General features: G+C 73.0%; 99 protein-coding genes and 8 pseudogenes (1 of these 107 cut by a window edge). 45 read left to right on the forward strand and 62 right to left on the reverse strand.

What is annotated here, in order from left to right; translation table 11 throughout:
* Positions 1-280 precede the first annotated feature (280 nt).
* Positions 281-943, reverse strand: a complete 663-nt coding sequence (locus tag ACGF8A_RS12010) for a response regulator transcription factor (protein ID WP_003993737.1) — start codon at positions 941-943, stop codon at positions 281-283.
* Positions 944-1324: 381 nt separating this feature from the next.
* Complete coding sequence (locus tag ACGF8A_RS12015; protein ID WP_393106897.1) at positions 1325-1993, reverse strand: DUF3000 domain-containing protein; 669 nt, start codon at positions 1991-1993, stop codon at positions 1325-1327.
* Positions 1994-2173: 180 nt separating this feature from the next.
* Between ACGF8A_RS12015 and hemE the strand changes: the two genes are divergently transcribed.
* Positions 2174-3241, forward strand: a complete 1068-nt coding sequence (gene hemE, locus ACGF8A_RS12020) for a uroporphyrinogen decarboxylase (RefSeq protein ID WP_393106899.1) — start codon at positions 2174-2176, stop codon at positions 3239-3241.
* A 4-nt stretch (positions 3242-3245) separates the two neighbouring features.
* Here the strand turns inward: hemE and ACGF8A_RS12025 are convergent, their stop codons facing one another.
* The gene (locus tag ACGF8A_RS12025) at positions 3246-4070 is read right to left on the reverse strand and encodes a rhomboid family intramembrane serine protease (RefSeq protein WP_393106902.1); all 825 of its coding nucleotides are present in this window, start codon (positions 4068-4070) and stop codon (positions 3246-3248) included.
* A 123-nt stretch (positions 4071-4193) separates the two neighbouring features.
* On the opposite strand from ACGF8A_RS12025, the gene ACGF8A_RS12030 reads away from it, so the two are divergent.
* Entirely contained in the window at positions 4194-4517 is a 324-nt protein-coding gene (locus ACGF8A_RS12030) for a hypothetical protein (protein ID WP_393106904.1), read from the forward strand.
* An 18-nt stretch (positions 4518-4535) separates the two neighbouring features.
* On the opposite strand, the gene ACGF8A_RS12035 is transcribed toward ACGF8A_RS12030, so the two are convergent.
* Together ACGF8A_RS12035 and ACGF8A_RS12040 are read right to left on the reverse strand one after the other, a co-directional pair.
* Positions 4536-5933 carry an FAD-dependent oxidoreductase gene (locus tag ACGF8A_RS12035; RefSeq protein WP_393106906.1) on the reverse strand — a complete coding sequence of 466 codons (1398 nt, stop codon included), beginning with the start codon at positions 5931-5933 and terminating at the stop codon, positions 4536-4538.
* Between the two features lie 27 nt (positions 5934-5960).
* Entirely contained in the window at positions 5961-7007 is a 1047-nt protein-coding gene (locus ACGF8A_RS12040; RefSeq protein WP_393106908.1) for a DUF4349 domain-containing protein, read from the reverse strand.
* Between the two features lie 130 nt (positions 7008-7137).
* On the opposite strand from ACGF8A_RS12040, the gene hemG reads away from it, so the two are divergent.
* Positions 7138-8592, forward strand: coding sequence for a protoporphyrinogen oxidase (gene hemG, locus ACGF8A_RS12045; RefSeq protein WP_393106910.1), 1455 nt, complete (start codon positions 7138-7140; stop codon positions 8590-8592).
* Between the two features lie 5 nt (positions 8593-8597).
* Positions 8598-9329 carry a hydrogen peroxide-dependent heme synthase gene (gene hemQ, locus ACGF8A_RS12050; RefSeq protein WP_393106913.1) on the forward strand — a complete coding sequence of 244 codons (732 nt, stop codon included), beginning with the start codon at positions 8598-8600 and terminating at the stop codon, positions 9327-9329.
* Here hemQ and ACGF8A_RS12055 read toward each other — a convergent pair whose 3' ends face one another.
* The 11 genes from ACGF8A_RS12055 to zapE form a co-directional block, all read right to left on the reverse strand.
* A complete protein-coding gene (locus ACGF8A_RS12055; RefSeq protein WP_393106915.1) occupies positions 9330-10964 on the reverse strand; it encodes an alpha/beta hydrolase in 1635 nt (544 codons plus the stop codon).
* 145 nt (positions 10965-11109) lie between these two features.
* A complete protein-coding gene (locus ACGF8A_RS12060) occupies positions 11110-11886 on the reverse strand; it encodes a TIGR04222 domain-containing membrane protein (protein WP_393106917.1) in 777 nt (258 codons plus the stop codon).
* Between the two features lie 96 nt (positions 11887-11982).
* Positions 11983-13374 (reverse strand): DUF692 family multinuclear iron-containing protein, encoded by a 1392-nt coding sequence (locus ACGF8A_RS12065; RefSeq protein ID WP_393106920.1) that lies wholly within the window; start codon positions 13372-13374, stop codon positions 11983-11985.
* 239 nt (positions 13375-13613) lie between these two features.
* On the reverse strand, positions 13614-14360 hold the full coding sequence (locus ACGF8A_RS12070; protein WP_393106922.1) for a peptidyl-tRNA hydrolase: 747 nt from the start codon (positions 14358-14360) through the stop codon (positions 13614-13616).
* A 31-nt stretch (positions 14361-14391) separates the two neighbouring features.
* Entirely contained in the window at positions 14392-14574 is a 183-nt protein-coding gene (locus tag ACGF8A_RS12075) for a hypothetical protein (RefSeq protein WP_393106924.1), read from the reverse strand.
* 18 nt (positions 14575-14592) lie between these two features.
* Entirely contained in the window at positions 14593-15447 is an 855-nt protein-coding gene (locus ACGF8A_RS12080; RefSeq protein WP_393106926.1) for a polysaccharide deacetylase family protein, read from the reverse strand.
* A gap of 218 nt (positions 15448-15665) precedes the next feature.
* A complete protein-coding gene (locus tag ACGF8A_RS12085; protein ID WP_393106928.1) occupies positions 15666-16646 on the reverse strand; it encodes a slipin family protein in 981 nt (326 codons plus the stop codon).
* A gap of 107 nt (positions 16647-16753) precedes the next feature.
* A complete protein-coding gene (locus ACGF8A_RS12090) occupies positions 16754-18208 on the reverse strand; it encodes a SulP family inorganic anion transporter (protein ID WP_393106930.1) in 1455 nt (484 codons plus the stop codon).
* 8 nt (positions 18209-18216) lie between these two features.
* Positions 18217-18798: a carbonic anhydrase gene (locus tag ACGF8A_RS12095; protein ID WP_393106932.1), complete on the reverse strand. Its 582-nt coding sequence runs from the start codon at positions 18796-18798 to the stop codon at positions 18217-18219.
* A gap of 116 nt (positions 18799-18914) precedes the next feature.
* Entirely contained in the window at positions 18915-19175 is a 261-nt protein-coding gene (locus ACGF8A_RS12100; RefSeq protein ID WP_393106934.1) for a hypothetical protein, read from the reverse strand.
* A 186-nt stretch (positions 19176-19361) separates the two neighbouring features.
* Positions 19362-20462, reverse strand: a complete 1101-nt coding sequence (zapE, locus tag ACGF8A_RS12105) for a cell division protein ZapE (RefSeq protein ID WP_393106936.1) — start codon at positions 20460-20462, stop codon at positions 19362-19364.
* 180 nt (positions 20463-20642) lie between these two features.
* On the opposite strand from zapE, the gene ACGF8A_RS12110 reads away from it, so the two are divergent.
* From ACGF8A_RS12110 to msrB, 4 genes are all read left to right on the forward strand, one after another.
* On the forward strand, positions 20643-21419 hold the full coding sequence (locus tag ACGF8A_RS12110; RefSeq protein WP_393106938.1) for a pyrimidine reductase family protein: 777 nt from the start codon (positions 20643-20645) through the stop codon (positions 21417-21419).
* Positions 21420-21568: 149 nt separating this feature from the next.
* Entirely contained in the window at positions 21569-22042 is a 474-nt protein-coding gene (locus tag ACGF8A_RS12115) for an indole-3-glycerol phosphate synthase (protein ID WP_393106940.1), read from the forward strand.
* 179 nt (positions 22043-22221) lie between these two features.
* Complete coding sequence (gene murC / locus ACGF8A_RS12120) at positions 22222-23613, forward strand: UDP-N-acetylmuramate--L-alanine ligase (protein ID WP_393106942.1); 1392 nt, start codon at positions 22222-22224, stop codon at positions 23611-23613.
* A gap of 13 nt (positions 23614-23626) precedes the next feature.
* Entirely contained in the window at positions 23627-24034 is a 408-nt protein-coding gene (msrB, locus tag ACGF8A_RS12125) for a peptide-methionine (R)-S-oxide reductase MsrB (protein ID WP_393106944.1), read from the forward strand.
* A gap of 21 nt (positions 24035-24055) precedes the next feature.
* Here the strand turns inward: msrB and meaB are convergent, their stop codons facing one another.
* The 10 genes from meaB to ACGF8A_RS12175 form a co-directional block, all read right to left on the reverse strand.
* Positions 24056-25060 carry a methylmalonyl Co-A mutase-associated GTPase MeaB gene (gene meaB, locus ACGF8A_RS12130; RefSeq protein WP_393106946.1) on the reverse strand — a complete coding sequence of 335 codons (1005 nt, stop codon included), beginning with the start codon at positions 25058-25060 and terminating at the stop codon, positions 24056-24058.
* The gene (gene scpA, locus ACGF8A_RS12135; protein ID WP_393106948.1) at positions 25057-27231 is read right to left on the reverse strand and encodes a methylmalonyl-CoA mutase; all 2175 of its coding nucleotides are present in this window, start codon (positions 27229-27231) and stop codon (positions 25057-25059) included. The genes meaB and scpA overlap by 4 nt, the downstream gene beginning before the upstream one ends.
* A complete protein-coding gene (locus tag ACGF8A_RS12140) occupies positions 27231-29033 on the reverse strand; it encodes a methylmalonyl-CoA mutase family protein (protein ID WP_393106951.1) in 1803 nt (600 codons plus the stop codon). Before ACGF8A_RS12140 ends, scpA begins: the two co-directional genes overlap by 1 nt.
* A gap of 662 nt (positions 29034-29695) precedes the next feature.
* A complete protein-coding gene (locus tag ACGF8A_RS12145) occupies positions 29696-30421 on the reverse strand; it encodes a GntR family transcriptional regulator (protein ID WP_393106953.1) in 726 nt (241 codons plus the stop codon).
* Between the two features lie 56 nt (positions 30422-30477).
* Complete coding sequence (locus ACGF8A_RS12150) at positions 30478-31479, reverse strand: proline racemase family protein (protein WP_393106955.1); 1002 nt, start codon at positions 31477-31479, stop codon at positions 30478-30480.
* Positions 31480-31492: 13 nt separating this feature from the next.
* On the reverse strand, positions 31493-32389 hold the full coding sequence (locus ACGF8A_RS12155; RefSeq protein WP_393106957.1) for a dihydrodipicolinate synthase family protein: 897 nt from the start codon (positions 32387-32389) through the stop codon (positions 31493-31495).
* Entirely contained in the window at positions 32379-33821 is a 1443-nt protein-coding gene (locus ACGF8A_RS12160; RefSeq protein ID WP_393106959.1) for an FAD-dependent oxidoreductase, read from the reverse strand. The genes ACGF8A_RS12155 and ACGF8A_RS12160 overlap by 11 nt, the downstream gene beginning before the upstream one ends.
* Positions 33814-34113 carry a (2Fe-2S)-binding protein gene (locus tag ACGF8A_RS12165; protein ID WP_393106962.1) on the reverse strand — a complete coding sequence of 100 codons (300 nt, stop codon included), beginning with the start codon at positions 34111-34113 and terminating at the stop codon, positions 33814-33816. Before ACGF8A_RS12165 ends, ACGF8A_RS12160 begins: the two co-directional genes overlap by 8 nt.
* Positions 34114-34157: 44 nt before the next feature.
* The gene (locus ACGF8A_RS12170; RefSeq protein WP_393106964.1) at positions 34158-35309 is read right to left on the reverse strand and encodes an NAD(P)/FAD-dependent oxidoreductase; all 1152 of its coding nucleotides are present in this window, start codon (positions 35307-35309) and stop codon (positions 34158-34160) included.
* Between the two features lie 95 nt (positions 35310-35404).
* Positions 35405-36412 carry an undecaprenyl-diphosphate phosphatase gene (locus tag ACGF8A_RS12175; protein WP_393106966.1) on the reverse strand — a complete coding sequence of 336 codons (1008 nt, stop codon included), beginning with the start codon at positions 36410-36412 and terminating at the stop codon, positions 35405-35407.
* Positions 36413-36561: 149 nt separating this feature from the next.
* Here ACGF8A_RS12175 and ACGF8A_RS12180 point away from each other — a divergent pair, with 149 nt between their 5' ends.
* The 3 genes from ACGF8A_RS12180 to ACGF8A_RS12190 all read left to right on the forward strand — a co-directional run bounded on the left by ACGF8A_RS12180 (position 36562) and on the right by ACGF8A_RS12190 (position 39770).
* Positions 36562-37812, forward strand: coding sequence for a PP2C family protein-serine/threonine phosphatase (locus ACGF8A_RS12180; RefSeq protein WP_393106968.1), 1251 nt, complete (start codon positions 36562-36564; stop codon positions 37810-37812).
* A gap of 131 nt (positions 37813-37943) precedes the next feature.
* Positions 37944-38654 (forward strand): response regulator transcription factor, encoded by a 711-nt coding sequence (locus ACGF8A_RS12185; protein WP_393106970.1) that lies wholly within the window; start codon positions 37944-37946, stop codon positions 38652-38654.
* 3 nt (positions 38655-38657) lie between these two features.
* Entirely contained in the window at positions 38658-39770 is a 1113-nt protein-coding gene (locus ACGF8A_RS12190; protein WP_393106972.1) for a sensor histidine kinase, read from the forward strand.
* An 89-nt stretch (positions 39771-39859) separates the two neighbouring features.
* On the opposite strand, the pseudogene ACGF8A_RS12195 reads toward ACGF8A_RS12190, so the two are convergent.
* Positions 39860-40119: pseudogene (locus ACGF8A_RS12195) on the reverse strand (ATP-binding protein); the annotation flags it as partial.
* Between the two features lie 343 nt (positions 40120-40462).
* Here ACGF8A_RS12195 and ACGF8A_RS12200 point away from each other — a divergent pair.
* Genes ACGF8A_RS12200 through ACGF8A_RS12210 form a run of 3 tightly spaced genes read left to right on the forward strand, consistent with a single transcriptional unit; the run spans position 40463 to position 42971 of the window.
* Positions 40463-41623 (forward strand): ABC transporter ATP-binding protein, encoded by a 1161-nt coding sequence (locus tag ACGF8A_RS12200; protein WP_393106974.1) that lies wholly within the window; start codon positions 40463-40465, stop codon positions 41621-41623.
* On the forward strand, positions 41620-42306 hold the full coding sequence (locus ACGF8A_RS12205; RefSeq protein ID WP_393106976.1) for an ABC transporter permease: 687 nt from the start codon (positions 41620-41622) through the stop codon (positions 42304-42306). Before ACGF8A_RS12200 ends, ACGF8A_RS12205 begins: the two co-directional genes overlap by 4 nt.
* A complete protein-coding gene (locus ACGF8A_RS12210) occupies positions 42303-42971 on the forward strand; it encodes an ABC transporter permease (protein WP_393106978.1) in 669 nt (222 codons plus the stop codon). Before ACGF8A_RS12205 ends, ACGF8A_RS12210 begins: the two co-directional genes overlap by 4 nt.
* 7 nt (positions 42972-42978) lie before the next feature.
* Here the strand turns inward: ACGF8A_RS12210 and ACGF8A_RS12215 are convergent, their stop codons facing one another.
* The 4 genes from ACGF8A_RS12215 to ACGF8A_RS12230 are packed head-to-tail and all read right to left on the reverse strand — an operon-like array spanning position 42979 to position 47067.
* A complete protein-coding gene (locus tag ACGF8A_RS12215) occupies positions 42979-43578 on the reverse strand; it encodes an ATP/GTP-binding protein (protein ID WP_393106980.1) in 600 nt (199 codons plus the stop codon).
* Positions 43565-43990 carry a DUF742 domain-containing protein gene (locus ACGF8A_RS12220; protein WP_393106982.1) on the reverse strand — a complete coding sequence of 142 codons (426 nt, stop codon included), beginning with the start codon at positions 43988-43990 and terminating at the stop codon, positions 43565-43567. The genes ACGF8A_RS12215 and ACGF8A_RS12220 overlap by 14 nt, the downstream gene beginning before the upstream one ends.
* Before the next feature lie 33 nt (positions 43991-44023).
* On the reverse strand, positions 44024-44500 hold the full coding sequence (locus ACGF8A_RS12225) for a roadblock/LC7 domain-containing protein (protein WP_385375878.1): 477 nt from the start codon (positions 44498-44500) through the stop codon (positions 44024-44026).
* Positions 44497-47067 (reverse strand): ATP-binding protein, encoded by a 2571-nt coding sequence (locus ACGF8A_RS12230; RefSeq protein ID WP_393106984.1) that lies wholly within the window; start codon positions 47065-47067, stop codon positions 44497-44499. Before ACGF8A_RS12230 ends, ACGF8A_RS12225 begins: the two co-directional genes overlap by 4 nt.
* A gap of 447 nt (positions 47068-47514) precedes the next feature.
* Here ACGF8A_RS12230 and ACGF8A_RS12235 point away from each other — a divergent pair, with 447 nt between their 5' ends.
* Positions 47515-48474: an ABC transporter substrate-binding protein gene (locus ACGF8A_RS12235; RefSeq protein WP_393106986.1), complete on the forward strand. Its 960-nt coding sequence runs from the start codon at positions 47515-47517 to the stop codon at positions 48472-48474.
* Positions 48475-48874: 400 nt separating this feature from the next.
* Complete coding sequence (locus ACGF8A_RS12240) at positions 48875-50683, forward strand: S8 family serine peptidase (protein WP_393106989.1); 1809 nt, start codon at positions 48875-48877, stop codon at positions 50681-50683.
* 103 nt (positions 50684-50786) lie between these two features.
* Here ACGF8A_RS12240 and ACGF8A_RS12245 read toward each other — a convergent pair whose 3' ends face one another.
* Complete coding sequence (locus ACGF8A_RS12245; RefSeq protein WP_393106991.1) at positions 50787-51437, reverse strand: ScbR family autoregulator-binding transcription factor; 651 nt, start codon at positions 51435-51437, stop codon at positions 50787-50789.
* A 191-nt stretch (positions 51438-51628) separates the two neighbouring features.
* Here ACGF8A_RS12245 and ACGF8A_RS12250 point away from each other — a divergent pair, with 191 nt between their 5' ends.
* The 5 genes from ACGF8A_RS12250 to ACGF8A_RS12270 all read left to right on the forward strand — a co-directional run bounded on the left by ACGF8A_RS12250 (position 51629) and on the right by ACGF8A_RS12270 (position 57747).
* A complete protein-coding gene (locus tag ACGF8A_RS12250) occupies positions 51629-52531 on the forward strand; it encodes a ScbA/BarX family gamma-butyrolactone biosynthesis protein (RefSeq protein ID WP_393106993.1) in 903 nt (300 codons plus the stop codon).
* 67 nt (positions 52532-52598) lie between these two features.
* Complete coding sequence (locus tag ACGF8A_RS12255) at positions 52599-53246, forward strand: ScbR family autoregulator-binding transcription factor (protein WP_393106995.1); 648 nt, start codon at positions 52599-52601, stop codon at positions 53244-53246.
* A 24-nt stretch (positions 53247-53270) separates the two neighbouring features.
* Positions 53271-54476 (forward strand): damage-control phosphatase ARMT1 family protein, encoded by a 1206-nt coding sequence (locus ACGF8A_RS12260; protein WP_393106997.1) that lies wholly within the window; start codon positions 53271-53273, stop codon positions 54474-54476.
* A 291-nt stretch (positions 54477-54767) separates the two neighbouring features.
* A complete protein-coding gene (gene cyc2, locus ACGF8A_RS12265) occupies positions 54768-56933 on the forward strand; it encodes a germacradienol/geosmin synthase Cyc2 (protein WP_393106999.1) in 2166 nt (721 codons plus the stop codon).
* A 226-nt stretch (positions 56934-57159) separates the two neighbouring features.
* Positions 57160-57747 carry a PDZ domain-containing protein gene (locus ACGF8A_RS12270; RefSeq protein ID WP_393107001.1) on the forward strand — a complete coding sequence of 196 codons (588 nt, stop codon included), beginning with the start codon at positions 57160-57162 and terminating at the stop codon, positions 57745-57747.
* Between the two features lie 28 nt (positions 57748-57775).
* On the opposite strand, the pseudogene ACGF8A_RS12275 reads toward ACGF8A_RS12270, so the two are convergent.
* Positions 57776-58085, reverse strand: a pseudogene (locus tag ACGF8A_RS12275) (phosphodiesterase); the annotation flags it as partial.
* 103 nt (positions 58086-58188) lie between these two features.
* The gene (locus tag ACGF8A_RS12280) at positions 58189-58665 is read right to left on the reverse strand and encodes a GNAT family N-acetyltransferase (RefSeq protein WP_393107003.1); all 477 of its coding nucleotides are present in this window, start codon (positions 58663-58665) and stop codon (positions 58189-58191) included.
* A gap of 247 nt (positions 58666-58912) precedes the next feature.
* Between ACGF8A_RS12280 and ACGF8A_RS12285 the strand changes: the two genes are divergently transcribed.
* Positions 58913-60040, forward strand: coding sequence for an aminopeptidase P family protein (locus ACGF8A_RS12285; protein ID WP_393107005.1), 1128 nt, complete (start codon positions 58913-58915; stop codon positions 60038-60040).
* 47 nt (positions 60041-60087) lie between these two features.
* Positions 60088-61023: a phosphotransferase family protein gene (locus ACGF8A_RS12290; RefSeq protein ID WP_393107008.1), complete on the forward strand. Its 936-nt coding sequence runs from the start codon at positions 60088-60090 to the stop codon at positions 61021-61023.
* Positions 61024-61140: 117 nt separating this feature from the next.
* Here the strand turns inward: ACGF8A_RS12290 and treZ are convergent, their stop codons facing one another.
* Positions 61141-62886, reverse strand: a complete 1746-nt coding sequence (gene treZ / locus ACGF8A_RS12295) for a malto-oligosyltrehalose trehalohydrolase (protein WP_393107010.1) — start codon at positions 62884-62886, stop codon at positions 61141-61143.
* A gap of 173 nt (positions 62887-63059) precedes the next feature.
* Here treZ and ACGF8A_RS12300 point away from each other — a divergent pair, with 173 nt between their 5' ends.
* From ACGF8A_RS12300 to ACGF8A_RS12310, 3 genes are all read left to right on the forward strand, one after another.
* Positions 63060-63611, forward strand: coding sequence for an FHA domain-containing protein (locus ACGF8A_RS12300; RefSeq protein ID WP_393107012.1), 552 nt, complete (start codon positions 63060-63062; stop codon positions 63609-63611).
* Between the two features lie 131 nt (positions 63612-63742).
* Positions 63743-65146 carry a M14 family zinc carboxypeptidase gene (locus tag ACGF8A_RS12305; RefSeq protein WP_393107014.1) on the forward strand — a complete coding sequence of 468 codons (1404 nt, stop codon included), beginning with the start codon at positions 63743-63745 and terminating at the stop codon, positions 65144-65146.
* Positions 65143-65640, forward strand: a complete 498-nt coding sequence (locus ACGF8A_RS12310) for an SSI family serine proteinase inhibitor (RefSeq protein ID WP_393107016.1) — start codon at positions 65143-65145, stop codon at positions 65638-65640. Before ACGF8A_RS12305 ends, ACGF8A_RS12310 begins: the two co-directional genes overlap by 4 nt.
* A 90-nt stretch (positions 65641-65730) precedes the next feature.
* Here the strand turns inward: ACGF8A_RS12310 and ACGF8A_RS12315 are convergent, their stop codons facing one another.
* From ACGF8A_RS12315 to glgX, 3 genes are all read right to left on the reverse strand, one after another.
* Positions 65731-66984 carry a M14 family zinc carboxypeptidase gene (locus ACGF8A_RS12315; RefSeq protein ID WP_393107018.1) on the reverse strand — a complete coding sequence of 418 codons (1254 nt, stop codon included), beginning with the start codon at positions 66982-66984 and terminating at the stop codon, positions 65731-65733.
* Positions 66985-67290: 306 nt separating this feature from the next.
* Positions 67291-69642, reverse strand: a complete 2352-nt coding sequence (gene treY, locus ACGF8A_RS12320; protein ID WP_393107020.1) for a malto-oligosyltrehalose synthase — start codon at positions 69640-69642, stop codon at positions 67291-67293.
* A 274-nt stretch (positions 69643-69916) separates the two neighbouring features.
* Positions 69917-72025, reverse strand: coding sequence for a glycogen debranching protein GlgX (gene glgX / locus ACGF8A_RS12325; protein WP_393107022.1), 2109 nt, complete (start codon positions 72023-72025; stop codon positions 69917-69919).
* A gap of 193 nt (positions 72026-72218) precedes the next feature.
* On the opposite strand from glgX, the pseudogene ACGF8A_RS12330 reads away from it, so the two are divergent.
* The 4 genes and pseudogenes from ACGF8A_RS12330 to ACGF8A_RS12345 all read left to right on the forward strand — a co-directional run bounded on the left by ACGF8A_RS12330 (position 72219) and on the right by ACGF8A_RS12345 (position 76649).
* Positions 72219-73030: pseudogene (locus ACGF8A_RS12330) on the forward strand (Tat pathway signal sequence domain protein).
* Between the two features lie 107 nt (positions 73031-73137).
* Complete coding sequence (locus tag ACGF8A_RS12335; RefSeq protein WP_393107024.1) at positions 73138-74451, forward strand: copper amine oxidase; 1314 nt, start codon at positions 73138-73140, stop codon at positions 74449-74451.
* Positions 74452-74563: 112 nt separating this feature from the next.
* The gene (locus ACGF8A_RS12340) at positions 74564-75802 is read left to right on the forward strand and encodes an SAV2148 family HEPN domain-containing protein (protein ID WP_393107026.1); all 1239 of its coding nucleotides are present in this window, start codon (positions 74564-74566) and stop codon (positions 75800-75802) included.
* Positions 75803-75926: 124 nt separating this feature from the next.
* Complete coding sequence (locus ACGF8A_RS12345) at positions 75927-76649, forward strand: 3'-5' exonuclease (RefSeq protein WP_393107028.1); 723 nt, start codon at positions 75927-75929, stop codon at positions 76647-76649.
* 67 nt (positions 76650-76716) lie between these two features.
* Here the strand turns inward: ACGF8A_RS12345 and ACGF8A_RS12350 are convergent, their stop codons facing one another.
* Positions 76717-77580 (reverse strand): phosphotransferase enzyme family protein, encoded by an 864-nt coding sequence (locus ACGF8A_RS12350; RefSeq protein ID WP_393107030.1) that lies wholly within the window; start codon positions 77578-77580, stop codon positions 76717-76719.
* Positions 77581-77762: 182 nt separating this feature from the next.
* On the opposite strand from ACGF8A_RS12350, the pseudogene mgt reads away from it, so the two are divergent.
* A pseudogene (gene mgt, locus ACGF8A_RS12355) lies at positions 77763-78993 on the forward strand (macrolide-inactivating glycosyltransferase).
* Between the two features lie 119 nt (positions 78994-79112).
* Here mgt and ACGF8A_RS12360 read toward each other — a convergent pair.
* Positions 79113-79571 (reverse strand): annotated as a pseudogene (locus ACGF8A_RS12360) (MMPL family transporter); the annotation flags it as partial.
* Positions 79572-79651: 80 nt separating this feature from the next.
* On the opposite strand from ACGF8A_RS12360, the gene ACGF8A_RS12365 reads away from it, so the two are divergent.
* On the forward strand, positions 79652-80206 hold the full coding sequence (locus tag ACGF8A_RS12365) for a DUF1697 domain-containing protein (protein ID WP_393107032.1): 555 nt from the start codon (positions 79652-79654) through the stop codon (positions 80204-80206).
* A 203-nt stretch (positions 80207-80409) separates the two neighbouring features.
* Positions 80410-80580: pseudogene (locus ACGF8A_RS12370) on the forward strand (disulfide bond formation protein DsbA); the annotation flags it as partial.
* A 26-nt stretch (positions 80581-80606) separates the two neighbouring features.
* Here ACGF8A_RS12370 and ACGF8A_RS12375 read toward each other — a convergent pair.
* The 15 genes from ACGF8A_RS12375 to ACGF8A_RS12445 all read right to left on the reverse strand — a co-directional run bounded on the left by ACGF8A_RS12375 (position 80607) and on the right by ACGF8A_RS12445 (position 95496).
* Positions 80607-81347: a sirohydrochlorin chelatase gene (locus ACGF8A_RS12375; protein WP_393107034.1), complete on the reverse strand. Its 741-nt coding sequence runs from the start codon at positions 81345-81347 to the stop codon at positions 80607-80609.
* 5 nt (positions 81348-81352) lie between these two features.
* Positions 81353-82246 (reverse strand): ABC transporter permease, encoded by an 894-nt coding sequence (locus tag ACGF8A_RS12380; RefSeq protein ID WP_393107036.1) that lies wholly within the window; start codon positions 82244-82246, stop codon positions 81353-81355.
* Entirely contained in the window at positions 82233-83021 is a 789-nt protein-coding gene (locus tag ACGF8A_RS12385) for an ABC transporter ATP-binding protein (protein ID WP_393107038.1), read from the reverse strand. The genes ACGF8A_RS12380 and ACGF8A_RS12385 overlap by 14 nt, the downstream gene beginning before the upstream one ends.
* Positions 83022-83052: 31 nt before the next feature.
* Positions 83053-84159, reverse strand: a complete 1107-nt coding sequence (locus tag ACGF8A_RS12390; protein ID WP_393107040.1) for an aliphatic sulfonate ABC transporter substrate-binding protein — start codon at positions 84157-84159, stop codon at positions 83053-83055.
* Positions 84160-84376: 217 nt separating this feature from the next.
* Positions 84377-85732: a sulfate adenylyltransferase subunit 1 gene (locus ACGF8A_RS12395; RefSeq protein ID WP_393107042.1), complete on the reverse strand. Its 1356-nt coding sequence runs from the start codon at positions 85730-85732 to the stop codon at positions 84377-84379.
* Between the two features lie 2 nt (positions 85733-85734).
* Positions 85735-86670, reverse strand: coding sequence for a sulfate adenylyltransferase subunit CysD (gene cysD / locus ACGF8A_RS12400; protein ID WP_393107044.1), 936 nt, complete (start codon positions 86668-86670; stop codon positions 85735-85737).
* The gene (cysC, locus tag ACGF8A_RS12405; protein WP_393107046.1) at positions 86667-87203 is read right to left on the reverse strand and encodes an adenylyl-sulfate kinase; all 537 of its coding nucleotides are present in this window, start codon (positions 87201-87203) and stop codon (positions 86667-86669) included. The genes cysD and cysC overlap by 4 nt, the downstream gene beginning before the upstream one ends.
* A gap of 32 nt (positions 87204-87235) precedes the next feature.
* Positions 87236-87946: a phosphoadenylyl-sulfate reductase gene (locus ACGF8A_RS12410; protein ID WP_393107048.1), complete on the reverse strand. Its 711-nt coding sequence runs from the start codon at positions 87944-87946 to the stop codon at positions 87236-87238.
* Positions 87943-88122 carry a hypothetical protein gene (locus tag ACGF8A_RS12415; protein WP_393107051.1) on the reverse strand — a complete coding sequence of 60 codons (180 nt, stop codon included), beginning with the start codon at positions 88120-88122 and terminating at the stop codon, positions 87943-87945. Before ACGF8A_RS12415 ends, ACGF8A_RS12410 begins: the two co-directional genes overlap by 4 nt.
* 28 nt (positions 88123-88150) lie before the next feature.
* Entirely contained in the window at positions 88151-89848 is a 1698-nt protein-coding gene (locus ACGF8A_RS12420; protein WP_393107053.1) for a nitrite/sulfite reductase, read from the reverse strand.
* A gap of 125 nt (positions 89849-89973) precedes the next feature.
* Entirely contained in the window at positions 89974-90057 is an 84-nt protein-coding gene (locus tag ACGF8A_RS12425; protein WP_310739661.1) for a putative leader peptide, read from the reverse strand.
* A gap of 127 nt (positions 90058-90184) precedes the next feature.
* The gene (locus ACGF8A_RS12430; RefSeq protein WP_393107055.1) at positions 90185-90757 is read right to left on the reverse strand and encodes a GNAT family N-acetyltransferase; all 573 of its coding nucleotides are present in this window, start codon (positions 90755-90757) and stop codon (positions 90185-90187) included.
* A gap of 17 nt (positions 90758-90774) precedes the next feature.
* A complete protein-coding gene (locus tag ACGF8A_RS12435; protein ID WP_393107057.1) occupies positions 90775-91974 on the reverse strand; it encodes a hypothetical protein in 1200 nt (399 codons plus the stop codon).
* Positions 91975-92188: 214 nt separating this feature from the next.
* Complete coding sequence (locus ACGF8A_RS12440; RefSeq protein ID WP_393107059.1) at positions 92189-93463, reverse strand: GAF domain-containing protein; 1275 nt, start codon at positions 93461-93463, stop codon at positions 92189-92191.
* A 398-nt stretch (positions 93464-93861) separates the two neighbouring features.
* Positions 93862-95496, reverse strand: a complete 1635-nt coding sequence (locus tag ACGF8A_RS12445) for an acyl-CoA dehydrogenase family protein (protein WP_393107061.1) — start codon at positions 95494-95496, stop codon at positions 93862-93864.
* A gap of 110 nt (positions 95497-95606) precedes the next feature.
* Between ACGF8A_RS12445 and ACGF8A_RS12450 the strand changes: the two are divergent.
* Positions 95607-96719, forward strand: a pseudogene (locus tag ACGF8A_RS12450) (YihY/virulence factor BrkB family protein); the annotation flags it as partial.
* Positions 96720-97016: 297 nt separating this feature from the next.
* On the opposite strand, the gene ACGF8A_RS12455 reads toward ACGF8A_RS12450, so the two are convergent.
* Positions 97017-97850 (reverse strand): NmrA family transcriptional regulator, encoded by an 834-nt coding sequence (locus ACGF8A_RS12455; RefSeq protein WP_393107063.1) that lies wholly within the window; start codon positions 97848-97850, stop codon positions 97017-97019.
* Positions 97851-97931: 81 nt separating this feature from the next.
* Between ACGF8A_RS12455 and ACGF8A_RS12460 the strand changes: the two genes are divergently transcribed.
* On the forward strand, positions 97932-98978 hold the full coding sequence (locus ACGF8A_RS12460; protein WP_393107065.1) for a cupin domain-containing protein: 1047 nt from the start codon (positions 97932-97934) through the stop codon (positions 98976-98978).
* A gap of 10 nt (positions 98979-98988) precedes the next feature.
* Complete coding sequence (locus tag ACGF8A_RS12465) at positions 98989-99675, forward strand: helix-turn-helix domain-containing protein (protein ID WP_393107067.1); 687 nt, start codon at positions 98989-98991, stop codon at positions 99673-99675.
* On the opposite strand, the gene ACGF8A_RS12470 is transcribed toward ACGF8A_RS12465, so the two are convergent.
* The gene (locus ACGF8A_RS12470) at positions 99658-100065 is read right to left on the reverse strand and encodes a VOC family protein (RefSeq protein ID WP_393107069.1); all 408 of its coding nucleotides are present in this window, start codon (positions 100063-100065) and stop codon (positions 99658-99660) included. The genes ACGF8A_RS12465 and ACGF8A_RS12470 overlap by 18 nt on opposite strands.
* A gap of 74 nt (positions 100066-100139) precedes the next feature.
* Positions 100140-100772: a VOC family protein gene (locus ACGF8A_RS12475; protein ID WP_393107071.1), complete on the reverse strand. Its 633-nt coding sequence runs from the start codon at positions 100770-100772 to the stop codon at positions 100140-100142.
* A 61-nt stretch (positions 100773-100833) separates the two neighbouring features.
* Here ACGF8A_RS12475 and ACGF8A_RS12480 point away from each other — a divergent pair, with 61 nt between their 5' ends.
* From ACGF8A_RS12480 to ACGF8A_RS12495, 4 genes are all read left to right on the forward strand, one after another.
* Complete coding sequence (locus ACGF8A_RS12480) at positions 100834-101445, forward strand: hypothetical protein (RefSeq protein WP_393107073.1); 612 nt, start codon at positions 100834-100836, stop codon at positions 101443-101445.
* A gap of 213 nt (positions 101446-101658) precedes the next feature.
* Positions 101659-103383 (forward strand): cytochrome c oxidase subunit I, encoded by a 1725-nt coding sequence (gene ctaD / locus ACGF8A_RS12485; RefSeq protein WP_393107075.1) that lies wholly within the window; start codon positions 101659-101661, stop codon positions 103381-103383.
* Entirely contained in the window at positions 103380-103742 is a 363-nt protein-coding gene (locus ACGF8A_RS12490; RefSeq protein WP_393107077.1) for a hypothetical protein, read from the forward strand. Before ctaD ends, ACGF8A_RS12490 begins: the two co-directional genes overlap by 4 nt.
* 76 nt (positions 103743-103818) lie before the next feature.
* Positions 103819-104127 carry a hypothetical protein gene (locus ACGF8A_RS12495; protein WP_393107079.1) on the forward strand — a complete coding sequence of 103 codons (309 nt, stop codon included), beginning with the start codon at positions 103819-103821 and terminating at the stop codon, positions 104125-104127.
* Here ACGF8A_RS12495 and ACGF8A_RS12500 read toward each other — a convergent pair.
* Positions 104113-105126 (reverse strand): hydroxyacid dehydrogenase, encoded by a 1014-nt coding sequence (locus ACGF8A_RS12500; RefSeq protein ID WP_393107081.1) that lies wholly within the window; start codon positions 105124-105126, stop codon positions 104113-104115. The genes ACGF8A_RS12495 and ACGF8A_RS12500 overlap by 15 nt on opposite strands.
* A gap of 244 nt (positions 105127-105370) precedes the next feature.
* Here ACGF8A_RS12500 and ACGF8A_RS12505 point away from each other — a divergent pair, with 244 nt between their 5' ends.
* A complete protein-coding gene (locus ACGF8A_RS12505) occupies positions 105371-107005 on the forward strand; it encodes a carboxylesterase/lipase family protein (protein WP_393107083.1) in 1635 nt (544 codons plus the stop codon).
* Between the two features lie 19 nt (positions 107006-107024).
* Here the strand turns inward: ACGF8A_RS12505 and mmuM are convergent, their stop codons facing one another.
* On the reverse strand, positions 107025-107957 hold the full coding sequence (gene mmuM / locus ACGF8A_RS12510; RefSeq protein ID WP_393107085.1) for a homocysteine S-methyltransferase: 933 nt from the start codon (positions 107955-107957) through the stop codon (positions 107025-107027).
* 172 nt (positions 107958-108129) lie between these two features.
* Between mmuM and ACGF8A_RS12515 the strand changes: the two are divergent.
* The 4 genes and pseudogenes from ACGF8A_RS12515 to ACGF8A_RS12530 form a co-directional block, all read left to right on the forward strand.
* Positions 108130-108393 (forward strand): annotated as a pseudogene (locus ACGF8A_RS12515) (DUF2264 domain-containing protein); the annotation flags it as partial.
* Positions 108394-108430: 37 nt separating this feature from the next.
* Positions 108431-108604, forward strand: coding sequence for a hypothetical protein (locus ACGF8A_RS12520; protein ID WP_393107087.1), 174 nt, complete (start codon positions 108431-108433; stop codon positions 108602-108604).
* Between the two features lie 411 nt (positions 108605-109015).
* Complete coding sequence (locus tag ACGF8A_RS12525) at positions 109016-110725, forward strand: PHP domain-containing protein (protein ID WP_393107089.1); 1710 nt, start codon at positions 109016-109018, stop codon at positions 110723-110725.
* A complete protein-coding gene (locus ACGF8A_RS12530) occupies positions 110722-111234 on the forward strand; it encodes a hypothetical protein (RefSeq protein WP_393107091.1) in 513 nt (170 codons plus the stop codon). Before ACGF8A_RS12525 ends, ACGF8A_RS12530 begins: the two co-directional genes overlap by 4 nt.
* A gap of 10 nt (positions 111235-111244) precedes the next feature.
* On the opposite strand, the gene ACGF8A_RS12535 is transcribed toward ACGF8A_RS12530, so the two are convergent.
* Positions 111245-111736 carry a diadenosine tetraphosphate hydrolase gene (locus ACGF8A_RS12535; protein ID WP_393107093.1) on the reverse strand — a complete coding sequence of 164 codons (492 nt, stop codon included), beginning with the start codon at positions 111734-111736 and terminating at the stop codon, positions 111245-111247.
* A 49-nt stretch (positions 111737-111785) separates the two neighbouring features.
* On the reverse strand, positions 111786-113366 hold the 3' portion of the coding sequence (locus tag ACGF8A_RS12540; RefSeq protein ID WP_393107095.1) for a glycoside hydrolase family 2 TIM barrel-domain containing protein. Its footprint extends 1281 nt past the window's final position; the window shows 1581 of its 2862 coding nt (coding positions 1282-2862); the start codon falls outside the window, past its right edge; it ends in the stop codon at positions 111786-111788.

Here is a 113366-nt window from a genome sequence, read left to right on the forward strand (position 1 = left end):
GAGGGGGTCCGGGGGGGGGGGCCGCCCCCCCCCGCGGCCCGGGCGCGGGGCCGCCCCCCGGAGGGTCGCAAACCAGTCAGGCCCATGGGGTTCCCGGTCACGACCGAGGGGACGCGGGCGGGCATCGGCGGCTCGATCCCGTGCACGTCAGGTAATGCCGGGGTGATCCGGCGAAAGGGTGGCCCGGGTAGGGACGGCGGGAAGCGGGGGAGCGGGGGGAGTGGGGGGGGAGTGGGGGAGTGGGGAAGCGGGTGAGGGGCGGCTCCGGGTGGGGCGGTGGTCAGTGGATGATGCCGGTGCGCAGGGCCACGGCCACCATTCCGGCGCGGTCACCCGTGCCGAGCTTGCGGGCGATCCGGGCGAGGTGGCTCTTGACGGTCAGCGCGGACAGGCCCATCGAGACGCCGATCGCCTTGTTCGACTGGCCTTCGGCGACCAAACGCAGCACCTCGACCTCGCGGCCGGAGAGCTCGCGGTAGCCGCCCGGGTGACTCGGGGCACCCGGGGGGCGGCGGTGCAGACGGGCGGCGGCCGCGCCGATGGGGGCGGCACCCGGCCGGGTGGGGAGCCCGACGTTGGTACGGGTGCCGGTGACGACGTAGCCCTTCACGCCGCCCGCGAGGGCGTTGCGCACGGCGCCGATGTCGTCGGCGGCCGACAGGGCGAGCCCGTTGGGCCAGCCCGCGGCGCGGGTTTCGGACAGCAGCGTCAGACCGGAGCCGTCCGGCAGGTGGACGTCGGCGACGCAGATGTCGCGGGGGTTGCCGATGCGGGGACGAGCCTCGGCGATGGAGGAGGCCTCGATGACATCGCGCACACCGAGCGCCCACAGGTGGCGGGTGACGGTCGAGCGGACGCGGGGATCGGCCACGACCACCATCGCGGTCGGCTTGTTCGGGCGGTAGGCGACCAGGCTTGCGGGCTGCTCAAGGAGAACGGACACCAGGCCTCCTGGGTGCGGGGACGGGGCGGCTCGTGGGGGGGTGAAGCCGGGACGAACCGTGCTTTCAAGGTCACAGACGTCTTCGGCAGCAAACCGGTCCGCCTTTAGAGAATGATCACGATCTGGTGAGTAACAATCCGAGCAATTCGGACACGCGAGCGATCATCCGAAGATCGAACGGTTTCGGTTCGATTCGTTGTCCGGTCGAAAGTGGCCGTATCGACAAAGAGATCCACCCGAATGGCCGCATGCGTGTTTGCCCGGCCCGTCTTCGGCGAGCAGGGTGTGCGGGCGAGAGGGAAAGGCGCGGCGGCAACGCGTCCGGAGGCATGCTCGCAAGCACGCCCGGACGCCGGGGCGGGGCCGGGTGCGCGCCGCGGGTCAGCGGGCCTGCGGGTCGCGCCGCTGCGGCAGGGTGACCACCGACGCGTCGCCCGGACCGGCCGGCGGCAGGCCGGCGACCTGGGCCAGCAGGTCGCACCAGGCGGCGAGGTGGGCCGCCGTGTCCGGTACGCCGCCCAGGCCCTCCCGGGGGGTCCAGGAGGCCCGGATCTCGATCTGCGACGCGGCGGGACGCGCGGACAGCCCGCCGAAGTAGTGCGAACTCGCGCGCGTGACCGTGCCGCTCGCTTCGCCGTACGTCAGACCGCGCGCCTGCAGCGCGCCGGTCAGCCAGCTCCAGCACACCTCCGGCAGCAGCGGGTCGGCGGCCATCTCCGCCTCCAGCTCCGCCCGCACCAGCGTCACCAGCCGGAAGGTGCCGCGCCAGGCGTCGTGTCCCGCCGGGTCGTGCAGGAGCACCAGCCGGCCGTCGGCCAGGTCCTGGTCGCCGTCGACGACGGCGGCCTCCAGCGCGTACGCGTGCGGGGCCAGCCGCTGGGGCGCCCGGGTGGGCTCGACCTCGATCTGCGGCCGCAGCCGTGCGGTGCGCAGCGCCTCGACGGCGGCCCGGAAGGGCACGGGAGCAGTGTCGCCCGTATGCAGGTCCCCCTCCTTCGGGTCGTCCATTCCGCCAGCGCCGTCCGACAGTCGTCCCTGAGCCGCAGCCATGCGGTGCAGATTAAGGGGAACGGACGCCGGGCGCAGGCTAGACACCCCGCCCGGCGGTACCCGGACACCGGGTCCCGCCACCGGCGGACCCCGACGAGGCGCGCGCACCCCGGCGCGCGCCGGCCGGCCGGCACCAGGTGCCGGGCACCGCCCCTTCGGGCGCCGTGCGAGACTTTTCCCGTGAGTGCCAACGGAAGCCCTACGGGCCAGCAGCCGACAGCGACGTACGACTCCGCCTTCCTCAAGGCGTGCAGGCGCGAGCCCGTGCCGCACACGCCGGTGTGGTTCATGCGGCAGGCCGGGCGCTCGCTGCCCGAGTACCGCAAGGTGCGCGAGGGCATCCCGATGCTGGAGTCGTGCATGCGGCCCGACCTGGTCACCGAGATCACGCTGCAGCCGGTGCGCCGGCACGACGTGGACGCGGCGATCTACTTCAGCGACATCGTCGTCCCCCTCAAGGCCATCGGCGTCGACCTCGACATCAAGCCCGGCGTCGGCCCGGTCGTCGAGCACCCGATCCGCTCCCGCGCCGACCTGGCACAGCTGCGCGACCTCACCCCCGAGGACGTCTCCTACGTCACGGAGGCGATCGGCCTGCTGACCGCCGAGCTCGGTGAGACGCCCCTGATCGGGTTCGCCGGCGCCCCGTTCACCCTCGCGAGCTACCTCGTCGAGGGCGGCCCGTCCCGCACGTACGAGAACGCCAAGGCGATGATGTACGGCGAGCCGCAGCTGTGGGCCGACCTCCTCGACCGCCTCGCGGACATCACCGCCGCCTTCCTCACGGTGCAGATCGAGGCGGGCGCCTCCGCCGTCCAGCTCTTCGACTCCTGGGCCGGCGCCCTCGCTCCCGCCGACTACCGGCGCTCCGTCCTGCCCGCCTCCGCGAAGGTGTTCCGCGCGGTCGAGGCGTACGGCGTCCCGCGCATCCACTTCGGTGTCGGCTCCGGTGAGCTCCTCGGCCTGATGGGCGAGGCCGGCGCGGACGTCGTCGGCGTCGACTGGCGCGTCCCGCTCGACGAGGCCGCCCGCCGCGTCGGCCCCGGCAAGGCCCTGCAGGGCAACCTCGACCCGACGGTCCTGTTCGCCACCGAGGAGGCCGTCGAGAGCAAGGCCCGCGAGGTCCTGGACACGGCGGCGGGGCTGGAGGGCCACATCTTCAACCTCGGCCACGGCGTGATGCCGTCCACCGACCCGGACGCCCTCACCCGCCTCGTCGAGTACGTCCACACGCAGACCGCGCGCTGACGGCTCACCACGTCTGCCGGGGCCGCGCCCGCCTGCCGAACAGCAGGCCGCGTGGCTCCGGCGGCGGTGGCGTGCCCGGCTTCAGTGGCCAGGCGAGGAGCATGCCGGCGAGGAAGCCGACGATGTGGGCCGCGTACGCCACGGTGCCCGCGTCGGACACGCCCTCGCCGGAGGAGTACACGGCCTGGAGCACGAACCACAAGCCCAGCACCAGCCAGGCCGGCAGGCGCAGCGGCAGGAAGATCAGGAACGGGACGAGCACCCACACCCTGGCCTTGGGGTACAGCACCAGATAGGCGCCCAGCACCCCGGCGATCGCCCCGGAGGCGCCGATCAGCGGTTCTGCGGACCCGGCGTTGAGCAGCGCGAAGGCGTACGAGGCCGCGTAGCCGCAGACGGCGTAGAACAGTGTGAAGCGTACATGACCCATGCGGTCCTCGACGTTGTTGCCGAAGATCAGCAGGAAGAGCATGTTGCCCAGCAGATGCAGCCAGCCGCCGTGCAGGAACATCGCCGTGAGCACGCTGAGTTCGGGTGACTTGTCGTACCCCGGCGGGCCCACCGCACAGCCCGGGCCCCGGGGGCCGACCGCGACGTCCCCGGTCGGCACCAGGCGGGGCAGCTGATGGTGGATCAGCTCCTGCGGCACCACCGCGTAGCGGTCCAGGAACGCGTGCAGCTGGCACAGTTGCGCCAGGCTGCTGTCACCCGCCACCGATCCGGCGAGGCCGGGCGTGGACAGGAACACGACGACGTTCGCCGCGATCAGCGCGTACGTCACCCAGGGTGTGCGGCGCGCGGGGTTGACGTCATGGACGGGGATCACCACAAGGAAGTACTGCCCTCGATGTGCCCGCCGAACCGGTGAACGCGCCGGGCCCGGCGTGCGTATGCCTCCTCGACCGGCCGCGGCCCGGCGAGGCGCGTCGCGGGACGACGTGAGGAACAGGCGATGAACGAGCGAGTCACTCCTGAGGTGCAGGCCACCCCCGACGGCGAGGCGCAGCTCGCACTGGTGGTCCGCCTCCCCTGGGAGGACGTCGCCCGGCTCGGCCAGGAGGCCGGCCGCATGGCGGCGCAGTTGCAGCGACCGGTGACGCTGGACGAGGCGGTGGGCAACCGGCTGCGCTCCGTCTCCCCGGGCGCGCACGCGAAACCGGCGGGGGTGCAGCCCGGGGCCATGCCGGTGGCGCCGGCCTCGGTGTCGTCGCTGCCCTCCCGCCCGCCCGCGGAGCAGGCACGGCAGGCGATAGACCGCATCAACGGGACGGCGTGAGCCACCTGCGTCCCGCCGTCAGGACGCCCCGCGCAGCTTCCCCGCGGCCTTCCGCGCGGCGACCAGCACGGGATCCCACACCGGTGAGAACGGCGGCGCGTACCCCAGGTCCAGGGCGGTCATCTGCTCCACCGTCATCCCGGCGGTGAGCGCCACCGCCGCGACGTCCACCCGCTTGCCCGCTCCCTCCCGGCCGACGATCTGCACGCCGAGCAGCCGCCCCGTGCGGCGCTCGGCGAGCATCTTCACGGTCATCGGGGAGGCCCCGGGGTAGTACCCGGCCCGGCTGGTGGACTCGACGGTCACCGCCTCGAACTGCAGTCCCGCCCGCCGCGCGTCCTTCTCCCGCAGCCCGGTGCGGGCGATCTCCAGATCGCACACCTTGCTGACCGCGGTGCCGACCACTCCGGGGAAGGTCGCGTAGCCGCCTCCCACGTTCATGCCGATGACCTGTCCGTGCTTGTTGGCATGGGTGCCGAGGGCGACATGCCTCTCCCGGCCGGCGACCAGGTCGAGGACCTCCACGCAGTCGCCGCCGGCCCAGATGTTCTCGTGACCGCGTACCCGCATCGCCAGATCGGTCAGCAGCCCGCCGTGCTCGCCGAGAGGCAGCCCCGCCGCCTTCGCGAGCGTCGTCTCGGGGCGTACGCCGATGCCGAGCACGACCACGTCCGCCGGGTACTCGGCGTCCTCCGTGGCCACCGCCCGCACCCGCCCGTCGTCACCGGTGAGGATCTTGGTGACCTCGGCGTCGTTGACCATGGTGATGCCCATGCCCTCCATGGCCCGGTGCACCAGCCGCCCCATGTCCGCGTCGAGCGTGGACATGGGCTCCGCGCCCCGGTTGACGACCGTCACCTGATAGCCGCGGTTGATCAGCGCCTCGGCCATCTCGACGCCGATGTAGCCCGCCCCGACGACCACCGCTCGCCTGCCCCGCGTGCGGGTGAGGGTGTCCAGGAGTTCCTGGCCGTCGTCCAGGGTCTGCACACCGTGCACGCCGGGAGCGTCGGCGCCGGGCATGTCCGGGCGGATCGGCCGGGCGCCGGTGGCGATCACGAGTTTGTCGTACGACGTCCAGGACTCGGCCCCCGAATCGACCTCCCGCGCGCGTACCCGCGCCCCGGCGACGTCGATCTCCACGACCTCCGTCCGCAGCCGCAGGCCGATGTCGCGGGAGCGGTGCTCCTCGGGCGTGCGGGCGATCAGCTCGTCACGGCCGGATACCTCGCCGCCCACCCAGTACGGGATGCCGCACGCGGAGTACGAGGTGAAGTGGCCGCGCTCGAACGCCACGATCTCCAGCTCACCGGGGCCCTTCATACGGCGGGCCTGGGACGCCGCGGACATGCCCGCGGCGTCACCGCCGATCACGACGAGTCGCTCTCTGGTACCTCTCGCACCGCTCATGCTCATGCGAACACGCTACGGCCACGAGGCATTTCAGTCCCGCGCGCCCCGCTCCTCCTCCGGGGCGGGTCCGGCCGCGGGCTCAGGTGCTCGCCGGGCCGCCGGCAGCGGCCCGGGCGCCGTCGCGGGCGCCGTCGCGGGGCGGCGCGCCCTGCGGGGCCGCACGAGGCGCAGCCAGACGAGGACGAGCAGCGCCGCCGGCACGGCGAACGGCAGCACCGCGCCCAGGGCGACGGCGATCCAGCGCAGCATCGTGACGAAGGCGTCCCAGCCCCCCGCCAGCGCGTCCGTGAACCCGGGGGCGTCGTCCTCCTTCGGCGTCGTGGCCACCGGCTTCTCGAACAGCGACAGGGTGATGGTCGACAGGCTCGTGCGGTCCTTCAGCGACGCCTGCTGGGCGAGCAGCGCCTCCAGGTCGGCCTGGCGGCCGCTCAGCTCGCCCTCCAGCTCCACCACGTCGCTCAGCCGGGTCGCCCGGTCCATCAGCTCGCGGATCCGGGCGACGCTGGCGCGCTGGGTCTCGATGCGGCTCTCCACGTCCACGACCTGGTCGGTGACGTCCGTCGCCTTCGCGGTGCGTTCGAGCAGCTTGCCCGTGCCCTCCAGGCCGGCCAGGACGTCCTCGTACCGCGCGACGGGCACCCGCAGGACGACGCGGGTGTGCTCGCCCCCGTCCTCGTCCCGGGTGGTGGTCTCGCTGCCCACGAAGCCGCCCGCGGTCTCGGTGGCGGTACGGGCCTCGTCCAGGGCCTTCGGTACGTCCTTGACCTGCACGGTCAGTGACGCGGTGCGGATGATGCGGTTCGTCGGGAGCTGAGGCGCGGCCGGAGGCCTCCGCCCGCCCGGGCGGCTGTCGCTGTCGTAGGCGCCCTCCTTCGCGCCCGGACCGGCGGCCCCCTGGTCCTGGGCGGCGGCCGCGTCCCCCCTGGAGCCCGAGGAGGTGCGCGCCTCGCCGCTGCACCCGGTCAGCGCGAGGGCGGTGGCGAGCAGGAGCCCGGCCAGAGCCGGGACAGGGCGAGCCGCGAAGCGGCGTGCGGTGCGTGGCGCGTGCATGTGGTGAACCCCCGGGGGTCGTGGCATCGGACGCTCCTTCGACGCCGGGACGGGCCGGGACGTTGGGCCCGCGCGGTCCCGATGCGGTCACGGTCGGGACTCGGCGGGGCCACGGGGCGACGGGGTGACTGCCGGTGGTGTCTGAGAGGGTGGAGTCATGAACGCAGCACCCACCGGCGCCGGGCACGCCGTCGTCGTCGGAGCCGGAATCGCCGGGCTGGCCGCGGCCCACCGGCTGCTGGACCGCGGGGCGCGGGTGACCGTGCTGGAGGCGTCCGGCCGGATCGGCGGCAAGCTGCTGCCCGGCGAGATCGCGGGCGTGCGCGTGGACCTGGGGGCCGAGTCGATGCTGGCCCGCCGGCCCGAGGCGGTCGCCCTCGCGCGCGAGGTGGGCCTCGCGGACCGGCTCCGGCCTCCGGCCACCACGACCGCCTCGCTGTGGACCCGCGGCGCGCTGCGCCCGATGCCCAAGGGCCATGTCATGGGCGTGCCGGGATCGGCGGCGGCGCTCGCGGGCGTGCTGTCCGAGGAGGGCCTGGCGCGCGTCGAGCGCGACGCCGGCCTGCCCCGCACGGAGGTCGGCGACGACGTGGCGGTGGGCCGGTTCGTGGCGGCGCGGCTCGGCCGCGAGGTCGTCGACCGGCTCGTCGAGCCGCTGCTGGGCGGCGTCTACGCGGGCGACGCCTACCGCATCTCGATGCGCTCGGCCGTCCCCCAGCTGTTCCAGGCCGCCCAGGCGCACGACTCGCTCACCGAGGCGGTCCGGGAGATCCAGGCCAGGGCGGCGTCGGCCCCGCAGAGCGGGCCGGTGTTCATGGGCGTCGAGGGCGGCGTCGGCAGCCTGCCGCTCGCCGTGGCCGAGTCGGTGCGGGCGCGCGGCGGCGAGATCATGACCGGGACCCCGGTGACGGAGCTGCGCCGCTCGGGCCGTAGGGGCTGGCGGGTCGTGGCCGGCGACCACGTCCTGCACGCCGACGCGGTGATCGTCGCCGTGCCCGCGTCCGCCGCCGCCGGGCTGCTGCGCGCCGAGGCCCCCGCGGCCGCGACCGAACTGGCCGCGGTCGAGTACGCGTCGATGGCGCTGGTGACCCTCGCCTACCGCCGCACCGAGGCGCGCCTGCCCGAGGGCAGCGGCTTCCTGGTGCCGCCGGTCGACGGGCGCACGATCAAGGCCTCCACGTTCGCCTCCCGGAAATGGGACTGGATCGCCGGCGACGACCCGGACCTGGTCGTGCTGCGCACCTCGGTCGGGCGGTACGGCGAGACGGAGATCCTCAGGCGCGACGACGCCGGGCTGGTGGACGTGTCCCGGCGCGACCTCGAGGCGGCCACCGGCCTCGACGCCACACCGGTCGCCACCCGCGTCACCCGCTGGGACGGTGGCCTGCCGCAGTACCCCGTGGGCCACCACGCGCGCGTGGCCCGGGTCCGCGAGCACGTCGGCAAGCTGCCGGGCCTCGCCGTGTGCGGCGCGGTGTACGACGGGGTGGGCATCCCGGCGTGCGTGGCGAGCGCGTACGCCGCGGTCGACCAGATCCACGGCGACCTGACGGCCGTGCGGGAGCTCACCGCCCACCCGGTGCAGAGCCTGCACGGCGGAGCGGGAGAATGAGGGACATGAGTGACGACGCCTCCACCACCGCCCCCGACCGGATCCCGAACAAGGGCAAGCTGGCCAAGGACCTCAACGAGGTCATCCGCTACACCCTGTGGTCGGTGTTCAAGCTGAAGGACGTGCTGCCCGAGGACCGCGCGGGCTACGCCGAAGAGGTCCAGGAGTTGTTCGACCAGCTCGCCGCCAAGGACGTCACCGTCCGCGGCACCTACGACCTCTCCGGGCTGCGGGCCGACGCGGACCTGATGATCTGGTGGCACGCCGAGACCAGCGACCAGCTGCAGGAGGCGTACAACCTGTTCCGCCGCACCAAGCTGGGCCGCGCCATGGAGTCGGTGTGGTCGAACATGGCGCTGCACCGCCCCGCCGAGTTCAACCGCAGCCACATCCCGGCGTTCCTCGCCGACGAGACGCCCCGCGCGTACGTCAGCGTCTACCCCTTCGTGCGCTCCTACGACTGGTACCTGCTGCCGGACGAGGACCGCCGCAGGATGCTGGCCGACCACGGCAAGATGGCCCGCGGCTACCCGGACGTGCGCGCCAACACGGTCGCCTCCTTCTCCCTCGGCGACTACGAGTGGCTCCTCGCCTTCGAGGCCGACGAGCTGTACCGCATCGTCGACCTCATGCGTCACCTGCGTGCCTCGGAGGCCCGGATGCACGTCCGCGAGGAGGTGCCGTTCTTCACCGGCCGCCGCAAGGAGATCGCGGAGCTGGTCGCGGGCCTCGCCTGATCAGCGAAGGCCCGCCGCGGCCTGGCGCTGCCGGGCGGGGACGCCCCGTTCGGCGGGGACGCCCGGCTCCGGCTCCGGGCGCGGGGCGCAGGACGCGCGGCGCGCCGGGAGGCGGCCGTCGAGCAGGTAGGCGTCCACGTGGGCGTTGACGCACGCGTTGGGGCCGCCCGCGATGCCGTGGGTGCCGGAGTCCCGCTCCGTGACCAGGACCGAGCCGGACAGCCGGCGGTGGAGTTCGAGGGCGCCGTCATAGGGGGCGGCGGCGTCCCGTTCGGCGGCCAGGATCAGCGTCGGCGGCAGCTCGCCCGGCCCGGTCCGCACGTCCAGCGGCCGCTGCCGCGGCGCCTGCCAGTAGGCGCACGGCAGGTTCAGCCACACGTTGCTCCACGTCTCGAACGGCGCCACGCGCGCGAGCCGGGTGTTGTCCCGGTCCCAGACCTTCCACTCCGTCGGCCACGGCGCGTCGTTGCACTCGACGGCCGTGTAGACCGCACGCGCGTTCTCCGCCTGCGCCGCCGTCTTGCGCTGCGGCGCGGCAAGCTCGGCCAGCGGACCCGGATCGCCCTTCAGATACGCGGACAGCGCCTCGGCCCGCGACGGCCAGAGGCTGTCGTAGTAGCCGGCCTCCAGGAAAGCGCCCTGCAGTTGTCCCGGCCCGGCCTTGCCGCCGGCCGGTTCCACGGCGAGCCGCGCCCGTGCGGTGTCGTATCCGCGCTGCACCTCCGCAGGCGTGGCGCCCAGGCCGTACACGCCGTGGTGCCGGGCGATCCAGTCCTTCATGTCCGCCCAGCGGTCCTCGAACGCCGCCGACTGGGCCAGGTTGTTGCGGTACCAGATCTGCGCCGGGTCGGGGTCCACCGCCGAGTCGAACACCATCCGCCGTACGTGCGAGGGGAACATCGTGGCGTACAGCGCCCCGAAGTAGCTGCCGTACGAGGCCCCCATGAACGTCAGCTTGTCCTCGTCCAGCGCGGCGCGCAGCACGTCCAGGTCGCGCGCGTTGTTCAGGGAGTGGTAGTGCCGCAGCGCGTCCCCGGACCGCTCGACGCACCCGCGCGCGTAGGCCCTGGCCCGCGCGATGTGCTCCTGCTTGTCCCTCTCCGAGGGGTGCGCCGGTGCGGGTGAGGGCCCCTTGAGGTGCTGCGCGGGGTCCTCGCAGGACAGCGGCGCGGAGCGGCCGACGCCGCGCGGGGAGTAGCCGACCAGGTCGTACGCGGCGGCCAGGCGCTTCCACTCCTGGAGCCGGCCGATCAGGGGGAAGGGCAGGCCGGAGGTGCCCGGACCGCCCGGGTTGTAGACCAGGGCGCCCTGACGGGGGACCTTGCGCTTGCTGTTGTGCGGGTCGCGCTGGGTGGCCCGGACCCGGCTGACGGCGAGCCCGATCTGCCTGCCGTCGGGCCGCGCGTAGTCGAGCGGGACGGTGACCGTGCCGCACTCCATGCCGGCCGGCAGGTCCTGCGCGCCGGGGCATACGCCGAAGTCGACACCGGCGGCCGCGGCGCGCGCGGCGGCCAGGGTGGTGCCGCGCAGTTCGGCCGTCGCGTCCGGGCGGGCCGGGGCGCTGCCCGCCGGGGCGGCGGCGAAGGTGGCCAGGAGCAGGGAACCGGCGGCCGTGTAGAGGGCGGCAGCTCTCATCGCGAATCCCTTCGGAGCGCGGCAGCGACAGAAGGGATGCTTCGTACGATTGTGGGCAAAGGCAAGCGCAGTGGGCTGGTGTCGGCACCAATGCGCCCATACGCCCCGAGGGGCCGGTGCGCCCGGTGAGCCGGGTGAGCCCGTGTCAGGCCCGCCAGCGGTGCCCGCCATGCGCGAAGGCCGCCCGCAGGTCCGGCTCGCCGACCGCGCGGACGCCGCGCACGGCGACCGAGGTGAGGTAGGCCCGCTCGTCCCCCGCGTCGCCCGAATGCCGGGCCAGTGCGTCGAGCAGCCGCTGTCCGGCCGGAGAGGCCCAGCGCGAGTACGGGTGGGCCTCGATACGGGCCAGGGCGAGACAGCTCAGGCAGAGGAACAGCGGCAGACTGAACCAGAGGGCGACCAGATGGCGCGGCACGCCGTCCTGAGCGGGCATCAGCAGCGCGGCCACGCCGAGCGCGAGCACGACCGCCGCGGCGATCCGCACCTGGCGCACGCCGGCCCCCACGGTGGTCCCTGACCCGGCAGGCACGGCGAGACCGGCGCCGACGAGCCGCTCGGCGAGACCGTGCACCGCGTCGGCGGCGGCCGCAGCAGCCCTTACCGGTGCGATGGGGGACTGCCCTTGCGGCCCGATGGCGCCTATCACCGACCGCTCGATGTCGTCCCGGCCGCGCGGGTCCACGACGGTCGCCCAGCCGGTGTGCGCGAGCAGCAGCCGCCGCTGCCGTGCCATCGACACCAGCGTCAGATCGGCGACGCGCGCCGGTCCGCCGGACAGGAACGCGGCCTCGTACAACGTCAGATCGCGCTGGCCTCCTGTCACGGCGCCGGCCTCCGCCGCGCGTACGGCTGCAAGGCACAGCCGGGTGCACGCGAGACCGGACACGGCCCAGGCCGGCAGGAGCAGGAGGATCCAGAACATGCCGTGTTTCTATGCCAGCCGACTGAGAGACTCCATGCCTTGTTCACATTCCGGGACCGGGCGTTGCCGGTACGTGACGTTCCGCCCGGCCCGCGGTCAGCGGCGAAGCAGTACCCGCCGGGCCCTGGCCATCCGTGAACGGGGACGCGGCACCGAGCCGGACCGCTCCAGCCACCACTCCCGCAACTCCCGCCGCGACCGGGCCTCCTGGGGCCGGCCGGCGAGCAGCAACTGCTCGGCGAAGTCCAGCGCGTCCCGCCGGTACCCCCCGGTCATCGGATGCCGCTGGGCGTACGCCAGGAAGGAAGGCCGAAAACCCGCTCCCAGGATCCGCGGCAACTCGGGCGCGACGCCGGCCGCCATGTCCGCCCGCTTACCGGCCAGCGCCCGCGCCTGCACCGCGAGCCGTGCCCGGTCGAACCCTTCGGGGACGGGGGTGCCGGCGACGAGGGCGGACAGGAGCGCGGCCTGCGAGAGAGCGAGGCGCTGCCGGGCGGGGCCGGAGCCGGGCGCCGGAGACCCGGTGCCCCGGGACCCGGCGGGCTCGACGGCCGAGTCTCCCGGCGTGCGCGCCGCCGGGACGGCCGCGGGCGCGCCGGACACGCGGCCCGCGCAGTCCGTGGAAGCCGCAGCCGAGGCGACCGGCGCCAAGGTCCTCTCCCGCGCCCCCTTCTCCAGCGCCCCCCGGATCGCCGTCAGCTCCCGCTCCAGTTCGGCCGGTTCCGGGAAGTTCTCGTCGCGCTCCAGCAGCACGCCCGGCGGGGAGATCCGGGACGCGAGGTCGGTGAGGATGTCGAGGACCGGCCGGGGGACCGGGTGGGCGTGGCTGTCGTGCCAGACGCCGTCACGCGCGAAGCCGCCGGCGACATGGACGTAGGCGACGGCCTCCAGCGGGAGTTCGGCGAGCGCCTCGGCCGGGTCCTCGTCCCGGTTGACGTGGTTGGTGTGCAGGTTCGCCACGTCGATCAGGAGCCGTACACCACTGCGGTCGGCCAGCTCGTACAGGAACTGCCCCTCCGTCATCTCCTCGCCCGGCCAGGAGATCAGCGCGGCGATGTTCTCCACGGCGAGCGGCACGGGCAGTGCGTCCTGCGCGATGCGGATGTTCTCGCAGAGCACGTCGAGGGCGTCCCGGGTACGCGGCACCGGCAGCAGGTGCCCGGCCTCCAGGGCGGGGGACGCCGTCAGCGGGCCGCCCGCCCGGACGAACGCGATGTGCTCGGAGACCAGTGGCGAGCCGAGCACCTCCGCCCGCTCGGCCAGCGCCGAAAGACGCGCCGGGTCGGGCCGGTCGGCGCCACCGAGGCCGAGGGAGACGCCGTGCGGGACGACGGTCACCCCTCGCGCGCGCAGCCGCTCGAGCGAGGGGGGAAGGTGCCCGGGGCAGACGTTCTCGGCGACGGCCTCGACCCAGTCGACGCCCGGCATGTGCTCCACGGCGTCCGCGATCTCCGGCCGCCACCCGATTCCGGTTCCCAGTCGCTGCATGGCCCCCTCTTTCACGTCTGTCCTGTCGCACCTGGATCCGCTGAGTCGTCTCCTTCGACGGACCGCTGTTCTCCGGCGTGAGGGGGGTATGGCCCCGCTCGCGGGGCCCGAATCCCGCCGCGTGCGCCTTCAGAGCAACATTTGAGGTTGGGTCCCCGGTTGGGTCCCCGGTGTCCCCATCTGTCTCTACGGGGGCGGGGCGCCGGATGTTCATCCGGTCCCGCGAGCCGTGCGGCGGTTCAGCGCAACGCCGGATGGTCGGCGACGACGGTGCAGCTGCCCGCGGGGATCTCGGTGTACCCGGCGTCGCGCACCAGTGGCAGACCGGACGTGGTCAGCCGCCGCCACCGCGCGGGCTCCGAGGTCCGCACGGCCAGCGGGAAGCCGGCGTCGCGCCAGGCCGCGCGCTCCTCGTCCGGCAGTTCCCACCAGGCGAGCTGGGCGCCGTGACCGGCCTGTGCCATGGCCTTGCCGGCGGACATCGCGACCTCGGGGTTCAGCCACAGCACGGGAGTGCCCCGGTCCGCGCCGAGCGGCGGCTCGGGATCGTCGAGGTCGGTTCCCGACACCTGGAGCCGCGCGAGGTCCTTGGGCCACCCGTCGAGCGGTACGGGCGGAAACACCCTCACCTCGGCCGACTTCCCCGTCACGGTGATCCCGGGCAGGGCTCCGGCCCGCCGCCACTCGGCGCCCCGGGCCCGCCGCACCACCTTCCGGATCCGCGCGTCCTGCCAGTCCCGTACGGCCTGGGCCCACTCCCCGTCGTCCAGCGACCGGGCGTCACTCAGCAGGACGAGCACGGCACGGGCGGCGGTCTCCAGCGCGTCGGTCCGGGCGGGCGGGGCGTCCCGCTCCATCCGCACGACCAGTGGCAACACGAACTGGGGCGCGGCGTCGCGTGCGCCGGGCCCGGAGCGGAAGGGGCTGTCAGCGGGTTCAGTGGTCACGCCGTCCAGTCTGCCAACCCCGGGGAGGCGAGGAGCCATGCGCCCGGTCCCCGCGACCGCACCGCGCCGGCTACCCGGAGCAGGCCGTGCGCTGCGCCTCCAGCCACTCGCACGCCGGACACAGCGTGATCCCCTTGTACGACTCCGGGTACTCCGTCGGTTCCCGGCACAGCACGCATTCCGCGTAGGGCGGCCCGTCCGCCTTGGGGGGCCTGCTCGCGTTGATCAGGCAGTAGTCGTCACCGTCGCTCATGGCTCCAGCGTATGCCGGTCACGACGATCCTGCGGAGGCCGCGGCCGACGCCCCGATCAGCTCGGACACCTTCACGAACCGGTACCCCTGCCGCCGCAGCTCCGGCACGATCGTCCGGACCGCCCGCTCGGTCGTCGGCGCCGCGCTGCGCGTGCAGTGCAGCACGACGACCGACCCGGGCCGCACTCCCTGCAGCACCTGCCGGGCCACCGCGTCCGCGTCCGTCGCGAAGGCGTCCCCGCCCACCACGTCCCACTGCACGGACGTCACGCCGGAACCGCTCAGGGCGCGCAGCGCCCGCTGGTCGTAGCAGCCGCCGGGGAACCGGAAGTACGGTTTCGCGTCCCGCACGCCGGCCCGGCGGAAGGCCGCGTACGCCCGCTCCACCTCCGTGCGCATCCGTTCTTCGCCGACGGTCGGCAGGCCGTAGCAGTCGGCGGTGAACGCGTAGTGGCTGTAGGAGTGGTTGGCGACCTCGAACAGCGGGTCCCGGTCGATGCCGCGGGCCTGGGTCGGGTACTGCTCCGCCCACCGGCCCGTCATGAACACGGTCGCCGGCACCTTGAGCGCCCGCAGTGTCGCGATCAGCTGGGGGTTGTCGAAGTGTTCCCCGCCGGCCGCGCGGGGCCCCTGGTCGGCGGTCATGTCGGCGTCGAAGGTGAGCGCGACGGTCCTGCCCCCGGTCCGCGGGCCGCTGGTGAACACCGGCGTGAGGCCCGCGGGGCCGGGGGCGAGGGTGGGCGGTTGCGAGGGGGAGGCGGGCGCCGAGGGGACCGCCGGCCGGCCGCCCTGCGGCGGCCGGCCGGTGCCGCAGGCCGCGAGGGCGGCGCCCAGGACGCAGACGGTGATGACTCTACGCGCATAAGTGATCACCTTGTGAAAATATGACCTTCATGTCGGCAGTCGTCGCAGACGCGGCGCCGGGTCACCCGGCCGGCGGCCTCCGCCACGGACCGCGAACCGCGAAGGCCGTCCCCGGGCCGTAGCAGTCGGCGTACACCCTCCAGTCCGGCGAGAAGGTGGCGCCCACCCCAGGGCACGCCGTGTCCGCCGGCTGCCGCCGGTCGCTGGAACCACGCGCGTGGCACCCGTCATGGAGCGCCGGCGAGTCCCGGGGCGGGGCGCGGCTCCTGACCGGTGCCGGGAGTGCCGTCGGCCTGCCTGGTGAGGCCCGCGGCCTCGTCGGGCCGCTGGGGCACCTGCTGCGGTGCCGCCGCGGGCACGGGGCCCGGCTCCCGTGACACGTCCGGGACGTTTCCCGCACCCTGCGCACGGCCGTGGCTCTGGACGCTCCCCTGCGGGTGGTCCGTCAGCTGAGGTGCTCGCTCCAGGAAGCGGAGCAGCTCCACCGGGAAGGGAAGAACCAGCGTCGAGTTCTTCTCGGCGGCGACGGCCACGACGGTCTGGAGCAGGCGCAACTGCAGCGCCGCCGGGGTCTCCGCCATCTGCTGGGCCGCCTCGGCGAGCTTCCTCGACGCCTGCAGCTCGGCGTCGGCGTTGATGACGCGGGCACGGCGCTCGCGGTCGGCCTCCGCCTGGCGGGCCATGGAGCGCTTCATCGTCTCGGGCAGCGAGACGTCCTTGATCTCCACCCGGTCGACCTGCACGCCCCAGCCGACGGCCGGGCTGTCGATCATGAGTTCAAGGCCCTGGTTGAGCTTCTCGCGGTCGGACAGCAGGTCGTCCAGTTCGCTCTTGCCGATGATCGAGCGCAGTGAGGTCTGGGCCATCTGCGAGACCGCGAACTTGTAGTCCTCGACCTTGATGAGGGCGCTCGCCGGGTCGACCACCTTGAAGTAGACGACGGCGTCCACACGCACGGTCACGTTGTCGCGGGTGATGCCTTCCTGGGCCGGTACCGGCATCGTGACGATCTGCATGTTGACCTTGTGCAGCCGGTCGACGAGCGGGACGATCAGCGTGAATCCGGGCGACCGCACCTCGCCCCTGAGCCGGCCGAGCCGCAGCACCACACCGCGCTCGTACTGCTTGACGACCCGCGCCGCGGCGCCGAGGTACACCACGCCCACGGAACCGGCCGTGGCCGCCGCCACCAGGAGTTCATCGAGCATGACGACCTCCTCGCCAGAGGTCCGCAATGTCTGTTCCTGCAACGATATGCCCGGTGTCCGGTCCGGGGCCACGGGGCTCCGGACCGGACACCGGGCCATGAGGCCGGTCAGGGTATGGTCACCTTCACCGGATCGGTGCCCGAGGCGCTGTGCCGCTCGGCCCAGCTCTCCAGCGCCGTACGGCACGCGTGGTCCAGGTGATGCAGACCGGACAGGTTCAGCTCGATGGGCCGGTCCTGGGGCAGCGACTCCAGGCTGTCGAGGATCTTCGGCAGCCGCAGGAAGGTCGCGTTGCCCGACAGGTGGGCCTGGATCGGCCCGGCACCCTTGTCTATGACCTCCATCTTGAGGTGCGAGGCTTCCCAGGCGGTCTTGGCGACCGACAGGGCCAGGCCGATCAGAACGCCCTCGAACATGTTCACCCCGACGATGGCGAGCGCCGTGACGACGAGGATCAGTGCCTCACCGCGGTGGTCGCGCCACATCGTGACGAGCTGCCGGAACGGGATCAGCTTCCAGCCCGCGTGGACCAGGATGCCGGCCAGTGCGGGCAGCGGGATCAGCGCCAGCGCCGACGGCAGCAGGGCCGCGAACAGCAGCAGCCAGACGCCGTGCAGCACCCGGGAGGCCTTGGTCCGCGCACCCGCCTGGACGTTGGCCGAGCTGCGCACGATGACCGCGGTCATCGGCAGGGCACCGAGCACGCCGCAGACGGCGTTGCCCGCGCCCTGGGCCATCAGTTCCTTGTCGTAGCGGGTGCGTGGACCGTCGTGCAGCCGGTCCACGGCCGCGGCGCTGAACAGGCTCTCCGCCGAGGCGATCAACGTGAAGGCAAGGACGGTGCCGAGGACGGCCGGGTTCGCCAGCTCGCCGAAGGCGTCGGCGCCGGGTGGCTGGATCGAGTCGATCAGGCCGTTCACCTCGACCGTGGCGACCGGGAGGTCGAACGCGAAGGTGACGAGCGTGGCCAGGGCGACCGCCGCGAGAGCACCGGGCACCGCTCGGGCCTTCTCCGGCAGCCGCTTCCACGACACCATGACGGCTATCGTGCCCGCCCCTATCGCCACGGAGGCCACCGCCGTGGCGCTGCCGACGGCCGCCACGAGGGCCTCGGGCAGGCCGGTGATCTTGTCGATGCCGGACGTGGGGGCCTTCATGCCGGCCGCCGCGTACAGCTGGCCCGCGATGATCACGAGTCCGATGCCGGCCAGCATGCCCTCGACGACCGAGACCGAGATGGCCCGGAACCAGCGCCCCAGCTTCAGGGCGCCCATCAGGAGCTGGAGCAGGCCGGCGGCGAGCACGAGCACACCGAGCACCGGCAGCCCGAACTCGGTGACCGCCTCGTACACCAGGACGGTCAGGCCCGCCGCCGGGCCGGACACCTGAAGACTGCTGCCGGGCAGCAGACCGGTGACGATGCCTCCCACGATGCCGGTGACCAGGCCGAGTTCGGCCGGGGCGCCGGAGGCGACGGCCACGCCGACGCACAGCGGCACCGCGACGAGGAAGACGACGACCGAGGCGGCGAAGTCCTGCCTGAGGTAGGGGTACTTGGTCATGGCGGCCCTCACAGGGCCTCGAACACGCCGGTGCCGGTGCGGTGTTCGCGCACGGCGCCGGTGTGCACCTCGTAGTACCAGCCGCGCAGCCGCAGCCGGCCGTCCGCCAGCCGCCGCTCGACGCACGGGTACGAGCGCAGACGCAGCAGTTGTGCCAGGACGTGGGTCTGTACCGCCTCGGCGACCGTCGGGTCGGCGGGTTCGACGGCGCGCGGCCGGTCGGCGGCGTGCGCCAGCCAGTCACGCACGGCCGGTACGGCGTCGAGGTCGTCGCCGCGCACCAGCGCGCCGACGGCCCCGCAGTGCGAGTGGCCGCAGACCACGACGTCCTGGACGCCGAGCACCTCCACGGCGTACTCGATGGTGGCCGCCTCGCCGGTGGGACGGTCGGAGGTGTACGGGGGGACGATGTTGCCCGCGGTGCGCAGCTCGAACAGCTGGCCGGGGCGGGCGCCGGTGATCAGGGCCGGAACGACCCTGGAGTCGGAGCAGGTGATGAACAGGACTTCAGGGGACTGTCCCTGAGCCAGCTGAGCGAACTCCTCAGGGCGCTGTCCGAACATGCGGGCGTTGTCGATGAGGGGCTGCATGACGTGGTGATTCCTCCTGGCGCGCAGTGGGGGCGCGTCGGACGTGCATGACAGGGTGCGTGAGGGGACTGCTCCGTTCCCGGCGGCCGGTCGCGGCGACCGGCCTTCAGGGGGCCTCAGGCCTCGAACAGGGCCGGGGAGTGGGCAGTCGAGGGTCTCGACACGTGGTCGTACGCGGCACTGGGCACGACCGCGTCGGATTCGGCCCCCTCGCGTATCTGCTCACCGGAGCGCGTGGCGCCGGGCTGAGCCTTGGCCTCGATGTGACGGGCCGTGTACGCAGCTGCGAAGGGCGGGGAAGGCGCGAAGAAGGGAAGGATGAACGACACCGCGACAAGGGCCGTGCGCAGGGTCCGGATCGTCGTGCCTCGGAGCATCGGTCCTCCCTCCGGTTCGGTCGTACCTCTTGCCCGCACCAACGGTTGGTCAACAGCTGGTCAAGAAAGACATTAACCCTGCGAAGTTGTTTGCAGGGTCAACTTGGCGTTTCGAGCCCAAGAGAGCCTCAAAAGTGAGGTTGAGCTGGCGTGATCCGTCCCCTGACGCGGCGTACGGCGTGGCGTCTACCGGCCCTCGGTCAGCCGCTGGGCGTCCCGCGCCAGCGCGGTCAGCCGCGAGATGGCCCGGAAGTACTTCTTGCGGTAGCCGCCCTTCAGCATCTCCTCGCTGAACAGCTGGTCGAAGGGCAACCCCGAGGCCAGGACGGGCACTTCACGGTCGTAGAGCCGGTCGGCGAGCACCACGAGCCGCAGTGCCGTCGACTGGTCGGGAACCGGCCGCACGCCGGTCAGGCACACCGCCTTGACCCCGTCGGTCAACGCGCCGTAGCGGCTGGGGTGAACGCGGGCGAGGTGGTCGAGCAGCGGCGGGAACGCGTCGAGCGCGGCGCCCTCGGTGGCGTGCGCCGCCCGTGTCACCTGCTCGTCGGTGAACGGCGCCGGCGCCTGCGGCAGGCCGCGGTGGCGGTAGTCCTCGCCGTCGATGCGCAGGGCCCGGAAGTGGGCCGACAGGCCCTGGATCTCGCGCAGGAAGTCGGCGGCCGCGAAACGGCCCTCACCCAGCTTGCCCGGCAGGGTGTTCGAGGTGGCGGCGAGCGCGACGCCCGCGTCGACCAGCTTGCCGAGCAGGGTGGAGACCAGCACGGTGTCGCCGGGGTCGTCCAGTTCGAACTCGTCGATGCACAGCAGGCGGTGGCCGGAGAGCGTCTGGACGGTCTGCTGGAAGCCGAGGGCGCCGACCAGGTTGGTCAGCTCCACGAACGTGCCGAAGGCCTTGCGGTCGGGCTCGGCGGGGGTGGCGTGCCAGAGTGAGGCGAGGAGGTGGGTCTTGCCGACGCCGTAGCCGCCGTCGAGGTAGACACCGCGGGGCCCGGCGGGGGCCTTCGGCGTCCTGGCCCTGCCGAACCCGAGGAACCCCCGCCTGCCGGTGCCGGGAGCCGCGCCGAGGCCGGCCGCGAAGCCCTCCAGGACCCGCACCGCCTCGGTCTGGCTGGGCTGGTTCGGGTCCGGGATGTACGTCCCGAAGCGCACCGAGTCGAAGCGGGGCGGGGGCACCATCTCGGCCACCAGGCGGTCCGCGGGAACGTGCGGCTCTCGTGCGCAGAGGGAGAGGGGGGCGGCTTCGGCGGCTACGGGGCTTCGGCCGGCGGCGGTGGAGGAGGACACGCTTACCCATGCTAAGGGGTGGTCCGGGGGCGGTTCCGGCCACCGGCCGGTCCGCGGACACGTCCGGGCACCGTCCGCGCGCGGGTGCGGCCCCGGAGCCGGACGATCCGCCGTCCCCGCACGCCAGGCCGCCCGACGGCGCCCCGGATGAATCCCGGCACGCGTGGAACACTGCACGGCATGCGACGCCTCTTCCCTGTGACCGACACGACACTGGACCCGGCCGACCGTGAGTGGGATCTCGCGGAGCTGGCGCAGGCCTACGCCTACCCCGAGCCGGGTACGGGGAAGCCGGTGGCGTGGCTGCGGGCCAACATGGTCGCGACGCTCGACGGTGCCGCGCAGCACGACGGCAGGTCGCAGCCCATCTCCAACGCCACCGACATGCGCGTCTTCGGCACGCTGCGGGCGCTCGCCGATGTCGTGCTGGTCGGCGCGGAAACGGTCCGCCAGGAGGGGTACCGCCCCGCACGCGTGCGTGCCGAGTTCGCGGCGCGGCGTGAGGCGGCCGGGCAGCAGCCCGTACCCGCGATCGCGGTGGTCAGCGCCGGTCTGGACCTGGACTTCTCCCTGCCGCTGTTCGCCTCGCCCGTGGTCCCCACACTGATCCTCACCGGGGCGGCGGCGGCGCCGGACCGGGTGGCGGCGGCGGAGAAGGCGGGCGCCCGGGTGGTGGTCGCCGGGGACGGCGTCGGTGTGGAGCCCGCACGGGCCGTACGGGCGCTCGCCGAGCTGGGTCACACCCGGCTGCTCACCGAGGGCGGGCCCCGGCTGCTGGGTCAGCTGGTGGCGGCCGGGGTGCTCGACGAGCTGTGCCTGACCGTCTCCCCGATGCTCACGGCGGGCGGTGCGCCGCGCATCGCAGGGGGGCCGGCGGTGGCGGTCCCGCAGCGGTTCGAACTGGCGTCCCTGCTGGAAGAAGCCGGGTTTTTGTTCTCCCGTTACCGTCGGACCTGAGATCGACGGAATGTGCCGCTCCGCTTAGCTCGGGACGGGCACACTATGACCCGCACTACCCGCGCGATCACGGGGCAGGATGGTTTCCGCAGGGCCGGACGGCCATGGACGAAAGGGCCCACCGGCCCTCGGAGGAGAAGGGGCGCCTGGTGTTCACAAGCGTTTTGATGATCGAGAAGGCCCTGACGTCCGCCGACGTGGAGTTCGTCACCACCTTGCACGGGGAGGAGCCGGTCACCTTCCATGTGCTGCTCCAGCCGCGCGGCGAGCAGGCGGACCGCCTGTTGCGTGCCATCGACGACCTCGCGCTGGGGGAACTGGACGAGGCGGCGCGCGAGGGGGAGACGCCGGAGGGCGAGGCGGCCAGGAGTGAGGGGCAGCGGGCACTGGAGGTGTCCTTGCAGGCCCTGCGGGCCTCCGGCAGCGCGGCGCAGGGCCGGCTGATCGAGGACCATCCGCTGGACGTCCTCAAGGGCATGGTGGAGGAGGTGGGGGCCGACGAGGTGATCGTGCTGACGGACCCCCACTACGTGGAGGAGTTCTTCCACCGGGACTGGGCCTCGCGGGCTCGGCACAAGGTGGGCGTGCCGGTGCTGAAGCTGTTCTCGCACAGCAAGGCGTAGGGCGGCGGGTGCGGCTGCGGGTGCGGGTGCCTTGGGGCCGGTCACCGGTCGCCGCGCCCCCTGGCCGCGTGACCCCGCCGCCCCCTTGCCGGGCCTGCCGCGCCGCACGGAATAGGCTGGGGCCGCGCTTCCCCGTCGGGGTACGCAGCCCGTCGTAACGGATCTTGGGGAGAACACACATGGCACCCGGCCTTCCTACCGCCATGGACCGACCGCACTTCATCGGCATCGGCGGGGCCGGGATGTCCGGTATCGCGAAGATTCTGGCGCAGCGCGGCGCCAAGGTCGCCGGCAGTGACGCCAAGGAGTCGGAGACCGTCGAGGCGCTGCGGGCGCTGGGTGTCACCGTGCACCTCGGGCACGCGGCGGAGCACCTCGCGGACGACGCCAGCTGTGCCGTGGTGTCGTCCGCGATCCGGTCCGGCAACCCGGAGCTGGCCCGCGCGGCCGAGCTGGGCATCCCCGTGGTGCACCGGTCCGACGCGCTCGCCGCCCTGATGCGGGGCCTGCGGCCGATCGCGGTCGCCGGTACGCACGGCAAGACGACCACCACCTCGATGCTGGCCGTGTCGCTGTCCGCGCTCGGGCTGCGGCCGTCGTACGCGATCGGCGGGGACCTCGACGCGCCCGGCTCCAACGCGCTGCACGGCGAGGGCGACATCTTCGTGGCCGAGGCGGACGAGAGCGACCGCAGCTTCCACAAGTACGCGCCCGAGGTCGCGATCGTGCTCAACGTCGAGCTCGACCACCACGCCAACTACGCGTCCATGGAAGAGATCCACGAGTCCTTCGAGACCTTCGCCGGCAGGATCGTGCCCGGCGGCACGCTGGTGATCTCGGCGGACCAGGAGGGCGCGCGGGAGCTGACGCGGCGGGTCGCGGCATCGGGCGTGAAGGCCGTGACCTACGGCGCGGCCGACGACGCCGACGTGCGGGTGCTGTCGGTCGTACCGCAGGGGCTGAAGAGCGAGGTCACCGTCCTGCTGGACGGCCGCGAGCTCACCTTCGCGGTCTCCGTCCCCGGCCGGCACTACGCCCACAACGCGGTCGCCGCCCTCGCGGCGGGTGTGGCCCTCGGTATCCCGGCCACGGAGCTGGCCCCGGCGCTCGCGGCGTACACCGGGGTGAAGCGGCGGCTGCAGCTGAAGGGTGAGGCGGCCGGGGTGCAGGTGATCGACTCCTACGCCCACCACCCGACCGAGATGAGCGCCGACCTGGAGGCGATGCGGGCCGCGGCGGGCGACGCGCGGATCCTGGTGGTCTTCCAGCCGCACCTGTTCTCACGGACGCAGGAGCTGGGCAAGGAGATGGGCCAGGCCCTCGCCCTCGCCGACGCCTCCGTGGTGCTGGACATCTACCCCGCCCGGGAGGACCCGATTCCGGGCGTGACCAGCGAGCTGATCATCGAGGCCGCCCGGACGGCGGGCGCGGACGTGACGGCGGTGCACGACAAGGGCGAGGTGCCCGGGGTGGTCGCGGGAATGGCGAGGGCGGGCGATCTGGTTCTCACCATGGGCGCGGGCGATGTCACCGACCTCGGACCGCGCATCTTGGACCGCCTGCCGAAGTAAGGGGCTGACACCCATGTCGTACGACGTCGAGAAGCCGGACGAGCAGTGGCGCGTGGAACTGACGCCGGCCGAGTACGCCGTGCTGCGCCAGGCCGCTACGGAACCCGCGTTCACCGGTGAGTACACCGACACCAGGACCGAGGGCGTGTACGCGTGCCGGGCCTGCGGTGCCGAGCTGTTCACCTCGGACACGAAGTTCGAGTCGCACTGCGGCTGGCCGTCCTTCTACGACCCCAAGGAAAGCGACGCGGTGGAGCTGGTGCAGGACCGCTCGCACGGGATGGTGCGCACCGAGGTGCGCTGTGCGCGCTGCGGATCGCACCTCGGGCACGTGTTCGAGGGTGAGGGTTATCCCACGCCCACGGACCAGCGGTACTGCATCAACAGCATTTCTCTGCGGCTGGCTCCCGACGACGAGTAAGGAGCCGCGGCCTGCCCGGTCTCACCCCGGCGGTGGGACCGGGTTCGCCTCGCCGCCCTCGAACGCCCGCAGGATGCGCTCCGCCGCCAGCGTCGCCGTCAGCTCGCCCCCGCGGACCTGACGCTCCAGGTCCGGGGCGAGGGCGCGTACGGCCGGGTGGGTGTGCAGCCGGCCCAGCAGGTCGTCGCGGACCATCGTCCACGTCCAGTCGACCTGCTGCTCACGCCGCTTCGCGGCGAGCCGGCCGGTGGACCCGAGCAGGGAGCGGTGCGCTTCGAGGCGCTCCCAGACGGTGTCCAGGCCCGTCGACTCGCGGGCGCTGCAGTGCAGCACCGGCGGCGTCCAGTAGGCGTCCTTGCCGTGCATCAGGCGCAGCGCGCCGGACAGCTCACGTGCGGCCGCCCGGGCGTCGCGCTCGTGCGGGCCGTCCGCCTTGTTGACGGCGAGCACGTCGGCGAGCTCCAGAACGCCCTTCTTGATGCCCTGCAGCTGGTCGCCGGTGCGGGCCAGGGTGAGCAGCAGGAACGAGTCGACCATGTTGGCGACGGCGGTCTCCGACTGGCCCACGCCGACCGTCTCGACCAGGACCACGTCGTAGCCCGCCGCCTCCATCACCACGATCGACTCGCGGGTCGCCTTGGCGACCCCGCCGAGTGTGCCGGCCGTGGGGGACGGCCGTACGAAGGCGGCCGGGTCCACCGCCAGCCGCTCCATCCGCGTCTTGTCGCCCAGGATCGAGCCGCCCGTGCGGCTCGACGACGGGTCGACGGCGAGCACGGCGACCCGGTGGCCGAGGCCGGTCAGCATGGTCCCGAACGCGTCGATGAACGTCGACTTGCCGACCCCCGGCACCCCGCTGACGCCGATCCGCCGTGCCTTGCCGCTGTACGGCAGCAGTTCGGTGAGCAGCCGCTGGGCCAGTTCCCGGTGCTGCCGCCGGGTGGACTCGACGAGCGTGATCGCGCGCGCCACGACGGCCCGCTTGCCGTCGAGCACGCCCTTCACATACGCGTCGAGATCGATCACAGCTCGTGTCCGAGGCCGGCGGCCAGCCGCTGCACCAGGTCGTGGGCCGCGTCCGGGATCACCGTCCCGGGCGGGAACACGGCCGCCGCGCCCATGTCCAGCAGCGTCGGCACGTCCTGCGGGGGGATCACCCCGCCGACCACGATCATGATGTCCTCGCGGCCCTCCTCGGCCAGCTGCTCGCGCAGCGCCGGTACGAGGGTGAGGTGACCGGCGGCCAGCGAGGACACCCCGACGATGTGCACGTCCGCCTCGACGGCCTGGCGGGCGACCTCGGCCGGGGTCTGGAACAGCGGGCCGACGTCCACGTCGAAGCCGAGGTCGGCGAAGGCGGTCGCGATCACCTTCTGGCCGCGGTCGTGGCCGTCCTGGCCCATCTTGGCGACCAGGATGCGCGGGCGGCGCCCCTCGGCCTCCTCGAAGGCGTCCACCAGGGCGCGGGTGCGGTCGACCGACGGGGACTCGCCGGCTTCGTTGCGGTACACGCCGGAGATGGTACGGATCTGGCTCGCGTGCCGCCCGTAGACCTTCTCCAGGGCGTCCGAGATCTCCCCGACGGTCGCCTTCGCCCGGGCCGCGTGCACGGCCAGTTCCAGCAGGTTGCCGTCGCCGCCGGCGGCCCGGGTCAGCGCGTCCAGGGCGTCCCGGCAGGCGGTCTCGTCCCGCTCCTCGCGCAGCCGCCGCAGCTTGTCGATCTGCTGGGTGCGCACCGAGGAGTTGTCGACCTTGAGTACCTCGATCTGCTCGTCGGAGTCGACCAGGTACTTGTTCACGCCGATCACCGGCTGCCGCCCGGAGTCGATCCGGGCCTGGGTGCGGGCCGCGGCCTCCTCCACGCGCAGCTTGGGGATGCCCGCGTCGATGGCCTGCGCCATGCCGCCCGCCTGCTCGACCTCCTGGATGTGCTGCCAGGCGCGGCGGGCGAGGTCGTACGTCAGCTTCTCGACGTACGCGCTGCCGCCCCACGGGTCGATCACCCGCGTGGTGCCGGACTCCTGCTGGATGAGCAGCTGGGTGTTGCGGGCGATCCGCGCGGAGAAGTCCGTGGGCAGCGCGAGCGCCTCGTCGAGCGCGTTGGTGTGCAGCGACTGGGTGTGGCCCTGGGTCGCGGCCATCGCCTCGACGCAGGTACGCGTGACGTTGTTGAACACGTCCTGGGCGGTCAGCGACCAGCCGGAGGTCTGCGAATGGGTGCGCAGGGACAGGGACTTGGTGTTCTGCGGGTCGAACTGCCTGACCAGCCTGGCCCACAGCAGGCGGGCCGCGCGCATCTTGGCGATCTCCATGAAGAAGTTCATGCCGATCGCCCAGAAGAAGGAGAGCCGGGGCGCGAAGGCGTCCACGTCCAGGCCCGCCTCCCGGCCCGCCCGGATGTACTCCACGCCGTCCGCGAGGGTGTACGCCAGCTCCAGGTCGGCCGTCGCGCCCGCCTCCTGGATGTGGTATCCGGAGATGGAGATGGAGTTGTAGCGGGGCATCCGCTGCGAGGTGAAGGCGAAGATGTCGGAGATGATCCGCATCGACGGCTTCGGCGGATAGATGTAGGTGTTGCGGACCATGAACTCCTTGAGGATGTCGTTCTGGATGGTCCCGGCCAGCTTCCCGGGTGGTACGCCCTGCTCCTCCGCGGCGACGATGTACAGCGCCAGCACCGGCAGCACCGCGCCGTTCATCGTCATCGACACGGTCATCCTGTCCAGCGGGATGCCGTCGAAGAGCTGGCGCATGTCGTAGATCGAGTCGATCGCCACGCCCGCCATGCCGACGTCACCGGTCACGCGCGGATGGTCGCTGTCGTAGCCGCGGTGGGTGGGCAGGTCGAAGGCGACGGACAGGCCCTTCTGGCCGGCCGCCAGGTTGCGCCGGTAGAACGCGTTGGACTCCTCGGCGGTGGAGAAGCCCGCGTACTGGCGGATGGTCCAGGGCTGGTTGACGTACATCGTCGGGTACGGGCCGCGCAGATACGGCGCGATGCCCGGGTAGGTGTCCAGGAAGTCCAGGCCCTCCAGGTCCTGCCCGGTGTAGAGCGGCTTGACCGCGATGCCCTCCGGGGTCTCCCAGAGCAGGTCGTCACCGGCGGCCGCCCTCTTCACCGTCGTACGCCACTCGTCGGCGTTGCCGCCGGCGGCCGGGGTGCCCAGCTCGATGCCGGAGAAGTCGGGGACGGACATCAGGACACTCCCATCCGGTCGAGGGTCGCGGAGAGCACGGCGATCGCGTCGCAGCCCGCGAAGACGTAACTGCCGACGCCCGGGTACTGCCCGGGCCTGCCCGCGAGGAACACGTGCGTGGCGCCCGCCTCGGTCAGCTCGGCGGCGCGGGCGTCGGCCTGCTCCGCGTACACCTCGTCGCTGGAGCACAGGCAGGCCTCGCTCGCCCCGCTCTCCTCGAAGGTGCCCCCGGTGACGGGCTCGATGCCGCCTGCCTGGAAGAGGTTCGCGGCGAAGGTGGCGCGGGCGGTGTGCGCGGCGGCCGGGCCGAGGGTGGCCAGGAAGATTTTGGGGCGGGAGCCGGTCGCGGCGAGATGGGCGTCGGAACGGGCGCGCAGCGCCTCGTAGGCGTCGTCGCGGCGCACGCGGGGCAGGCCGCCGGAGGGCGGCTCGGGGGCCGGCTCGCGGACGACGGGCTTCTCGGCCAGGTGCGGGAACTCGCTGACCCCGGTGACGGGTTCGCGGCGTTTGGCGAGCTTCGCGCCGCGGGCGGCCCAGGTCTCGGCCAGCCGCTCGCGGAGCGTGCCGGAGCGCAGGGCGGCGGCCTGGCCGCCCGCGCGCTCGATGCTGCGGAAGAACTCCCACCCGGCCTGGGCGAGTTCGTCGGTCAGCCGTTCGACGTACCAGGAGCCGCCCGCCGGGTCGATCACCCGCGACAGGTGGGACTCCTCGATCAGGATCGTGGAGGTGTTGCGGGCGATACGGCGGGCGAACGCGTCCGGCAGCCCGAGGGCGTGGTCGAAGGGCAGCACGGTCACGGAGTCGGCGCCGCCGACCCCGGCCGCCAGCGTGGCCACCGTGGTGCGCAGCATGTTCACCCACGGGTCGCGGCGCGTCATCATCACCGGCGAGGTCACGACGTGCTGCGTCTGGGCACCCGGCCCGCCGCACACCTCGGCGACCCGCGCCCACAGCCTGCGCGCCGCGCGCAGCTTGGCGATCGTCAGGAACTGGTCGGCGGTGGCCGCGTACCGGAACTCCAGCTGCCCGCACGCCTGCTCGATGCCCAGGCCCGCCTCGGTCAGCGCGCGCAGATACGCCACCCCGGTCGCCAGCGAGCACCCCAGCTCCTGCGCGGCCGAGCCGCCGGCCTCGTGGTACGGCAGCGCGTCCACGGTCAGCGCCCGCAGCCCCGGGTACTCCTCGGCGCAGCGCCGCGCCAGCCCCGCCACGACGGGGAAGCCGTACGTCCGCCCCGTACGGGCCTCGTGGCCCAGCGGGTCGGCGCCCAGGTTGCCGCGCGCCGCCTCGGGCGCGACGCCCCGTTCCTTGTACAGCCGCAGCAACTCCCGCGCCGCGTCCTCGACATCGCGTCCGGCGTCGAGGACGACGGGGGCCAGGTCGAGGTAGACGCCGTCGAGTACGCGGCCGAGTCCGGGCACCGGCAGGCCGCCCTCGCCGGCGACCAGCCAGAGCGAGGTGACGCCGTTCTCCAGGTCGGCGAGCACCGCGCCGCCGTCGACGGTCGTGTGCCGCTGCCGCACGTCCCAGCCGCCGAGGGTGTTCCCCTCGGCCCGGGCGCCGCGCACATAGGGCGCGTAGCCGGGGAAGCCGGGCTCGGGCGCGGCGTCGTGGGCGGTGTACAGGGGCCGGACGCGGAGTCCGTCCTCCAGCGTGGTGGCCAGGGCGTCCTCGGCGGCCGCGCCCTCGACGTCCTTGCCCGACTTGCGCAGTACGCCCGCCACAAGGCGCTGCCACTGCTCACGGGTCGCGTCGGAGAACTCGGCGGCCAGGGAAAGCCCGTCGTCGGGCAGGACCGTCATGCTCGGATGTTAGGTCAGGGGGACAAAGGAGCAGCAGAGGGCACGGCTGTGACCTTGCCCTCTCCGGGTGAGCCTTGAAGCGGCGACGGATTCCGTACTACACCGCGGTGTGACTCCTGTCACGCGGCCCCACCGACCTGGGCGGAGGCTTCCGGGACGGCGGTTCGGGTGTGGTGGCGGTGCTTCGGCCGAGGGCGGCGGTTCGGCCGAGGGCGGCGGGTCCGCCGCCCGGGTCCCGTCCCGGCCCCGGCGGTCCGCCGCCCGGGCCTGCGGCCGGCCCCGACCGGGGTGCCCGCTGCCCGCCGACGCGCTGCCGCCGGGTCCGGGCGCACCGTTCCCCCCGGGGTGGCCGGGCGGGCGGCGGCCGGGTCCCGCGCCTTCCCGCGGCGCCGCATTCGCCGGGCCTGGGGCCGCCGGACGCCGCTCGGAGATGTGGCTGCCGCCTGTGGGCCGCCCGGGTGGCCCTGTGCTTCCCGCCGGGCTGCCGTGCGAGGCTGCGGCCGGCGTCTGCTCGGGCGCCACGTCTTCGGCCCCCGGCGTCCCGAGGCGTCCGGTCGCCCGTTCGGCCGGTGGCCCGGATGTCCGGGGGCTTGAGCCACCGCACGGCCGCCGTCGGGAAGTCAGGACGTGCGCCCGTCGGCCGGTGGCGCCGGGGTCGTCGGTCAGCGGGCGGTCGCCGCGTCCGTCGGCGTTGGCCGGGGGGCGCCGTCCGGGGTGGGGTGCGGGGCCGCCCACAGGCCGCGGACGTGGCTCAGGTGGCGGGTCATGACGGTGTGGACGGACTGCTCGTCGCGGGCGAGGAGAGCGTCGAGGAGTTCCAGGTGCTCCTCGGCCGAGGCCTGGAGGCGTCCCTGGCGGGCGAGCGCGGTCAGCCCGTACAGGCGGGAGCGGCGGCGCAGGTCGCGGACCACGTCGACGAGGTGCTCGTTGCCCGCGAGGGCCAGCAGGCCCAGGTGGAAGCGCAGATCGGCCCCCACGTAGGCGATGAGGTCGCCGGCCGCCGCGGCGGTGACGATCTCCTCGGCCACGGGACGCAGCTCCGCCAGCGCCACCGGGTCCGCGGTGCGGGCCAGCCCGGCCGTGGTCGGGATCTCGATCAGCGCGCGGACGTGTGTGTACTCGTCGAGCTGCTGCTCCGAGACGGCCGTGACCCGGAAGCCCTTGTTGGGCACCGTGTCGACCAGGCCCTCCTTGGCCAGGTCCAGCAGCGCCTCGCGTACCGGCGTCGCGGAGACCCCGAAGCGCGCGGCGAGCGTGGGCGCCGAGTAGACCTCCCCGCTGCGCAGTTCGCCGGTGATCAGCGCGGCACGGAGCGCGTCGGCGACCCGCTCGCGGTAGCTGCTCCTCCTGCCGCCGAGCGCGGGGAGGCTGGGGGGCGGCGCCGTCATGGGGTGGCTCCTCGGATGTCGTGCGGGCGTCCTGACATGTCTGCTCACAGCCTCCCTCACAGCACGAATCCGGCCGGGAACGGGTCCTCGGGATCCAGCAGGTACTGGGCCGTGCCCGTGATCCACGCCCGCCCCGTGAAACTCGGCAGCACCGCCGGGATCCCGGCCACCTCCGCCGTGCCGAGCAGGCGGCCCGTGAAGTGGGTGCCGATGAAGGACTCGTTGACGAACTCGGTGTGCAGCGGCAGTTCACCGCGGGCGTGCAGTTGTGCCATGCGCGCGCTGGTGCCCGTACCGCAGGGGGAGCGGTCGAACCACCCGGGGTGGATCGCCATCGCGTGGCGCGAGTGGCGGGCGGAGGCGTCCGGGGCGAGCAGGTGCACATGGTGCAGGCCGTGGATCGAGGGGTCCTCGGGGTGGACCGGCTCCTTCTCGGCGTTGACGGCCGCCATGAGCGCCAGGCCCGCCTTGAGGATGTCGTCCTTGCGGGAACGGTCGAACGGCAGGCCGAACTCCGCGAGCGGCAGGATGGCGTAGAAGTTGCCGCCGTAGGCGAGGTCGTAGGTCACCGTGCGCCCGTCGGCCAGGGTGGCCTTGCGGCCGAGGGCGGCGGAGAACGACGGCACGTTGCGCAGGGTGACGTTCCTGGCCGCGCCGCCCTCGACCGCGACCTCGGCGACGACGAGACCGGCGGGGGTGTCCAGGCGGATCGTGGTGACCGGTTCGGTGACCTCGACCATGCCGGTCTCCACCAGCACGGTCGCCACCCCGATCGTGCCGTGCCCGCACATCGGCAGATAGCCGGAGACCTCGATGAAGACGACGCCCCAGTCGCAGTCGGGACGGGTGGGCGGCTGGAGGATCGCACCGCTCATCGCCGCGTGGCCACGCGGCTCGTTCATCAGCAACCGCTTGACGTCGTCGCGGTGTTCACGGAAGTGCAACCGCCGCTCGTTCATGGTCGCGCCGGGGACGGTGCCGATGCCGCCGGTGATCACACGGGTGGGCATGCCCTCGGTGTGCGAGTCGACGGCGTGCAGGACGAGTGTGCTGCGCATGGCCGGCCTCCCGTTATCCGAGCCCCGCGGCGAGGGCCTTCTCCGTCGCCGCCCGCACCGCCGCCCGCTGCTGGGGCGGCAGCGGCTCCCGAGGGGGCCGGCACGGGCCGCCGTACCGTCCGGCGATGTCCATGGACAACTTGATGGCCTGCACGAACTCGACGCGCGAGTCCCAGCGCAGCAGCGGATGCAGCTGCCGGTAGAGCGGCAGCGCGGTGTCCAGGTCGCCGGCCACCGCGGCCCGGTACAGCTGGACCGAGGCCTTCGGCAGCGCGTTCGGATACCCGGCCACCCAGCCCTTGGCGCCCGCGAGCGCCAGCTCCAGCGCGACGTCGTCGGCGCCGATCAGCAGATCGAGCTCCGGGGCGAGTTCGGCGATGCGGTAGGCGCGCCGGACGTCGCCGGAGAACTCCTTGACGGCTTGGACGTACCCCTCGCCGTGCAGTTTGGCGAGCAACTCCGGCACGAGGTCGACCTTGGTGTCGACCGGGTTGTTGTACGCCACCACGGGCAGGCCCGCCCGGGCGACCTCGGCGTAGTGCGCGAGGACGGCCCGCTCGCCGGCGCGGTAGGCGTTGGGCGGCAGCAGCATCACCGCGCCGCAGCCCGCGTCGCGCGCCTGCTCGGCCCAGCGCCGGGCCTCCGCCGCGCCGTAGGCGGCGACCCCGGGCATCACCCGCTCCCCACCGACCGCGGCGACGGCGGTCTCGACGACCCGGGCACGCTCCTCGGGCGTGAGGACCTGGTACTCGCCGAGCGAGCCGTTCGGTACGACGCCGTCACAGCCGTTCGCCACGAGCCAGGCGCAGTGCCCGGCGAACGCGTCGTGGTCGACGGCCAGCTCGGCGGTGAGCGGGAGCGCGGTGGCGACGAGTACGCCATGCCAGGGGCGTTGCCGGTCAGTCGTCATGAGCATCCTTCCCGTCCTGGTTGTCGGGGGCCGGTCCGGTCCGGGCGTCCCGGGCCTGTCCGGCCAGCACCCCGAGGGGTACCGGCCGGGCGAACGGCGTACGGGCCGGGGTCGGCGGGCAGCCGGTGAGGGCGGCGACCGCGGGCCCGCACATCCGGCCCTGGCACCAGCCCATCCCGGCGCGGGTGAGCAGCTTCACGGTCCGCACGTCCCCGGCGCCGAGCTCGCCGGCCGCCGCCCGGACGGCGGACGCCGGGACCTCCTCGCACCGGCAGACCACGGTGTCGTCGGTCACCAGCCCGGTCCAGTGGGCGGCGGGCGCGTACGACGAGTCGAGCGCGGCGGCGAACCGGCGCAGGGCGGCGCGGCGCCGCGCCGCGGCCCGCCATGTCCCGGCGTCGGGCTGCCGGCCGGTCAGCCGCGCGGCGGCCGAGCACCCGGCGATGTGCCCCTCCGCGCAGGCGAGTTCGGCGCCGCCGACGCCGGTGGCCTCGCCGGCCGCCCACACGCCCGGCACGTCGGAGCGCTGCTCGTCGTCCACGCGTACGGCGACCCCGTCGAGGCGGCAGCCCAGGGTCGCGGCCAGGTCGGTGTGCGGCAGCATGCCGTGGCCGGCGGCGAGCGCGTCGCAGGCGATACGGCGCCGGGTGCCGCCGCGGACCCGGCCCCCGGCGTCGAGGGCGGCGACCGTCACGGCGTCCAGCCGGCGCTCACCGTGCGCCTCCACCACCGTGTGGCGGGCCAGTACGGGGATCCGGCGGCGCAGGAGCCGGGCCGCGTACCCGGCGCCCTCGGCGAGCTTCGCGGGCCGCGCGGCCAGCGCGCGGGCGTTGCGCAGGAGGGCGGTCGGGCCGGTGGACTCGACCAGTGCGGCGACATGCGCGCCCGCCGCGGCCAGCCCGGTCGCCACGGGCAGGAGCAGCGGCCCGGTGCCGGCGACCACGACGGTGCGTCCGGGCAGCACGAGCCCGCCCTTGAGCATGGCCTGTGCGCCGCCCGCCGTGACCACGCCGGGCAGGGTCCAGCCGGGGAAGGGCAGCACCTTCTCGTAGCCGCCGGTGGCGAGGACGACCGCGTCGGCGTCCACCGACACCCCCTCCTCCTGGAGCGGCCCGAGCAGCGCGTGCACGGTGAAACCGCCGGAGTGCCGCTCGACGCACCAGACGTGATGCTCCGGCAGGTGGGTGACGGCGCCCGTGGCGAGCTGCCGGTCGAGCCCCTCGCGCAGCCGCCGCCAGGTGCGCCGGCGGTGGTGCAGCGCCTGCGGGCGGCGCGCGCCCAGCCCGGCCGCGGGCTGCCGGTAGAACTGGCCGCCCGGGTCCGGGGCGGAGTCGACGAGGGTGACCCGGACGCCCGCGGCGGCCGCCGCCGTCGCCGCCGCCAGGCCCGCCGGGCCCGCGCCGAGCACCGCGAGACGGGGAGAGTCAGTCATCGTGGCCCGTCCCCTCCTGTGTGCGGATCGTGTCGCCCGGCCGCGCCGGGACCAGGCAGGCGCGCTGATTGGGGCGGCCGTTGACGGTCACCAGGCAGTCGAAACAGACGCCGATCCCGCAGAACACCCCGCGCGGCCGGCCCGCATGCCGGGTGCCGCGCCAGGAGGTGATCCCGGCGGCCCAGAGCGCGGCGGCGACCGTCTGCCCGGGGAGCGCGGCGATCTCACGGCCGTCGAAGGTGACGGCGAGGACGGGACCGGGCCGGGCGCCGGTCAACTTCATCGGATCCATACGGCGTTCCTCCCGCGCAAGTGGTGAGGCCTCCTGACGGAGGCTCACGCCGACTCCCCCTCGAACCGGTCCGGACGGAAGGGCGTCAGGTCCAGCTCCGGGGCCTGTCCGGTGAGCACCTGGGCGAGCAGATGCCCGGTACCGGTCGCCAGGCCGATGCCCGCCCCCTCGTGCCCGCACGCGTGCAGCAGGCCCGGCACCCGCGGGTCGGGGCCGATGGCCGGCAGATGGTCCGGAAGGTAGGGGCGGAAGCCGGCGTACGTCCGTATGGCCCGCACCCGCTTCAGGAACGGGAACAGCCGGACCGCCCCCGCCGCCAGTGCCCGTACCACTGGCAGCGAGAACGACCGGTCGAAGCCGACCCGTTCACGGCTGGCGCCGATCAGCACCGGGCCGGCCGCCGTGCCCTCGACGACCGGCGAGGTCTGCAGCGCCGCCGAGTCGCTGGCCACGTCGGCCACGTAGTCGGCGGCGTACACCTTGTGCCGTACCAGCGGCGGCAGCGGCTCGGTTACCAGCACGAACCCGCGCCGGGGAAGGACCGGCAGACGGACCCCGGCCAGCGCGGCGACCTCGCCGCCCCAGGTCCCGGCGGCGTTGACCACGGCCGGCGCGTGGATGTCGCCCCGGTCGGTGCGGACGCCGCGCACCGCGCCGTCGGGGGAGCGCAGCACGCCGGTCACGGTCCGGCCGGTCTCGAGCCTCGCGCCGCAGGCCCGTACGAGATGCGCGGCCGCCAGGGCGGGCATCACCTGGGCGTCCTGCGGGTAGTGCATGCCGCCCGGGAGTCCGGGCGCCAGGTGCGGTTCCAGTTCCTTGAGCTGCTGCTCGCCGACGGGCACGGCCTGGACGCCGGCGGCCCGCTGAGCGGTCGCGAACTCCTCCAGCGCGAGACGGCCCCCGGGTGAGGAGGCGACGACCACGCCGCCTTTGGGCTCGTACTCGACGGCCGTGCCGAACTCCTGCGCGAGCTGCGCCCACAAGCGGGCGGACAGCAGGGCGAGGCGGAGCTCGGGGCCGGGTTCCTTGTCGCTGACGAGGACGTTGCCCTCGCCGGCGCCGGTGGTGCCGCCGGACACCGGGCCCCGGTCGACGAGCGTGACGTCCAGCCCGGCCCGGGCGGCGTACAAGGCGCAGGCCGCGCCCGCCATGCCGGCCCCCACTACCACGACATCGCAGGTCAGCGACTTGGTCACGTCAGTAATATGTCACATACCGCGGTGCCTCGGAATCCCCCTGGCCCGGATTTCCCCAAGGGCTCAGGAGGCGCCGGACCGGGGTCCTGGAGGGGTCACCCGGCCGACTCGGCGGCGTGCGGGCTGATCACGCCGAAGGTGACCAGGGCGATGATCACCACGCCCAGGGCGATGCGGTAGTGCACGAACGGCATGAAGCTCCTGGTCTCGATGAACCTCATGAACCAGGCGATCACCGCGTATCCGACGCCGAAGGCGATGAGGGTGGCCAGCGCCGTCGGCCCCCAGCTGACGTGGCCGCCCTTGGTGGCGTCCTGCAACTCGAACAGCCCTGAGGCGAGAACCGCCGGGATGGCGAGCAGGAAGCAGTAGCGGGCGGCGGCCGCGCGGGTGTAGCCCATGAACAGGCCGCCGCTGGTGGTGGCGCCGGACCGGGAGACGCCCGGGATGAGGGCCATCGCCTGGCACAGGCCGTAGATCAGGCCGTCCCTGACGGTGAGGTCGTGCAAGGTCTTGCCGGAGGGCCGGGTGGGGTGGGGGGCGCCGAGGGCCGGGGAGCCGGGGGAGTCGTGGGGACCGGGGGAGCCGGAGGATCCGGGAGCGCTGGACACGGTGGCCAGGGCGCCGCTCTCCCGCCCGGCGCCCGTCCGGTCCGTGACCGCCCGCTCGGCGCTCTCCCGCTCGGCGCGGGCGGCGAGGCGGTCGGCGACGCCCAGCACGACGCCCATGACGATGAGCATGGCGGCGGTCAGCCGGAGATCGCGGAAGGGCCCCTCGATCTGGTCCTTGAACGTGACGCCGAGGACGCCGATCGGAAGCGAGCCGATGATCAGCATCCAGCCCAGCCGGGCGTCCTGGTCCGCGCGCCTCGTGCGGTCCGTGAGGGAGCGGCACCAGGCCGTGACGATGCGGGCGATGTCCGACCGGAAGTAGATCAGCACCGCTGTCTCGGTGCCGATCTGCGTGATCGCCGTGAAGGCCGCGCCCGGGTCCTGCCACCCCGAGAAGGCGGCCACGAGGCGCAGATGGGCGCTCGAGGAGATGGGCAGGAACTCGGTCAGTCCCTGGACCAGGCCGAGAATCATGGATTCGAACCAGCTCATGGAAGCGCAAGCGTAGCCAAGGCGAGCGGATCCACGGTGGTGGCCGAGGGGGCGCCCCGGTGGTTCCGGCCGTTCCGAGTGGTCGGCGCGAGCCCCGGGCGGCCGATACGTGGCTCATGTCCCTTTGCTATCCATTTAAGGTGTTTTGTGTGGCGCGATGGCTCCAGTCCTTCCGAAGGCCCCCGACGGTCGGCACCGTCGGCCGTACGAACACGCCCGCACCGGGAACCGGCGTGCCGTCGCGGCTGACGGCGCTGCGGTCGACCGTCGCCGGGATCGGGACGACCCTCGACGAGGAGACCACCTGCGTCGAGCTCACCAGGGTGGCCGCCGAGCAGACCAGGTGCACCGCGGCGATCGTGCGACCCGAGGCGGAGGACGGCGAGGCGGAGTTCGTGGCGGTGAGCGGCGACCGCACGCTGCTGCCCGACCTCCGGTGGGCCGCCGCGGCGGCGGCAGCGTGCCGCGCCGGCCGGGGCGGGCACGCCAGGCGCGGCTCCGCGCTCTGCGTGCCGCTCGTCACCGGGGACGAGCGGTACGGCGTCCTGGTGTGCGTCCGGGGCGACGGAGCCTTCGCCCCGGCCGACGTGGCCGTGCTGGCGCTGCTCGCCGAGCGGGCCGCCTCGCACATCCGGCACGCCCGGGAGCACGACCGGATGAGCCGCATCGTCGGAGACCTCCAGCGCGCGCTCCTCGCCGAGCCCGGCCGGCCGCACCCGAACCTGGACGTCGCCATCCGGTATCTGCCGGTCGGGCAGCGCGCCCTGGTCGGCGGCGACTGGTGCGAGACCGTCCGGCTGCACTTCGGACGCACCCTGCTCGTGGTCGGCGACGTGATGGGCCACGGCCTGGAGGCGGCCGTCGACATGACCGCCTACCGCTCCGCCCTGCGCTACATCGCCTCCGCCGACCTTCCGCCGCACCGTGTGCTGCGCCAGCTCGACGACATCGCCTCCAACGAGCCGGAGCGCCGGCCCGCCACCTGCCTGATCGCCCGCGTCGACCCCGTGCGCGGCCAGATCACGCTGGCCAGCGCCGGTCATCTGCCGCCCGCCGTGATCGACGGCAACGGCGACACCTCCCTGCTGCCGGTGCCGGTCGGCCCGCCGCTCGGCACCGGGCTCGGCGGCTACGAGCCGGCGACGTTCCGGATCGGCGGCGACGAGACGCTTCTGCTCTTCACCGACGGGCTCGTCGAGCACCGCGGCGAGGACATCGACCAGTCCCTGAACCGGCTGGCCCGGTTGCGCTTCACCGCCTCGGAAGGGGTGGAGTCCGTCCTCGACACGGTCCTGGCCAAGCTCGACGCCCGTCACGCCGAGGACGACGTGGCCGTCCTGGCGTCCAGGCTGCGGCACCGGCCACAGCCGGAGGAGGAGGGCGTCGCCTTCGCCACCTGAGCCGCTCCCGGTGGGCGCGGTCGTTTCGTCCGGCACGAAGAAGCACTCCGCACGGAACACCGTTCCTTACGAATCAGGGACGACGGGTGCCGCCGGTCCCGTACCCGCGGGCGGGATGCGAGGCTGGCGGCATGGAACAGCAGTCGTACGGGGCCCGGGTCCTGGTCGTCGACGACGACCCGACCGTCGCCGAGGTGGTTTCCGGATATCTCGACCGGGCCGGATACGTCGTGGACCGGGCCGGTGACGGCCCGGACGCACTGGCGCGGGCCACCGCGCACTGGCCGGACCTGGTCGTGCTGGACCTGATGCTGCCCGGCATGGACGGGCTGGAGGTGTGCCGGCGGATGCGGGTGCGCGGGCCGGTGCCGGTGATCATGCTGACCGCGCGGGGGGACGAGGACGACCGGATCCTAGGTCTCGAGGTGGGCGCCGACGACTACGTCACCAAGCCCTTCAGCCCCCGCGAACTGGTCCTGCGGGTGGAGTCCGTACTGCGCAGGACCAGGCCCGCCGCGCAGCAGCCCGCGGACTCCCTGGGCGCCGCCGGGCTCACGGTGGACCCCGCGGCGCGGCGGGCCGCGAGGAACGGCGACGAACTCGCGCTGACCATCAGGGAGTTCGACCTGCTGGCGTTCTTCCTGCGGCATCCGGGGCGGGCGTTCAGCCGGGAGGAGCTGATGCGTGAGGTGTGGGGGTGGGACTTCGGTGACCTGTCGACGGTGACCGTCCATGTGCGGCGGCTGCGCGGCAAGGTGGAGGACGACCCGGCCCGGCCGCGGTTCATCCAGACGGTGTGGGGCGTCGGGTACCGCTTCGACGCGGGCGACGGGGAGGTGTGAGCCGTGCGGGACACCTTGCTGATCGCCCTGTTCGCGTTCCTGGGCGCCGCCGCGGCCGGACTGCTCGGCGCCGGGGTACTGATGCTGATCCGGCGGCGCTCCCTCACCGAGCACATCACCGTCGTCGCCGCCGTCGCCGTCGGCGCGATGTTCGCGGGCACGCTCGCGGTCGCGCAGGCGATGTTCCTGTCCGCCCACGACCTGACCGTCGTCACCACCGTGGTGGCCATGGCCGCCGTGGTCTCCCTGGCCACCGCGCTGCTGCTGGGCCGCTGGGTCGCCGCGCGCAGCCGGGCCCTCACCCTCGCCGCCCGCTCCTTCGGGGACGGCGGCGCCTTCACCAGCCCCGACGGTCCCGTCACCGCCGAACTGGCCGCCCTCAGCCGCGAGCTGGAGGCGACCAGCCGCAAGCTCGCCGAGTCGCGGGACCGGGAGCGCGCCCTGGAGAGCTCCCGGCGCGAACTGGTCGCCTGGATCTCGCACGACCTGCGCACCCCGCTCGCCGGGCTGCGCGCGATGTCCGAGGCGCTGGAGGACGGCGTCGCCGCCGACCCCGAGCGCTATCTGCGCCAGATCCGCGCCGAGGCCGAGCGCCTCAACGACATGGTCGGCGACCTCTTCGAGCTCTCCCGCATCCACGCGGGCACCCTGGCCCTGAGCCCCAGCCGGATCTCGGTGTACGACCTGGTCGGCGACGCCCTCGCAGGCGCGGACCCGCTCGCCCGTGAGCACGGCGTCCGCCTCGTCGGTGACCGGGTCGAGTCCGTGCCGGTCGAGGTGGACGGCAAGGAGATGAGCCGGGTGCTGGGGAACCTGCTCGTCAACGCGATCCGGCGGACGCCGTCCGACGGCACGGTGGCGGTGGCCGCCGAACGGTCGCCGGACGGCGTGGTCCTGTCCGTGACGGACGGCTGCGGCGGGATCGCGGAGGAGGACCTGCCGCGCGTCTTCGACACCGGCTGGCGTGGCAGCGACGCCCGTACGCCACCGGCCGGCGCCGGGCTCGGACTGGCCATCGTGCGCGGCATCGTGGAGGCCCATCAGGGACGGGCCGCCGTGCGCAACGTCTCGGGCGGCTGCCGCTTCGAGGTGACGCTGCCGACGGCGGACGTCTGAGCGTGACACGGACGGCGCGTGATTCCGGCTGTGGCGCTGCGCCGCCGGCGCGACGCGAAATCCGTGTGCGCCCCGGGCGGTGGGTCCGTCGGCAGGCGGGCCGCGAACACCGCCGCTCCCGGTTCGGTGCCGGCCCGAGGGTGCCGCCGTGGGCCCGTACCAGGGAGCGGGCGACGGACAGGCCGGGACCGCTGCCGCCCCGGTCGCGGCTGCGGGCCCCGTCGGCCCGGCGGAAGCGGTCGCAGACGCGTTCGCGGTCGGCGGCCGGTGTCCCCGGGCCAGCGTCGCAGCCCCGCACCACCGTCGCCCGGCCGTGACCGAGCGTCACGCACACCTCGGTCCCGGGCGGGTGTGCACGTCAGCGGATGGGCGATCGGCGCCCCGACCCTGACCGAGGCGGACACCGCGCCCACGCCGGCGTTCGCGACGGGCCCCCAGGGCGTCCTGCGGGCGGCGGCCCGGGAGAGCTGCGAGAGGTACGCCGTGGACGGCGGGCGCCGGGTGCGCGGCGGACGGCGGCGCTGCCGGGTCGCGGCGCAGGCCTCCGCCGACGGCGCCCGGCCGGGTACGGACGGAAACCGAACGAGGGTCGCCAAAATCTCGCAACACAACGGGTCTAGACTCTCCCGGCGACGGCCCGCCACCAGGCGAGAGCGGGCGGCGACTGCCACACCCGAAGGGCGTTCGGCGTTTTGATACGGATAGATTCAGTCACCAAGCGGTATTCCGACGGCACGGTGGCGGTCGACCGGCTGTCACTGGAGATACCCGACCGTTCGATCACCGTCCTCGTCGGACCCTCCGGGTGCGGCAAGACGACCACGCTGCGGATGATCAACCGGATGGTCGAGCCCAGCGAGGGGCGGATCCTGCTCGACGGCACCGACATCATGCAGCAGCCGGTCAACACGCTGCGCCGCTCCATGGGTTACGTCATCCAGAACGCCGGCCTCTTCCAGCACCGCACCATCGTCGACAACATCGCCACCGTGCCCCGCATGCTCGGCTGGGGCAAGGACAGGGCCCGCGCCCGCGCCCGGGAGCTGATGGAGCGGGTCGGCCTCGACGCCGCGCTCGCCAGGCGCTACCCCTACCAGCTCTCCGGGGGACAGCAGCAGCGCGTCGGCGTGGCCCGGGCGCTCGCCGCCGACCCGCCGGTGCTGCTGATGGACGAGCCGTTCTCCGCGGTCGACCCCGTCGTCCGCAAGGGCCTTCAGGACGAACTCCTGCGCATACAGGCCGAGCTGGGCAAGACCATCGTCTTCGTCACGCACGACATCGACGAGGCCGTCAAGCTCGGCACCATGGTCGCCGTGATGCGCACCGGCGGCCGGCTCGCCCAGTTCGCCCCGCCCGCCGAGCTGCTGTCCAGCCCCGCCGACGAGTTCGTCGAGGACTTCCTCGGCGCCGACCGCGGCATCCGGCGGCTGTCCTTCTTCCCGTCCGCGGGCCTGGAGCTGCTCACGACCCCGATCGTCGCCGTCGACGCCACCGCCGAGCAGATCGCCGCCCGCGGCTCGGGCGACGTCCCCTACCTCCTCGTGACCGACCTGGACGGCCGGCCGCTCGGCTGGAGCGCGCCGCGCGACCTCACCGCCGGGCGGATCGAGCGGGAGGGACTGCTGCCGTACGGGCGGCCCTTCGTCGCCGAACGGGACTCGCTGCGGGCCGCGCTCGACTGCGCCGTCCTGTCGCCCACCGGCTGGGCCGTCGCCGTGGGCGGCGAGGGCCGGGTGGCCGGGGTCGTCTCCCAGCAGACCATCGCCGAGGCGATCCGTGGCGCGCACGCGGGTGCCCCCGCCACCGACACCGCCACCGACACCGCGGCCGGCCCCGCGAAGGCCGCTCGATGAACGGCCTCTTCGACCTGCCCAGCGACCTGCAGCACAGCTACTGGGGACTGATCGCGCTGCACCTGCGCGAGGCGCTGCTCCCGGTGCTCGCCGGACTGCTCGTGGCGCTGCCCGTCGCGCAGCTGTGCGTGCGGCTGCGCTGGCTGTACCCGCCCGTGCTGTGGGTGACGACCGTGCTGTACGCGATCCCCTCGCTCGCCTTCTTCGTCGTCCTCATCGACTACACCGGGCTGAGCGAGACGACGGTGATGATCCCGCTCGCCGTCTACAGCCTGGTGGTGTTCGTCCCGGCGATCGTGGACGGCGTCCGCTCGGTGCCGCGCGAGACGCTCGACGCCGCCACCGCCATGGGCTTCGGGCCCGTACGCCGCTACGTCCAGGTGCAGTTGCCGATCGCGGCGCCCGCGATCATCGCCGGGCTGCGGGTGGCGTCGGTCTCCAGCATCTCCCTGGTCAGCGTCGGCATGCTCATCGGCAACCAGGGAGCCCTCGGCAACCTGCTCAACAGCGGCATGATCTACAACCAGCCGCGCCTGATCTGGCTGTCCGTGATCGGCACGGCCGTCCTCGCCGTCCTCGTCGACGCCGTACTGATCGGCCTGCGCATCCTGGTGACCCCGTGGATGCCGCGCGACACCCGCAAGGCCCCGCGCCCGAACGCCCTGAAGGACGCCGCCCGGTGAACGTACTGAACTTCGTCGACGCCTTCTTCAGCGACAGCGCCCACTGGCAGGGGTACGACGGCATCCCCACCCGCCTGCTGGAACACGTCCAGTACACGCTGATGGCGCTCGGCATCGCCGCCGCGGTCGGACTCCCCGTGGGACTGCTGACCGGGCACACCGGGCGCGGCGGCAACACGCTCGCCCTGATCGCCACCGCCGGCCGCGCGCTGCCCAGTTTCGGCCTGATGGTGCTGATGTTCGTGCTGCTCGGGCTCGGGCTGGCACCGGTGATGATCCCGCTCGTCGTGCTGGCGATCCCGCCGATCCTCGTCACCACCTACGAGGCGATGCGCTCGGTCGACCCCGCTCCCGTGGACGCCGCGCGGGGCATGGGCATGGGGGAGGCCGGGGTGCTGTTCCGGGTCGAGATCCCCGTCGCGCTGCCGCTGATCCTCAGCGGTCTGCGCTCGGCGGCCATCCAGATCGTCTCGACGGCCACCATCGCCGCGTACGTGAGCTTCGGAGGCCTCGGCCGCTACATCGTCGACGGCCTCTACCAGCGCGACTACGAGAAGGTCGTGGGCGGCGCCACCCTGGTCGCCGTGCTGGCGCTGGCCACCCTCGGCCTGTTCTGGGCGGTCGCGCGCCTCACGGTCTCCCGCGGGGTCCGCCGGGGCGCCTGACGCCGCCTCACCCCCCGCTGCGGGCCAGCGCAAGCTCCAGTACGACGAGCAGCGCGTCCCGTACCGAGCCGCGCTCCCGTGCGTCGAACACGACCACCGGGACGTGCCCGGCGACGTCGAGCGCCCAGCGGACCTCCTCCAGCGTGTGCTCGACCTTCCCGTCGAAGGCGTTGACCGCCACCGCGAACGGGATCTGCCGGTGCTCGAAGTAGTCCACGGCCGCGTAGCAGTCGTCCAGCCGCCGGGTGTCGACGATGACCAGCGCGCCGACCGCGCCCTCGACGATGTCGTCCCACATGAAGCCGAAGCGGTCCTGTCCCGGCGTACCGAACAGGTACAGCTTCAGCGTCGGGTCGACGGTGATGCAGCCGAAGTCCATCGCGACCGTGGTCGTGGTCTTGCGCGGGGTGTGCGACAGGTCGTCCACCCCCGCCGCGACCTCCGTGATGGCCGCCTCGGTGGTCAGCGGCTCGATCTCGGAGATGGCGCCGACCGCGGTGGTCTTGCCCACGCCGAAGCCGCCCGCGACCACCAGCTTCACCGGCAGCGGCGGCCGTACGGCGCTCTGCGCGGCCACGTCGGCGGCGAGCGGTTCAGTCGGTGTCACGGAGTACCCCCCGGGAGTCGGGGATGGCGCGGAGGCCATCGATAACCCTGCGCAGGACGGACGCCTCATGGGTGACGGCGGCGTTCGGCACGTACACCGCCAGATGCCCGGCGGTGCGCAGGTCCTCGGCGAGGACCCGGACGACGTTGAGGTGCAGCCGCAGCAGCGCGGCGATCTCCGCGATGGACTGGGGCTGCTTGCAGGCGGCGACGATGTCGTGCCGCTCGAAGGTGAGCCGGCCGAGCGCGTCGAGCCCTTCGGCGGTGGCCACCACCTGGGTCTCGACGGGCAGGGTCCGGGCGGACGCGGCCCGACCCGCGCCCGCCACCCGGCCGGCGGTGACGAGGAACGGCCGTACGGCGGGGACCGGGCCGGCCGGGTCCGGGCCCGGGGGCGTCGGGTCGTCCGCCATGGGTGTCTTCCTCCTCGACCGGGCGGTGACCGGTCAGCCCGTGGACCCGGCGCCGACGCTGTTCTTCAGTTCGAGCACGAGCTGGGGGCTGAGCGCGGCGCCCGCCCGGTTCGCGAACAGCGTCATCTCGTAGGCGATGTTGCCCAGCTTGGCCTCCTTGTCGGCGACCACGCCGAGCACGGCGCCGCTGCCGATCGCGGAGACCAGGACGTGTCCGCCCTCCAGGTCGATGATGACCTTGTTCAGCGCGCCCAGGCCGTAGTTGCCGGAGGCGCCGGCGGCCAGGCTGGTGAGGCCGGAGACGATCGCGGCCAGCCGCTCGGAGTGCGCGCGTTCACGCAGCTGCGCGACGGCGATCAGCAGTCCGTCGGAGGACACCGCGATGGCGTCCACCACGCCCGCGGTCTCGGTCGCGAAGCGGTTGAGCAGCCATGTGAAGTCGGCTGCGGCGGCCCGCAGTTCGTCCGGTGTGGTGCCTCCCGTCGGAGTTCCACCTGTCGACGTGCTCACTGCTCCGCTCCTTCCGGGAGATGCCTGGGGTCTTGCGAGTCGCTGCCGGGCGCGCCGTGGGGGTCACCCGTGCCGCCCTCGTCGCGGTCGTACGGCGGTCGTGTGCCGCCGGCCGTGTCCTCGTCGCGACGGGCGTCGCGGTGGGCGCGTGCCACGGCCGCCTCGAACTCCTCCAGGGCGTCGCGGACGGCCTCGGCGTCGGCGGGTGCGGCGGCCCGGTGCGCTTGCGGGGGGCCGGCCTCGGCACCGGCGGTGGTCCGCAGGGTCGCGCCCCGGACGCGCCGGCGCAGCGGGCGGGCGCCGCTCGTGGACGCCTCGCCACGGGCCCGGGGGATGAGCGGGGAACCGTCGCCGGCCCCGGGTTCGCGCCGGGGGACCCTGCGGGGGAGCGAGGTGGAGTCCTCGATGGGCGACCCGGACCCGGCGGCGGGGCGCGGTCCTGACCCGGACGCCGGGGCGGCCGGGTCCGCCGCCCTCCCACCCGTGGCGGAACCGCTGCCGGCGCCCGTACCGTCCCCGCCGCTGCCGTGCTGCGTCGTACCGCCGGAGGCCACCGGGCGCATCGTGAGCAGCAGCGTGGAGGGGATGCGGATCTCGGCCGTCACACCCCCGCCGGGCGTACGGGAGAGGGTCACGCCGATCTCCCAGCGGCGGGCCAGGCTGCCCACCACGAACAGGCCCAGCACCTTGGTCGGCACCAGGTCCAGGCGTTCCCGGCGGATCAGGCGGGCGTTCTCCTCGTCGAGCCGCTCGGCGCTCATCCCCAGGCCGTGGTCGGCGACGGTGATCGTCGCTCCGTCGCCACCGGTCCGCACGGTCACCTCGACGGGACTGCCCGCGGGCGAGAACGACACGGCGTTCTCCAGGAGTTCGGCCACCATCAGCGTGAGGTCGCCGACGATGTCCGGCTCGACCATGATCTCGGTGCCGGCGTGCAGTTCGACCCGCTGATAGCCCTCGATCTGGCCGAGTGCGGCCCGTACGACGTTGGTGAGGGCGGTCGGGCCGCCGTCCAGCACGGTCTCGCGGATACCGGCGAGCAGCATCAGGCTGTCGGCGTTGCGGCGCAGCCGGACCGCGATGTGGTCGATGCGGTACAGGCGTTCGAGCAGCGCGGGGTCGGTCTCGCCGCGCTCCACGGCGTCGATCAGGGCGAGCTGCCGGGTGGTGAGGTTGCTGACCCGGCGGCCGACGTTGCCGAACATCTCGGCGACGTTGCGGCGACTGAGCACCTGCCGCTCCAGCAGGGCCGCCGCGGTGGTCTGCACCTGGTTGAAGGCGTCGGCGAGGTCGCCGATCTCGTCCTGTGCGGTGACGGGGATCTCGCGCAGCCTCGGCGGGGCGTCGTCCTCGGTGTCGTCGTCGGCGACCCGGGCGAGTTCGCGGCCGGCCACGTCGGCGACCTGCCGGGCGGCACCGGTGAGCGCCTGCACCGGCCGCACCACCGAGCGGCGTACCACCACCGAGGCGGCACCCCACAGCAGGAAGCCGAGCAGCGCGAGGCCCAGCAGCCAGGCGGCGTTCCACCAGGCGTCGTCGGAGGCCTCGTCGGCCCGGTCGGCGATCTGGTCGATCAGCGAGCCGGTGATCGCCAGCCGGGTGTCGGACTGCTGCCCGTAGGTGGGGTAGGTGGACAGGGCGAGCGTGAACTTCTCGCGGACCGCGGCCGGCGTCGCGGCCTGCAGCGAGCTCGGGTCGATCTGGAGCTCGGCGTAGTGCCGCAGGATGGTCGCCTGGGCGGGGTTGTGCTCGATGCCGCGCAGCTCGGCGGCCTGTTCCTCGGTGGCGAACCGTCCGAACCGCTCGGCCTGGTGCTGGTACAGCTCGTAGGCGCCGACCGCGCCGACGAACTCGATCAGTGCGTTGGAGTCGCCGGTCGTGGCCGAGAAGACGCTGGTCTCGAAGGAGCTGTGGGCGGCGTCCGCGCGCAGCAGGGAGTCCAGCAGATTGCCGGTGAAGGTGGCGGCCAGGGCCGGGTTGCGGTCCAGGCCGAGGCCGTCTATCAGGCCCTGGGCGGCGTTGTGGTAGGCCGGGTCGATGTTGTCGGCGGGCAGATAGCCCTGCTCGATGGTGCGGCGCAGGTTCTCGAGGCCCTCGACCTCCCGCAGCGCCTGCGACTCGGTCTGCGGAAGCCGGTCGCCGAAGGTGGCGCGCACCTTCTCGACCTGGGCGTCTGTCTCCCGCTGCGCCAGGCGGTAGTCGGTCAGCGCGGGCCTGGCGTCGCCGCCCCGGGCCTCGTACCGCACGGAGAGCAGGATGGCCCGCTGGTGCTCGGTCTCCACCCGGTCGACGAGTCCGGCGACCTGCGCGCTGTCCCGGACCAGGGCGGCGGCCTCCGCCGCGCTGCGCGCCTGGGCCACCTGGCCGGAGATGAGATGGGCGAGCAGCACCGCGACACCTGCCAGCGGCACGCCGACCAGGATGTTGAGCTTCTGACGGAACGGCAGGCGGTCGGCGAACCCGCGCACACCACCCCGGGACGGTCCAGGTGCCGGCATCGCGGTCTCCCCCTGTCCCGGCGAGGCCGAGGGCCCGGGGAAGGGCGCGCCCACCTCGTTCGTGGACACCGAGCCTCCTTCGTGGGGTGTCGCACCGCGCGGAGAAGCTGCGCGCGTGTCCGTTCGCGTGTCGTTCCGATCGACGTTCGGCCGGTGTACGGCGACACCGGTGCGGTTCGTGTCACCGCTGTGACCGGAGGGCAACTCCGGTGAGACTATCGCCTTCTGGGAGGGCGGATCGCGCCACTCCACGTCAAGAATCAGTTACGACCTGCTCCTGGGCGAGCGGAACTCGACAGGAACTCGACCGGAACTCGTCCAGATTTGCTTCATCGTCTTCATCGCAAGTGGTCACTCATCGAAGCCAATTGGTGACCTGAATTTGCTTGACTGGGCGAGAACAGGCTGGATTGGATCAGTAGGTGCGGTGTGCGTGCCACGTCCGCGGTGGGCCCGATGTGCCCGCAGGTCACGTCACCGCTACCCCGCCACATCGTCGAGCCCGGAACGGGAATCGTGACTTCAACCGTGAAGAGCACCTTGTCCAGTACGAGACACCGCGGTGCGGCCGCCGTCGCCCTCGCCGTCGCGGCGGCGCTGGTCGCCGGTTGTGGCTCGTCCTCCGACGACACGTCCGACCCGCTCTCGGAGGGCGCCTCGGACGGCAAGACCGTCGTCGTGGGCTCCAACAACTTCGCCGAGAGCATCCTCCTCGCCGACATCTACGGCGAGGCCCTGAAGGCCAAGGGTATAGAGGTCGAGTACAAGCCCAACATCGGCAGCCGCGAGACCACCTACGGCCTGCTGAAGAACGGCTCCATCACCGTCCTGCCCGAGTACAACGGCTCGCTGCTGGCCTACCTCGACCCCGACGCCGAGCAGAAGTCGGCCGAGGCCGTGAACGCCGAGGTCAAGGCCAAGCTGGACGCCAAGCTCACGCTGCTGGAGTCGTCGCCGGCCGAGGACAAGGACTCGGTGTCCGTCAACGCCGAGACGGCCGAGAAGTACGACCTCGGCCCGCAGTCCACCCTCGCCGACCTCAAGGACATCGCGCCCGAGCTGGTCATCGGCGGCTCGCCGGAGTTCCAGACCCGGCACCAGGGGCTGGTCGGACTGGAGAAGGAGTACGGCCTGAAGTTCAAGTCCTTCAAGGCCCTGGACGCCGGTGGCCCGCTGACCCAGGCGGCGCTGACGAAGAACACCGTGCAGGCCGCGGACATCTTCACCACCGACCCGACCATCGTCAAGGAGAAGTTCGTCGTCCTGCGGGACCCGAAGAACCTCTTCGGCTTCGCGAACGTGACCCCGCTGGTGCACAAGAGCGGCCTCTCCCAGGAGGGAGTCGACGCCCTCGACGCGGTCTCCGCCAAGCTCGACACCAAGACGCTCCTCGACCTGGACGCCCAGGTGCAGCTGGAGAACAAGGACCCGCTGGACGTGGCCAAGGCCTGGCTGACGTCGGTCGGCCTGGACTGACCCGCACCGCCGTACCGGCGGACCCGATGTGCCCCGCACCGCCCTGGAGCGTGCGGGGCACACCTGTTTCCCGGCCGAGCCGATGCCCGCGCGGCGATTCCCAGGGGCAGTTCGCAACAAGGCGAGCGCCTCATGAAGCGAAAGCAGACATCGGCGGTCAACCCTTCGACAACGAGGGTGCACTTCCGGCCTGGCAAAGGGTTTCCCCTGTATCCGCACGGCAGTTCCGTTGCCTATCGTTCGAGCACTGCTGACCCACAGGTAACCCCTGACGGGTCGGCGTCGCGCCAGGCCGGCCTCCGCACGCCCGCTTTTCGGCTACACCCCCCTCCGCTTCGACGACGAAGCGCACAGACCGCCGCTCCGCGCTGTCCGGAGTACGGCCACGAAAGGCAAGCTCTTGCGAACCTCCCCTGCCGTCAGACGCAAGCTGATATCCGTCGTCGCCCTCTCCGCGGCGCTGCTCACCGCCGCCACCGCACAGGTGGCCGCGGCCCAGGAGACCTCCGCGCGTGAGGCCCGCGCGGCCGAAGTCCCCACCGCCCAGACCGAGGCCGCCCCCGGCACCACCGCCGAGCGCCTCATCGTCGGCTACAAGTCCGGCGCCGCCGAGGCCAGGTCGGACCGGTCCGCGGAGGCCGACGCCGAGGCCAAGGGCGCGGAGACCGGCGAGGACCTCGACTTCCGGCGCCGCCTCGGCACCGGCGCCGCCCTCGTCGACCTGGGCGAGAACCTCACCAGGTCGGACGTCGCCGGCGTCGTCGCCGAGTACCAGGCCGATCCGCAGGTCGCCTATGTCGTCCCGGACCGCCTGAACACCCCGCAGGCCGACCCGAACGACACCGACTACGCCAAGCAGTGGGACCTCTTCGAGGCGGCCGCCGGCATGAACGTCCCCGGAGCCTGGCCCACCTCCACCGGCAGCGGCGTGACCGTGGCCGTCATCGACACCGGATACGTGGCCCACTCCGACCTCGCTCCGAACATCGTCGCCGGCTACGACTTCATCGCCGACACCGCCGTGTCCGTCGACGGCAACGGCCGCGACAGCAACCCGGCCGACCCGGGCGACTGGTACCTCACCGACGAATGCGGTTCGGGCATCCCGGGCAGCGACTCCTCCTGGCACGGCACGCACGTGGCCGGCACCGTCGCCGCGGCCACGAACAACGGCAAGGGCATGGCGGGCGTCGCCCACGGCGCCAAGATCTCCCCGGTGCGGGTGCTCGGCAAGTGCGGCGGCTACGACAGCGACATCATCGACGCCATCACCTGGGCGTCCGGCGGCACGGTCGCCGGCGTGCCCGCCAACTCCAACGTCGCCAAGGTCATCAACATGAGCCTCGGCGGTGACGGCGCCTGCACCTCCGCCACCCAGAGCGCCATCAACGCCGCCGTGAACCGGGGCACGACCGTCGTCGTGGCCGCCGGAAACGACAACGACAACGTGGCCAGCCACTCGCCGGGCAACTGCGGCAACGTCATCTCGGTCGCCGCCACCAACCGCTCGGGCGCCAAGGCGTCCTACTCCAACTACGGCTCCCTGGTGGACATCTCGGCGCCGGGCGGTCAGACCAGCACCGGCACCGCGAACGGCATCTACTCCACGCTGAACTCCGGTACCAGGACGCCGTCCACCGAGTCCTACGCCTACTACCAGGGCACCAGCATGGCCACCCCGCACATCGCCGGCCTCGCCGCGCTGATGAAGTCGGCCAAGCCCTCGCTGACCCCGGCGCAGATCGAGTCGGCGATCAAGTCCAACGCCCGTGCGCTGCCCGGCGCCTGCTCCGGCGGCTGCGGCGCGGGCCTGGCGGACGCCGCGAAGACGGTCCTGGCCGTGACGGGCGGTACGCCCACCGGGACGACCTTCTCCAGCAGCTCCGCCGTCGCCGTCCCGGACGCCGGGCCGGCCGTCGAGTCCCCGATCACCGTCGCCGGCCGCACCGGCAACGCGCCCTCGGCCCTGCGGGTGGGGGTGGACATCACCCACTCCTACCGCGGTGACCTGGTCATCGACCTGGTCGCCCCGGACGGTTCGGCCTACCGCCTGAAGTCCTCCAGCGGTTCGGACTCCGCGGACGACGTCAGGACCACCTACACGGTCGACGCGTCCTCCGAGTCCGCGAACGGCACCTGGAAGCTCCGTGTCCAGGACACCGCCGCCCTGGACACCGGCCGCCTGAACAACTGGAGTCTGACCTTCTGAGCGACCCCGCGGACAACGGCCGTACGCCGGCCAAGGCCCTTGCGGGCCTTGGCCGGCGTACGGCTGAGCGCTTCTCCGGGACGCCTGCGGGATCGTTCCGCTGTCACGAGGCGACGCGAGTGTTGAGCGAGTCCAGCACCCGCGCTCCCCGGTCGGCACGGCTGTCCAGGCCGAGCAGCAGTCCGGGCACGGCGATGCTCGGCAGCATGTGGGACCACAGCACCGACAGCCGGTGCCCGAGGTCGTCCCGTTCCGTCAGGGCCCGCGACATCAGCTGTATGCCGGTGAACGAACCGATCAGCAGCTCGACGGTGTCCCGGGGGTCCACCGTGGGCAGCAACTCGCCCTGCGCCTGGGCCTGTTCCATCAGCGGCGTCAGATGCTCGGCCCACTGCCGGAACGGCCCGGTGTGGTCCACCCCCGGCGGCGCGCACTGGTCCACCGCGAGCCGCACGCTGCCCCGGAGCAGGGCGTTGCTCAGCAGCCGCCGGCCGACGACGAACGTGATGTCGACGATCTCCTGCAGCTTGCACGCCTGGGGAGGGATCGAACCGAAGGGCACCTGCTCGTCGAGGACGGCCTGGGCGAGGGATTCCTTGGACGGGAAGTGGAAGTACAGCGCCCCTTTGGTGACTTCGGCGCGGTCCAGCACCATGGCGATGGTGGTGGAGGTGTAACCGTGTTCGTCGAAGACCGCGCCGGCGGCTTCCAGGATCGCCCTGCGTGTCCTGATGGCGCGCTCCTGTTTCGCCATGAGAGACCCTCTCCGGCGCCCAGTTGGCCGGTTCATGCCGCTGGCGCCACGATCGTGCCGGAACTTCCCTGATCATAGGGTGTTACGGAGTGATCGCATTGAAAACAAACCGGTCACCTCGTATTCTGACGCCCACCCACGGCGGACGCACCACCGTCCGCGCCACCCTTCGGGGGACCGTAGGGAGAAACATGCCACAAGCGCGGCAACTTGCCGAAACCCCGATCCTGACGGCGACTGTCCCCCGGCAGTTCGTGCATCGCGCGGCCGTCGCCGAGACTTTCCTCACCGGCTGGAAAGAGACCGGAACCGACCGCTTCGCCGTCGCGGCCCAGTGGCCCCGGGCCCACGGGTTACACGTGTCGCACGACCGTTCCGCGTACGAGCCCCTTCTCGTCGTGGAAACCGTCCGCCAGAGCGGAACCCTGATCGCGCACACCGAGTACGACGTGCCCCTGGGTCACCACTTCGTGCTCCAGGAATTCGAAGTCGACACTTCTCCCGCGCACTTGGCCGTCGGCCCGGTACCCGCCGAGCCGGTCGTCGACGTCCACTTCGTCGAGGTCCGCCGCCGGGCCGGCCGCCCGGCCGGCGCCCGCTACACCGCCGAGGTACTGCTCGACGGCGCCCGCGTGGCGACCGCCCGGGTCGCCTTCACCTGCGTCGCCGAGGCCGTCTACCGCAGGCTGCGCGGTGGCCGCACCCCGGCCACCGTGACCGTCCCGCCCGCCCCGCCCGGGCTGCCGCCCCGAGTCGTGGGCCGCGCCCTGCCGGGCGACGTCGTCCTGGCACCCACCGAACGCGAGGACCGCTGGCGCCTCAGAATTGATACCGCGCATCCCGTTTTCTTCGACCATCCGCTCGATCACGCCCCTGGCATGCTGCTGCTGGAGTCCGCCCGTCAGGCTGCCTGGGCCCGGACGCCCGGCGGCGGGACGCCCAGTTCCTTCCGTTCGGTGTTCCATCGCTACGCCGAACTGGACGAACCCGTATGGATCGAGGCCTGCGCCGACGCCGGCGCAACCCTGCGAGTCGTCGCGAGGCAAGGGGAGTTGACGGTCTTCGAGTGCCTGGTCGACACGGCGCAGGAGTGAGATATCGTGTGCGGGGGGTAAGAAACAAACGGCACAACCCGTTTTGATTCCCAGGAGAGTCCAGCCGATGGCGAGGCAGTTACGAGCCGAGCAGACCCGCGCCACGATCATCAGGGCCGCCGCCGACCTGTTCGACCGTCAGGGATACGAGTCGACCAGCCTCAGCGACATCGTCGAGCACGCCCGAGTCACCAAGGGCGCCCTGTACTTCCACTTCGCCGCGAAGGAGGACCTCGCACACGCCATCATGGAGATCCAGTCGCACGCCGCACGACGGCTGGCCCGTGAGGTGGACGACCGGGAGTGCTCCTCGCTCGAAGGCCTGATCCGCATCACCTTCGGCCTGGTGCGGCTCACCGTGGAGGGGCCGGTGGCCCGCGCCGGGCTCCGGCTCGCCACCGGCGGAGTAGGGGTGCGGCCGCCCCTGCCGCACCCGTTCACCGAATGGCTCGACATCGTCTCCCGAAAGCTCGTCGGAGCCGTCAGGGAGTGCGACATGCATCCGGACGTCGACGTCGACGCGGTCGCCCACTCCCTCGTCAGCTTCTTCATCGGGATACGCGTGGCGGGCCGCACCCTCGAACCCGTCCTGCGGCTCCCCCGCCGGCTCACCGAGATGTGGTACGTCCTCATCCGCGGCCTCGTGCCGGTGACCAGACGCCCGCGCTACCTCGGCCTCGCCACGCAGCTGGAACGGGAGATCAGAGCCGTCTGAGCGGCGCGCGGTACGGTGAGGCGCATGCCCGACACCGCGCCCGCGCCCGTGATCCTCGGCAACGAAACCGGTTCCTTCCCGCACAGCGTGCTGGCCGAACGCCATCCCGCGATCATCCGGCAGGTGCGTGAGTCCCTGCCGTACGGACCCGACCGGCGGCGCGCGCTCGACGCCCTGCTCACCAGCTGCGCCGAGGGGGTGATCGAACCACTCCCCTCCGACGCGCACGACCGGGACCGATGGGCCGCGTGGGGGCTTGGCACCTATGCCGGGCAGTCCTGGTTCGACGTGCCCTGGCTGTGGTCGGAGAGCTACTTCTACCGCGCGCTCCTCGAAGCCACCGGCTACTTCGGCTCCGGACCCGAGCAGGCCATCGACCCGTTCCGCCCCGTCAAGCTCGACGAACTCGACGCGCCCGCGACCGACGAGGAACTCGCCGCCCTCGACGACCTGCGATCCCGCCCCGCCGACGAGCGCGCCCAGGCCCTGCTGCACGGCTCGCTCTGGGGCAACCGCGCCGACCTCGGATTCCGGCTCTCCGCCGGGGGCGACACCCCGGCCGCCGCCCCCGCTCTGGTGGCCGACGACAGCGAGACGCTGTGGTCCCTCCTGCCGCCCTCGGGCACCGGCACGCTCTGCCTGATCGCCGACAACGCCGGCCGCGAACTCGTCCCCGACCTGCTGCTCGTCGCCCACCTCCTGGCCGAGGGCCGTGCCGGGCGAGCCGTGCTGCACGTCAAGCCCCACCCGTACTACGTCTCCGACGCCACCCCGGCCGACGTGCTCGACGCGCTGCGCCGGCTGACCGGGGCGCCGGGCGCGGCGGGCGAGTACGGCCGGCGGCTGTGGGCGGCGACGACCGACGGCCGGCTGACCGTGCGGGTCCACCCGTTCTCCTGCGGACCGCTGCCGTACGCCGAGATGCCCGGCGACCTGCGCACCGAGCTCGCCGCGGCGAGCGTGACCATTGTCAAGGGCGACCTCAACTACCGCCGCCTCGTGGGCGACCGGCACCTGCCCCCGACCACCTCCTTCGCGGACCTGACCGACTACTTCCCCGGTCCGGTCGCCGCCCTGCGCACCCTGAAGTCCGACGTGATCTGCGGCCTCGACGCGGACACCGAGGCCGCGCTGGTCGCCGCCGAGGGGCAGGGCTGGCGGACCGGCGGCACCCATGCGCTGATCCAGGTCAACGCGGCTCCGGGTGGACGCCGAGTCGCAGGTGCTTGATGCCGTTGACGACGTGGGACACCAGGCGCTCAGGGGGCGCCGCGATCCGGAGCTTCGCGGGCAGGGCCCGTGGCGCCTCCTGATGCAGCACCCGCAGTTGCAGCCGGGCGATGTGCCCGCCGGGCAGACGCGGGGGCCGTCCCCGGCGGGCAGGGGCGCCTGATGGGTGCAGGGAGAACCGAACGCCATGAACTGCCGTGCCGACGCCCGGATTCGGCCCCGATTCACGCGATGGTGTGATCATGTCCTGGCCCGTGGATGCCCTCGACAGGCCGCGGGTAGGGCCCGGCCATGACGCAGCAGCCGTTCGAACTCCCGCACTTCTACATGCCGTATCCCGCGCGGCTGAACCCGCATCTCGACCAGGCGCGTGCCCATTCGACCGTGTGGGCACGCGAGATGGGCATGCTGGAGGGGTCCGGGATCTGGGAGCAGGCCGACCTCGACGCGCATGACTACGGCCTGCTCTGCGCCTATACGCACCCCGACTGCGACGCCGAGGCCCTCTCGCTCGTCACCGACTGGTACGTGTGGGTCTTCTTCTTCGACGACCACTTCCTGGAGACGTTCAAGCGCAGCCAGGACCGCGCCGGCGGCAAGGCCTACCTGGACCGCCTGCCGCTGTTCATGCCGCTCGATCTGTCCACGCCCCTGCCGGAGCCGGACAATCCGGTGGAGGCGGGCCTCGCCGACCTCTGGGCGCGTACGGTGCCCTCGATGTCCATGGACTGGCGCCGCCGGTTCTCCGTCGCGACCGAGCATCTGCTGAACGAGTCCCTGTGGGAGCTGTCCAACATCAACGAGGGGCGGATCGCCAACCCCGTCGAGTACATCGAGATGCGCCGCAAGGTCGGCGGCGCTCCCTGGTCCGCCGGTCTCGTGGAGTACGCGACCGCCGAGGTGCCCGCGTCCGTCGCCGGCTCCCGGCCGCTGAGGGTACTGATGGAGACGTTCTCCGACGGCGTCCATCTGCGCAACGACCTGTTCTCCTACCAGCGGGAGGTCGAGGACGAGGGCGAGCTCAGCAACGGGGTGCTCGTCCTGGAGACCTTCTTCGGCTGCACCACGCAGGAGGCCGCCGAGGCCGTCAACGACATCCTCACCTCCCGGCTCCACCAGTTCGAGCACACCGCGTTCACCGAAGTCCCCGCGCTGGCCCTGGAGAAGGGCCTCACCCCGGGCGAACTGGCCGCCGTCGCGGCCTACACCAAGGGCCTGCAGGACTGGCAGTCCGGCGGCCACGAGTGGCACATGCGGTCCAGCCGCTACATGAACGAGAACGCCACGGCCAGCACCCCGTGGAGCGCGGGAGCCACCGGAATCGGCACCTCCGGCACCGACGTCCGCTCGCTGCTCGCCTCGGCAGGCGCCGAACGGCTGCGCGCGTACACGCACGTGCCGTTCCAGAAGGTCGGCCCGTCGCGGATTCCCGACATGTATATGCCGTACCAGGTGCGCCTCAACCCCGGCCTGGACGGCGCCCGCGCCCGCCTCCTGCCCTGGGTGCAGGGCGTCGGCATGCTCAGTGAGGGCGTCTGGGACGAGGACAAACTCGCCGCGAACGACCTGCCGTTGTGCTCCGCCGGCCTCGATCCGGACGGCAGTCCGCAGGCCCTCGACCTCAGTGCCTGCTGGCTGGCCTGGGGCACCTACGGCGACGACTACTACCCGCTCGTCTTCGGGCACCGCCGCGACCTCGCCGCCGCCAAGCTGTCCACACAACGGCTCTCGGGCTGCATGCCCGTCGACGGCGCGGCGCCGGTCGTCCCGGTGAACGCCATGGAGCGCGGCCTCGTCGACCTGTGGCGACGCACCACGGTGAACATGGACGAGGACTCCCGCCGCCGGCTGAAGGCCTCGATCGAGGTGATGACCGAGAGCTGGGTGTGGGAGGTGGCCAACCAGCTGCACAACCGCGTCCCCGACCCCGTCGACTATCTGGAGATGCGCCGCGCCACCTTCGGCTCGGACCTGACCATCAGCCTCTGCCGGATGGGCCACGGCCCCCACATTCCGCCGGAGGTCTACCGCAGCGGCCCCGTCCGCTCGCTGGAGAACGCCGCCATCGACTACGCGTGCCTCCTCAACGACGTCTTCTCGTACCAGAAGGAGATCGAGTACGAGGGGGAGATCCACAACGCGATCCTCGTGGTGCAGAACTTCTTCGGCACCGACTACCCGACCGCCCTCACCATCGTCAATGACCTGATGACGCAGCGGATGCAGCAGTTCGAGCATGTGGCGGCGACCGAACTGCCCGTCGTGTACGACGACTTCGCGCTGTCGAACGAGGACCGGGAAAGTATGGCCGGATATGTGGCCGCCCTGCAGAACTGGATGGCGGGCATCCTGAACTGGCACCGCTCGGTCGCGCGCTACAAGGCGGACTGGCTGGAGGGCCGGGCCCACGGCTTCCTGCCGGACCGCGCGCCGTCCACGCCCCTGCCGGTCGGCTGACCCGGCCGCTCAGCCGCCCGGCCACCGTCAGGGCCGTCTCCTCGGCGAGTTCTCGTACGTCGTTCGCGGCGTCCCGTGAGAACTCGCCGGGTCCGCCGGCGACGTCTTACGCCGGCGTCCGGACCCCGTGAGCGTGCCCGGAGCGCTTGCGCGGCGCCCTCAGTCTCACTCGTTCGTGGCTCGTCGTGCGCCGGTGTGCCGGGTAGTGCATCAGCGGAGGCGAACCATGGAACAGACTGCGCTGCGTCCCAAGCCGATCCCCGGCCAGGAAGCCGGAGGCACCGGCTCCGATCCCGCTCCGAGACCGCATGCCGCACGGCGGCGCGGCCGACGGCTCACGACCCTGCTGTCCGGGCTGCTCGCCGCGGCGGTGCTCCTGCTGAGCGGCATCGGAATCGGCACGGTGGCCGCGACGGTGATCGGCATGAGCAAGCTCGCCGAGGTCCGCGCTCAGGCCGGCGGGACGGGGCCCTCGGCACCGGCGCCTCCGTCCGCCTCGCCCGGCCCGAGCTCCCCGGGGCCGTCGGCCGACGGGCCGGTACCCGCGGCGGACATGGTCCTGGGTGTCGAGGTCACCGACGCCGAGAAGCCCGGCGCCCTGGTCGTCGGCGTGCACATCCCCGGCCCGGGACACGCGGCGGGCCTGGTACGGGGCGATGTACTGCTCACCTTCGACGGCACGCCCGTCGAGTCCGCGGCCGATCTCGTACGGGCGGTGGACAGGGCGCGTCCCGGAGCGGCGGTTGTGGTGACGGTGCGTCACGAAGGCGGTGGTCACCAGCAGTTGTCGGTGGCGCCGGGCGTCCTCACATGACCACACGGAAGTGGCTGGTGAGCCGCCCCTCGTCGTCCAGGCACCCCTCGTCGCGCGCCGGGGTGCTGGAGTCGCGCACCGGCACGGCGGCGCCTTCGAACAGGTGCGCCTCGCCCACCGGCCCCTCGGCCGCGGGCCGGCCGAGCAGGGCCTTGGGGAAGGGCGCTCGGCTGTCGTGGCTGCCGGGGCAGGTCGGCGACGGGTCGGGCGCGCCACCGGAGCGCAGACCCGGAACGCGGGCCGCCTCCTCGAACTCCGCCTTCCGCGCCGTGGTCCGCGATGTCGCCGGTGACCGGCAGTGCGTCCAGCTCCCCCAGCCGGTCCCGCACCCGCTCGGATCAACCGCATCCAGGCATCACATCCGGCGCTCGCGCCGGCTCTGCCGTGTGCGTGGCGCCGGCGAGCTCCGGGCGTCACCTCCAGGACCGAGCAGGCGCGAGGTCAGTCGGACAAGGTGAGGATCACCTCGTCGATCTCCTCCCCGCGCGCGTTCGCGAAGCCCCGCTCGGTGCGGGTCGCCACGAACCCGCACTTCTCCAGGACCCGGATCGAGCCGCCGTTGTCCGCAGCCGCACGGGCGTGGAGCGGGCGGTCCGGTACGACGCCGAGCAGCTCCCGCAACGCGGCGGTGGCGGCTCCACGGCCCCAGTAGTCCCGCCCGATCCAGTAGGTGACCTCGCGCTCCCCGGGCGGCCCGAACACACCGAGATGGCCGACGATCTCCCCGTCCTCCCCGACCACGGTGCGCACCATGACCGCCGGATCGCGGCGGATCCGCGCCCAGTGGGCGCCGAAACGGGCACGATCTGACGGGTCCTTGGCGGTGAACGCCGCCATCCGCGTCCCCTCGGGCTCGTTCATGTGGGCGTAGAAGACCGGTAGATCGCCGTCCCGCACTTCTCGTAGCGTCACGTCCATCGCAGCCTCCAGCGGGTGAGATCGAGCGGTCGCCTGTGTCGCGAGACGCACATGGATCATCGCAGACCGCCATCGGTCCGAGCGGCGTTTCACCCTGGTCCGCCGAGAGCCCGGCCCGGACTTCGACGGCACGCGCTCCCGGCGCGCCGGCACAGGACACCGCGAACCACGCCTCACCGGCTCGCGTCGCCCCCGCCGGGCGGGCAGGATGCTGCCGAGGTTCCCGCACCCGCGCAAGGAGGCTGGTATGACCGGCAGTACGGCCGCGCCCTTCACCGCTGACGACTACCGGGCCCGGATGGAGCGCGCCGTGCGGGAGGCCGCCGACGCGGGGCTGGCCGGGCTGCTGGTGGCCCCGGGGCCCGACCTGGCCTGGCTCACCGGGTACGCGCCCCCCGCCGCCACCGAACGGCTCACCCTGCTGGTGCTCGTCGCGGACCGGGACCCCGTCCTCGTCGTTCCGGCCCTGGAGGCCCCCGACGCCGCACACGCCGCCGGCGCGAGTGCCGTGACCCTGCGGGACTGGACCGACGGCAAGGACCCCTACGCCCTGACCGCGGGCCTTCTCGGCGTCTCCGGGCGCTTCGGGATCAGCGACAACGCCTGGGCCATGCACCTGCTGGGCCTGCAGAGTGCGCTGCCCGGCACGTCGTACGCCTCCCTGACGGAGGCCCTGCCGATGCTGCGGGCCGTCAAGGACCCGGCGGAGCTGGAACTCCTGGCCGCCGCGGGAGCCGCCGCGGACGCCACGTTCGAGGAGATCAGGAACGTTCGCTTCGGTGGCCGCCGGGAGTGCGACGTGGCCCGGGACCTCGCCGGCCTGCTGCGCCGGTTCGGCCACTCCCAGGTCGACTTCACCATCGTCGCCTCCGGCCCGAACGGGGCCAGCCCGCACCACGAGGCCGGCGACCGCGTCATCGCACGCGGCGACATGGTCGTCCTCGACTTCGGCGGCCTCAAGGACGGCTACGGCTCAGACACCTCCCGCACGGTCCACGTCGGCGAACCCACCGGCGAGGAGCGCGAGGTGCACGACCTCGTACGCGAGGCCCAGGAGGCGGGCTTCCGGGCCGTCCGGCCGGGAGTGCCCTGCCAGGACGTCGACCGGGCCGCCCGCGCGGTCGTCGCCGGCGCCGGGTACGGCGAGTACTTCATCCACCGCACCGGGCACGGCATCGGCGTCACCACCCATGAGCCGCCGTACGTCGTCGAAGGTGAGGAACAGCCCCTGGTCCCCGGGATGTGCTTCTCCGTGGAGCCCGGCGTCTATCTGCCGGGCCGGTTCGGGGTGCGCATCGAGGACATCGTCACCGTGACCGAGGAGGGCGGCCGGCGCCTGAACAACACGACCCGGGAGATGCTGATAGTGGAGTGACCCGACCCAGGAGCCCCTGTACGCACCCGAGCGACAACGGTCCCACCATGACCCAGGCACCGACACCCACCGAGGACACCGTCCGCCGACTGGTCCGCTCCCTGCTCAAGGACGGTACGGCCGGCCCGGACGTCCGGCCGGTCGACGAGAGCGGCGGGCTCACCACGTGGTGGGTCGGCTCGCGGCACGTGCTGCGCCTCGCCCCCGACCGCGAGAGCGCCGCACGCCAGCGCCGCGAGCTGCGCCTGCGCGAGGTCGTCCGCCCGCACCTCCCGGTCGCCGTGCCGGTCAGCGTGGCGCACGGCGAATGGGCGCCTGGCCTCACCTACACGCTGGACACCAAGGTGCCCGGCGGCTCCGCGCCGGAGCCGGACATCTCCGCCCTGGGAGAGGCAGACCTGGCCGGGATCCTCACGGGGCTGCGCGAGGTGCCCGTACGGCAGGCCGAGGCGCTCGGCGTGCCGCGTGCCGCGCCGCGTTCCCTGGGGGCGCTGCGCCGGGCCGCCGGGAAGGCCGCCGAACGGCTCGCCCGGGCCGACGAGTTCGACGCGGGGCGGATGCACCAGCTCACCCCGGCCGCGCCGGTCCAGCTCGCCGCCCAGTCCGGTGGCGCGGTCCTCGTCCATCACGGCCTCACCGGCGCGCACCTGGTGGTCGGCGCCGACGGCCGGGTCCGCGGCGTCCTCGGCTGGGCCGACGTGGTCGTCGGCGACCCCGCCGAGGACGTCGCCGCCCTCGCCCTCGCCGTCGGCGCCCCCGCGGCCGTCCGCGCCGCCACTCTCGCCGGGTACGGCGCCCGGCCCTGCCTGCGCGGTCTGTGGCTGGCCCGCTGCGACAGCGTCGTCCACCTCGCCGACCGGCTCTCCGGCCGGTCCGACGCGGCGCTGCCCGACCTCAGGACGCAGCTCCGCAACGCGTGGGAGGCGATCCTGTTGGAACGCGTGACGGAATTCCGGGGGGACGACGGGGGCGACGACCCCTAGGCGAGGGGGCCGGACGCGGAGTCGGGGCCGGGGCGAGGCTTCCCGCTCCCGGCTTCCCGCTCCCCCCTTCCCGCTCCCCGCCCGACGTCGCAGGCCCACCCCCGCGCCTCCCACCCCCTACGGCTGCGCCACCACGACGCAGCTCTCCCCGGGCACCCGGAGCACCCCCTCGTCGTCCGGCGGCGCCACCGGTTCCCACGCTGCGAGGATCCCGGCAGGGCGGGTGCCGAGGGGGATCTCCACGGTGGTGCCGGAAAGGTTCACGGCCACGCAGATGTCCCCTCGCCGGAAGACCAGCCAGCGCGCCTCCTCGTCGTGGGCCACCTTGATGTCGGCGAGGTCGGGGTCGGTGAGGTCGGGCTGTTCTCGGCGGAGGGCGATGAGCCGGCCGTACCAGGCCAGCACGCGCGCGTGGTGCTCGCGGCCGGGCTCGGCCCAGTCGAGGCAGGAGCGGTCCCGGGTCGCCGGATCCTGCGGGTCGGGCACGTCCTCCTCGGCCCAGCCGTGCGACGCGAACTCCCGCCGCCTGCCCCGCCGCACCGCCTCCGCGAGGTCGGGATCGGTGTGGTCGGTGAAGAACTGCCAGGGCGTGCCGGCCGCCCACTCCTCGCCCATGAACAGCATGGGCGTGGCCGGACCGGTCAGCACCAGCGCGGCGGCGCAGGCCAGCAGGCCGGGGGAGAGGCCTGCGGAAAGCCGGTCGCCCCGCGCGCGATTGCCCACCTGGTCGTGGGTCTGGCTGTATCCGAGGAGCCGGTGCGCGGCGATCTTCGAACGGTCCAGCGGCCGGCCGTGCCGCCGGCCCCGGAAGCTGGAGTAGGTGCCGTCGTGGAAGAAGCCGCCGGTGAGCGTCTTGGCGAGGGCGGCGACGGGGGCGCGCGCGAAGTCCGCGTAGTAGCCGTGCGACTCGCCCGTCAGCGCCGTGTGCAGGGCGTGATGGAAGTCGTCGTTCCACTGCGCCTGGACTCCCAGCCCGCCCTCCTCGCGCCCGGTGATGAGCCGGGGGTCGTTCCGGTCGGACTCGGCGATCAGGAACAGCGGGCGGCCCGAATCCGAGGCGAGGGCGTCCACCGCGGCCGACAGCTCCTCCAGGAAGTGCACCGCGCGCGTGTCCACCAGCGCGTGCACGGCGTCCAGCCGCAGCCCGTCGAGCCGGTAGTCGCGCAGCCACGCCAGCGCGCTGCCGATCAGGAAGGCGCGCACCTCGTCCGAGCCGGGCGCGTCCAGGTTGACGGCCGTACCCCAGGGGGTGTGGTGCCGGTCCGTGAAGTAGGGGCCGAACTCGGGCAGGTAGTTGCCGGACGGCCCCAGGTGGTTGTGCACGACGTCGAGGACCACGCCGAGGCCGAGTTCGTGGGCCCGGTCGACGAAGCGTTTCAGCGCCGCGGGCCCGCCGTACGGCTCGTGCACCGCCCAGAGCGAGACCCCCTCGTACCCCCAGCCGTGGCGGCCGGGAAACGGGCACAGGGGCATCAACTGGACGTGTGTGACACCCAGTCCGGCCAGGTGCTCGAGCCGCTCCGCCGCCGCGTCCAGCGTGCCCTCGCGCGTGTACGTGCCCACGTGCAGCTCGTACAGGACCGCGCCCGGCAGCGGGCGCCCGGGCCACTCGGCACGCCAGGAGTGGAGCCCGTGGTCCACCACGGCGCTCAGCCCGTCCGGGCCGTCCGGCTGCCGCCGCGAGCGCGGGTCGGGCCGCACCGGGCCGTCGTCCACCGCGAAGCCGTAGCGCGTGCCGTCACGCGCATCCGCGTCGGCCGCCCACCACCCCGCTCGCTCCGGGTCCTGCTCCATCGCGCGCGTGGCTCCGTCGCAATGGAGCGTCACACGGCCGGCCTGCGGTGCCCACACCTCGAACTGCACGGACGGTTCCCCTTCGTCTGCTCACCGTGATGTAGCTCGACCATCGTGCTTCACACGAGATCAATCCGCTTGTGCATACCCCCTTTTGCGCCGGGTGTCGTCCGGTACGCGCGTGTGGTGGCCGTTTCCCCGATTTCTGGACACCCGGGGTTCACTGCCCGACAATCACCGGTGTGACGTCGTCCTTCGAGTTCTCGACCCACCCCGCGCGGCTGTCCGACGCGGAGCGCGACAAGGCGCTGAAGGTGCTGCGTGACGGTGTCGCCATGGGCCGTCTCTCGCACGACACGTTCGTCCGGCGGATGGAACTGGCACTCGCCGCCCGCCGGTCCGACGAACTCGCCGTCCTCACCGCCGACCTGCCCTCCGAGAGCCGCATCGCCCGCGCGGTGTTCGGCACGGTCGAGGCGGTGTCGGGCTTCACCGAGCGGCTGCGCAGGGCCTGGCGGGCCGAGCGGCTGCCCAAGCTCCTCCTGCCCCACCCCGCGGCCGGACACCCCCTGCGCATAGGCCGTGACCCCGCCAACGGACTGCGGCTGAACCACGAGACGGTCTCCCGGGTGCACGCCGAACTCACCCGCCAGAGCGGCATGTGGGTCCTGCGGGACCTGGGCTCCACCAACGGCACCACGGTGAACGGGCGGCGCGTCACCGGCGCCACCGTGGTCCGCGACGGCGACCAGGTGGGCTTCGGGCAGACGGCGTTCCGGCTCGCGGCCAACTGAGCCAGGCTGTCCGAAAGGCCTCGCGGACCCGGCACGCCGACGCCCGGCGCGCTCGCCTCCCGCCTGACGTCCTCACCTCAAGCCTCCCTGACGACGGCGGTGTTGACGTACACCTGAACTCGTGACTGACTGTGCCTACACCACGCACACCAGGTGAACCGACGGCACCACGGAGGTGTGCCCTGCCGCCCCTCCTCCGTTATCCGACCGTCGACGAGCTGGGCGCGCGAGCGGCCGCCCTCGTCGCCCGCCATCCCCGTGCGACACGGCTGCGCCGCGTCGGCACCTCACGGGCGGGCACGCCCCTGTGGGTGCTGTCCGTCGGCCACGGCAGCCGTCACGCCCTGATCGTCGCCGGACCGCACGCCAACGAGCCCGTCGGCGGCGCCACCGTGCTGCTGCTGGCCGAGCGTGCCCTCGCCGACCCCCGCCTGACCGAGGACGCCGACACGACCTGGAACCTGCTGCTGTGCCTCGACCCCGACGGCCTGCGGCACAACGAGGGCTGGCTGGCGGGCCCTTACCGCCTCGACCGGTACTTCCGGAGGTTCTTCCGCCCCGGCTTCCTGGAACAGCCCGAGTGGCTGCCCCACGGCGCGGCCGGCGCCGTACTGCCGGAGACGCGTGCCCTGCTCGCTCTCCAGGACGAACTGAAACCCTTCTTCCAGTGCTCCCTGCACGGCGTCGACGTCGGCGGCGGCTTCGTCGAACTCACGCGTGACCTGCCCGGCCTCCCGCGGGCCGTGGCACGGACGTCGGCCCGCCTCGGCATCCCGCGCGAACTCGGCGCGTACGACGCGCTGTACTGGCCGGTGCTGGGGCCCGCCGTCTACCGGATCCCGCCGCCGCACCGGGGCGACCTGGTCGCCGCCATCACCGAGGCCGCCGTCGAGTCCACCTGGTACCACCCGCACCGGCACGGCACCGTGACGGCAGTCGTGGAGGCGCCCATGTGGGGCGTGGAAGCCGTGGGGGACGGAGCCGTGCCCGCCGACGCGGACGCGGCGCTGCGGACCCTCAGCCGCGCGCTGCGTCACGACACCCGGCTGCTGCGAGGCGTCCTCGCGCGCGTACGCCCGCATGCCGCCACGGTTCCGGACGCGGCCCGCCTGCTCGCCCCGGTCGACGACTACCTGCTGGTGTGCCCGGGGCTCGCCGACGCCTGGGACCCCGATCTCGGTGACCGGCCGCGTCGCGCCCTGCCACCGCTGACCGCCGCCCATCTGACGGCGCTGCGCATCGCCGGACGGCGGCTGGTTCTGCGGACGGCGGGGTTGCTGCACCAGCTCGTCACGCGCGCGGGGCGCGACCCGGCGGGTGCGCTGCCGGAGCTGGACGCGCTGGTCGACCGGTGGTGCGCCGAGTACCGCGACGGCTGCGGGGCCCGCTGGATCCCCGTGGCGCGCCAGGCCGAGTACCAGTCCCAGGTGATTCTCGACGTGTTCGAACTGGCCCGGCGGCACGGGTCCGGGGGCTTCCGTTCGGGTGAGCCGGGCTGGGGGTGCGAACCGGTCGTGCCGATGCACCGGGAATGACGCACACCCTCACCACGAAAGCCGTACGGGGCGGTCTGCCGGCCGTGGCCGCCCTCCTGCTCGTCGGTGCCGCACCGGCGCGGGCGACGGTCCAGGAGTCCCGCGCGAGCGACTGGCTCTACCTCTCGGTCACCCGGGGCGACGGCGGATCCAGCGACACACGCGGCACCCTGCTGCTGTGCGAACCGCCCCAGGGGCACCGGCGGGCCGCCGAGGCCTGCGCCCAGCTCGACTCCGTGGGCGGCGACATCAGCCGCCTGCCGCTGAAGCAGGCCTACTGCCCCATGGTGCATGCGCCGGTGACCGTCCACGCGCGGGGGCAGTGGCGCGGGCGGACGGTCGACTACCGGCAGACGTTCTCGAACGACTGCGTGGCGGCGGCGCGTACGGGGGCGGTCTTCGCGCTGGACGACGACGAGGTGAACGAGGTGAACGAGGTGAACGAGGTGAACGAGGTGAATGAGTCGAGCGGGCGGAGGGGTCCTACGGGCTGACGCGGCGACGGGCGCCGCGCGCGTGGCTCCCGGTCGCGCCGACGGTTCCGCGCGGCGCTCGGGGCCGTCGGCCGCGCGCGTGCGCCGTGGTCACGCCGACCGGTCACGCGCGTGCAGGGCCGCCGCGACGACGGTGCGGGCCTGGTGCTCGACCTGGTTCTCCAGGGGCACCCAGCGGGCGCGGAAGCGGTCGGCGAAGGCCTCGCTCCAGGTCGCGACGAGCCCCTCGAGGCGCGGGGCCGCCCGGTCGTCGGTCTCCTGAAGGACCCGCCACAGCATCGCCGCCGCCCGCAGAGGCAGACGGCGGGCGAAGGCGTCGACGCTTCCTATGTAGGCCATCGTGTGCCCGGCGGGCGGCGTGTGCGTCCAGTCGGCGGCCAGCCCAGGCACCAGCTCCAGCGCCCATCTGGCGGACCGCAGCAGGGGCCCGTCGACGCCGTCCAGACGTGGCGAGGCATCCGCCAGCACCCGCTCCACCCGGCGCGCGTCCCGCAGCAGCCGGCCCGCCAGGCGCCGCATCGCCGCGGCCGGCGCCGGATGCGTGGCCGGGTCGTCCACCAGGTCGCTCGCCCACATGGGCACCTCCACGACCGCCGTCAGGCCACCGTACCGGTGCACGTGGTACCAGGTGCTGTGCCGCGCGTCGTCCGAGGGCATGCTCGGATACGCGAGCCCGGCGCCGGCTGCCGGCATCACATGGACGCCGGGGCCGGTCGCCGGCCAGCCCGCGGCGTCCGACGCCCCCGTCTCCACGGGTATGTGCAGCTCGGCCGCGGACTTGGCGAAGGGCTCGGCCAGTCCGGGTATCTCCTTCGTCAGCTGCACCCAGCTGCCGCCCAGGTCGGTGCCGTGCAGGGTCACCTGGAGGTAGGGCCGCAGCTCGTCGATGACGCCGGTCAGCGCCCGGGTCTCGGGCGGCAGCCGGTCGGGCGGCAGCACGGCCGGCGACCACTCCGGCTGCTCCGGGCCGGCGGGCCGGAAGAACCCGAGGTGGTAGTCGAAGAGGCTGCGCGGCGCGGGTGTGACGTGCAGGCTCGCCCCGTCGGGGTCCGCGCACAGCAGGAAGTGCCATGAAATGCCGGACCGCAACCGCCATTCGTGCACGACGCGTTGGGCGACCGCCAGCAGCGTCGAGCCCCCCGTCGGTTCGTTCGCGTGCGCGCCCGCGACGACCAGGACGGCGTGCCGGGAGTGCCCCACGGACAGCAGGTGGAGAGGCCGGCCCGCGCGGGAGACGCCGATCTGCCGGAGGGTGCACAAGCCGGGTTCCCGAGCGGCCAACGCCCGGGCGGACGCCACGATTTCGGTCACGGTGGGGTAGCGCGGCTCCGGCAGAAGACTCACCCCCGACTTGTCCGCCCGGCTTCGCACCCGCAGTACCGCACGCTCCAGGGACGGTGTCAAGGAGAGGGCGCGGAGCCTCCAGGGGGCGCCCGGATGCACGTACCGCGAGGGGAGAGGCGTTCACGCCGGGCACGGCACCCACGTCCCCGGCCGCCCCGCCTCCGGCGCTCTCCCTGCGGGCCCTGCGGGTGCCCGCCCTCGGCAGACTCGCCGACCCGCCCCTTCACAGCCGGCTCCCCGGGCCCACCCTCTTCAGCAGCATCACCTCAGCCCGACGACCAGCCGCATCACCTCAGCCGCCCCATATCAACCGACCCGTTCCAGCAGCACCACGGGCAGTGGCTCGAAAAGCTCTCCCACGCGCGCGTGCCCGCTGAACTTCCGACCCGTGTCGAGCACATCCGCCCAGCTGCCCGGCGGCAGCGGCAGCGTCGTGTCACGCCAGCCACCCGCCTGCGCCAGCCGCAGCGACAGCCGTGTGACGGCGACGACGACCTCACCCGAGCGGGCATACGCCAGACAGTGCGTGGCCGCCGCGCCCTCCGCCGCCAGCGGCGCGTACGACGCGGCTTCCCCGAACACCTCGGGCCGCCGTGCCCGCAGCCGCAGCGCCGCCGTGGTCAGGGCCCCCTTGGCGCCGGGATCCGCAGCCGGCGGGAACGCGGCGGGCAGGCGGTTGTCGGGGTCGACCAGGGCCCGGTACTCGCCCTCCGTGCCCTGGTACAGGTCCGGCACCCCCGGCATGGTCAGATGGACGAGCGCCGTGCCGAGCACATTGGCCCGGATGTGCGGCTCCAGCTCCGCGCGCAGCGTGGCCACGGCCTCCCCCGGGGGCCCGCACGGGCCCGTGTCGACGAACGCCGCCACCGCCTCCTCGTACGGCGGCTCCTGCTCCGTCCAGCTGGTGTACAGCCCTGCCTCGCGCACATGCTTCAGCAGCGCCTGCCGTACCCGGTCCGCGCCGGCCGTGCCGAGGCCGAACACCGTCTGCCAGGCCGCCCACGCCAGCTGCGCGTCCGGCACGCCCTCACCCGTGCGGGTCACGTCCGTGAGCACGTCCGCCCAGCGCTGCGGGCACTCGGTGAGCACGGCCAGCGCCGCCCGCACGTCGGCGCTGCGCTTGGTGTCGTGTGTCGACACGACCGTCCCGGTCAGCGGCCAGTCGCGCTGCACGCGCGTGCAGTACGCGTGGAACTCCTCCGGGGGCAGCGAGGGGACCCCCGGGTTCCCGCCCACCTCGGTCGCCGACAGCAGCGGCACATAGCGGTAGAACGCCGTGTCCTCCACGGACTTCGCCCGCAGCGCCGACGCGGTCTGAGCGAACCGGGCCCGGAAATCCAGCTGGTCCGGCGCGTCGCCGTACCGCCCCAGGACCAGCCCGCGCACGACGTCGACGGCTCCGGCCTCCTCGGGGACGACGAAGGCCGCCCCGGCCTCAGCGGCGGCCTGCTCGGTGACGACGTCCGCGGCGTCGCCTGAGCTGTACGGCCGGTAGACCTCCAGCCGCACCAGCAGCTCACGCAGCGCCGTGTGCAGCGCCCAGGGCGCGCGGTCACGCAGGTCGAGGTCCCGCGCGGAGGCGCACAGCCGACTCGCCGTCCGGGTCAGCCGGTCCACCTCGGCGGCCAGCTCGTGCTCCAGCACGCGGTACGCCGCCCGCCGTACCGTCGCCTCCCAGTGCCCGCCGCGGTCCGTCTGCGGCGCCGCGAACCGCCGGTACTGGCCCAGAAGTTCACCGGCGCCCGCGGGGTCCGCGAACACTCCGTCGACGTGCCGCAGGGCGTCGTAGCCCGTGGTGCCCGCGACGGGCCAGGAGGCCGGCAGGTGCTCCCCGTCGGACAGGATCTTCTCCACGACCGTCCAGCGGCCGCCGGTCGCCTCATGCAGCCGCCGGAGGTACGCGTCCGGGTCGGCGAGACCGTCGGGGTGGTCGATGCGCAGCCCGTCGATCACGCCGTCGTGCAGGAGCTGAAGGATCTTGGCGTGCGTCGCCTCGAACACTTCCGGGTCCTCCACGCGCACCCCGATGAGTTCCGAGATGCTGAAGAAGCGCCGGTAGTTGAGCTCGGTACGGGCCAGCCGCCACCACACCGGGCGGTACCACTGCGCGTCCAGGAGCTCCGGCAGCGGCAGCTGTTCGGTGCCCTCACGCAGCGGAAAGGCGTGGTCGTGGTAGCGCAGGACGCCGCCGTCGACCTGAAGGTGCTCGATCGCGGCGCCGAGCGGCTGCCCCAGCACCGGAACGAGCAGCCGCCCGCCCTGTGCCTCCCAGTCGATGTCGAACCAGCGCGCGTACGGCGACCTGGGGCCCTGGCGGAGCACCTCCCACAGGGCCCGGTTGTGGCGCGGCACCATCGCCATGTGGTTCGGCACGATGTCCAGCACCAGGCCGAGACCGTGATCCCGCGCGGTGTACGCCAGGGCCCGCAGCCCCTCCTCGCCACCCAGTTCCGCACGTACGCGCGCGTGGTCCACGACGTCGTAGCCGTGCAGCGAACCCGGTACGGCCTCCAGGACGGGGGACAGATGCAGATGGGAAACGCCGAGCGAGGCCAGATACGGCACGGCCGCCGCCGCGGCACCGAACGGGAACTCGGGCTGCAGCTGCAGCCGGTACGTGGCCGTGGGCACCACCGGGTCAGGACGCTCAGGTGTCATGGAAAGCTACGTACCCGCCCCGCCGCGTTTCGTGTCATCGCCCCCGCGCGTGCGCCCCCGCGTGGCCGGCTCCGGACGACGGGGAGGCGGCCCGCGACTCGCCCGCGCCCCGCCGCCCGGTCGCCCGGACGGACCCGTGCACGCCGCCATGGAGGTGATCAGCGCCGCGCTCGGCGCCACCGCGGCCGCGGAACCGGCGGCGCGCCCGGCGACGTACACCGGGCGCGCCTGGAGCGCCTCCCACGCGCGCGTGCCCGACGGGCGGCACCCGCTTCTAGACGGGGCGCTGCAGCACCGTCAGGCTCCGGTCCGGCAGCGTCAGCCGGTCGCCGTCCGCCACCTTCGTGCCCGTGCCCGGGGGCACGCCCTCGGGCCGGGCGGTGTCGACGACGACCTGCCACTGCCGGCCGTGGTTGACCGGCACCACGAAGTCCAGCGCCTTGGGTGAGGCGTTGAACATGAGCAGGAACGAGTCGTCGGTGATCCGTTCCCCGCGTGGCCCCGGCTCGGAGATCGCGTTGCCGTTGAGGAACACCGTCAGCGCCGACGCCTGCGCCGACTCCCAGTCCCGCTGGGTCATCTCCTTGCCCCCGGGGGTGAACCAGGCGATGTCGGACAGCTCGTCATGGGTGCCCTCCACCAGCCGGCCGTGGAAGAAGCGGCGCCTGCGCAGCACCGGGTGGTCCCTGCGCAGCCACACCATCGCGCGCGTGAAGTCCAGCAGTTCGCTGCCGTCCTCGGGCCACCGTACCCAGGCCAGCTCGCTGTCCTGGCAGTAGGCGTTGTTGTTGCCGCGCTGGGTGCGCGCGAACTCGTCACCGTGGCTGATCATCGGCACGCCCTGGGACAGCATGAGCGTGGCGACGAAGTTGCGCATCTGCCGGCCCCGCAGCGCCAGCACGGCGGGGTCGTCGGTCTCGCCCTCCGCGCCGCAGTTCCAGGACCGGTTGTGGCTCTCGCCGTCGCGGTTGTCCTCCCCGTTGGCCTCGTTGTGCTTGTCGTTGTAGGACACCAGGTCGTGCAGTGTGAAGCCGTCGTGGCAGGTCACGAAGTTGATGGAGGCGAGTGGCCGGCGCCCGTCGTCCTGGTACAGATCGGACGAGCCGGTCAGCCGGGAGGCGAACTCCGCCATGGTGCGCGGCTCACCCCGCCACAGGTCCCGTACCGTGTCCCGGTACTTGCCGTTCCACTCCGTCCACAGCGGCGGGAAGTTGCCCACCTGGTAGCCGCCCTCGCCCACGTCCCAGGGTTCGGCGATCAGCTTCACCTGGGACACCACCGGGTCCTGCTGTACCAGGTCGAAGAACGACGACAGCCGGTCCACCTCGTGGAACTGCCGCGCCAGCGTGGCCGCGAGGTCGAAGCGGAAGCCGTCGACGTGCATCTCGGTGACCCAGTACCGCAGCGAGTCCATGATCAGCTGGAGCACGTGCGGGGACCTCATGAGCAGGGAGTTGCCGGTCCCGGTGGTGTCCATGTAGTACCGGGGGTCCTCCGCCAGGCGGTAGTACGACGGATTGTCCAGACCCCGGAAGGACAGTGTCGGGCCCAGGTGGTTGCCCTCGGCGGTGTGGTTGTAGACGACGTCCAGGATCACCTCGATCCCGGCCTCGTGGAGCGCGCGTACCGCCGACTTGAACTCCAGGACCTGCTGGCCCCGGTCGCCCCAGGAGGCGTACGCGTTGTGCGGGGCGAAGAAGCCGATGGTGTTGTAGCCCCAGTAGTTGTTCAGGCCCATGTCCACCAGCCGGTGGTCGTTGACAAACTGGTGTACGGGCATCAGTTCCAGGGCCGTGACGCCGAGCCCGGTGAGGTGCTCTATCACCGCCGGATGGGCGAGCGCCGCGTAGGTGCCGCGCAGCTCCTCCGGCAGCCCCGGGTGGCGCATGGTCAGGCCCTTCACATGGGCCTCGTAGATGACCGTCTCGTGGTACTCCGTGCGCGGCGGCCGGTCGTCGCCCCAGTCGAAGTACGGGTTCACCACGACGGACGTCATGGTGTGCGGTGCGGAGTCCAGGTCGTTGCGCCTGTCCGGTGAGCCGAACGGGTAGCCGTACACCTCCTCGCCCCATGAGATGGAGCCGCTGATCGCGCGCGCGTACGGGTCGAGCAGCAGCTTCGCGGAGTTGCAGCGCACCCCCCGCTCCGGGGCGTACGGGCCGTGCACGCGGAAGCCGTACCGCTGCCCGGGCATCACGCCCGGCAGGTACGCGTGCCGGACGAACGCGTCGCTCTCCCGCAGTTCCACCGCCGTCTCCGAGCCGTCGTCGTGCAGCAGACACAGCTCTACTCGGTCCGCGGCCTCCGTGAAGACCGCGAAGTTGGTGCCGGCACCGTCGTACGTGGCGCCGAGCGGATATGCCTCTCCAGGCCAGACCTGCATGGATACGACTCTTCCAGGTGTGTCGTGCCGGTGGGACCGCCTTGACCCCGAGTCTCCACGAAAGTGAGGGAACCACCTATGACTTACTGCCCTCTTACCGGTCGACCAGTGCATACGGAGGTATGCCGAATCAGTGGGGCAGACACGTACTCCCAGGGAGATCAGGGGGAGTAGGGGAGATTGTGGCAACACAGTGCACCGCCACCTGGGCAAGGTGGTGGCCGGTGCCGCCATCGCGGTCGCCGGGACGGCCGTCATGGTGGGCATCACCCTGCCGGGCGCGGCAGGCGCGGACGACACGGCCGGGGGAACGGCCGGCGGACCCGCGGGGCCCGGCAGGCGGCCCCGAGCGCGGGAGACGGCCAGGCAGCCGTGCCCCCGGGCGTCGTCGAGCAGGCCCCGGACGAGGGTGAGGAGGGCACCGGCCGTGACCCGCTCACCGAGGACGAGATGAAGCGGGTCGAGCGGATCGCGCTCAGCCGGCAGCTGATCACCTCCGGCGAGGGCGTCGACGGCGGCCGGGGACCGCAGCGGCTCGGCGCCGACCTCGCCGAACCGGAGGCCGCGGAGCTGGGAGACGCGAAGGCGCCCCGGCGGGCCGAGGTCTCGTTCTACGACTACCGGGACGACACCCTCGTCACCCGGACGGTCGACCTCGCCACGGGGAAGGTCGAGCGGACCGCCAGCCGGCAGGGCGTCCAGCCGCCGCTCAGCCGCGACGAGGCCACCGAGGCGGCCCGGCTGCTGATCGCCGACCCGCTGGGCGCGGGTCTGCGGGCCGACTACGAGGACGCCGCCGGGGAGGAGCTCACCGCGCCGGACCAGCTGCTGCTCAACAGCATGGTGTACCGGGCCACGCCGGGCGCCCGGCCCGCCGTGCTCGACCGGTGCGGGGAGCACCGCTGCGTACGGCTGTTCCCCAAGGTGAAGAACGGCCCGTGGATCGACACCCGTCACCTGGTGGTCGACCTGAGCGCCCGCAAGGTCGGCCAGCTCGCCGGCTGAGCCACCCGCGCGCGCGAGCAGCCCGCCGCCGTCGTACCGGTCCACCTTTCCCGCCCGATCCTCCAGAAGGCTCCGGGTGAGCCTTCCGCAAGGGAGTCGCATTCGTCATGCCCGTGATCAGCAACAGCCGTGCCCGCAGGCGGACGGCCCTGGCCCTCGCCCTGGCCGGGCTGGCCTCCGGCGCCCCCACCACCGGGGCTTCCCCGGCGACCGCCCGGCCCAAGGCCGCGCCCGCACCGGCGGCCGAGTGCAGCGCCGCCTACCGCATCGAGCGGAAGCTCTCCACCGGTACCACCTGGCGGATGTGCTGGCGCTACCACAAGGAGGCCGGTCTCGTCCTGGAGCACATCACCTACCAGCCGCCGGGCGAGCCCCGCCCGATCAAGGTGCTGGCCTCCGCCAAACTCGGTCAGATCCATGTGCCCTACGACGACGGCAGGAACGAGTACCACGACCTCACCCAGGCCGGTTTCGGCCAGGGCCTGAAGGACCTGGCGCCCGGTGAGTGCCCCGGGGGCACCATCAGGACCGTCCGGGTACCCGAGGCCTGGGACCCGTCCCACCAGAACGTCAAGGGCCTGTGCACCACCACTCGTTCGCGTGGTCACGCCTACCGCATGCAGGGCGACACCGCGGGCAAGGTCTTCCAGGAGCAGGGCAAGGACCTGCTCGTCTACACCGTCAACCAGGTCGGCTGGTACGAGTACATCACCGAGTGGCGCTTCCAGGACGACGGCACGATCAACATGAACGTCGGCGCCACCGGCCCCCTGTCGCCCATGGACTACGACGCCGGCGACGGCCGCGGCTGGCCGATCGGCAAGGGCGCCAAGGCCTACGCCACCAGCCACAGCCACAACGTCTTCTGGCGGCTGCACTTCAACCTGGACGGCTCCGCCAAGGGCCGGATCGAGCAGTACGACTCCAAGGTCGGCGCCCCCGCGAACGGGCGCCCGGCACCCACCAACAAGACCACCCGCACCGCCGTCACCAAGGAGCTCGCCGGCGACGCCAGGAACATGCGCTGGTGGCGCGTGGTCAGCGCGACCGGCAAGAACAAGGACGGTCACCGGCGTTCCTACGAGCTCGTGCCCGGCGCCAGCGCCAAGTACCCGGGCCGCGGCTACACCAGGCACGACGTGTACTTCACCGAGTACGACAAGTGCGAGCAGTACGCCAGCGACAACCTGCCGAACTGCGGTGCGGGGCACGGCAGGTCCGTCGACAAATGGGTGAACGGCCAGGCCCTGAAGAACCCCGTGGTCCGGGTCAACGTCGGCTTCCACCACGTGGCGCGCGACGAGGACCAGCAGCCCCTGCCGGTCCACTGGCAGGGCCTGTCCGTCGTCCCGCGTGACGTCACCGCTATGAATCCGCTCACGCCCGCCGAGCCGGCCGGTCAGAATGGACGTCCCGCGTAAGGCAGTTGGGAGACGAGCCTGCCCATCGGGCTGCACCGCCGACCGCTCCCGGAGTACCCTTCCTTGATCGTTGGGACGGGGAGTGCTCGGGGGAGCGGAAGGCGGTGCGCGGGTGGGCTCGGGAGGGCTGGAGCTGCCCCCTGGTGACGAGGGTCACGAGGGGAGCTCCGCAGAGGTCCCGCCCGGCAGGGTGTCCCTGGCCAGACCGATGGAGACGCACTCGATCGGCCCGGAACTGGACTGGGACGCCGACGCCTGGCGCGAGGTGCGCACCCGCGCCCAGCGAGCCGGGCGTGCCTACATCTGGCTCAACCTCGTCGAGCAGCGCCTGCGCGCGGTCGTGGCCGCCGTCCTGCGGCCCATCTACGAACCGGTCCACGGCGACGACTGGGTGGTCGCCGCGGCCGGTCCGGCCGGCCAGGAGTGGGCCCAGCGCGCGGTCGCCGTGCGCGAGGTCAGCCGCCGCAAGGGGTATCTGCTCGACCCCGCCGACGACAACGTGCTGAGCTTCCTCACCCTGCCCCAGCTGCGCGAGCTGATGGTCCAGCACTGGCCGTGCTTCGAGCCCTACGTCGACGAACGCCGGGACGTCGAACTCGCGCTCGACGAGCTGGAGGTCACCCGGAACGTCGTCTCCCGCAACCGTGCCCTGTCCGAGGCCGTGCTGAACCAGGCCGAGCGGGCCTCGGCGCGCCTGCTGGAGGTCCTCGGGGCGGGCGGGGACGTGCCCTCGGCGCGCCGGCTGCCGGTCGACGCGGTCGAGGACCTGGTGGGCGACCGCTATTCCGACGTGGTCGCCGTGCACTCCGACCGGGTGCGGCTGATGCGCCGGTTCCCCGCCGAGGACATCTTCGGCGGCGCCCGCCGTCTCGACGCCGTCGGCATCGGTCTCAACCTGCTCGTGCAGAACTTCTCCGGGCGCCGGCTGGTGCGCCTTGCCGAGGGCGGCTGCCGGGTGCGGCTGCTGTTCCTCAACCCGGCCTCCAGCGCGGTGAAGCGGCGCGAGCGCGAACTCGGCATCAAGCGGGGCGAGCTGAGCCGGGCCGTGGAGATGAACATCCTGCACATACGACGGGTGCGCGCCCGGCTGCGGGACCCGGGCGCCTTCGAGATCCAGGTCTACGACGAGACCCCGCGCTTCACCGCCTACCTCGTCGACGGCGACGGATCCGACGGCGTCGCGGTCGTGCAGTCCTATCTGCGCCGCACCCGCGGTATGGAGGCGCCGGTACTGGTGCTGCGGAACGGCGGCCGGGTGGTGAAGCCGGGCGAGGCGGACGAGGGCGGACTCTTCGGAACGTACCGGGAGGAGTTCGAAGCGGCATGGGTGGATTCACGCCCTGTGTCCTGAATCGGCGTCATCTGCTCCGGCGTCACGCCCGGGGCCCAAGCGGAACGATGACCTCTGATTGTCAGTGCCGCATGCGATCGTGGAGATCACTGGGGGAAAGCACCACCAAGAAGGGGGGCCGCCCATGGGCTGGCACCGGGAGCTGCTGATCGGCTTCGACCTGGAGACGACCGGGACCGATCCGCGCGAGGCGCGCATTGTCACGGGGGCCGTGATCGAGGTGAGGGCAGGTCAGCCCTTGGGACGCCGGGAGTGGCTGGCGGACCCGGGAGTGGAGATCCCGGCGGACGCGGTGGCGGTGCACGGGATCAGCAACGAGCGCGCGACGGCCGAGGGCCGCCCGGCCGACCAGGTCGCCGACGCGATCGCGGGCGTGCTCGTGGGCTACTGGAGGACGGGCGTCCCCGTCGTCGCCTACAACGCCGCCTTCGACCTCACCCTGCTCTCCGCCGAACTGCGGCGGTACGGCCTGCCGTCCCTGCGCGACCGCCTCGGCGGTACGCACCCGGCGCCGGTCATCGACCCGTACACCATCGACCGCCAGGTCGACCGATACCGGCGGGGCAAGCGCAATCTCGAAGCCGTCTGCACGGAGTACGGCATCGTCCTCGACGGCGCCCACGACGCCTCCGCCGACGCACTCGCCGCCGCCCGGCTGGCCTGCGCGATAGCCGCCCGCCACCCCAAGGTCGCGGCCCTCGGCCCGGCGGAACTGCACCGCCGCCAGGTCGAGTGGTACGCCGAGTGGGCGGCGGACTTCCAGAACTTCCTGCGCCGCAAGGGGGACGCCACCGCCGTGGTGGACGGGCTGTGGCCGCTGCGGGAGCCGGCGGGCGAGCGGGTCTGAGCCACGCCAGGCCCGGTCAGGCGGCGGGGAACGGAGACCGGCACACCGCCCGACGGCGGCCGTCTGCTCAGAACGGATACCAGCGCACCGTGGCGTCCCCGTCCCGCAGGGAGGCCACCCGGCGCTCGAACTCGGCCAGCGCCTTGGGGTTGCTCGGCGCGTGCTGGGCCACCCAGGCGCAGCTGGCCGTCTCCCGCGCACCGCGCAGCACCGCACACCCCTCCCATTCGCGCACGTCCCAGCCGTAGGCCTCGGTGAAGGAGTCGTAGGCCGCCTCCGAAAGGCCGTAGCGGTCACGGGAGAGGGCCATCACCACCAGGTCGTGCTCACGCAGGTCGGCGGAGAAGGTCTCCAGATCGACCAGGACCGGACCGTCGGGGCCGATGTGCACATTGCGGGGCAGCGCGTCGCCGTGGATCGGGCCGGGCGGCATCCGCGGGGTGAGCGCGGCCGCGGCCGACGCGAACCCGTCACGCCGCTCGCGCAGATACGCCGCGTCCGCCGGGTCGATCGCCTCGCCGGCGAGCCGCAGCCAGCGTTCCACCCCGCCCAGGAGCCGGCGGGACGGCAGTGCGAAGGAGGGGGAGGGAGTCGCGTGCACCACCCGGAGCAGTTCGGCCAGATCCCGGGGCTCGGCCGGCCGTACGGGTTCGGGCAGCCGGTGCCACACGGTCACCGGGTGCCCGTCGACGAGCAGTGCCGTCTCCCCGGCAGCCCGGACCGCGGGGACACCGGCCCGTGCCAGCCACAGCGCGACAGCCAGCTCCCGGCGCGCCCGGTCGAGGAGTTCGGCGTCGCGGCCCACCTTGACGACCAGGTCACCGGCGGCGAACACGGCGTTCTCGCCCAGGGCGAGGAGCCGCGCGTCCCGTGCCGGACCGGGCAGCACCCCTGCCGCGTCCAGTACGTGTCGCGCCCGTGCCTCGTCCATCGTCCGCCTCCGTGATCCGCCGTCGCCGGGTCCGTGGCCCGAACCGCGGGGTGCCGCGTGCGTGGCCGTCCGTCGGCCAGTGTCGCATTCGCACAGGTCGGACGGCGTGCGCGGCCCCTTGTCGACCCCGACCACCGTCACGGGGCACGGAATCCCGGGGAACAGCGGGGCGGCGACATCAGTTGCACGAGACGTATCGTCTCGCTTAGGGTCGGGGTCATGACGCACATCGCCATGTTCTCCATCGCCGCCCACGGTCATGTGAACCCGAGCCTGGAGGTGATCCGTGAGCTGGTCGCCCGTGGGCACCGGGTGACGTACGCGATCCCTCCGGCGTTCGCGGAGAAGGTGGCCGGGACCGGCGCCGAGGTGAAGCTCTGGAACTCGACGCTGCCGTCACCCGACGACGACCCCCGGGCATGGGGCAGCACCTTGCTGGACAACGTCGAGCCCTTCCTGAACGACGCCATCCAGGCCCTGCCGCAGCTGATCGAGGCGTACGAGGGCGATGAGCCGGACCTCGTGCCGCACGACATCAGCTCCTATCCGGCGCGGGTCCTGGCCCACCGCTGGGGGGTCCCGGCCGTCTCCCTCTCGCCGACCCTCGTGGCCTGGGACGGCTACGAGAAGGAGGTCGCCGAGCCGATGTGGGAGGAGCCGAAGAAGACCGAGCGTGGCCAGGCCTACTACGCGCGGTTCCAGGCCTGGCTGGAGGACAACGGCATCACCCAGCACCCCGACCCGTTCGCGGGGCGGCCGGCCCGTTCCATCGTGCTGATTCCCAAGGCCCTGCAGCCGAACGCCGACCGGGTCGACGAGACCGTGCACAGCTTCGTCGGCGCCTGCCAGGGCGACCGCGGCGCGGAGGGGGAGTGGCAGCGGCCCGCCGGCGCGGCGAAGGTCGTGCTGGTCTCGCTCGGGTCGGCCTTCACCAAGCAGCCGGCGTTCTACCGGGAGTGCGTGCAGGCGTTCGCCGGGCTGCCGGGCTGGCACCTGGTGCTCCAGATCGGCAAGCACGTCGATCCCGCGGAGGTGGGGGAGGTGCCGGCGAACGTGGAGGTGCGGTCCTGGGTCCCGCAGCTCGCCATCCTCAAGCAGGCCGACCTGTTCGTCACGCACGCGGGCGCGGGCGGCAGCCAGGAGGGCATGGCCACGGCCACCCCGATGATCGCCGTACCGCAGGCGGTGGACCAGTTCGGCAACGCGGAGATGCTCCAGGGCCTCGGCGTGGCCCGCCATGTCCCGGCGGAGGAGGCCACCGCCGGGACGCTCCGCGAGGCGGCTCTCGCGCTCGTCGACGACCCGGAGGTCGCCCGCCGGCTGGCTGAGCTCCAGGCGGAGATGGCGAAGGAGGGCGGTACGCGGCGCGCCGCCGACCTGATCGAGGCCGAACTGGCCGCGACCCGCGCGTGAGCGCGCCGGGACGTGACCGAGGGCCCGTCGGTTCCGGCGGAACCGACGGGCCCTCTGCCTGAGCCGAGGCGGAGATCAGGCCCGCACCCGCTCCCCTTCCGCCACCATTGGCGTCCGCGGGGCCCCGTCACCGCGTCGGCGGCCTCGTCGTGCGCAAGGTCCGGCAGGCGGTTCAGCCACTTCGGCGGGTACCAGTTGCGCTCACCGAGCAGCGCCATCACCGCCGGAAGCAGCACACCCCGGATGATCGTCGCGTCGATGAGCACCGCCGCCGCGAGGCCGACGCCCATCTGCTTCATGGACTGCATGGACAGGGTGCCGAAGATCGCGAAGACGGCGACCATGATGACTGCCGCGCTGGTCACGACCCCCGCCGTGGTGACCACGCCGTGCGTGATGGCGTCCCGCGTCGTCCGGCCGCGCAGCCGCGCCTCGCGAATCCGCGAGACCACGAACACGTGGTAGTCCATCGACAGCCCGAACAGGATCACGAACAGGAACAGCGGCAGCCGGCTGACGATGGCGCCGACGCCCTCCGCGCCCACCAGCGACGCGCCCCAGCCGTGCTGGAAGACGGCAGAGTTTCGCGGAACCCGCACCCCGGGTCCGGCCGTCGTGCCCGCCCCCACGGGGCACGACGGCCGCTTAGGGTGGACGGGTGACGACGTATGCGGCGCTGTTGCGCGGGATCAACGTGGGCGGCAGCAGGAAGGTGCCGATGGCCGATCTGCGCGCCCTGCTGGAGAACCTCGGCCACGAGGGCGTGCGGACGTATCTCCAGAGCGGTCAGGCCGTGTTCACCGCCGCCCACGGCGACGAGGACTCCCTGGCGGCGGAGCTGACGCGGGCGATCGAGGACCGGTTCGGCTTCGGCGTGGACGTCATCGTGCGCGACCACGCCTACTTGGAGGCGGTCGCCGCCGACTGCCCCTTCCCCGCCGCCGAACTTCAGGCCAGGCAGCTCCACGCCACCTACCTCTCGGAGCCGGTCGGCGCGGAGCGTTTCGCCGGGATCGACCAGGCGGCCTTCCTCCCCGAGGAGTTCCGGCTCGGCGACCGCGTCCTGTACCTGTACGCACCGAACGGCCTGGGCCGCTCCAAGCTCGCCGAGCACCTGGCCAGACCCCGCCTCACCAAAGGCGTGATCGCCACGACCAGGAACTGGAACACGGTGGCCAAGCTGGTGGAACTCACGGGACCTGCGGCACGGTGACCGGACAGCTCGTCAGGGCGCAGCCGCACGGCACGCCGTCACTGGTCCGGACGCCCCCGCCCCAGGACGCCGCACACCTCGGGTCCCCTCCCTGACCCAGGTCCCCAGGGGCCGAAGTGGCCCAGGAGACGATCATGCAACGGGACCGAAGGCGCGTGCCGTCGCGCGACCGGCATCCCGACCGGCGCCGGGAACTGCCCGACGGAACGCCGGCCGCGCATGTCGACGGCACGGTGTGGTTCGGCCCCGTGCCGCGGGCCGTTCCGCGCGGCTCGCGGGCCGCCGAGCTCTTCGACAGGTTCCGTGTCCCGGCCCGCCACCCGGACTTCTTCGAGCTCGGGCGGACGCGCGCCGGAGGGCTCCGGTCCGACTGACCGGGCGTGGCGCGAGCAGCGCCGGCTCAGGCCCCGACAGCCGCCTGCATCGCCGGCCGCGCCCCGTCGTACCGCTCCAGCAGCACCCGGGCCACCTCCGGCGCCGGACCCAGCACACCGGCCAGGACGTCCGCCTCGGCCGCTCCCCGGGCGATGCGGTCCGGCAGGAAGCCGGGAGCCAGGACGTACGGGGCGACGGCGACGCGTTCGCAGCCGAGGCCGCGCAGTTCGCGTACCGCGTCCTCGGTGCGGGGAAGGGATGCGGAGGCGAACGCAGGCCGCACGGCGCACCAACCGGTGTGCCGCCACTCCCGCGCGATTTCTGCGATCACTGCGATCGCCTCCGGGTCGGTGGACCCCGCCGAGGCCAGCACCACCCCGGTCGAGGACTTGTCGGCGGGCGTCAGCCCCGCCTCGTAAAGCCGCCGCTCCAGCGCGTCCAGCAGCAGCGGCGAGGGGCCGAGCACCTCCGCCTGGCGGATCCGCAGCCGACGCGGCGCCTCCCGCAGCACCGCCGGAATGTCCGCCTTCGCGTGGAAGGCGCGCGTCAGCAGCAGCGGCAGCGCCACGACGTCGCGGACGCCTTCCGCCGCCAGGGACTCCAGCACGCCCCGCACCGACGGGATGTTGAAGTCCAGGAAACCGAGTTCGACACGCACACCCGGCCGCAGCGAGCGCACCCGCCGCACCAGGGCGTGCACGGTCGCGGCGTGCCGCGGGTCGCGGCTGCCGTGGGCGATGACGACGAGGACCGGTTCGTGGCGCACGGGGATCAGCTCTTCACCAGCAGGCCGCGGCTGCGCAGCACCCGCCGCTCCAGCGGACTGAAGATCAGCAGGTCGATGGCGATACCGACGATCAGGATGAGCAGGATGGCGAGGAAGACCATGGACATGGAACTGGTGTTGCGGCCGTTCTCCAGCAACTGGCCGAGCCCCACGCCCAGCTCGGGGGAGGAGGCGATGATCTCGGCGGCCATCAGCGACCGCCACGAGAACGCCCAGCCCTGCTTCAGGCCGGCCAGGTAGCCGGGCAGCGCGGCCGGCATCACGATGTGCCAGGTGCCCTTCAGCCCGGTCGCCCCGAGCGTGCGGCCCGCCCGCAGGAAGAGCGGCGGCACCTGGTCCACACCGGACACGAGGCCGTTGGCGATGGAGGGGACCGCGCCCAGCAGGATCACGGCGTACATCATCTGGTTGTTCAGGCCGAGCCAGATCACGGCGGGCGGCACCCAGGCCACCGACGGCAGCGACTGCAGGCCGGACAGGACCGGCCCGATCGCGGCCCGCACGAACCGCACCCGTGCCACCACAAGGCCCAGCGGGGTGCCGATGGCCAGCGCCATCAGGAAGCCCAGCAGACCGCGGGAGACGCTGGTCCAGATGTAGTCGAGCAGCGTGCCCTGCAGCCAGGCCGTGCGCACCTCGCCCCACACGTCGGAGGGGGAGGGCAGCTTGCTGGGGTCGTCCACGACGTGGAACGCGATCAGCGCCTGCCATACGGCCAGCACCAGCAGGATGGCGGTGAGGGGCGGCACGATCTTCTGCGTGAAGGTCGTGCGCAGCGGCGTACGGCCGGTCTGCACCGTGTCCAGGGCGTCCAGGCCCGCCTCGAGGCCGGCCAGATCGTGACCGTCCTTGACGGCGGGCGTGTCAGTGCTGGCCATGTCGGCGGATCTCCCCACGCAGTTCTTCGGTGATCTCACGGGACAGCTCCGCCACCGCGGCGTCCTCGATGCGGCGCGGCTGCGGGATGTCGACCGCCCACTGGCGCGCGATCCGTCCCGGGCGCGACGACAGCAGCACGACGCGCTGCGCGAGCCGCACCGCCTCACGCACGTTGTGCGTCACGAACAGCACGGACAGCCGTGTCTCGTTCCAGATCCGGGTCAGCTCGTCGTGCAGCACGTCCCGGGTGATCGCGTCGAGCGCCGCGAACGGCTCGTCCATCAGCAGCAGGCTGCTGTCCTGCGCGAGCGCGCGGGCCATCGCCACCCGCTGCCGCATACCGCCGGACAGCTCGTGCACCCGCTTGCCGTACGCACCCTGGAGCCGGACCAGCTCCAGCAGTTCCTCCGCACGGCCGCGCCGGCCGGCCTTCGGCACGCCGCGCAGCTTCAGGGCGAGCTCGATGTTCTTGCCGGCGGTCAGCCACGGGAAGAGGGCGTGCTCCTGGAACATCAGCGCCGGGCGGCCGTCCGTCGCGATCGTTCCGGACGACGGCCTGTCGAGCCCCGCCACCAGGTTCAGCAGAGTGGACTTGCCGCAGCCCGAGGCCCCCAGGAGGGTGACGAACTCGCCCGGCGCGACGTCGAGCGTGACGTCGTCGAGGACGAGCTGCTGCCCGGCGGGGCCGGCGAAGGACTTCGAGACGTGCTCGATGCGCGCGGCGTGCTCCACCGACGTACCGGCGTCGGCGGCCTTGGCGAAGGTCGTGGCCATGGTCGTCACCTCCTGGGAACTGGTCAGGGACTTATGAAGCGGCGCCGAGACCGGCGTCTGCGACGGTGGCCTCGCCCCGGGCGGCGAGGATCTTGTTCAGCGGGGTGAGGTCGTAGATGCCTTTCAGGACGGGCCGCTCCAGCAGCCCCACCTTCACCGCGTGCCGTGCCTGGGCGTCGAGGGTGGCCGCGAGGGGGTCGTCGGTGATCCGGATCGACCGCCACGCCGGGTCGAGCACCTCGGCCGGCAGGGGTTTGCCGGTGTCCGCCCCGAGCTGCTCGTTCGCCGCGGCCTTCGCCCTGCCGGGGTTGGCGCTGATCCACCTGTTGGTCTCGACGGACGCCCGCAGCACCGCCTCGACGGCCCTCGGGTGATCCTTCAGGAAGCTCTGCGACACGATGATGTTCGTGATCACGAACTTCTTGTCCGGCCACAGGTCGGCCTCGTCGAGGAGCACCTTCCCGCCGTCGGCGACCAGCTTCGACGCGGTCGGCTCGGGCACCCAGGCGCCGTCGACGGACCCCGACCTGTAGGCGTCCGGGACCACCTTGTTGTCCGTGCGGACCACGGAGACGTCGCCCTCGCCGCTCTGGGCGTCGACCTTCCAGCCCTGCTCGGCGATCCAGTTCAGAAACGCCACGTCCTGCGTGTTGCCGAGCTGCGGGGTGCCGATCCGCTTGCCCTTGACGTCCTTCAGGGACCTGATCTTCTCGGGGTCGACCACCAGCTTCACCCCGCCCGACGCCGAACCGCCGATGATCCGCAGGTTCTTGCCGCCCGACTTGATGTACCCGTTGATCGCCGGGGACGGGCCGATCCAGCCGATGTCGACGGAGCCCGAGTTCAGGGCCTCGATCTCGGAGGGCCCGGCGTTGAAGGTGGCGTACTCGGCCTTGGTGGCGCCGAGCTCCTTCTGGAAGAAGCCCTGCTGCCGGCCGACCAGCGCGGTGGCGTGCGTGAGGTTGCCGAAGTAGCCGATCCGGACCGAGTCCAGACCGTCGATCCTCTTCGCCCCGGCGGCGACCTGGACGGTGTCGTCGTCCTTGGCCTGGGAGCCGTAGCCGCAGGCGGCGAGCGCGAGCAGCGGCAGCGCGGCCATCGCCACGAGACAGCGGCGCAGGGCGGTGGTGGCAGGCACGGGAGGGGTTCCTCTCGGTGTCCCGGTCACGACACCTCAGGTCGTGGCCGGGGGGTCGGCGGGTTTTCGGCGGCGCACGCGGGGCGCGTACGTCAGCGCACACATCGCGCGCGTCACGCACATCGCGCCACCCCGCCCTGCCCGCTGCCGAGGGCGCCGCTGCCGACGCGACCGCCCTCCTTCGCGAAGGACGAGTAGAAGTCGGTCGTGTGCATGGTCAGAAGTCCCACCCGTCGTCCTCGGCCTCGTCCCGGACCGGCTCCGGGGAGGCGAACGACTCGCCGACCATGCCCGCGGTGAGCGTGGTGCCGTCGCTGGGGTCGATCAGGATGAACGAGCCGGTACGACGCGAGTCGGCGTAGGAGTCGACCGGCAGCGGCTCGGCGGTGCGGACCTTCACCCGGCCGATGTCGTTGGCGGCGAGCTGCCCCGGGTGCGGGTGCAGGGACAGGTCGTCCAGGGTGAGCCGGGACGGGATGTCCTTGACGATCGCCTTGACCGTGCGGGTGCCGTGCTTGAGCAGCACCCGGTGGCCGACGGTCAGCGGCTGGTCGGCCACATGGCAGACGGTCGCCTCGATGTCCTGCGTGGTCGGCGGCGCGTCCTTGCTGGGTACGATCAGGTCGCCGCGCGAGATGTCGATGTCGTCCTCCAGCAGGAGGGTGACCGACTGCGTGGTCCAGGCGGCGTCGACCGGCGTGCCCAGCAGGTCGATGGCGGAGATCCTGGTGGAGCGGCCGGACGGCAGCACGGTGATCTGCTCGCCCACGCGGAAGGTGCCCGCCGCGATCTGGCCCGCGTAGCCCCGGTAGTCCGGGTGCTCGGCGGTCTGCGGCCGGATCACGAACTGCACGGGAAGGCGCGCGTGGCAGTGCGCCAGGTCGTGGCTCACCGGAACGGTCTCCAGGTGCTCCAGGACGGTGGGGCCGCCGTACCAGTCCATGTTCGCGGACGGCTCCACGACGTTGTCGCCGTTCAGCGCCGAGATCGGGATGGCGGTGACCTCGGGGACGCCGAGCTCGGTGGCGTACGCCGTGAACTCCTCGGCGATCCGGCCGAAGACGCTCTCCTCGTAGCCGACGAGGTCCATCTTGTTGACCGCGAGGACCACGTGCGGGACACGCAGGAGGGCGGCGATCGCGGCATGCCGGTGGGTCTGCTCGACGACGCCGTTGCGGGCGTCGACGAGGACGATCGTCAGCTCGGCTGTGGAGGCGCCGGTGACCATGTTGCGCGTGTACTGCACGTGCCCCGGCGTGTCCGCGAGGATGAACCGGCGCCGTGGCGTGGCGAAGTAGCGGTACGCGACGTCGATGGTGATGCCCTGCTCGCGCTCGGCGCGCAGACCGTCCGTCAGCAGCGCGAGGTCCGGGCCCTCCTGGCCACGGCTCGCCGAGGCGCGCTCCACGGCCTCCAGCTGGTCGGTGAGCACCGACTTGGAGTCGTGCAGCAGCCGGCCGACCAGCGTGGACTTGCCGTCGTCGACCGAGCCGGCGGTGGCGAACCGCAGCAGGGTGGTCGCCGACAGCTGCTCGACCGACAGCGTCTCGGTGGGTTCGGTGGTGCTCGTCATGGCTAGAAGTACCCCTCGCGCTTGCGGTCTTCCATCGCGGCCTCGGAGAGCTTGTCGTCGGCCCGGGTCGCGCCCCGCTCGGTGAGCCGGGAGGCGGCGATCTCGGTGATGACCTGCTCCAGGGTCCCGGCGTCGGAGTCCACGGCGCCGGTGCAGGACATGTCGCCGACCGTGCGGTAGCGCACCTGCCGCTTCTCGACGGTCTCGCCGTCCCTGGGGCCGCCCCAGTCACCGGCGGTCAGCCACATGCCGTTGCGGGCGAAGACCTCGCGCTCGTGGGCGAAGTAGATCTCCGGCAGCTCGATCCCCTCGCGGGCGATGTACTGCCAGACGTCCAGCTCGGTCCAGTTGGACAGCGGGAAGACGCGGACGTGCTCGCCGGGGGCGTGGCGGCCGTTGTACAGGTTCCACAGCTCGGGCCGCTGCCGGCGCGGGTCCCACTGGGAGAACTCGTCGCGCAGTGAGAACACCCGCTCCTTGGCGCGTGCCTTCTCCTCGTCGCGCCGCCCGCCGCCGAACACCGCGTCGAAACGCTCCGCCTGGATCCTCTCCGTCAGCGGCAGCGTCTGCAGGGGGTTGCGCGTCCCGTCCGGGCGCTCCTTGAGCACACCGCGGTCGATGTACTCCTGCACGGACGCGACATGCAGCCGCAGGCCGTGCCTGGCCACCGTACGGTCCCGGTAGTCGATGACCTCCGGGAAGTTGTGCCCGGTGTCGACGTGCAGCAGCGAGAAGGGGATCGTGGCCGGCGCGAACGCCTTCAGCGCCAGATGCAGCATGACGATGGAGTCCTTGCCGCCCGAGAACAGGATCACCGGCCGCTCGAACTCGCCCGCCACCTCGCGGAAGATGTGCACCGCCTCGGACTCCAGGGCGTCCAGGTGCGACAGGGCGTACGGGGTCTTCGTCTCCTCGGTCACGGGTGCGGCGGTCGTCATGCCAGTCCCCTTTCGGTGAGCAGGGCGTACACCGACGCCGCGGACTCCTGCACGCTCTGGTGCTGCGACTCGATGCGCAGGTCGGGCGAGACGGGCTCCTCGTACGGGTCGTCCACGCCGGTCAGCCCCTTCAGTTCGCCGGCGGCCTGCTTGGCGTACAGCCCCTTCACATCGCGCACGGAGCAGACCTCGACCGGGGTCGCCACGTGCACCTCGACGTAGGCGGTGCCGTTCGTCTCGTGCCGCTTGCGCACCGCGTCGCGGCTGTCGGTGTACGGCGCGATCACCGGGACGAGCGCCTTGACGCCGTTGCGGGCGAGCAGCTCGGCGACGTAGCCGATGCGCTGCACGTTGGTGTGCCGGTCCTCTCGGGAGAAGCCGAGGCCCGCCGAGATGAACTCGCGGATCTCGTCGCCGTCGAGTACCTCGACCGGATGGCCCTCGGCGCGCAGCCGGCCGGCCAGCTCGTACGCGATCGTGGTCTTGCCGGCGCTCGGCAGGCCCGTGAGCCAGACGGTGGCTCCGCTCGTCACGTGCTTCTCCCCAGGGGTCGGTGTGGTGGTCGTCATCCGTGCAGCCCGCACTCGGTCTTGGCCCGCCCGGCCCAGCGGCCGGCGCGCGCGTCCTCGCCCGCGAGCACCCGGCGGGTGCAGGGGGCGCAGCCGACGGAGGCGTAGCCGTCCATCAGCAGCGGGTTGGTCAGGACGCCGTGCTCGGCGACGTAGGAGTCCACGTCGTCCTGGGTCCAGCGGGCGATCGGCGAGATCTTCACCTTCCGGCGCTTGTCGTCCCAGCCGACGACGGGGGTGCCCGCGCGCGTGGGGGACTCGTCACGGCGCAGTCCGGTCGCCCAGGCCGCGTAGTCGGCGAGACCCTCCTCCAGCGGCCTGACCTTGCGCAGGAAGCAGCACAGGTCGGGGTCGCGGTCGTGCAGCCGCGGGCCGTACTCGGCGTCCTGCCCGGCGACCGTCTGCGCCGGGGTGAGGGTGATGACGTTGACGTCCATCACGGCCTCGACGGCGTCCCGGGTGCCGATGGTCTCCTCGAAGTGGTAGCCGGTGTCGAGGAAGACGACGTCGACGCCGGGCATCACGCGGGACGCGAGGTGGGCGACCACCGCGTCCTCCATGGAGGAGGTCACGCAGAACCGCTTGCCGAAGGTGTCCGCCGCCCACCGGAGGATCTCCAGCGCGGACGCGTCCTCCAGATGGCGGCCCGCCCGTTCGGCGAGCGCCTTCAGCTCCTCGGTCTCCTGGGTCTGCTGAGCCGTCGTCATATGCCGTCCCCTCCCTTCGTGTCCTGCTGGAGCCCACGGGACAGCAGCCCGAGGAACTTCAGCCGGAACGCGCGGTTGCACGCCGCGCACTCCCAGGCGCCGTGGCCCTGCTCGCTCGGACGCAGGTCCTCGTCGCCGCAGTAGGGGCAGTAGAAAGGTGCCGCACGCTCACTCATGGGGCGTCCTTCGTCTCGCTCACCGCGCTCACGAAAGGGCCTCCTCGGAGGCGCGGGCCGCCCAGGCCGCGAACCGCTCGCCGTCCTCGCGCTCCGCCTGGAAGCGCCGCAGGACGCGCTCGACGTAGTCGGGCAGCTCCTGGGAGGTGACCTTCAGGCCGCGCACCTTGCGGCCGAAGCCGGCCTCCAGGCCGAGCGCGCCGCCGAGGTGCACCTGGAAGCCCTCGACCTGCTCGCCCTGCTCGTTCGTGACCAGCTGGCCCTTGAGACCGATGTCCGCGACCTGGATACGGGCGCAGGCGTTCGGGCAGCCGTTGATGTTGATGGTGATCGGCTCGTCGAAGTCCGGGATCCGGCGCTCCAGTTCGTCGATCAGCAAGGCGCCGCGCGCCTTGGTCTCGACGATGGCGAGCTTGCAGAACTCGATGCCGGTGCAGGCCATCGTGCCGCGCCGGAAGGGGGACGGGCTGACCGTGAGGTCCAGCGCCTGAAGCCCCTCGACGAGGGAGCCGACCTGCGACTCGTCGACGTCCAGCACGATCATCTTCTGCTCGACCGTGGTGCGGACCCGGCCCGAGCCGTGCGCCTCCGCGACCTCGGCGATCTTCGTCAGCGTGGCGCCGTCGACGCGGCCGACCCGCGGTGCGAAACCGACGTAGAAGCGGCCGTCCTTCTGCCGGTGCACCCCGACGTGGTCGCGCCAGCGCTCCACGGGCTGCGCGGGCGCGGGGCCGTCGGTCAGCCTGCGCCCCAGGTACTCGTCCTCCAGCACCTGGCGGAACTTCTCCGCGCCCCAGTCGGCGACCAGGAACTTCAGGCGGGCGCGGGTGCGCAGCCGCCGGTAGCCGTAGTCACGGAAGATCGAGATGACGCCCTCGTAGACGTCCGGCACCTCGTCCAGCGGGACCCAGGCGCCCAGCCGGACGCCGATCTTAGGGTTGGTGGACAGGCCGCCGCCGACCCACAGGTCGAAGCCGGGGCCGTGCTCGGGGTGGGTCACGCCGACGAAGGCGACGTCGTTGATCTCGTGCGCCACGTCCAGCAGCGGCGAGCCCGAGACCGCGGACTTGAACTTGCGGGGCAGGTTGGAGAAGTCCTTGTTGCCGATGATCCGGCGGTGGATCTCCTCGATCGCCGGGGTGCCGTCGATGATCTCGTCGGCGGCGATACCGGCGACGGGCGAGCCGAGGATCACGCGGGGCGTGTCGCCGCAGGCCTCGGTGGTGGACAGGCCGACCGCCTCCAGCCGGTTCCAGATCTCGGGCACGTCCTCGATCCGGATCCAGTGGTACTGGACGTTCTGCCGGTCGGTGATGTCGGCCGTGCCGCGCGCGTACTCCTGCGAGATCTCACCGATCACCCGCAGCTGCTCGGTGGTGAGCCGGCCGCCGTCGATGCGGACGCGGAGCATGAAGTACTCGTCGTCGAGCTCCTCCGGCTCCAGGATCGCGGTCTTGCCGCCGTCGATCCCGGGCTTGCGCTGCGTGTACAGGCCCCACCAGCGCATACGGCCGCGCAGGTCGTTCGGGTCGATCGAGGCGAAGCCGCGCTTGGAGTAGATCGTCTCAATGCGTGTCCGCACATTGAGACCGTCGTCGTCCTTCTTGAACTGTTCGTTGCCGTTGAGCGGGGTGAAGTGACCCACGGCCCACTGACCCTCACCGCGGTGACGGCTCACCTTGCGGCGGGGAGTCGCGGCAGCGGGGTTCTGCGGGTTGGCGGCCATGGTTCTACGTCCTTCGGGACAGGCGGAAAGCGGCTCTGAGCTGCGCGTACGGGCGCATGCGCGCATGCGGGCGCAGCGTCGCGCGGGGCAGACGAAGCGGGGGGATCGGCGTTGCCGGAGCGGACTCAGCTCGCCGGACAGATGGCGCTGGACATGCGGCCGAGGTCGACGTGCCGCCGACTCACCAAGGCAATTCCAGTTCCAGGCATGACGGAAGCGTGTCACGGCGTTCTGGACACAGTCCAGCTTTATCCAAAATGTGGACACCCTTGTCCCAGAATCTGGAACAAGGGTGTCATCGGTCACATGGCGCGAACGCCGTCTTGTCCAGGCAGGTCAGCCAGGGTATGCACCGGGCCACGGGCCGGGCGTCGCGATCTCCGGCTCCTCCTCGACCTTGGTGTCGAACAACGTGAAGCCGCGCCGCAGGTAGTTGTCCATCGCGTGCGCACCGTCCTTGCTGCAGGTGTGCAGCCACACCCGCTTCGTCGCGGCCAGCCCCGGCCACCGGTCCGCCAGATCCCACGCGCGGGCGGCGCCGTACGACAGCAGATGCCCGCCGACGCCCCGGCCGCGGAAGGCGGGGATCAGCCCGAAGTAGACGATCTCCACGACACCGTCGTCCTGCGGCTCAAGCTCCACATACCCGGCGGGGGTGCCCCGGTCGTAGGCCACCCAGGTCTCCACCCCGGGCCGCTCCAGGTGCTCCTGCCAGCGCGCGTACGGCCAGGCCAGCCGGTCGGTCCAGCGGATGTCCCCGCCCACGGAGGCGTACAGGAAGCGGCTGAACTCGGGTGAGGGCACCTCGGCGCGGGCGATCCGCACGTCGCCCTGCGGCGCCGCGGCCGGGAGCAGGTCGGACGGGGCGGTCTGCTCCAGGGACCAGGTGGTCACGGGGATGTTCGTCATGCCGGTCAGGGAATCATCTAGCCCAGCGCCCTGTCGATCGTGGCCAGCGGCAGGGAGAACAGCATCCGCCCCGACTGCGACCAGACCTCGCCGCTCTCCTCCCAGTAGGAGAGGGACTGCGCGGGGCCGCTCCAGCACAGATACGTCTCGTCCGTGCCGCACCGTGCCGCCCGCGCACCGTCGCCGTCCTGGCGCCACAGCGTCCCGTGCTCGCCGGCCGCGCGGGCCAGGTACCAGCGGGAGTGGTGGGCGAGCACGCCCCGGACACCGGCCGCCTTCGTCTCGTACGCCTCCTGCGCTCCCGTGCCGAGCAGGCCGGCGCCGGAGGGGTCGTCGTCGAGCGCGTAGCGCCACAGGCGGGTGGGCCGGTCGGCGTCCGCCGGGACCGACTCGCTCGCCACCAGGCTGTCGGGTGTGGTGCTGCGGTCGAGGGAGAGCGCGCCGATCCGGGCACCGGTCAGCCGGTAGGAGCGGACGGCGGGCAGGGTGTAGCGGTCGCCCCGCGCAGGCGGCGCGGTCGCGGCGCCGGCGGAGACGCGCCGGATGCGGTCCAGGTCGTAGACGTACAGGCCGCGCCCGTCGGCCGCGGTGACGAGCAGCTTGTCCTGATACCAGACCATGCCGGTCAGCGCGGAGACGAGCGGCCGGCCGGCGGGCTCCCCGCGCGCGGGGACGGTGAGCGTCACCCAGGTGTAGGTGAGGTGGTCCGGATCGTCGGCGTCGACGAAGGCGACCCGGGAGTGGCCCCGCTGGTCGCTCCAGCCGGAGAGGATCACGCGGTTCGCGCCCCACCGGCCGTCGTCGTCGGCGTCACCCGAGGTGGTCACCGCGCCGGTCCGCCAGCTCGCGGTGCCGGTCTCGTCCCAGCAGTGCGCCCGGGTGGCCGCGGGCGCCACGGGCAGCGCGGAGCGGTCGGCGCCGGGGCAGTCCGCCGCGGGACTCAGGCTGCGGTCGGCGTCCGCGAGGACGGCGGCGACGCCGACCGGCCGGGCCGGGCCGTCGGCCGCGGCCCCCGCGAGCGGCTCCTCGCTCAGACGCAGATCGCTCAGGGACGCAGGGGAACTCAGGGGCTTCAGGGCACCCGGATCGGTGCCGGAGGTGGCCTGGGAGGCGCTGATCAGGGTGGCGGCGCCGGTGAGCGCGAGAGCGGTCCCGGCCAGGAACGCCCGCAGCGCCTGGCCCCGCTTGCGTCGGCGGTGTCTGCCGCGTTGCTTCATCTGTCCTCCCGAGGTGGGCCAACTGCGCCTGTTGATCCGTGTGTTGGCCTGGGAGCAGGTGGGGTGGCCCGGTAGGGGATGCTACGTCAGGTAGGGCGGACCGGGGACGAAGACCCCGTAAATATGCGGAAGAAGCCCTCGGATACGGGGAAGTCGCCAACGGATGTACGGCGACGGCATACCCTGCTGTCACGGTGTGTAACCTCACCTTGGCTCAGGGCACGGCCGGCGCGGCCCGCGTCCGGACCACCGCCGGGGCGTTGGAGTGCGGCAGGAGGTCGGACGGTTCGGGTGGGAGGATCATCTGGACCTCGGCGCCGTCGCGGAAACGGTACGGACGGTGTTCCAGGATCCCGCCGAGGTACCGCCGTACCCGCGACATCTCGGCGCGCACCGTCACCGTGCGGCGCGGGTCGCCGAAGACGTCCGCGGCGAGCTGCGCGGCGGTGCGGCCGCCCCGGTGCTCGGCCAGCAGGAACAGCAACTCGGCGTGCCGGGGACTCGGTTCATGGGTCCAGGAGCCGGCGCTGCCCGACACCGTCACCGTCCAGCGGCGCGGCTGCCCGAGGTCCAGCACGATCCGCGTGGCACCGCACGGCAGCGGCTCGTCGGCGGGGCGCACCAGCCAGCCCTCGGCAAGCGGTTCCACGACGCAGGGCCCGAGGGCGGGCAGGGCGTGGTGTCCCGGCGACAGCCCCCTGGGCAGCGCCACCCGGCCCGGGTACGGCATCCCCGTCACCGCCGCCGTCCAGCCCTCCCGGTCGACCACCAGCGCGCGTCCGGCCAGCCGGGCCAGCACCGGGGCGGCCACCGCGCGCAGCCGCTCCAGCGCGCCCAGATGCAGCTCCCGCAGCCGCGCCTCGGCGAGTTTGGCCACCGAGTCGACCCAGGCGAGGGTGGCCGGATGCATCGTCTCCAGCGGCCCGCTGACGTCCACCACCCCGATCAGCCGGCCGTCGCGCGGATCGGTGAGGGGAGCGCCCGCACACGTCCACGAGGCCTGGGAGCGGGCGAAGTGCTCGGCGCCGGAGACCTGAACGGGCCGCCGTACCACCGCCGGTGTCCCGACGCCGTTGGTGCCGACGGTGTTCTCCCGCCAGTCGGCGCCGAGCAGGAAACCCAGCTCGTCCGCCTTGCGCAGCACCGCGGAACTGCCCTCGCGCCACAGCACCCTGCCCTCCGGGTCGGCGATCACCATGATGTGCTGGGCGGTGTCCGCGACCGAGACCAGGCCTTCTCTCAGCACCGGAAGCACATGCCGCAGCGGCGAGTCCTCCCGCCGCCGCAGGACCTCCTCCGGCGGCAGCAGACCGGATCTGAAGTCGTGCTCCGGGTCCACTCCGCTGCGCAGCATGCGTCCCCAGGACTCCCCGATCACCGGGCGGGGGGCGAGGTGCGGGCTCCGGCCGGAGAGGGCGGCGTCGCGCAGGGCGCTGAGCATCCGAGCGGCCCGTGGCGCGTCGACGGCGGCCAGGCGCGTGACATTCATAGGCGACCGCGGCACTGAAATCCTCCCCCGGGTTCACACTGATGTGCGACCGGCTGTCAAGGCCTGGTGGCGTCGGTTTCCGGTCGCGTCCTGCTGGTGTGCTCCATACTGCCGCCCGCCGATGACGGAGGGATGCAGTCCGGGTCAGAGACACCAGAAAGTTGCAACCCCTTGCAACCCTGGTGAACCGCCCCCCGTTGTTTGAAACTTGAGCGACGTCGCCCGTGTGGCGCGCATGGCCTCAACGGGCCGGCAGGGGCAGGGGTGGTGCCGTGTCGGCGCAGCACCACCCCTGTCGGCGTGCGGTGCCGTGAGGGGGGCGCGAGGTTCTGCGCGCCACGGACACAGGACGGCGTACGCGCTTTCCGTCCCCCCGCGGCCGTCGTACCCCGGCCCGGTCAGGAAACCGGCCGCGCCCGCTCCACCACCGACGCCAGATCCAGCGTGTGCGGGAGAGTTCCGAAGGCGTGCCCCCAGTCGCCGCCCAGTCGCGACCCGCAGAAGGCGTCGGCGACCTCCGGCGGCGCGGACCGGACGAGCAGCGCGCCCTGGAGCACCAGCGCCATGCGCTCGACCACACGCCGCGCTCGGGCCTCGACGCCCTCCAGATCGGCCAGTTCGGTCAGCAGGTTCTTGATCGCGGCGTCCAGGCGGTGGTCGGCGCCGCGCGCCCGTCCGACCTCCTGGAGGAAGGCGTTGAGGGCCTCCGGTTCGCGTTGCAGCGCGCGCAGCACGTCCAGCGCCTGCACGTTGCCCGCGCCCTCCCAGATCGAGTTCAGCGGCGACTCGCGCACCAGCCGGGGCAGCCCCGATTCCTCGACATAGCCGTTCCCGCCCAGGCACTCGGCCGCCTCCACCGTCACCGGCGTGCAGCGCTTGGTCACCCAGTACTTGGCGGCCGGCACGGCCAGCCGCAGAAACGCCCGCTCCTGCTCGCTCCCGTCGTCGTACGCGGCGGCGAGCCGCAGCCCGAGCGTGGTCGCGGCCTCCGACTCCAGGGCCAGATCGGCCAGGACGTTGCGCATCAGCGCCTTGTCGATCAGCCTCCCGCCGAACGCCTCCCGGTACGTGCAGTGATGGATCGCCTGCGAGACGGCCTGCCGCATCAGTCCCGCCGAGCCGAGCACGCAGTCGAGCCGGGTCGCGGCGACCATCTCGATGATGGTCCGCACCCCGCGCCCCTCCTCGCCGACCCGGCGTGCCCAGGTCCCGTCGAACTCGACCTCGCTGGAGGCGTTGGAACGATTGCCCAGCTTCTCCTTCAGCCGCTGGAGCAGGAACACGTTCCGGCTGCCGTCCGCGAGGACCCGCGGCACCAGGAAGCAGGTCAGCCCGCCCGGGGCCTGGGCCAGCACCAGGAAACCGTCCGACATCGGAGCCGAGCAGAACCACTTGTGCCCCGTCAGCTCGTACGTCCCGTCCTGCGCGAGCGGCCGGGCGACGGTGGTGTTGGCACGGACGTCGCTGCCGCCCTGCTTCTCCGTCATGCCCATCCCGAACAGCACTCCGGCCTTCTGCCCGGCGGGCCGCAGATCACGGTCGTAGATCATGGACGTGAGCCGGGGTTCCCACTCGGCGGCGAGGTCCGCTTCCGTGCGCAGGGCGGGCACGGCGGCGTGGGTCATGGACAGCGGGCAGCCGTTGCCGGCCTCGACCTGCGACCACATCAGGAATCCGGCCGCCCGCCGCACATGCCCGGCCGGCCGCGTCCAGGCCGCGGTCAGGCCCGCGGCGACGCCCTTGCCGAGCAGCCGGTGCCAGGACGGATGGAACTCGACCTCGTCGACTCGGTGGCCGTAGCGGTCGTGGGTGCGCAGTCTCGGCGGATTCTCGTTGGCGAGCACCCCCCACTCCTGCGCCTGCGCCGACCCGCAGGTGCGGCCGAGCGCCGACAGCTCGTCCAGGACGTCGTCGAGCAGGTCCGGGGCGACGTGCCGTTCGACGGCGGCGACGAGGGCGCGGTCGGTGCCGAAGACGTCGTGTCCGACGAGCGGCGGGGCCTGGTTGGTCACGGTGTGGGTGCTGCCTGCCATGTCTCGGAACCTACCCCGAGCCACCGGGGTGGTCACCCCGGGGACGGGGCGCCGTCGGCCACCGTCCCACCAGGGTGAACCGCGGCCGGTGCGGCGGATACCTTTGGGTCGTGCAGCCAGCAAGTGACATCCCCGAGCTCTCCGGTCGCCTCCACCGGGCGCGCGCCCTCTACCGGAACGTCTCCAAGCGCAGGACCGCCTGGCTGCTGCTGAAGGACACCGTCAACTCCGGAATCGAGTACCGCATCCTCGGCCTGGCCGCCGAAGCCGCCTTCTTCACGCTGCTGTCGGTGCCCCCGCTGCTGCTCAGCCTGATCGGCCTGCTCGGCTACGTCGACGACTGGACCGGCACCGACACCATCTCCAGCGTGGAGACCAACATCCTGGAGGCCTCCCGCACGGTCCTGTCCGACCAGGGCGTCAACCAGATCGCACGGCCGATCCTGGACGACGTGATGCAGGGCGGGCGGCCGGACGTCATCTCCATCGGCTTCCTGTTCGCGCTGTGGTCGGGCTCCCGGGCGGTGAACGTCTTCATCGACACGATCACCGTCATGTACGGCCTCGACGGGGTCCGCGGCATCGTCAAGACCCGGCTGGTGGCGTTCCTGCTGTTCATCGCGGCCCTGCTGATCGGCTCGGTGGCGCTGCCGCTGATGGTGGCCGGCCCGGACGCGGTGGTGCGGATCGTGCCGTGGTCGACGACCGTGGTGCAGGTCCTGTACTGGCCCGTGGTGATCGTCCTGTCGATCGTCTTCCTGACGACGCTGTACCACGTCTCCGTCCCGGTCCGTTCCCCGTGGGTCGAGGACGTGCCGGGCGCGCTGGTGGCCCTCGGCATGTGGGTGCTCGGCAGCTTCCTGCTGCGTATCTACCTCACCAACACCATCGAGGGCGCGACGATCTACGGCTCGTTGGCCGCCGCCGTCGCCGTGATGCTGTGGATCGGCGTGTCCGCGTTCGCCGTGCTGGTCGGCGCCGCCGTCAACGCCGCGATCGACCGGGTCTGGCCGGCCGCCGCGACGGCCGCCGCCCGCGCCGCCAACGAGCGGCTGCGCGAGGCCCAGGTCGCCGAGTACGTCGCCCGCGCCGCCGCGGCACGCGACGCCGATCCCGACCCGGACGACCCCGACATGCCGTCGGAGTTCCCCGAGCGCTGGTCCCGCTTCCTGCCGCCGGAGGACGTGACGGCCCGGCTGCGGACGCAGGTGAGGAGCTCGCACGGCGCGACCAACAGCGCGGCGAACAACGCGACCAACAGCGCGACGAACAACGCGGGGAACAACGCGACCAACAGCGCAGCGAACAGCGCGGCGAACAATACGACGAACAGCGGGACGGACAAGGCGGCCGGCGACGCGGCGAACCAGGCGGCCGACGGCGCCACGAACACCGCGCCGCAGCATCCCTCGCAGGACGCCTCGCAGAACGCCCCGCGGAACTCCGCGCGCAACGGGACCGCGGAGCGCGGGAAGGAACCGCCGGGGGAGAGGTGAGGCCGGCCTCGCGGAGGCCGCCGCTCACGCCGTCCAGGTGCCCGCCGCCGCGGCCTCGGTCGCGAACGCCATGAAGTCCCTCGGTTCGCGGCCCAGCACCCGCCGGACCCCGTCCGAGAGGTGTGCGTTGCGGCCGTCCAGCAGGGTCTCGAAGACGTCCACCAGCAGCTCCACCACCTCGGGCGGCTCCCCGAAGGCGGCCAGCTGCGCGCCGTACTCCTGCGCGGGCACCGGCCGGTACGTCAGCTCGCGCCCCGCCGCCTTCGCGACCTCCGCCACCGCTTCCCCGAAGGTCAGCAGCCGGGGCCCCGACACGTCGATGCCCTGCCCCAGGTAGCGGTCCCCCGCCGTCAGCGCGGCCACCACCACGTCCGCGACGTCCCGCAGGTCGACGAACGGCTCCCGCACCGCTCCACCGGGGAACACCAGCTCCCCGCCCAGCCGCAGCCCTTCCACCAGCGGCCCCTCGCTGAAGTTCTGCATGAACCAGGCGGACCGTACGACCGTCCAGTCCGCCCCCGACTCCCGCAGCGCCTCCTCGGTGGGCCGCGCCTGCACCTCGCCGCGCGCCGACAGCAGCACCAGCCGCCGTACGCCGAGCGCGACCGCCTCGTGCGCGAGCAGCCCGACCGCCCGAGTGGCCTGCGGGGAACCGACGTCACCGGGGTGGACGAGGTACGCGGCGTCGGCGCCCCGCAGCGTCGGCGCCCACGTGGACCGGTCGGTCCAGTCGAAGCCCTCGGCGCGGGAGGCCGGGCGCACCGTAAGCCCCGCCGCCTGCGCGGACCGCGCCACCCGGCTGCCCGTACGGCCGGAGGCCCCGGTCACCAGCACTGTCATGTCCGTTTTCCGCGTCATGCCTCCAGTGAACTGCCCGCGGCGCCCCGGGGCCCATCACTGAACGGCTCATTCCGCTGCGTGCGCGTCTACGCTGACGCCATGGACCCACTCGCAGGCCTGCTGGAGGGCCCACGGGCGCGTGGCGCCTTCATGATCCGGGCGTGTTCCGACCCGCCCTGGGCCGTGCGGGTCGAGGACCGGGCACCGCTCACCGTGATGCTGATGGTGCGCGGCGGCGCCTGGATCGTCCCGGACACGGGCGAGCCGGTGCGGCTGCGGGCCGGCGACCTCGCCGTCGCGCGCGGTCCGGCCCCGTACACCTGCGGCGACGCCCCCGGCACGGTGCCGCAGGCGCTGATCCTGCCGGGCGGCGAGTGCCACCACCCCGACGGCAGGGCCCTGGGCGGCCGGATGGACCTGGGTGTGCGTACGTGGGGCGACCGGCTCGACGGCTCCGCGGTGCTGCTGATCGGCACCTACCTCTGGCAGGGCGAGATCAGCGGGCGGCTGCTCGACGCGCTGCCCCCGCTGCTGTCGCTGACCTCGGACGTCTGGGACTGCCCGCTCACCCCGATTCTCATGGAGGAGGTCGTGCGGGACGAACCGGGACAGGAGGTCGTCCTGGACCGGCTCCTGGACCTGCTGGTCATCGCCGCGCTGCGGGCCTGGTTCGCGCGGCCCGGTGCCGAGGCCCCCGCCTGGTACCGGGCGCAGGCCGACCCGGTCGTCGGCCGCGTGCTGCGCCTGCTCCAGGACGATCCGGCGCATCCGTGGACGGTGGCGGCGCTGGCCGCCAAGGCCGGGGTGTCCCGGGCCGCGCTCGCCCGCCGGTTCACCGGGCTGGTGGGGGAACCTCCGATGGCGTACCTCACCGGCCGGCGCCTGGCCCTCGCCGCCGACCGGCTGCGCGACAGCGACGACACCCTGGAGTCGATAGCCCGCCGGATCGGGTACGGCAGCGCCTTCGCCCTCTCCAACGCCTTCAAGCGGGTGTACGGGGTGAGTCCTCAGGAGCATCGCACGCGGGGACGCGCGGCCGGGGTGGGAGTGGGAGTAGGCGTGCAGCGGGGCGTGGTGCGTGGGACGGGGCAAGCCGCGGGGAGCCCCGCGACGCGCACGGAGCACGATCCGGGCCCGGCGGCGTAGCCTGGCCGTCGTGTACCTGGAGCGGGCGTCGCGGTTGGCCGGGGCGGTGGTGTGGACGAACACCCCGTCGGCCGGCGCCGGCCCGGGGCGGGTGCTGCCCGACGGGTGCATGGACCTGCTCTGGCACGAAGGCCGTCTGCTCGTCGCGGGCCCGGACACCCACGCGCACCGCACGGACGGCGGCGGCAGCTGGGCGGGCGTCCGCTTCTTCCCGGGCACCGCGCCCACCTTCCTGGGCCTGCCCGCGTACGAGGTCCGCGACCGGCGCGTCGGACTCGCCGATCTCTGGCCGGCCGCGCGGGTACGCCGGCTCACCGGGCGCGTGGACGCTGCCTCCGATCCCGCACGGGGCCTGGAGGAGCTGGCGCTGGCCCTCGCGGCCGACGCCGATCCGCCCGACCCGCTGCTGCGCCGGATCGTCACGGCGCTGGACGCGGGCCGCCCGGTCGCGGCGACGGCCGACGAACTCGGCCTCGGCGCACGCCAGTTGCACCGCCGTGCGCTGACCGCCTTCGGATACGGCCCGAAGACGCTCGCCCGCGTGCTGCGCCTGCAACGGGCCCTCGCCCTCGCCCGGGGCGGCATGCCACTCGCCGAGACCGCCGTGGCGGCCGGCTACGCGGACCAGCCGCATCTGGCGCGGGAGGTCAGGGACCTGACGGGTGCCACCCCGGCCGGGCTACTCGGCGGCGGCTGACGGCAGCGGGGCGAACAGGTCGACACCGTTGCCGTCGGGGTCGTGCACGACGGCGTACCGCTGGCCCCAGACGGCGTCCCACGGCTTGAGCTCGCCGTGGTACCCGGCGCCCACCAGTTCCTCGTACACCGCGTCGACCTCGCCCGGCCCGTCGCACAGCATCGCCAGCGAGGACCGGCCGCTCCCGGTGGACGGCTGCCATCCGGCGTGGAAGGACCGCACGCTCTCCTCCGTGTCCAGCAACAACCGCGATCCGCCCGGCAACCCGGCCTCCGCGTGCGGCTGCTGCTCCACCCCCTCGGGGAACGCGAATCCCAGGCGGCGGTAGAAGGCGACGGAGGCGGCCATGTCCGAGACGACCAGGCCGACGGCATCGAATCGTGGAGTCATGGGGCCACGGTAGGCAGCGGCGGCGGCAGCGGTCTTGAAGAAAACGGACAGGCCCGGTGCGGCGGGCCGCCGGCTCAGTCGAACCGCACCGGCCCCCTCGGCGTGTCCACCGTGAACGACAGCCCCACCGGCCCCTTGCCGAGCGGCAGTTCGGTGTCCAGGGCGGCCAGCAGCGGCCGGATCTCGGCGGGGTCCGGGGCGGTGGCCGTGAGGGACAGCAGGGGCGTGACGGGAAGTCCGGTCGCGGTGGGGTGGCGTGTGGCACCCCAGTCGATGAGGAAGGGGACCAGACCGGAGGGGTGGGCGGCCGCGCCGTCGGTCAGCCGCCAGCGCAGCACGGTGCCGTCGGGCGCGCGGCGGCTCATCGCCTGCGGCGCGCCGGGGTCGTAGCCCCGCGCCCGCGCCGCCGCCACCGCCGCGTCCAGGTCGGGCGGGCTGATCGCCCAGGTCAGCGTGCGGGGCGCGGGCAGCTCGTCGACACCGAAAGGTCCGGGTCCGCCGGGCGTGGACTGCCCGGGATCGGGGCCGATGATCTCCAGATAACCGGTTCCGCCCAGACCGACCAGGTAGTTGCGGGTGCCGAGATCCACGTGCGAACCGCCGGCAACCGGTGTCACACCGGTGCGCCGCGTGAACTCCGCGACCGTCGCCGCCAGATCGGGGGTCGCGAGGACGAGATGGTCGAGATGTGCGGGAATCGTGTTCATCGCCGCCGAGGCTACGCAACCCGTTCGCCTGTGTGGAACACCTGTGCGGCACGATGGGCGCATGATGCGTCCTCCGCGTGCCCTGCCCCGGGCGGCCCTGCTGATCCCCGTACTGGTCACCGGCTGCGGCACCGCGGCGCAGCCGGCCGCCGAGGCCGAAGTGGCCCTGCGGGCCCGGGCGTCGGGCATCGCACCGGAGCACGTCTACGCCACCGGGGCGGCGGGTTTCACCCTCGCCCGGCAGTCCGTGGGGGTGTACGGCGGCGACGGCTTCTCCGCCGTGTACGTCTCCGAGGAGACCGGAGCCCGGATACGGCTCACGGTCGACAGGGGCACCATGACCGCCGCCGGCTGTCCCGGGCGGCCCGTCGCCGGCACGTCCGGCGGCACCACGGAATGCGTCCGCGACGGCGACGCCTGGTACCGCGTCACCGGCGGGCACCGCGAGTACGCCGTCCCCAAGGACGGCCATGTCGTCCACGTCGGCGGCAGCGCGGGTGTCTCCCGCGACGTCCTGCGCCAGGCCGCTCTCGGCGCCCACCGTCCGTCCGCCGGCGAACTCGACGCCCTGCTGCCGTCCGCCGCGCCCGCGCCCACCGCGCCCCTGGTACGCGGTGACCTGCCGCCGGTGGGCGACGGAGCGCCCCGCAACGAGGTCGGCACCTCGGGCTGAGCACCTGTCGACCGGCGTGCGCCGTCCGGGTCCGCCGCCGTACCGCTGAGCGGCCTCGGTGAGAGCCGTCGGTGTGGGTCGTGTACTCCATGCGGGTGGGATCGCCCGCAGGTCTGCCGTGTGTCGCTCGCTCCGGAGCCGATCCTTCGCTCCGCGCGGCCAGGATTGCGGTTATCACCAGGTCCAGGCCATGAACACCGGGAGACACAGCCCGTGAGCATTCTCGACGAACCGCACGACTCGGCGGCGGAGAGCTACTACGCGAATGAGCTACCGGTCCGGGCCAGGCGGCCCGGCAACGTCGTGGTGAAGTGGCTGACGACCACCGATCACAAGACGATCGGCACGCTGTACCTGGTCACGTCGTTCGTGTTCTTCCTCATCGGTGGCGTGCTGGCCCTGGTCATGCGCGCCGAGCTCGGCCGGCCCGGTACGCAGATCGTGTCGAACGAGCAGTACAACCAGGCGTTCACGATGCACGGCACGATCATGCTGCTGATGTTCGCGACCCCGCTGTTCGCCGGATTCACGAACTGGATCATGCCGCTGCAGATCGGCGCCCCGGACGTGGCGTTCCCGCGGCTCAACATGTTCGCCTACTGGCTCTACCTGTTCGGCTCCCTGGTCGCGGTGGCCGGCTTCCTCACCCCCAACGGCGCGGCGAGCTTCGGCTGGTTCGCCTACTCCCCGCTGTCGGACGCGGTCCGCTCGCCCGGCCTCGGCTCCGACATGTGGATCATGGGCCTGGCCTTCTCCGGCTTCGGCACCATCCTCGGCTCGGTCAACTTCATCACCACGATCATCTGCATGCGCGCGCCCGGCCTGACGATGTTCCGGATGTCGATCTTCACCTGGACCGTGCTGCTGACCGGCGTCCTGGTCCTGCTCGCCTTCCCGGTCCTGGCGGCGGCCCTGTTCGCGCTGGAGGCGGACCGCAAGTTCGGCGCGCACATCTTCGACGCGTCCAACGGCGGAGCACTGCTGTGGCAGCACCTCTTCTGGTTCTTCGGGCACCCGGAGGTGTACATCATCGCGCTGCCGTTCTTCGGCATCATCAGCGAGGTCGTCCCGGTCTTCTCCCGCAAGCCGATGTTCGGCTACTCGGGCCTGATCGCGGCGACCATCGCCATCGCGGGCCTGTCCATCACGGTGTGGGCCCACCACATGTACGTCACCGGCGGTGTGCTGCTGCCGTTCTTCGCCTTCATGACCTTCCTCATCGCCGTGCCGACCGGGGTGAAGTTCTTCAACTGGATCGGCACGATGTGGAAGGGCTCGCTGTCCTTCGAGACACCGATGCTCTGGGCGACCGGGTTTCTCGTCACGTTCCTCTTCGGTGGTCTGACCGGCGTCGTCCTGGCCTCTCCGCCGATGGACTTCCACGTCTCCGACTCGTACTTCGTGGTGGCGCACTTCCACTACGTCGTCTTCGGCACGGTCGTCTTCGCGATGTTCACCGGCTTCCACTTCTGGTGGCCGAAGTGGACCGGCAAGATGCTCGACGAGCGGCTCGGCAAGATCACCTTCTGGACGCTGTTCATCGGCTTCCACGGCACCTTCCTGGTCCAGCACTGGCTGGGCGCCGAGGGCATGCCGCGCCGGTACGCCGACTACCTGGCGGTCGACGGCTTCACCGGCCTGAACATGGTCTCGACGATCAGCTCCTTCGTGCTGGGCCTGTCGATGCTCCCGTTCCTCTACAACGTGTGGAAGACGGCGAAGTACGGCAAGCCGGTCGGCGTCGACGACCCCTGGGGCTTCGGCCGCTCCCTGGAGTGGGCGACGTCCTGCCCGCCGCCGCGGCACAACTTCCTCACCCTGCCGCGGATCCGCAGCGAATCCCCGGCGTTCGACCTGCACCACCCCGACATCAGCCGGCAGTACGAGCTGGAGGACCACGGCAGGGTGGCCACCCGGCCCGGGAGCGGGCGGTCATGAGAGCCGGCCGCTCCGGAACCCCCGAGGAGGCGCAGGGCGCCGTACTCGCCAACGAGGCCGAGGGCTATCTCCTCGCGCAGGCGGAGCTGGGGCAGGCACGGTCCGAGGCGGCGGCCCTCTGCGGCCGCCTGCCCTGGCTCACGACCGGGCAGGCGGAGGACCTCAGCCGGCACTACATGGAGCAGCGCATGGGGCTCACACGACAGGCCCTGCAGGCCACCGCCGACCGGGCCAAGCTCCTCCGGGGCGAATACGAGGCACGCTACGCCGAGTTGCGCCAGGCCTTGCTGAGAGTCCACACCGCGGGCGCGTGCCTTCTGGTCGCATGCTGCTCGGCAGCCGTGCTGCTGCTCCGCTGAGTCATGACGACGACGGCGTGGGCGGCGCACAGCGTCGCCGCCCACCGCCGGCCGCTCGCCCCTACGCTCTTGTCCCATGGCCGCGCGACTCCTCGTCCTCACCCGCACCGCCGGCTACCGCCACGACTCCCTGACGGACGCCGGCGCCGCGGTGGACGCGCTCGGGGCCTTCGACGTCGAGCACACCGGGGACCCGGCGGTCCTAAAGGCCCCGCTGGACGAGTACGCCGCCGCGCTCTTCCTCTCCATCAGCGGCGGGGTCCTCACCCGCCCGGCCGCGAGCGGCTCGCCGCGTACGTCGAGCAGGGCGGCATCGGCTGGGCGGCCGATCTGGAGCAGAGCGGCCGTGGTGCCCGCCGGGCCCGGCGCGTCAGGCGATCCGTGAGAAATCCTCGTGCCGCACCTCGTGGGCGAGCGGGAGGCCCGCCGTGAGGCGTTCCAGTTCCTCGACGACCACGCGGCCGAGGCGTTCCAGTTCGTTGCCGAGGGAACCCGCGATGTGCGGCGTGAGGAAGACGTTGGGAAGGGTGTGCAGGGGGGAGTCCGCGGGGAGCGGCTCGGGTTCGGTCACGTCCAGGATCGCGCTGAGCCGGCCCGCCACCAGTTCGCCGGTGAGGGCGCCGTGGTCCACGAGGGCGCCCCGTGAGGTGTTGATGAGCACGCCGCCGTCCCGGATCATGGCGAGGCGCTCCCGGTTCAGCAGGTGGCGCGTCCCGGGGACCTCGGGGGCGTGCAGGGTGACGATGTCGCTGCCGCGCAGCAGGACTTCCAGCGGCACCGGGCGGGCGCCGAGCGCCGCGCCTTCCGCGGCGTCCACGCAGGGGTCGTGGAGCAGGACCTCGAAGTCGTGCGGCCGCAGCAGTTCGAGCAGTCTGCGGCCCACGCGGGAGGCGCCGACGACGCCGACGCGGCGGCCGAGGTTCCCGGTGCCCGCTGTCTGCGCCGCCGACGGTCGCGCGTGGGTCCTGCGGTAACGCTCGCGGTGGGCGAAGGCGTCCTTGCCGGAGAGCAGGATCATCGCGAGCGTGAACTCCGCCACCGGCACCGCGTTGGCGGCGGCGGCGCTGGACACGGTGACACCGCGCTTCCACAGGGCCTCGCCGACGAGCGGGCGGACGGAGCCGGCGGCATGCAGCACGGCGCGCAGACCGGGGGCCGCCGCAAGGACGTCGTCGTCCAGGCGCGGACAGCCCCAGCCGGTGATCAGCACCTGGGCGCCGGACAGCGCCGCCGCCACACCGGGGTCGGCGAAGTCCCCCGCGACGGGCGCGGGATCGATCTCGGCCGTCCGCCGCAGCCGCGCGAGGAGCGGAGCGGGGAAGAGCAGCGGGAGGTGCACCGGGTCCATGGCGAACACGGCCCTGGGAAGCGGGGCGCCGGACATGACCCTCCTGGGGTGTGCGGGAGAGGAGGCGAGGCCGCGGAAGAGCGTTCTCCGACAGGCTCTTCCACCGTAGATCCCAGTACGCCCGCCATGCCATGGACCCAAGTCTCCCCGCGGACGCGGATGTACGCCGATCAGCCCAGCCGGCGGCCCCTGCTCCCCGCTCGTACGGCGGAACACGTCCCGATGATGTGATGCTCTGATCTGAGCGGTGCACGGGCGCGGTGGAAGGGCTGGTGGGCGGATGACGGCGGCAGAACGGGCGGCCCCCGTGGTCAGGACGCCGTACGGGGCCGTGCGTGGCCGTCACGAGAACGGCGTCGCCGTCTTCCGCGGCATCCCGTACGCGGCGCCGCCCTTCGGCCCGAACCGTTTCCGGCCGCCCGTGCCGCCGGAGCCCTGGGACGGGGTGCGCGACGCGGGCGCCTTCGGCCCCACGCCGCCCAAGCCGCCGTACTCCGAGGCGTTCGCCCACTACCTCTGCGATCCGGTCGTCCCCGGTGACGACTGCCTCAACCTCAACGTGTGGACCCCCGAACCCGCCCCGGGAGCGCGCCTGCCGGTGCTCGTGTGGCTGCACGGCGGCGCCCTGACCAGAGGTTCGTCCTGCGTTCCCGTGTACGACGGGCGCACCTTCGCACGCGACGGTGTCGTGCTCGTCTCCGTCAACTACCGGCTCGGCGTCGAGGGGTACGGGCTGTTCCCGGACGCACCACCCAACGCCGGTCTGCGGGACCAGCTCGCCGCCCTGCGATGGGTGCACGAGTCGATCCGGGCGTTCGGCGGCGACCCGAGCCGCGTGACCCTCGCGGGCCAGTCGGCGGGAGCGATCAGCGCCGGTGCCCTGATCGCCGCACCGCAGGCGCAGGGCCTGTTCCGGCGGGCGATCCTGCAGAGCGGGCCACCCGAGGTGTCCGAGCGGGCCAAGGTGCGGCGGATGGTGCGCCGGATGGCGGCCCGGCTGAAGGTGCCCGCGACCGCCGAGGCCTTCGCCGCCGCCGACCGCGAACTGCTCCTGCGCAGCCAGGCCGAGGCAGGCCGCCGCAGCAGCCCGGTGACGGGCGGACCCGCCTTCGGGATCGTCGTCGACGGCGACCTCGTACCCCGCGACCCCTTGGAGGCGCTGGTCGAGGGGGCGGTCGCGCCCGGTGTGGAACTGCTCATGGGCTGGACCCGCGACGAGTACCGCCTCTGGCTCGTGCCCGGCGGTCTGGTGGACCGCGTCGACCGGCTCGGCGCCCTCGCCCTGGCCGGCGCGATGGCCCGCTGCCGCTGCGGCCACGAGGTGCCGCGTGGCTACCGCGCACTGAACCCCGATGCCGGCACCGCCGAGATCGTCGGCCAGCTCGTCACCGACCACCTGTTGCGCCGGCCGCTGCACCGGCTGGCCGGCGCCCGCCCCGGCTCGGCGTACGTCTACGAGTTCGCCTGGCCGTCGCTGCTTCCCGGGCTCGGCGCCTGCCACGCCCTGGAGCTGGGCTTCGTCTTCGGCACCGGTGAGGTCCCCGAATCGGCCCGGCTGGCCGGCTGGGGCGCGCCGGCGGAGCTGGCCGGCGCGATGCACTCGGCATGGGTGCGGTTCGCGGCGGACGGCGACCCGGGCTGGCAGCCGTGGGACGACTCGCATCCGGTGCGGATCTTCGGCGAGTGCGGACAGGGGGAGCCGGGAGCGCGGGGCGCGCGGGGGCAGCGGGGGCCGGCCCGGGAGCCGTACACCGCGTACGGTCCGCGCGACCGGGAGCTCGCCCTGTGGAACGCCGATCCCGGCAGGCGCGAAGACGCGTCCGTCGCGGCGACGGACGGTACGCCTCCCCGCACCCCGGAACTGCGGTCGGTCGTGCGGCTCCTGCGCCGCACCGGCGGCGTCCGCAGGCCCTGACCGCGCGCGCCTCCCTCGATCACCGCGCCAGCGTCCGCGCGACGGACCTGATCGCCTCCGGGCCGACCCGGCAGCATCCGCCGATCAGACGGGCGCCACGGTCGCGCCAGTCCTCGACCCGCTCCGGCGTGAACGTGGAGCCGCCGCTCCAGGCACGCGCCCGCGCGTCCCAGACCTCCCCGCTGTTCGGGTAGGCCACCACCGGCCTGCCCGTCACCTGGGCCGCGAGCGCGACGGCGGCGCCGACATCCTCCGGCGCGCAGCAGTTGACGCCCACCGCGATCACCTCGTCCACACCGGCGGCCAGGGCGAAGGCATCCGCGAGCGGCTGGCCGGCACGGGTCCGGCCGCCTGCCACGGTGTACGACAGCCAGGCCGGTACACCGAGTCCGCGCACCGCCCGCAGCAGGGCCGTCGCCTCGTCGGTGTCCGGAAGCGTTTCGAGAGCCAGTACGTCGGGACCGGCGGCGGCGAGGGCCTCCAGCCGGGGGCGGTGAAAGCGCTCCAGCTCGCGCACCGTCAGGCCGTACCGGCCCCGGTACTCCGAGCCGTCCGCGCGCATCGCCCCGTAGGGCCCGACGGAGGCCGCCACCCACAGCGGGCGGCCGACTCCGCGCGCCTTCGCCCGCGCGGCCGCCTCCCGCGCCGACCGCACGCTGAGCGCGAGGAGTCCGGCCGCCCGGTCGTGGCCGATGCCGCGCTTCGCGAAGCCCTCGAAGGTGGCCTGGTAGCTGGCGGTGATCGCCACGCTCGCGCCCGCCAGGAAGTAGGCGAGATGCGCCTCGGTGACCGCCTCGGGGCGCTCGGCGAGCAGGCGCGCCGACCACAGCTCGTCGCCGAGGCCGTAACCGGCCGACTCCAGCTGGTTGGACATGCCGCCGTCGAGCACGACCGTCCCGGCGGCCAGGGCTTGGGCGAGGCCGGGAGGGTCTTGCGGCGGGTCGCTGCTCATGTCACGACGCTAACCGAAGCCTCCGCCTCCTCCCTCGCCGGCCGGGGGCGAACACCACCGCCCGGCGTCTGGTGCCGCCGGGCACGGTGCGGGTGGGATGAACTCCTGAGGCGTTCCGACCGGCACCGGGACGCCCGGCCCAGCCGCAAGGGAGCCTGCCGATGGACCTGCCCCGGACGACCGCACCCCGAGCCCCCGCACCGGTTACACCCGCGCCCACTGGGAGGCCGCCGCCGACGGCCTGCTCGCCGCTGTGGCGCCCTACGCCACGGAGGACCACGCCCTCTGCCATCTGCCGGGCGACCACACCAGCTCCTCCGGCAGGCTCTCGGACGGCCTGGAGGGCTACGCCCGTACGCTGCTGCTCGCCGCCTTCCGGCGGGACGGCACGGTCCTCGAACGGTACGCGGACGGGCTCGCCGCGGGCGTCGCCGGCACGGTCACCGGCGCCCCCCGGGCTGTTCGTCGCCCTCGTGCGCCTGACCGGGGAGACGGACCCGGAGCCGCTCGCGCGACTGGTCTCGGTGGACGTGCGTGACACCTACGAGCTGTACGTACGGTGGCGCTCCGGACCGACGGCGCGCTTCCGGTTCACGGTGCCGGACGAGGCGTCGGCAGTGCCGTCCTGGACGGTCAGGGCCGGGTGAGACCGGGCGCCGTCGCCGCCCCCCTGTGCCGCGACAGGCGCTCACGGACCGTGCGCGGATGCGCTCAGGACGGTCGATCCGCCGCGCGCCCACGGCTGTGCTGCGGAGCGTGCGGGCCAGTGCTCCAACGCGATGTGCGGGGCGTCGACGGCCCGCTCCCTCGTCGGCGAGGTCGGCGAGGGCGGCGAGATCGGCGGCGGCCGCGACGGGACGGCCGGCGGCGAAGCAGGAGGCACCCGGAATCGGCTGTAAATGCCGTTGTGGGACAGGCCAGGTGAGGGGAAGGGTGCGGGTGGGGCCGAGCGGCCGTTCGCATGACGCCCGGGGAACACGCGGGGGTCGTGGAGAGTTCATCCGCTGCCTCGATTCTCCTCAACACGGCGCAGGGGCGCCGCTGATCGGAGGCGCATCATGGGGCACAGCCACGCACCCGGGCATCACCACCACGGACACGACCACGGCCACGGCCACGAGCACCCGGCTCTGCCCGCCGCGTTCGACACCTCCGTACCCGACGACGCCCTGACCCCCGAGCAGCAATCCCGCCGCTCGCTGCTGCGCCGCGCAGGCCTGCTGGGCGCGGGCCTGGCCGCCGGCGGCGTGCTGTCGGGCGCCGCCGCCACGGGGGCCGCGCCCGCTGCCGCCGCCTCCCGCAGACGCCCCGGCAAGGGATTCCTGTGGCTCGCCGGTGACCACCACATCCACACGCAGTACAGCAGCGACGGCAAGTACCGCGTCGTCGACCAGGTCCGCCAGGGCGCCAAGCACGGCATGGACTGGCTGGTCATCACCGACCACGGCAGCACCACGCACGCCAGGATCGGTGTGGAGAAGGTCAACCCGGACATCCAGCAGGCCCGAGCCGCCTACGAGGACACCCTCGTCTTCCAGGGCCTGGAGTGGAACATCCCGGCCGCCGAGCACGGCACGGTGTTCGTGCACCCCGGCCGCAACGAGGTCTCGGTCCTCAAGCAGTTCGAGACCGACTACGACGGCAGCGTCAAGGGCGCCAGTGGCAACTCGCCAGCCAACGAGGCCCTGGCCGTCGCCGGCCTCGCCTTCCTCTCCGACCAGGTGCGGCGGCGCAAGGTCAAGGACGCGCTGATGCTCGCCAACCACCCGGCGCGGCGCGGCGTCGACTCCCCGCACGAGATCCGCGCCTGGCGGGACGCGACGCCCGCGAGCCACCAGATCGCCGTCGGCTTCGAGGGCGCGCCCGGCCACCAGGCCGCCGGCCTCCCGGCACCGCTCGGTATGGGCCGGGCCCGCGGCATCTACGACAACAACCCGAGCGCGGACTCCTTCGCCGGATACCCGCTGGAGAGCTACCGCACCTGGGGCGGCTTCGACTGGATGACCGCCACCGTCGGCGGCCTGTGGGACAGCCTGCTCGCCGAGGGCAAGCCCTGGTGGATCACCGCCAACTCCGACTCCCACCAGGTCTACGCCGACACCGCGGCGCGCGGCGGCGGCGACTTCCACGCCAACGGCCGCTATGACGACCCGGTCTACGCCGGGAAGATCGACGTCACCCAGGGCGACTACTGGCCGGGCCACTACAGCCGCACCCACGTCGGCGCCGACGGCTTCTCCTACGCCGCCGTCATGGACGGCATCCGAGCGGGCCGTATCTGGGTCGACCACGGCCAGCTGATCAGCGGCCTCGATGTCCGGGTCTCCGGCGGCAGCCGCTGGGCCACCCTCGGCGGCGCCCTGCACGTGCGCAGGGGCACGAAGGTCACGCTCACCGTGGACGTGGCCCTGGCCGGCGGCCCCAACTGGGCGGGCTTCCTGCCGGCCCTGGCCCGCGTCGACGTCATCCAGGGCGACGTGACCGGCGAGGTCTCCGACAAGGACACCTTCACCGCGCCCACCGCCAGGGTCGTCAAGTCCTACGATGTGGACAAGTCCAGCGGCACCGTCCGCCTCACCTACGACCTCGGCAAGGTCGACCGCCCCGTCTACGTCCGGCTGCGCGGCACCGACGGCAACCGCGGCGCCGTCGGCGCCATGGGCGCGGCCGTCGACCCGGCGGGCCCGGCCCTCGACGTCGTCGGTGACGCCGACCCGTGGCTGGACCTGTGGTTCTACTCCAACCCGGTGTGGGTCCTGCCCTCGTGACGCCCTACGTCCTCACCGTCGACGCGGGCCTGAAGGACCTGCGCGGGACCGACCACCTGCTGCACGCGCTGGCGGCCGAACTCGCCCTCCCCGAGAGCACGTTCGGCTGCACGCACCTCGTGCGCGACGAGCGGCCGCGCGTCGCGCTGTCCTTCGCGGTGGAGTCGGAGGAGGTCCTGCTGAGAGCCCGGGAGGGGCTGACGGCAAGGGGCCACGTGGTGACGGACGGGGCTCCCGACGCGGCGGGCCGCGCCGTGCTCTACCCCGGCATGGCCCACCTCACCGGCACGCTGCCGATCGCGGAGCTGCTGTCCCGCTCCGCGATCGACGGCGTGACCGTCCTGGGCACCACGGGGCCACCCGCTGCGGAAACCCCCGTCGTCACCCGCGACCACGTACGGCCCCAGTGGCAGGACGGCGCGCTGGTGCTCACCGTCCAGCCCGCGGCCGGGGGAACCCTGACGCCCTTCGAGGTACCGGACCCGACCCCCTGCTGCGCGGACCACTGAGGGCCGGCCTTCAGGCAGGCAGCGCGTCCAGCTCCTCACCGATCGCCTCGCGCAGGGCGAGGTGCCGCGGACCGAGCGCGTGCCGCTCGTCCGCCCAGTGGCCGCGCGGGTAGAGCCACACCGGCAGCCGCACACGATCGGCGGGTTCCCAGTCGAAGCGGGGCCAGACGTGGGCGTGCAGGAACGCGTCGGTGTTGCCGAGGATCTCCAGATTGACCCTGCGGAACGCCGGATCGAACCGCTTGCAGGCGCGTTCCACCGCCTCGCCCAGCCGGTCCATGTCGCAGAGGAACGCGAGCCGCCGCCGCCTCGGCAGCTGCGAGAGCCGGCCGATCGCCGGGTCGTCGCCGAGCAGCACCGAGTAGCCCGGCAGGAACTGCACATCGCCGATCACCGCGAAGCCGGCGTCCAGGCGTCGCAGCACGGTCGGGTTCTCGCCGCGCAGGGCGCTGCCGATCCGGTCCGCGCGCCAGTCGGTCGTGGGGGAGGGCGGTTCGGTCATGGCCGTGAAGTGTACGAGGCCCGGGAGGGCCCCGGACCTCGTACGCTCCCTAGCCGATCTCCGTGAAGACGAAGCCGAACGTGCTGGGCCGTGCGTGCAGCTGGTATTCGGGGAGGGGGCCGGGGCCGCACGACTGGGAGCCGATGCCCGTCAGTCCGTGGTCCAGGTTGACCCACACCGTCCCGCCGGGCGTGAGGTCGGTCAGATGCGTCGCGGCGTCCAGCTGCTCGGTCGTCCAGCGCCGGGCGGTGAACCAGAACTCCGGGTCGCCGTCGATGCGCAGCCCGCCGAGTTCCGCCCGGCGGACGTCGGCGCGGGCGCCGTTCTCCTGCGGGTGGACGTAGGGGGTCTGCATCTCGTCGACCGTGGAGTGCCAGCGGCCCAGCATGGCGGCCGACCCGGTGTCGGGGTACGCCTCACCCGGGCCGCCGCCGAACCAGCTCACCCCGTCGGCCGACTTGAGGCCGAAGCGGATGCCGAGCCTGGGCAGGGGCATCGGCCAGTCGCCCTCGGGCGTCACGGAGACGGAGAGCCGCAACCGGGTTCCGTCGCTCGTCCAGCGGTACACCGTCCGCAGGGCGATCTCGGCTGCCGCTGGCGCCACCCGGGTGCGTACCGTCAGGGTGTCCTCGCCCGGCTCCACGCCGTCCAGCCGGTGCTGCATCCGGTGCAGGCCGAGCTTGCGCCAGCGCGGGGCGTGGCGGGCGTCGGGCTGCCAGGGGGCGCCGTTGTCGTTGTCGGTGGGGGCGCGCCAGACGTCGAGGCGCAGCGACGTCACCTCGATGTCGCCGATGGTGCGCAGCGCGCCCGTGCGGGCGTCGAAGGCGGCCGGGCCGAGCCGGAGGAGCGGTCCGTCGGCGGTCGGCGGCGCCGTGGCGGCCGGTGCCCTGAACTCCCGTCTGGCCACCGGGAGTTGCGACCAGGCGACCACATGCCCCCGGTCGCCCCACGCCGTGTCCTCGGCCAGCAGCGCCCGCACCGTCCACTGCGTCTCCGCGCCGGGGGGAGCCTCGGGCGGCGCCGGGAGCTTCACGTCGGCCGACTCGCCCGGGGTGAGCGGCGGGACGGACAGCGGGCCGGACTCGGCCGTCTCGCCGTCCACCTGGAACGACCACTCGAAGACCAGTGCGGACAGATCGGCGAAGTCGTAGGCGTTGGTGACCCGCACCGCGCCGGACGGGCCGTCCCCCTCGATCCGGACCGGCTCGATCACCTTCTTGAAATCGGCCAGGCCCGGCGAGGGCGTCCGGTCCGGGAAGACCAGCCCGTCGCACACGAAGTTCCCGTCGTGCAGTTCCTCGCCGAAGTCCCCGCCGTAGGCGAACCCCAGCTCCGGGTGGGTGATGCCGTGGTCGATCCACTCCCAGACGAAGCCGCCCTGGAGCCGCTCGTGCGACTCGAAGATCCGCTGGTAGTCGGCGAGACCGCCGGGGCCGTTGCCCATGGCGTGGCCGTACTCGCACAGGATGAAGGGCAGCCCGCGGCGCTTGTGCGTGCCGCCGTCCAGGCGGCGGCCGATCCGCTCGACCTCGGCGTGATGGGTGTACATCCGCGAGTATACGTCGGTGTCACGGCAGCCGGTGTCGCCCTCGTAGTGAACGAGGCGGGAGTCGTCACGGCGGCGGATCCA

Source organism: Streptomyces sp. NPDC047706, assembly GCF_043204795.1.
GTDB lineage: Bacteria > Actinomycetota > Actinomycetes > Streptomycetales > Streptomycetaceae > Streptomyces.

Excerpts from the sequence above, each read along its gene's own strand:
- ACGF8A_RS12015 (WP_393106897.1), bottom strand. The coding sequence starts at position 1,993 with ATGGCTGCGGCTCAGGGACGACTGTCGGACGGCGCTGGCGGAATGGAC.
- ACGF8A_RS12030 (WP_393106904.1), top strand. The coding sequence starts at position 4,194 with ATGAACGAGCGAGTCACTCCTGAGGTGCAGGCCACCCCCGACGGCGAG.
- ACGF8A_RS12035 (WP_393106906.1), bottom strand. The coding sequence starts at position 5,933 with ATGAGCATGAGCGGTGCGAGAGGTACCAGAGAGCGACTCGTCGTGATC.
- ACGF8A_RS12040 (WP_393106908.1), bottom strand. The coding sequence starts at position 7,007 with ATGCCACGACCCCCGGGGGTTCACCACATGCACGCGCCACGCACCGCA.
- hemG (WP_393106910.1), top strand. The coding sequence starts at position 7,138 with ATGAACGCAGCACCCACCGGCGCCGGGCACGCCGTCGTCGTCGGAGCC.
- hemQ (WP_393106913.1), top strand. The coding sequence starts at position 8,598 with ATGAGTGACGACGCCTCCACCACCGCCCCCGACCGGATCCCGAACAAG.
- ACGF8A_RS12055 (WP_393106915.1), bottom strand. The coding sequence starts at position 10,964 with ATGAGAGCTGCCGCCCTCTACACGGCCGCCGGTTCCCTGCTCCTGGCC.
- ACGF8A_RS12060 (WP_393106917.1), bottom strand. The coding sequence starts at position 11,886 with ATGTTCTGGATCCTCCTGCTCCTGCCGGCCTGGGCCGTGTCCGGTCTC.
- ACGF8A_RS12065 (WP_393106920.1), bottom strand. The coding sequence starts at position 13,374 with ATGCAGCGACTGGGAACCGGAATCGGGTGGCGGCCGGAGATCGCGGAC.
- ACGF8A_RS12070 (WP_393106922.1), bottom strand. The coding sequence starts at position 14,360 with ATGGCTCCTCGCCTCCCCGGGGTTGGCAGACTGGACGGCGTGACCACT.
- ACGF8A_RS12075 (WP_393106924.1), bottom strand. The coding sequence starts at position 14,574 with ATGAGCGACGGTGACGACTACTGCCTGATCAACGCGAGCAGGCCCCCC.
- ACGF8A_RS12085 (WP_393106928.1), bottom strand. The coding sequence starts at position 16,646 with ATGCTCGATGAACTCCTGGTGGCGGCGGCCACGGCCGGTTCCGTGGGC.
- ACGF8A_RS12090 (WP_393106930.1), bottom strand. The coding sequence starts at position 18,208 with ATGACCAAGTACCCCTACCTCAGGCAGGACTTCGCCGCCTCGGTCGTC.
- ACGF8A_RS12095 (WP_393106932.1), bottom strand. The coding sequence starts at position 18,798 with ATGCAGCCCCTCATCGACAACGCCCGCATGTTCGGACAGCGCCCTGAG.
- ACGF8A_RS12100 (WP_393106934.1), bottom strand. The coding sequence starts at position 19,175 with ATGCTCCGAGGCACGACGATCCGGACCCTGCGCACGGCCCTTGTCGCG.
- ACGF8A_RS12110 (WP_393106938.1), top strand. The coding sequence starts at position 20,643 with ATGCGACGCCTCTTCCCTGTGACCGACACGACACTGGACCCGGCCGAC.
- murC (WP_393106942.1), top strand. The coding sequence starts at position 22,222 with ATGGCACCCGGCCTTCCTACCGCCATGGACCGACCGCACTTCATCGGC.
- msrB (WP_393106944.1), top strand. The coding sequence starts at position 23,627 with ATGTCGTACGACGTCGAGAAGCCGGACGAGCAGTGGCGCGTGGAACTG.
- scpA (WP_393106948.1), bottom strand. The coding sequence starts at position 27,231 with ATGTCCGTCCCCGACTTCTCCGGCATCGAGCTGGGCACCCCGGCCGCC.
- ACGF8A_RS12140 (WP_393106951.1), bottom strand. The coding sequence starts at position 29,033 with ATGACGGTCCTGCCCGACGACGGGCTTTCCCTGGCCGCCGAGTTCTCC.
- ACGF8A_RS12145 (WP_393106953.1), bottom strand. The coding sequence starts at position 30,421 with ATGACGGCGCCGCCCCCCAGCCTCCCCGCGCTCGGCGGCAGGAGGAGC.
- ACGF8A_RS12150 (WP_393106955.1), bottom strand. The coding sequence starts at position 31,479 with ATGCGCAGCACACTCGTCCTGCACGCCGTCGACTCGCACACCGAGGGC.
- ACGF8A_RS12155 (WP_393106957.1), bottom strand. The coding sequence starts at position 32,389 with ATGACGACTGACCGGCAACGCCCCTGGCATGGCGTACTCGTCGCCACC.
- ACGF8A_RS12160 (WP_393106959.1), bottom strand. The coding sequence starts at position 33,821 with ATGACTGACTCTCCCCGTCTCGCGGTGCTCGGCGCGGGCCCGGCGGGC.
- ACGF8A_RS12165 (WP_393106962.1), bottom strand. The coding sequence starts at position 34,113 with ATGGATCCGATGAAGTTGACCGGCGCCCGGCCCGGTCCCGTCCTCGCC.
- ACGF8A_RS12175 (WP_393106966.1), bottom strand. The coding sequence starts at position 36,412 with ATGAGCTGGTTCGAATCCATGATTCTCGGCCTGGTCCAGGGACTGACC.
- ACGF8A_RS12185 (WP_393106970.1), top strand. The coding sequence starts at position 37,944 with ATGGAACAGCAGTCGTACGGGGCCCGGGTCCTGGTCGTCGACGACGAC.
- ACGF8A_RS12205 (WP_393106976.1), top strand. The coding sequence starts at position 41,620 with ATGAACGGCCTCTTCGACCTGCCCAGCGACCTGCAGCACAGCTACTGG.
- ACGF8A_RS12220 (WP_393106982.1), bottom strand. The coding sequence starts at position 43,990 with ATGGCGGACGACCCGACGCCCCCGGGCCCGGACCCGGCCGGCCCGGTC.
- ACGF8A_RS12245 (WP_393106991.1), bottom strand. The coding sequence starts at position 51,437 with ATGGCGAAACAGGAGCGCGCCATCAGGACACGCAGGGCGATCCTGGAA.
- ACGF8A_RS12250 (WP_393106993.1), top strand. The coding sequence starts at position 51,629 with ATGCCACAAGCGCGGCAACTTGCCGAAACCCCGATCCTGACGGCGACT.
- ACGF8A_RS12255 (WP_393106995.1), top strand. The coding sequence starts at position 52,599 with ATGGCGAGGCAGTTACGAGCCGAGCAGACCCGCGCCACGATCATCAGG.
- ACGF8A_RS12260 (WP_393106997.1), top strand. The coding sequence starts at position 53,271 with ATGCCCGACACCGCGCCCGCGCCCGTGATCCTCGGCAACGAAACCGGT.
- cyc2 (WP_393106999.1), top strand. The coding sequence starts at position 54,768 with ATGACGCAGCAGCCGTTCGAACTCCCGCACTTCTACATGCCGTATCCC.
- ACGF8A_RS12270 (WP_393107001.1), top strand. The coding sequence starts at position 57,160 with ATGGAACAGACTGCGCTGCGTCCCAAGCCGATCCCCGGCCAGGAAGCC.
- ACGF8A_RS12280 (WP_393107003.1), bottom strand. The coding sequence starts at position 58,665 with ATGGACGTGACGCTACGAGAAGTGCGGGACGGCGATCTACCGGTCTTC.
- ACGF8A_RS12285 (WP_393107005.1), top strand. The coding sequence starts at position 58,913 with ATGACCGGCAGTACGGCCGCGCCCTTCACCGCTGACGACTACCGGGCC.
- ACGF8A_RS12290 (WP_393107008.1), top strand. The coding sequence starts at position 60,088 with ATGACCCAGGCACCGACACCCACCGAGGACACCGTCCGCCGACTGGTC.
- ACGF8A_RS12310 (WP_393107016.1), top strand. The coding sequence starts at position 65,143 with ATGACGCACACCCTCACCACGAAAGCCGTACGGGGCGGTCTGCCGGCC.
- treY (WP_393107020.1), bottom strand. The coding sequence starts at position 69,642 with ATGACACCTGAGCGTCCTGACCCGGTGGTGCCCACGGCCACGTACCGG.
- glgX (WP_393107022.1), bottom strand. The coding sequence starts at position 72,025 with ATGCAGGTCTGGCCTGGAGAGGCATATCCGCTCGGCGCCACGTACGAC.
- ACGF8A_RS12335 (WP_393107024.1), top strand. The coding sequence starts at position 73,138 with ATGCCCGTGATCAGCAACAGCCGTGCCCGCAGGCGGACGGCCCTGGCC.
- ACGF8A_RS12345 (WP_393107028.1), top strand. The coding sequence starts at position 75,927 with ATGGGCTGGCACCGGGAGCTGCTGATCGGCTTCGACCTGGAGACGACC.
- ACGF8A_RS12350 (WP_393107030.1), bottom strand. The coding sequence starts at position 77,580 with ATGGACGAGGCACGGGCGCGACACGTACTGGACGCGGCAGGGGTGCTG.
- ACGF8A_RS12380 (WP_393107036.1), bottom strand. The coding sequence starts at position 82,246 with ATGGCCAGCACTGACACGCCCGCCGTCAAGGACGGTCACGATCTGGCC.
- ACGF8A_RS12385 (WP_393107038.1), bottom strand. The coding sequence starts at position 83,021 with ATGGCCACGACCTTCGCCAAGGCCGCCGACGCCGGTACGTCGGTGGAG.
- ACGF8A_RS12395 (WP_393107042.1), bottom strand. The coding sequence starts at position 85,732 with ATGACGAGCACCACCGAACCCACCGAGACGCTGTCGGTCGAGCAGCTG.
- cysD (WP_393107044.1), bottom strand. The coding sequence starts at position 86,670 with ATGACGACCGCCGCACCCGTGACCGAGGAGACGAAGACCCCGTACGCC.
- ACGF8A_RS12410 (WP_393107048.1), bottom strand. The coding sequence starts at position 87,946 with ATGACGACGGCTCAGCAGACCCAGGAGACCGAGGAGCTGAAGGCGCTC.
- ACGF8A_RS12415 (WP_393107051.1), bottom strand. The coding sequence starts at position 88,122 with ATGAGTGAGCGTGCGGCACCTTTCTACTGCCCCTACTGCGGCGACGAG.
- ACGF8A_RS12420 (WP_393107053.1), bottom strand. The coding sequence starts at position 89,848 with ATGGCCGCCAACCCGCAGAACCCCGCTGCCGCGACTCCCCGCCGCAAG.
- ACGF8A_RS12425 (WP_310739661.1), bottom strand. The coding sequence starts at position 90,057 with ATGCCTGGAACTGGAATTGCCTTGGTGAGTCGGCGGCACGTCGACCTC.
- ACGF8A_RS12430 (WP_393107055.1), bottom strand. The coding sequence starts at position 90,757 with ATGACGAACATCCCCGTGACCACCTGGTCCCTGGAGCAGACCGCCCCG.
- ACGF8A_RS12435 (WP_393107057.1), bottom strand. The coding sequence starts at position 91,974 with ATGAAGCAACGCGGCAGACACCGCCGACGCAAGCGGGGCCAGGCGCTG.
- ACGF8A_RS12440 (WP_393107059.1), bottom strand. The coding sequence starts at position 93,463 with ATGAATGTCACGCGCCTGGCCGCCGTCGACGCGCCACGGGCCGCTCGG.
- ACGF8A_RS12445 (WP_393107061.1), bottom strand. The coding sequence starts at position 95,496 with ATGGCAGGCAGCACCCACACCGTGACCAACCAGGCCCCGCCGCTCGTC.
- ACGF8A_RS12455 (WP_393107063.1), bottom strand. The coding sequence starts at position 97,850 with ATGACGCGGAAAACGGACATGACAGTGCTGGTGACCGGGGCCTCCGGC.
- ACGF8A_RS12460 (WP_393107065.1), top strand. The coding sequence starts at position 97,932 with ATGGACCCACTCGCAGGCCTGCTGGAGGGCCCACGGGCGCGTGGCGCC.
- ACGF8A_RS12470 (WP_393107069.1), bottom strand. The coding sequence starts at position 100,065 with ATGACTCCACGATTCGATGCCGTCGGCCTGGTCGTCTCGGACATGGCC.
- ACGF8A_RS12475 (WP_393107071.1), bottom strand. The coding sequence starts at position 100,772 with ATGAACACGATTCCCGCACATCTCGACCATCTCGTCCTCGCGACCCCC.
- ACGF8A_RS12480 (WP_393107073.1), top strand. The coding sequence starts at position 100,834 with ATGATGCGTCCTCCGCGTGCCCTGCCCCGGGCGGCCCTGCTGATCCCC.
- ACGF8A_RS12490 (WP_393107077.1), top strand. The coding sequence starts at position 103,380 with ATGAGAGCCGGCCGCTCCGGAACCCCCGAGGAGGCGCAGGGCGCCGTA.
- ACGF8A_RS12495 (WP_393107079.1), top strand. The coding sequence starts at position 103,819 with ATGGCCGCGCGACTCCTCGTCCTCACCCGCACCGCCGGCTACCGCCAC.
- ACGF8A_RS12500 (WP_393107081.1), bottom strand. The coding sequence starts at position 105,126 with ATGTCCGGCGCCCCGCTTCCCAGGGCCGTGTTCGCCATGGACCCGGTG.
- ACGF8A_RS12505 (WP_393107083.1), top strand. The coding sequence starts at position 105,371 with ATGACGGCGGCAGAACGGGCGGCCCCCGTGGTCAGGACGCCGTACGGG.
- mmuM (WP_393107085.1), bottom strand. The coding sequence starts at position 107,957 with ATGAGCAGCGACCCGCCGCAAGACCCTCCCGGCCTCGCCCAAGCCCTG.
- ACGF8A_RS12525 (WP_393107089.1), top strand. The coding sequence starts at position 109,016 with ATGGGGCACAGCCACGCACCCGGGCATCACCACCACGGACACGACCAC.
- ACGF8A_RS12535 (WP_393107093.1), bottom strand. The coding sequence starts at position 111,736 with ATGACCGAACCGCCCTCCCCCACGACCGACTGGCGCGCGGACCGGATC.